The 114139-nt window shown below is 69.9% G+C and carries 101 protein-coding genes, 5 pseudogenes and 1 riboswitch (1 of these 107 cut by a window edge); of the genes and pseudogenes, 64 read left to right on the top strand and 42 right to left on the bottom strand.

What is annotated here, in order from left to right; translation table 11 throughout:
• A protein-coding gene (locus tag T398_RS11570; RefSeq protein WP_496446523.1) for a DedA family protein crosses the window boundary here: on the top strand, positions 1 to 395 show its 3' end. The gene continues 406 nt to the left of window position 1, outside the view; 395 of the gene's 801 nt are visible here — the last part of the coding sequence; its start codon lies off the left edge, out of view; it ends in the stop codon at positions 393 to 395.
• 24 nt (positions 396 to 419) lie between these two features.
• Here T398_RS11570 and T398_RS11565 read toward each other — a convergent pair whose 3' ends face one another.
• On the bottom strand, positions 420 to 1856 hold the full coding sequence (locus T398_RS11565) for a glycine hydroxymethyltransferase (protein ID WP_496446522.1): 1437 nt from the start codon (positions 1854 to 1856) through the stop codon (positions 420 to 422).
• Positions 1857 to 1887: 31 nt separating this feature from the next.
• Positions 1888 to 1978: riboswitch (ZMP/ZTP riboswitch) on the bottom strand.
• A 112-nt stretch (positions 1979 to 2090) separates the two neighbouring features.
• Between T398_RS11565 and T398_RS11560 the strand changes: the two genes are divergently transcribed.
• Entirely contained in the window at positions 2091 to 2972 is an 882-nt protein-coding gene (locus T398_RS11560; protein ID WP_496446521.1) for a metallophosphoesterase family protein, read from the top strand.
• 87 nt (positions 2973 to 3059) lie between these two features.
• Complete coding sequence (locus tag T398_RS11555; protein ID WP_496446519.1) at positions 3060 to 4031, top strand: DNA polymerase domain-containing protein; 972 nt, start codon at positions 3060 to 3062, stop codon at positions 4029 to 4031.
• Here T398_RS11555 and T398_RS11550 read toward each other — a convergent pair.
• Complete coding sequence (locus T398_RS11550; RefSeq protein WP_496446517.1) at positions 4028 to 4579, bottom strand: Lrp/AsnC family transcriptional regulator; 552 nt, start codon at positions 4577 to 4579, stop codon at positions 4028 to 4030. The genes T398_RS11555 and T398_RS11550 overlap by 4 nt on opposite strands.
• A 72-nt stretch (positions 4580 to 4651) precedes the next feature.
• On the opposite strand from T398_RS11550, the gene pdhA reads away from it, so the two are divergent.
• The 4 genes from pdhA (at position 4652) to T398_RS11530 (ending at position 9722) form a co-directional block, all read left to right on the top strand.
• Positions 4652 to 5833, top strand: coding sequence for a pyruvate dehydrogenase (acetyl-transferring) E1 component subunit alpha (gene pdhA / locus T398_RS11545; protein ID WP_496446515.1), 1182 nt, complete (start codon positions 4652 to 4654; stop codon positions 5831 to 5833).
• Positions 5833 to 6840 carry an alpha-ketoacid dehydrogenase subunit beta gene (locus T398_RS11540; protein WP_496446513.1) on the top strand — a complete coding sequence of 336 codons (1008 nt, stop codon included), beginning with the start codon at positions 5833 to 5835 and terminating at the stop codon, positions 6838 to 6840. Before pdhA ends, T398_RS11540 begins: the two co-directional genes overlap by 1 nt.
• The gene (locus T398_RS11535) at positions 6822 to 8186 is read left to right on the top strand and encodes a dihydrolipoamide acetyltransferase family protein (protein ID WP_496446511.1); all 1365 of its coding nucleotides are present in this window, start codon (positions 6822 to 6824) and stop codon (positions 8184 to 8186) included. Before T398_RS11540 ends, T398_RS11535 begins: the two co-directional genes overlap by 19 nt.
• A 270-nt stretch (positions 8187 to 8456) precedes the next feature.
• Entirely contained in the window at positions 8457 to 9722 is a 1266-nt protein-coding gene (locus T398_RS11530) for a L,D-transpeptidase (RefSeq protein WP_496446636.1), read from the top strand.
• Positions 9723 to 9807: 85 nt separating this feature from the next.
• Here T398_RS11530 and T398_RS11525 read toward each other — a convergent pair whose 3' ends face one another.
• The 3 genes from T398_RS11525 to T398_RS11515 form a co-directional block, all read right to left on the bottom strand.
• Entirely contained in the window at positions 9808 to 10185 is a 378-nt protein-coding gene (locus T398_RS11525; RefSeq protein WP_018723430.1) for an FKBP-type peptidyl-prolyl cis-trans isomerase, read from the bottom strand.
• A 137-nt stretch (positions 10186 to 10322) separates the two neighbouring features.
• Positions 10323 to 10886, bottom strand: a complete 564-nt coding sequence (locus T398_RS11520) for a hypothetical protein (RefSeq protein ID WP_496446510.1) — start codon at positions 10884 to 10886, stop codon at positions 10323 to 10325.
• Between the two features lie 119 nt (positions 10887 to 11005).
• Entirely contained in the window at positions 11006 to 11737 is a 732-nt protein-coding gene (locus T398_RS11515) for a helical backbone metal receptor (RefSeq protein ID WP_496446634.1), read from the bottom strand.
• 140 nt (positions 11738 to 11877) lie between these two features.
• Here T398_RS11515 and T398_RS11510 point away from each other — a divergent pair, with 140 nt between their 5' ends.
• On the top strand, positions 11878 to 12492 hold the full coding sequence (locus T398_RS11510) for a nitroreductase family protein (RefSeq protein WP_496446508.1): 615 nt from the start codon (positions 11878 to 11880) through the stop codon (positions 12490 to 12492).
• Positions 12493 to 13364: 872 nt separating this feature from the next.
• On the opposite strand, the gene T398_RS11505 is transcribed toward T398_RS11510, so the two are convergent.
• Positions 13365 to 13703, bottom strand: a complete 339-nt coding sequence (locus tag T398_RS11505) for a histone-like nucleoid-structuring protein Lsr2 (protein ID WP_496446507.1) — start codon at positions 13701 to 13703, stop codon at positions 13365 to 13367.
• 284 nt (positions 13704 to 13987) lie between these two features.
• Complete coding sequence (locus T398_RS11500; protein ID WP_496446505.1) at positions 13988 to 15727, bottom strand: DEAD/DEAH box helicase; 1740 nt, start codon at positions 15725 to 15727, stop codon at positions 13988 to 13990.
• A gap of 365 nt (positions 15728 to 16092) precedes the next feature.
• On the opposite strand from T398_RS11500, the gene T398_RS11495 reads away from it, so the two are divergent.
• From T398_RS11495 to T398_RS11485, 3 genes and pseudogenes are all read left to right on the top strand, one after another.
• Positions 16093 to 17055 carry a hypothetical protein gene (locus T398_RS11495; protein ID WP_496446503.1) on the top strand — a complete coding sequence of 321 codons (963 nt, stop codon included), beginning with the start codon at positions 16093 to 16095 and terminating at the stop codon, positions 17053 to 17055.
• A gap of 4 nt (positions 17056 to 17059) precedes the next feature.
• A complete protein-coding gene (locus T398_RS11490) occupies positions 17060 to 18670 on the top strand; it encodes an asparagine synthetase B family protein (protein ID WP_496446501.1) in 1611 nt (536 codons plus the stop codon).
• Between the two features lie 53 nt (positions 18671 to 18723).
• Positions 18724 to 18840: pseudogene (locus tag T398_RS11485) on the top strand (MerR family DNA-binding transcriptional regulator); the annotation flags it as partial.
• 125 nt (positions 18841 to 18965) lie between these two features.
• On the opposite strand, the pseudogene T398_RS11480 reads toward T398_RS11485, so the two are convergent.
• Positions 18966 to 19595: pseudogene (locus T398_RS11480) on the bottom strand (LVIVD repeat-containing protein); the annotation flags it as partial.
• Between T398_RS11480 and T398_RS11475 the strand changes: the two are divergent.
• Positions 19557 to 19676, top strand: a pseudogene (locus T398_RS11475) (DUF305 domain-containing protein); the annotation flags it as partial. The pseudogenes T398_RS11480 and T398_RS11475 sit on opposite strands and share 39 nt — an antisense overlap.
• Positions 19677 to 19704: 28 nt before the next feature.
• On the opposite strand, the gene T398_RS11470 reads toward T398_RS11475, so the two are convergent.
• A complete protein-coding gene (locus T398_RS11470) occupies positions 19705 to 21045 on the bottom strand; it encodes a serine/threonine-protein kinase (RefSeq protein WP_496446632.1) in 1341 nt (446 codons plus the stop codon).
• 214 nt (positions 21046 to 21259) lie between these two features.
• Between T398_RS11470 and T398_RS11465 the strand changes: the two genes are divergently transcribed.
• The 5 genes from T398_RS11465 to T398_RS11445 all read left to right on the top strand — a co-directional run bounded on the left by T398_RS11465 (position 21260) and on the right by T398_RS11445 (position 26478).
• Complete coding sequence (locus tag T398_RS11465; protein ID WP_496446500.1) at positions 21260 to 22492, top strand: glutamate-cysteine ligase family protein; 1233 nt, start codon at positions 21260 to 21262, stop codon at positions 22490 to 22492.
• Positions 22489 to 23823: an ergothioneine biosynthesis protein EgtB gene (egtB, locus tag T398_RS11460; RefSeq protein WP_496446498.1), complete on the top strand. Its 1335-nt coding sequence runs from the start codon at positions 22489 to 22491 to the stop codon at positions 23821 to 23823. The genes T398_RS11465 and egtB overlap by 4 nt, the downstream gene beginning before the upstream one ends.
• A gap of 10 nt (positions 23824 to 23833) precedes the next feature.
• Entirely contained in the window at positions 23834 to 24580 is a 747-nt protein-coding gene (egtC, locus tag T398_RS11455) for an ergothioneine biosynthesis protein EgtC (RefSeq protein ID WP_496446496.1), read from the top strand.
• Positions 24581 to 24630: 50 nt separating this feature from the next.
• Positions 24631 to 25596 (top strand): L-histidine N(alpha)-methyltransferase, encoded by a 966-nt coding sequence (egtD, locus tag T398_RS11450; RefSeq protein ID WP_496446495.1) that lies wholly within the window; start codon positions 24631 to 24633, stop codon positions 25594 to 25596.
• A 294-nt stretch (positions 25597 to 25890) separates the two neighbouring features.
• Positions 25891 to 26478, top strand: coding sequence for a TMEM165/GDT1 family protein (locus T398_RS11445; RefSeq protein WP_496446493.1), 588 nt, complete (start codon positions 25891 to 25893; stop codon positions 26476 to 26478).
• A gap of 125 nt (positions 26479 to 26603) precedes the next feature.
• Here T398_RS11445 and nhaA read toward each other — a convergent pair whose 3' ends face one another.
• A complete protein-coding gene (gene nhaA, locus T398_RS11440; RefSeq protein WP_496446491.1) occupies positions 26604 to 27914 on the bottom strand; it encodes a Na+/H+ antiporter NhaA in 1311 nt (436 codons plus the stop codon).
• A 289-nt stretch (positions 27915 to 28203) separates the two neighbouring features.
• Here nhaA and T398_RS11435 point away from each other — a divergent pair, with 289 nt between their 5' ends.
• The 4 genes from T398_RS11435 (at position 28204) to T398_RS11420 (ending at position 30867) form a co-directional block, all read left to right on the top strand.
• Positions 28204 to 28374 carry a hypothetical protein gene (locus tag T398_RS11435; protein WP_496446489.1) on the top strand — a complete coding sequence of 57 codons (171 nt, stop codon included), beginning with the start codon at positions 28204 to 28206 and terminating at the stop codon, positions 28372 to 28374.
• Entirely contained in the window at positions 28371 to 29588 is a 1218-nt protein-coding gene (locus tag T398_RS11430) for a glycosyltransferase family 4 protein (RefSeq protein WP_496446487.1), read from the top strand. The genes T398_RS11435 and T398_RS11430 overlap by 4 nt, the downstream gene beginning before the upstream one ends.
• A 114-nt stretch (positions 29589 to 29702) precedes the next feature.
• Positions 29703 to 30371 carry a hypothetical protein gene (locus T398_RS11425; RefSeq protein WP_496446485.1) on the top strand — a complete coding sequence of 223 codons (669 nt, stop codon included), beginning with the start codon at positions 29703 to 29705 and terminating at the stop codon, positions 30369 to 30371.
• Between the two features lie 85 nt (positions 30372 to 30456).
• The gene (locus T398_RS11420) at positions 30457 to 30867 is read left to right on the top strand and encodes a DUF2267 domain-containing protein (protein ID WP_496446483.1); all 411 of its coding nucleotides are present in this window, start codon (positions 30457 to 30459) and stop codon (positions 30865 to 30867) included.
• Positions 30868 to 30897: 30 nt separating this feature from the next.
• Here T398_RS11420 and T398_RS11415 read toward each other — a convergent pair whose 3' ends face one another.
• Complete coding sequence (locus T398_RS11415) at positions 30898 to 32064, bottom strand: CaiB/BaiF CoA transferase family protein (protein WP_496446482.1); 1167 nt, start codon at positions 32062 to 32064, stop codon at positions 30898 to 30900.
• 249 nt (positions 32065 to 32313) lie between these two features.
• Between T398_RS11415 and T398_RS11410 the strand changes: the two genes are divergently transcribed.
• Both T398_RS11410 and T398_RS11405 read left to right on the top strand, forming a co-directional pair.
• On the top strand, positions 32314 to 33327 hold the full coding sequence (locus T398_RS11410; RefSeq protein ID WP_496446481.1) for a TerC/Alx family metal homeostasis membrane protein: 1014 nt from the start codon (positions 32314 to 32316) through the stop codon (positions 33325 to 33327).
• A gap of 83 nt (positions 33328 to 33410) precedes the next feature.
• Positions 33411 to 34712: an NAD(P)/FAD-dependent oxidoreductase gene (locus T398_RS11405; protein ID WP_496446480.1), complete on the top strand. Its 1302-nt coding sequence runs from the start codon at positions 33411 to 33413 to the stop codon at positions 34710 to 34712.
• Between the two features lie 83 nt (positions 34713 to 34795).
• Here T398_RS11405 and T398_RS11400 read toward each other — a convergent pair whose 3' ends face one another.
• The gene (locus T398_RS11400; protein WP_496446479.1) at positions 34796 to 35773 is read right to left on the bottom strand and encodes a hypothetical protein; all 978 of its coding nucleotides are present in this window, start codon (positions 35771 to 35773) and stop codon (positions 34796 to 34798) included.
• 195 nt (positions 35774 to 35968) lie between these two features.
• Here T398_RS11400 and T398_RS11395 point away from each other — a divergent pair, with 195 nt between their 5' ends.
• Entirely contained in the window at positions 35969 to 36274 is a 306-nt protein-coding gene (locus tag T398_RS11395) for a hypothetical protein (RefSeq protein ID WP_496446477.1), read from the top strand.
• Positions 36275 to 36486: 212 nt separating this feature from the next.
• Positions 36487 to 36972: an ATPase gene (locus tag T398_RS11390; RefSeq protein WP_496446476.1), complete on the top strand. Its 486-nt coding sequence runs from the start codon at positions 36487 to 36489 to the stop codon at positions 36970 to 36972.
• Between the two features lie 89 nt (positions 36973 to 37061).
• On the opposite strand, the gene T398_RS11385 is transcribed toward T398_RS11390, so the two are convergent.
• Together T398_RS11385 and T398_RS11380 are read right to left on the bottom strand one after the other, a co-directional pair.
• Positions 37062 to 37907 (bottom strand): hypothetical protein, encoded by an 846-nt coding sequence (locus tag T398_RS11385; protein WP_496446474.1) that lies wholly within the window; start codon positions 37905 to 37907, stop codon positions 37062 to 37064.
• Positions 37908 to 38213: 306 nt separating this feature from the next.
• Entirely contained in the window at positions 38214 to 38642 is a 429-nt protein-coding gene (locus T398_RS11380) for an OsmC family protein (protein WP_018219925.1), read from the bottom strand.
• A gap of 206 nt (positions 38643 to 38848) precedes the next feature.
• On the opposite strand from T398_RS11380, the gene T398_RS11375 reads away from it, so the two are divergent.
• From T398_RS11375 to T398_RS11340, 8 genes are all read left to right on the top strand, one after another.
• Positions 38849 to 39595 (top strand): response regulator transcription factor, encoded by a 747-nt coding sequence (locus T398_RS11375; protein ID WP_018725145.1) that lies wholly within the window; start codon positions 38849 to 38851, stop codon positions 39593 to 39595.
• Positions 39596 to 39617: 22 nt separating this feature from the next.
• The gene (locus T398_RS11370) at positions 39618 to 41051 is read left to right on the top strand and encodes a sensor histidine kinase (protein ID WP_496446630.1); all 1434 of its coding nucleotides are present in this window, start codon (positions 39618 to 39620) and stop codon (positions 41049 to 41051) included.
• Between the two features lie 45 nt (positions 41052 to 41096).
• Complete coding sequence (locus T398_RS11365) at positions 41097 to 43244, top strand: ArnT family glycosyltransferase (protein ID WP_496446471.1); 2148 nt, start codon at positions 41097 to 41099, stop codon at positions 43242 to 43244.
• Complete coding sequence (locus tag T398_RS11360; protein ID WP_496446470.1) at positions 43241 to 44473, top strand: bifunctional glycosyltransferase family 2/GtrA family protein; 1233 nt, start codon at positions 43241 to 43243, stop codon at positions 44471 to 44473. Before T398_RS11365 ends, T398_RS11360 begins: the two co-directional genes overlap by 4 nt.
• A 163-nt stretch (positions 44474 to 44636) precedes the next feature.
• Entirely contained in the window at positions 44637 to 44786 is a 150-nt protein-coding gene (locus T398_RS11355; protein WP_018725141.1) for a hypothetical protein, read from the top strand.
• A 5-nt stretch (positions 44787 to 44791) separates the two neighbouring features.
• Positions 44792 to 46204, top strand: a complete 1413-nt coding sequence (locus T398_RS11350; RefSeq protein ID WP_496446468.1) for a class I SAM-dependent methyltransferase — start codon at positions 44792 to 44794, stop codon at positions 46202 to 46204.
• Positions 46197 to 48281: a sulfatase-like hydrolase/transferase gene (locus T398_RS11345; protein ID WP_496446466.1), complete on the top strand. Its 2085-nt coding sequence runs from the start codon at positions 46197 to 46199 to the stop codon at positions 48279 to 48281. The genes T398_RS11350 and T398_RS11345 overlap by 8 nt, the downstream gene beginning before the upstream one ends.
• 402 nt (positions 48282 to 48683) lie before the next feature.
• Positions 48684 to 49967, top strand: a complete 1284-nt coding sequence (locus tag T398_RS11340; RefSeq protein WP_496446464.1) for a citrate synthase — start codon at positions 48684 to 48686, stop codon at positions 49965 to 49967.
• Positions 49968 to 50378: 411 nt separating this feature from the next.
• Here T398_RS11340 and T398_RS11335 read toward each other — a convergent pair whose 3' ends face one another.
• Positions 50379 to 51233, bottom strand: a complete 855-nt coding sequence (locus T398_RS11335) for a TrmH family RNA methyltransferase (RefSeq protein WP_496446462.1) — start codon at positions 51231 to 51233, stop codon at positions 50379 to 50381.
• Positions 51234 to 51354: 121 nt separating this feature from the next.
• Entirely contained in the window at positions 51355 to 51885 is a 531-nt protein-coding gene (locus tag T398_RS11330) for a MarR family winged helix-turn-helix transcriptional regulator (RefSeq protein ID WP_496446460.1), read from the bottom strand.
• Between the two features lie 109 nt (positions 51886 to 51994).
• Here T398_RS11330 and T398_RS11325 point away from each other — a divergent pair, with 109 nt between their 5' ends.
• Entirely contained in the window at positions 51995 to 52432 is a 438-nt protein-coding gene (locus T398_RS11325; RefSeq protein WP_496446459.1) for a DUF6069 family protein, read from the top strand.
• Between the two features lie 82 nt (positions 52433 to 52514).
• On the opposite strand, the gene T398_RS11320 is transcribed toward T398_RS11325, so the two are convergent.
• Together T398_RS11320 and T398_RS11315 are read right to left on the bottom strand one after the other, a co-directional pair.
• Positions 52515 to 53993 carry a glutamate-cysteine ligase family protein gene (locus T398_RS11320; RefSeq protein ID WP_496446457.1) on the bottom strand — a complete coding sequence of 493 codons (1479 nt, stop codon included), beginning with the start codon at positions 53991 to 53993 and terminating at the stop codon, positions 52515 to 52517.
• Positions 53994 to 54156: 163 nt separating this feature from the next.
• Positions 54157 to 54705 carry a hypothetical protein gene (locus T398_RS11315; protein ID WP_496446455.1) on the bottom strand — a complete coding sequence of 183 codons (549 nt, stop codon included), beginning with the start codon at positions 54703 to 54705 and terminating at the stop codon, positions 54157 to 54159.
• A 137-nt stretch (positions 54706 to 54842) separates the two neighbouring features.
• On the opposite strand from T398_RS11315, the gene T398_RS11310 reads away from it, so the two are divergent.
• The 3 genes from T398_RS11310 to T398_RS11300 all read left to right on the top strand — a co-directional run bounded on the left by T398_RS11310 (position 54843) and on the right by T398_RS11300 (position 58556).
• Complete coding sequence (locus tag T398_RS11310; protein ID WP_496446453.1) at positions 54843 to 55967, top strand: baeRF2 domain-containing protein; 1125 nt, start codon at positions 54843 to 54845, stop codon at positions 55965 to 55967.
• Between the two features lie 132 nt (positions 55968 to 56099).
• Positions 56100 to 57494 carry a hypothetical protein gene (locus tag T398_RS11305; RefSeq protein ID WP_496446628.1) on the top strand — a complete coding sequence of 465 codons (1395 nt, stop codon included), beginning with the start codon at positions 56100 to 56102 and terminating at the stop codon, positions 57492 to 57494.
• 207 nt (positions 57495 to 57701) lie between these two features.
• Entirely contained in the window at positions 57702 to 58556 is an 855-nt protein-coding gene (locus T398_RS11300; RefSeq protein ID WP_026322267.1) for a SigB/SigF/SigG family RNA polymerase sigma factor, read from the top strand.
• Positions 58557 to 58600: 44 nt separating this feature from the next.
• On the opposite strand, the gene ctaD is transcribed toward T398_RS11300, so the two are convergent.
• Entirely contained in the window at positions 58601 to 60598 is a 1998-nt protein-coding gene (gene ctaD / locus T398_RS11295) for an aa3-type cytochrome oxidase subunit I (RefSeq protein ID WP_496446451.1), read from the bottom strand.
• Between the two features lie 244 nt (positions 60599 to 60842).
• Between ctaD and secA2 the strand changes: the two genes are divergently transcribed.
• Together secA2 and T398_RS11285 are read left to right on the top strand one after the other, a co-directional pair.
• Positions 60843 to 63134 (top strand): accessory Sec system translocase SecA2, encoded by a 2292-nt coding sequence (gene secA2, locus T398_RS11290; protein ID WP_496446449.1) that lies wholly within the window; start codon positions 60843 to 60845, stop codon positions 63132 to 63134.
• Between the two features lie 170 nt (positions 63135 to 63304).
• A complete protein-coding gene (locus tag T398_RS11285; protein ID WP_496446626.1) occupies positions 63305 to 64045 on the top strand; it encodes a GAF and ANTAR domain-containing protein in 741 nt (246 codons plus the stop codon).
• A 65-nt stretch (positions 64046 to 64110) separates the two neighbouring features.
• Here the strand turns inward: T398_RS11285 and T398_RS11280 are convergent, their stop codons facing one another.
• Positions 64111 to 65058 carry a DUF3500 domain-containing protein gene (locus tag T398_RS11280; RefSeq protein ID WP_496446448.1) on the bottom strand — a complete coding sequence of 316 codons (948 nt, stop codon included), beginning with the start codon at positions 65056 to 65058 and terminating at the stop codon, positions 64111 to 64113.
• Between the two features lie 386 nt (positions 65059 to 65444).
• Between T398_RS11280 and T398_RS11275 the strand changes: the two genes are divergently transcribed.
• The 4 genes from T398_RS11275 to T398_RS11260 all read left to right on the top strand — a co-directional run bounded on the left by T398_RS11275 (position 65445) and on the right by T398_RS11260 (position 68518).
• A complete protein-coding gene (locus tag T398_RS11275) occupies positions 65445 to 65939 on the top strand; it encodes a winged helix-turn-helix domain-containing protein (RefSeq protein WP_496446446.1) in 495 nt (164 codons plus the stop codon).
• A gap of 210 nt (positions 65940 to 66149) precedes the next feature.
• Positions 66150 to 66548 carry a TraR/DksA family transcriptional regulator gene (locus T398_RS11270; protein ID WP_496446444.1) on the top strand — a complete coding sequence of 133 codons (399 nt, stop codon included), beginning with the start codon at positions 66150 to 66152 and terminating at the stop codon, positions 66546 to 66548.
• A 444-nt stretch (positions 66549 to 66992) separates the two neighbouring features.
• Complete coding sequence (locus T398_RS11265; RefSeq protein ID WP_029127764.1) at positions 66993 to 67175, top strand: hypothetical protein; 183 nt, start codon at positions 66993 to 66995, stop codon at positions 67173 to 67175.
• 8 nt (positions 67176 to 67183) lie between these two features.
• Positions 67184 to 68518, top strand: coding sequence for a cupin domain-containing protein (locus T398_RS11260; protein WP_496446442.1), 1335 nt, complete (start codon positions 67184 to 67186; stop codon positions 68516 to 68518).
• Between the two features lie 20 nt (positions 68519 to 68538).
• Here T398_RS11260 and T398_RS11255 read toward each other — a convergent pair whose 3' ends face one another.
• The 5 genes from T398_RS11255 to T398_RS11235 all read right to left on the bottom strand — a co-directional run bounded on the left by T398_RS11255 (position 68539) and on the right by T398_RS11235 (position 73577).
• Positions 68539 to 69204, bottom strand: coding sequence for a hypothetical protein (locus tag T398_RS11255; protein ID WP_496446441.1), 666 nt, complete (start codon positions 69202 to 69204; stop codon positions 68539 to 68541).
• Complete coding sequence (locus T398_RS11250) at positions 69201 to 71873, bottom strand: FtsK/SpoIIIE domain-containing protein (protein ID WP_496446439.1); 2673 nt, start codon at positions 71871 to 71873, stop codon at positions 69201 to 69203. The genes T398_RS11255 and T398_RS11250 overlap by 4 nt, the downstream gene beginning before the upstream one ends.
• Positions 71866 to 72780, bottom strand: a complete 915-nt coding sequence (locus T398_RS11245; protein WP_496446437.1) for a hypothetical protein — start codon at positions 72778 to 72780, stop codon at positions 71866 to 71868. Before T398_RS11245 ends, T398_RS11250 begins: the two co-directional genes overlap by 8 nt.
• 8 nt (positions 72781 to 72788) lie before the next feature.
• The gene (locus T398_RS11240; RefSeq protein ID WP_496446436.1) at positions 72789 to 73049 is read right to left on the bottom strand and encodes a hypothetical protein; all 261 of its coding nucleotides are present in this window, start codon (positions 73047 to 73049) and stop codon (positions 72789 to 72791) included.
• Positions 73050 to 73196: 147 nt separating this feature from the next.
• Positions 73197 to 73577, bottom strand: coding sequence for a hypothetical protein (locus tag T398_RS11235; RefSeq protein ID WP_496446434.1), 381 nt, complete (start codon positions 73575 to 73577; stop codon positions 73197 to 73199).
• Positions 73578 to 73704: 127 nt separating this feature from the next.
• Between T398_RS11235 and T398_RS11230 the strand changes: the two genes are divergently transcribed.
• Genes T398_RS11230 through T398_RS11220 form a run of 3 tightly spaced genes read left to right on the top strand, consistent with a single transcriptional unit; the run spans position 73705 to position 76782 of the window.
• Positions 73705 to 76248 (top strand): ATP-dependent Clp protease ATP-binding subunit, encoded by a 2544-nt coding sequence (locus tag T398_RS11230; RefSeq protein ID WP_496446433.1) that lies wholly within the window; start codon positions 73705 to 73707, stop codon positions 76246 to 76248.
• A gap of 16 nt (positions 76249 to 76264) precedes the next feature.
• The gene (locus tag T398_RS11225) at positions 76265 to 76432 is read left to right on the top strand and encodes a hypothetical protein (protein WP_496446431.1); all 168 of its coding nucleotides are present in this window, start codon (positions 76265 to 76267) and stop codon (positions 76430 to 76432) included.
• The gene (locus tag T398_RS11220) at positions 76432 to 76782 is read left to right on the top strand and encodes a DUF3140 domain-containing protein (RefSeq protein WP_496446430.1); all 351 of its coding nucleotides are present in this window, start codon (positions 76432 to 76434) and stop codon (positions 76780 to 76782) included. The genes T398_RS11225 and T398_RS11220 overlap by 1 nt, the downstream gene beginning before the upstream one ends.
• Before the next feature lie 65 nt (positions 76783 to 76847).
• Here the strand turns inward: T398_RS11220 and T398_RS11215 are convergent, their stop codons facing one another.
• Positions 76848 to 77087: a hypothetical protein gene (locus T398_RS11215; RefSeq protein ID WP_496446428.1), complete on the bottom strand. Its 240-nt coding sequence runs from the start codon at positions 77085 to 77087 to the stop codon at positions 76848 to 76850.
• 92 nt (positions 77088 to 77179) lie between these two features.
• Between T398_RS11215 and T398_RS11210 the strand changes: the two genes are divergently transcribed.
• The 3 genes from T398_RS11210 (at position 77180) to T398_RS11200 (ending at position 80427) form a co-directional block, all read left to right on the top strand.
• Positions 77180 to 78502, top strand: a complete 1323-nt coding sequence (locus T398_RS11210) for a M20/M25/M40 family metallo-hydrolase (RefSeq protein ID WP_496446426.1) — start codon at positions 77180 to 77182, stop codon at positions 78500 to 78502.
• Positions 78503 to 78555: 53 nt separating this feature from the next.
• Positions 78556 to 79212, top strand: coding sequence for a hypothetical protein (locus T398_RS11205; protein WP_496446425.1), 657 nt, complete (start codon positions 78556 to 78558; stop codon positions 79210 to 79212).
• Positions 79213 to 79485: 273 nt separating this feature from the next.
• The gene (locus tag T398_RS11200; protein ID WP_496446424.1) at positions 79486 to 80427 is read left to right on the top strand and encodes a LysR family transcriptional regulator; all 942 of its coding nucleotides are present in this window, start codon (positions 79486 to 79488) and stop codon (positions 80425 to 80427) included.
• Between the two features lie 136 nt (positions 80428 to 80563).
• On the opposite strand, the gene T398_RS11195 is transcribed toward T398_RS11200, so the two are convergent.
• The 3 genes from T398_RS11195 to T398_RS11185 all read right to left on the bottom strand — a co-directional run bounded on the left by T398_RS11195 (position 80564) and on the right by T398_RS11185 (position 82045).
• A complete protein-coding gene (locus tag T398_RS11195; protein WP_496446625.1) occupies positions 80564 to 80743 on the bottom strand; it encodes an AMP-binding protein in 180 nt (59 codons plus the stop codon).
• Positions 80744 to 80785: 42 nt separating this feature from the next.
• Positions 80786 to 80977 carry a DUF5703 family protein gene (locus T398_RS11190; protein WP_018215309.1) on the bottom strand — a complete coding sequence of 64 codons (192 nt, stop codon included), beginning with the start codon at positions 80975 to 80977 and terminating at the stop codon, positions 80786 to 80788.
• A gap of 96 nt (positions 80978 to 81073) precedes the next feature.
• A complete protein-coding gene (locus T398_RS11185) occupies positions 81074 to 82045 on the bottom strand; it encodes an aldo/keto reductase (protein WP_496446422.1) in 972 nt (323 codons plus the stop codon).
• 184 nt (positions 82046 to 82229) lie between these two features.
• On the opposite strand from T398_RS11185, the gene T398_RS11180 reads away from it, so the two are divergent.
• From T398_RS11180 to mshC, 6 genes are all read left to right on the top strand, one after another.
• Positions 82230 to 83282 (top strand): LLM class F420-dependent oxidoreductase, encoded by a 1053-nt coding sequence (locus tag T398_RS11180; protein WP_496446421.1) that lies wholly within the window; start codon positions 82230 to 82232, stop codon positions 83280 to 83282.
• On the top strand, positions 83279 to 84115 hold the full coding sequence (locus tag T398_RS11175; protein ID WP_496446419.1) for an undecaprenyl-diphosphate phosphatase: 837 nt from the start codon (positions 83279 to 83281) through the stop codon (positions 84113 to 84115). The genes T398_RS11180 and T398_RS11175 overlap by 4 nt, the downstream gene beginning before the upstream one ends.
• A gap of 74 nt (positions 84116 to 84189) precedes the next feature.
• Positions 84190 to 84903, top strand: a complete 714-nt coding sequence (locus T398_RS11170) for an MSMEG_4193 family putative phosphomutase (protein ID WP_496446418.1) — start codon at positions 84190 to 84192, stop codon at positions 84901 to 84903.
• Positions 84904 to 85055: 152 nt separating this feature from the next.
• The gene (locus T398_RS11165; protein ID WP_496446416.1) at positions 85056 to 85643 is read left to right on the top strand and encodes a DUF3090 domain-containing protein; all 588 of its coding nucleotides are present in this window, start codon (positions 85056 to 85058) and stop codon (positions 85641 to 85643) included.
• On the top strand, positions 85640 to 86479 hold the full coding sequence (locus tag T398_RS11160) for an SCO1664 family protein (RefSeq protein ID WP_496446414.1): 840 nt from the start codon (positions 85640 to 85642) through the stop codon (positions 86477 to 86479). Before T398_RS11165 ends, T398_RS11160 begins: the two co-directional genes overlap by 4 nt.
• A gap of 67 nt (positions 86480 to 86546) precedes the next feature.
• Positions 86547 to 87785 carry a cysteine--1-D-myo-inosityl 2-amino-2-deoxy-alpha-D-glucopyranoside ligase gene (mshC, locus tag T398_RS11155; RefSeq protein ID WP_496446412.1) on the top strand — a complete coding sequence of 413 codons (1239 nt, stop codon included), beginning with the start codon at positions 86547 to 86549 and terminating at the stop codon, positions 87783 to 87785.
• Between the two features lie 57 nt (positions 87786 to 87842).
• On the opposite strand, the gene T398_RS11150 is transcribed toward mshC, so the two are convergent.
• Both T398_RS11150 and T398_RS11145 read right to left on the bottom strand, forming a co-directional pair.
• Entirely contained in the window at positions 87843 to 88634 is a 792-nt protein-coding gene (locus T398_RS11150; RefSeq protein ID WP_496446624.1) for a GntR family transcriptional regulator, read from the bottom strand.
• A 137-nt stretch (positions 88635 to 88771) separates the two neighbouring features.
• A complete protein-coding gene (locus T398_RS11145) occupies positions 88772 to 89641 on the bottom strand; it encodes a PAC2 family protein (protein ID WP_496446411.1) in 870 nt (289 codons plus the stop codon).
• A 263-nt stretch (positions 89642 to 89904) separates the two neighbouring features.
• Between T398_RS11145 and metH the strand changes: the two are divergent.
• The 5 genes and pseudogenes from metH to T398_RS11120 all read left to right on the top strand — a co-directional run bounded on the left by metH (position 89905) and on the right by T398_RS11120 (position 98893).
• Positions 89905 to 93427: pseudogene (metH, locus tag T398_RS11140) on the top strand (methionine synthase).
• A 212-nt stretch (positions 93428 to 93639) separates the two neighbouring features.
• Positions 93640 to 95040, top strand: a complete 1401-nt coding sequence (gene gad / locus T398_RS11135) for a glutamate decarboxylase (RefSeq protein ID WP_496446410.1) — start codon at positions 93640 to 93642, stop codon at positions 95038 to 95040.
• A 16-nt stretch (positions 95041 to 95056) separates the two neighbouring features.
• Positions 95057 to 96535 carry a glutamine/gamma-aminobutyrate antiporter GadC gene (gadC, locus tag T398_RS11130; RefSeq protein WP_496446408.1) on the top strand — a complete coding sequence of 493 codons (1479 nt, stop codon included), beginning with the start codon at positions 95057 to 95059 and terminating at the stop codon, positions 96533 to 96535.
• A 97-nt stretch (positions 96536 to 96632) separates the two neighbouring features.
• Positions 96633 to 98207 (top strand): DHA2 family efflux MFS transporter permease subunit, encoded by a 1575-nt coding sequence (locus T398_RS11125; protein WP_496446406.1) that lies wholly within the window; start codon positions 96633 to 96635, stop codon positions 98205 to 98207.
• A 200-nt stretch (positions 98208 to 98407) separates the two neighbouring features.
• Entirely contained in the window at positions 98408 to 98893 is a 486-nt protein-coding gene (locus T398_RS11120; protein ID WP_496446404.1) for an iron chaperone, read from the top strand.
• Positions 98894 to 99051: 158 nt separating this feature from the next.
• On the opposite strand, the gene T398_RS11115 is transcribed toward T398_RS11120, so the two are convergent.
• The 5 genes from T398_RS11115 to T398_RS11095 form a co-directional block, all read right to left on the bottom strand.
• A complete protein-coding gene (locus T398_RS11115; RefSeq protein WP_496446402.1) occupies positions 99052 to 99882 on the bottom strand; it encodes an ABC transporter permease in 831 nt (276 codons plus the stop codon).
• Positions 99879 to 100829 (bottom strand): ABC transporter ATP-binding protein, encoded by a 951-nt coding sequence (locus T398_RS11110; RefSeq protein ID WP_496446401.1) that lies wholly within the window; start codon positions 100827 to 100829, stop codon positions 99879 to 99881. The genes T398_RS11115 and T398_RS11110 overlap by 4 nt, the downstream gene beginning before the upstream one ends.
• Positions 100804 to 101328, bottom strand: coding sequence for a VOC family protein (locus T398_RS11105; RefSeq protein ID WP_496446622.1), 525 nt, complete (start codon positions 101326 to 101328; stop codon positions 100804 to 100806). Before T398_RS11105 ends, T398_RS11110 begins: the two co-directional genes overlap by 26 nt.
• A 135-nt stretch (positions 101329 to 101463) precedes the next feature.
• Entirely contained in the window at positions 101464 to 102240 is a 777-nt protein-coding gene (locus T398_RS11100; protein WP_496446399.1) for an alpha/beta fold hydrolase, read from the bottom strand.
• Positions 102241 to 102485: 245 nt separating this feature from the next.
• Positions 102486 to 103256 carry an AfsR/SARP family transcriptional regulator gene (locus tag T398_RS11095; protein ID WP_496446398.1) on the bottom strand — a complete coding sequence of 257 codons (771 nt, stop codon included), beginning with the start codon at positions 103254 to 103256 and terminating at the stop codon, positions 102486 to 102488.
• Positions 103257 to 104069: 813 nt separating this feature from the next.
• Between T398_RS11095 and T398_RS11090 the strand changes: the two are divergent.
• The 3 genes and pseudogenes from T398_RS11090 to T398_RS11080 all read left to right on the top strand — a co-directional run.
• Positions 104070 to 104366, top strand: a pseudogene (locus T398_RS11090) (helix-turn-helix domain-containing protein); the annotation flags it as partial.
• Between the two features lie 153 nt (positions 104367 to 104519).
• On the top strand, positions 104520 to 104903 hold the full coding sequence (locus T398_RS11085; RefSeq protein WP_496446641.1) for a hypothetical protein: 384 nt from the start codon (positions 104520 to 104522) through the stop codon (positions 104901 to 104903).
• 335 nt (positions 104904 to 105238) lie between these two features.
• The gene (locus T398_RS11080; protein WP_496446397.1) at positions 105239 to 106633 is read left to right on the top strand and encodes an NDP-hexose 2,3-dehydratase family protein; all 1395 of its coding nucleotides are present in this window, start codon (positions 105239 to 105241) and stop codon (positions 106631 to 106633) included.
• An 89-nt stretch (positions 106634 to 106722) separates the two neighbouring features.
• Here the strand turns inward: T398_RS11080 and T398_RS11075 are convergent, their stop codons facing one another.
• The 3 genes from T398_RS11075 to T398_RS11065 are packed head-to-tail and all read right to left on the bottom strand — an operon-like array spanning position 106723 to position 108647.
• A complete protein-coding gene (locus tag T398_RS11075) occupies positions 106723 to 107388 on the bottom strand; it encodes a sulfotransferase family protein (RefSeq protein WP_496446395.1) in 666 nt (221 codons plus the stop codon).
• A 43-nt stretch (positions 107389 to 107431) separates the two neighbouring features.
• Entirely contained in the window at positions 107432 to 107845 is a 414-nt protein-coding gene (locus T398_RS11070; RefSeq protein ID WP_496446620.1) for a carboxymuconolactone decarboxylase family protein, read from the bottom strand.
• Positions 107808 to 108647: a gamma-glutamyl-gamma-aminobutyrate hydrolase family protein gene (locus T398_RS11065; RefSeq protein WP_496446618.1), complete on the bottom strand. Its 840-nt coding sequence runs from the start codon at positions 108645 to 108647 to the stop codon at positions 107808 to 107810. Before T398_RS11065 ends, T398_RS11070 begins: the two co-directional genes overlap by 38 nt.
• Positions 108648 to 109102: 455 nt before the next feature.
• On the opposite strand from T398_RS11065, the gene T398_RS11060 reads away from it, so the two are divergent.
• The gene (locus T398_RS11060) at positions 109103 to 110875 is read left to right on the top strand and encodes an FAD-dependent monooxygenase (RefSeq protein WP_496446394.1); all 1773 of its coding nucleotides are present in this window, start codon (positions 109103 to 109105) and stop codon (positions 110873 to 110875) included.
• 165 nt (positions 110876 to 111040) lie between these two features.
• Here the strand turns inward: T398_RS11060 and hemG are convergent, their stop codons facing one another.
• The 3 genes from hemG to T398_RS11045 all read right to left on the bottom strand — a co-directional run.
• Entirely contained in the window at positions 111041 to 112687 is a 1647-nt protein-coding gene (gene hemG / locus T398_RS11055; protein WP_496446392.1) for a protoporphyrinogen oxidase, read from the bottom strand.
• Positions 112629 to 113735 carry a nuclease gene (locus T398_RS11050; RefSeq protein ID WP_496446390.1) on the bottom strand — a complete coding sequence of 369 codons (1107 nt, stop codon included), beginning with the start codon at positions 113733 to 113735 and terminating at the stop codon, positions 112629 to 112631. The genes hemG and T398_RS11050 overlap by 59 nt, the downstream gene beginning before the upstream one ends.
• 50 nt (positions 113736 to 113785) lie before the next feature.
• Positions 113786 to 114139: aromatic-ring hydroxylase C-terminal domain-containing protein (locus tag T398_RS11045; protein ID WP_496446389.1), on the bottom strand; the 354-nt coding region annotated here is incomplete at its 5' end.

Below are 114139 nucleotides of genomic sequence, written 5' to 3'. Positions count from 1 at the left end.
TTGGCCGGATGATTCCGATCTTCCGAAGCATGATCTCGATTCCGGCCGGGGTGGAGCGGATGCCGGTGTGGACCTTCGTCGTCTACACCACTTTGGGCAGTCTGATCTGGAACACCACCTTCGTCATGGCCGGCTACCTGCTCGGGGACAACTGGCACCTGGTCGAGGAGTACGCCGGTGTGCTCCAGAACATCGTCATCCTGGCCTGCGTGGCGGGGCTCGTCTGGTTCGTCGTCACCCGGCTCCGCCGGTCCCGGATGGCCGGGGGAGTGCAGCCCAACGGGCCGGAGGACGAGTTCCCCGCGCCGCTGCCGCCCGTCGATGGTGTCCCCGACCCGCAGGGCCGGGGAACCCTCTACCGGAGTAGCTGGTCCGAGGACACCACCGTGAGCTGACAGTCCGATCGAGGCGCCGGCGGGCTAGCCGAGGTCGATGGCGGGGTAGAGGGGGAAGCCGGTGAGCAGGTCGCTGGCCTGCTTGCTGACCCGGTCGGCGACGCCCGGGTCCAGCACGTACTTCGCCTTCGAGGCGGTGCCGTCGGCGTTCGTCCCGGGTGCGGTCCGGCTCAGGACGGTGTGGATCAGCTCGGCAGTGGCGTCCAACTCCGCGGTGCCGAAGCCCCGGGTGGTCAACGCCGGCGTGCCGACCCGGATCCCGGAGGTGTACCAGGCGCCGTTCGGGTCCTGCGGGATCGCGTTGCGGTTGGTGACGATGCCTGAGTCGAGCAGCGCCTGCTCGGCCTGCCGACCGGTGAGCCTGTACCCGGTCACGTCGATCAGCGCCAGGTGGTTGTCGGTCCCGCCGGTGACCAGCTTCGCGCCCCGTCGCTGCAACCCGTCGGCCAGGGCCTGCGCGTTGACGACGATTCGCCCGGCGTAGTCGACGAAGTCGGGCCGCCGGGCCTCGGCGAGCGCGACCGCCTTGGCGGCCATCACCTGCGGCAGCGGGCCGCCGAGCACCATCGGGCAGCCCCGGTCGACCTGCTCGGCGAGCTCTGGACCGCAGAGCACCAGGCCGCCGCGGGGCCCGCGTAGCGACTTGTGCGTGGTGGAGGTCACGATGTGCGCGTGCGGAACCGGGTCGAAGTCACCGGTGAAGACCTTGCCGGCGACCAGCCCGGCGAAGTGGGCCATGTCCACCATGAACGTCGCACCGACCGAGTCGGCGATCTCCCGCAGGATCCGGAAGTTGACCTTCCGGGGGTACGCCGAGTAGCCGCCGACGAGGATCAGCGGCTTGAACTCGCGGGCCGCCTCGGCGACCCGGTCGTAGTCGATCAGCCCGGTCTCCGGGTCGGTGCCGTAGCTGCGCTGGTCGAACATCTTGCCGGAGATGTTCGGCCGGAAGCCGTGGGTGAGGTGACCTCCCGCGTCCAGCGACATGCCCAGCATTCGCTGGTTGCCCAACTCACGGCGCAGGGCGAACCAGTCGGCCTCGGTGAGGTCGTTGACATGCCGGGCCTGGGCGCGCCTGAGCGCGGGCGACTCGACCCGGTCGGCGAGGACCGCCCAGAAGGCGACCAGGTTGGCGTCGATCCCCGAGTGCGGCTGTACGTAGGCGTACGGCGCTCCGAACAACTCCCGGGCGTGCTCGGCGGCCAGCGCCTCGACGGTGTCGACGTTCTGGCAGCCGGCGTAGAAGCGACGGCCGACCGTACCTTCGGCGTACTTGTCGCTGAACCAGTTGCCCATGGCCAGCAGCGTCGCGGGGGAGGCGTAGTTCTCGCTGGCGATCAGCTTGAGCGACTCACGCTGGTCGGCCAACTCGGCGCGGATGGCGGTGGCCACCCGCGGCTCGACGGCACCGATCACCTCGAGGGCGCTGCGATAGGCGGTGGACTCGGCGTTACCCGACATGTGACCTCCTGGTGAACGTTCCCGGTGGACGTGTGGAGGCCCAGGCGCTCGGCGTGCGTCCGTGTGATGGGCCGTTCCCCGATGGTGCTCCATCCCAAATCGCGCCAGTCCCGACCCGAGGGGATCCTACCGGGTTCGCGGTGCAGCGCCCGGCCGACGTTCCTCCGCCGTGCTCGGCGGGGCCGCGCCGGATCGAAGATCGACGGCGATGGGGAGCGCGGCTAGGATCGGAACATGACGGGGCCGGGCGAGGGGGCGGACGGTCGGGGAAGTCTGCTCGCAATCAGTGATCTGCACGTACGGCACGCGGAGAACCGGACGGTTGTCGAGCAGCTCCGCCCGGAGTCGCCGGCGGACTGGCTGCTGGTCGCCGGCGACGTGGGAGACACGATCGCGCAGGTCGAATGGGCGCTGCGGCTGCTGGCTGCCCGGTTCGCGAAGGTGCTCTGGTCGCCCGGCAACCACGAGCTGTGGAGCCTGCCAGCCGACCCGGTGCCGCTGCGGGGTGCCGCCCGCTACGCCCACCTGGTCGAGCTCTGCCGGGAGCTCGGCGTCGTCACACCGGAGGACCCGTACCCGGTGTGGGAGGGGCCCGGCGGCCCGGTCACCGTGGCACCGCTGTTCCTGCTCTACGACTACAGCTGGCGCCCGGAGGGCCTCGACACGTCGCAGGCGGCGCTCGCCGAGGCGCACCGGACCGGGATCGTCTGCACCGATGAGTACCTGCTGCACCCTGACCCGTACGAGAGCCGGTCGGCCTGGTGCGCCGCCCGGATCGCCGAGACGGCCCGGCGGCTGGCGGAGCGGGACCCGGCGCTGCCGATGGTCCTGATGAACCACTGGCCGCTGCGTCGTGAGCCCACCCGCATTCTCCGCTATCCGATCTTCGCGCAGTGGTGCGGCACCGAGGCGACGGCCGACTGGCATCGGCGTTTCGACGCCGCCGCGGTGGTCTATGGCCACCTCCACATCCCGCGCACCACCTGGTACGACGGGGTGCGCTTCGAGGAGGTGTCGGTGGGCTACCCCCGGGAGTGGCGGCGCCGGGGCGGGCCGCCGGGGCAGCCGCGCCGGATCCTACCGGCGCCGGCCGGGTTGCCACCGACCGCCTGGTAGCCCGTTCCTTCGCCGGGGGCTACCGGATCCGTGCGGCGATGCGCGTCCGACCCGGTGCGCGCGGCGGATCACGGCTACGGTGTGGGCGTGGCGACGCCGGCCGAGCAGATCCGGGTGGGACGGCGGCTGGTGCGCGTCACCAACCCGGACAAGCCCTACTTCGCCGAGTTGGGGCTGACCAAGCTCGATGTGGTGCACTACTTCCTGGCCGTCGGCGGGGGCATCCTGCGCGCCCTGCGGGACCGGCCGACGATGCTTGAGCGGTGGCCGCGCGGCGTCTTCGCCGGTGCCAGGATCGCGACGCGGGCGGACAACCGCGGGGACGCCTTTTTCCAGAAGCGGCTGCCGGCGGGCGCTCCTGACTGGGTTCGCACCGCGCACCTGACGTTCCCGAGCGGTCGGAGCGCGGACGAGCTCGCGCCCAGTGAGCTGGCTGTGGTGGCCTGGGCGGTCAACCTCGGCACGCTCCGGTTCCACCCGTGGCCGGTGTCCCGACCTGACGTCGAGCGACCAGACCAGCTCCGCATCGACCTGGATCCGCTACCCGGGGTCGGGTTCGACCAGGTGGTCCCGGTGGCGCACGAGGTCCGCGCGTTCCTCGACGAGCTCGGGCTGGTGGGATACCCGAAGACCACCGGGGGGCGAGGGTTGCACGTCTACCTCACCATCGAGCCACGGTGGGGCTTCGGTGACTGCCGCCGGGCGGTGCTGGCGTTGGGTCGGGAGATCCAGCGCCGTCGGCCCGACCTGGTCACCACCACCTGGTGGCGGGAACAGCGGGACCGGCCGGTCTTCGTCGACTACAACCAGATGGCCCGGGACCACACGATGGCCTCGGCGTACTCGATCCGGCCCACCCCGGCGGCGCTGGTCTCCGCCCCGGTGGCCTGGACCGAGCTGGACGATGCCCAGCCGGAGGACTTCGACATCACCACGATGCCGACCCGCTTCGCCGAGCATGGAGATCCACACGCGGGCCTGGACGAACGGGCGTATTCGCTGGAGCCGTTGCTGGAGTTGGCCGACCGGGAGAAGCTGGCGGCGCCACCGGAGCGTTAGGGTCCCGGGCGCCTGGGTCCGGGAGACGGAGGGGGCGCGGCCGGGCCCCAGGGTGACGTCTCGCCGTCGAACTCGTGGAAGACCAGCCAGGTGCGGCTGGAGAGCACCCCGGGGATGCTCTGCACCCGGGTCAGCACCACGTCTCGCAGCGTGGCGTTGTCCGGGGCCCGGACCAGCGCGAGTACGTCGTGCTCGCCGCCGACCAGCGCGGCGTGCTCCAGGTAGCGCACCTGGGCCAGCTCCGCCGAGACCTCCCGCCAGGTGTTCTGTTCGATGGTGATGGCGATGTACGCCGAGGTACCCAAGCCGGCGGCCTCCGGTGCCACCCGGGCCTGAAAGCCGGTGACCACACCGTCGCGCAGTAACCGCTCCATCCGGGCGTACGCGTTGGTTCGGGAGATGTGCAGGCGTGCGGCGAGCGTCCGCACCGACGTGCGTCCGTCCCGGACCAACTCGGCCAGGATGCGGCGGTCCACATCGTCCAGCGGCCGGGCCGATCGTCCCGGCCCGGTCGCCGCGGCCCTACCTGGACCGGACTCTTGGCTCATCGCGGCACCTCCTCTAGGCCAACCATCCTGCGTTTTCGCCGGTTCTTGAGTCAACCATCCGACCACAGGAGCATGGGCGCACCAGATGTCCAGGAGGTACCCGCCGTGACGACCACATCCCGGGCGGTTCGCCGAAAGTCTCGGCCGGCTGCGCCGCCGGACCCGGCCCGCCCGTTCCTGCCCACCACCGAGCAGATTCGCCTGCTCGATCCCGCTGGCACCTCGCTGCCGGCGCACCCCGACTACCCGGTGCCCCCGGTGGAGGCGCTGGTCGAGCTGTATCGCCGGATGGTGCTCGGCCGTCGCTTCGACCTGCAGGCCACCGCCCTGACCAAACAGGGTCGGCTCGCCGTCTACCCGTCGGCTCGGGGCCAGGAGGCATGTCAGGTCGGCGCGGTCCTCGCGCTGCGCGACGAGGACTGGGTGTTCCCGACCTATCGCGAGTCGATGGCGTTGACCGCCCGGGGGATCGACCCCGTCGAGGTACTGACCCTGCTGCGCGGCGACTGGCACTGTGGCTACGATCCGGCCGTCCGGCGTACCGCCCCGCAGTGCACCCCGTTGGCCACCCAGTGCGTGCACGCCGCCGGCCTCGCCTACGGCGAGGCGTACCAGGGCCGGGACACGGTGGCACTGGCCTTTCTCGGCGACGGCGCCACCAGCGAGGGTGACTTCCACGAGGGGGTCAACTTCGCGGCCGTCTTCAAGGCGCCGGTCGTCTACTTCATCCAGAACAACGAGTACGCGATCAGCGTGCCGCTGTCCCGGCAGACCGCCGCACCCAGTCTCGCGTACAAGGGCGTCGGGTACGGCGTGCCCAGTGAGCGGGTCGACGGCAACGACCCGGTCGCCGTCCTCGCGGTGCTCACCCGGGCCGTGGCGCACGCCCGTGCTGGCCACGGCCCCTTCCTGGTGGAGGCGCACACCTACCGGATGGAGCCGCACACCAACGCCGACGACGCCGCCCGCTACCGGGACGCCGATGAGGTGGCGAGTTGGCAGGACCGGGACCCGGTCGTTCGGCTGGAGACCTACCTGCGGGACCGGGGGGCGTTGGACGACACCACCGTGGCGCGGGTGGCCGCGCAGGCCGAGGAGTACGCGGCCGACCTGCGCGAGCGGATGCACGACAAGCCGACCGTTGACCCGTTGACGCTCTTCGACCACGTCTACGCCGAACCAACGCCGCAGCTGGTCGAACAGCGGGCGCAGGTTCGCGCCGAGTTGGCCGCCGACCAGGAGGGAGCCGGGTGATGGCAGGCATGACCATGGCGAAGGCGCTCAACGCCGCGCTCGCCGACGCGATGCTCGACGACGATCGGGTGGTCGTCTTCGGCGAGGACGTCGGCCAACTCGGCGGCGTCTTCCGGATCACCGACGGGCTGGCGGCCCGCTTCGGCGACAAGCGCTGTTTCGACACTCCGCTCGCCGAGGCCGGCATCGTCGGCTTTGCGGTCGGCCTCGCCATGTCCGGGCTCCGGCCGGTGGTGGAGCTGCAGTTCGACGCGTTCGGGTACCCGGCCTTCGAGCAGATCGCCTCGCACGTGGCGAAGCTGCGCAACCGTACCCGAAGCGCGCTGACCGCGCCGATCGTCATCCGGATCCCGTACGCCGGTGGCATCGGCGGGGTGGAGCACCACTGTGACTCCTCGGAGGCGTACTACGCGCACACCCCCGGTCTGAAGGTCGTCACCCCGGCCACCGTTGTTGATGCCTACTCGCTGCTGCGTTCGGCGATCGACGATCCGGACCCGGTTATCTTCCTGGAGCCGAAGAAGCTCTACTTCGCCAGCGCCGAGGCGCAGCTGCCGGTTCGGACCGAGCCGTTCGGCCGCGCCGTCGTACGCCGTCCGGGCACTGACGCCACCCTGGTCGCGTACGGGCCGGCGGTGCCGGTGGCCCTGGCTGCTGCCGAGGCAGCCCAGGCGGAGGGCCGGGATCTTGAAGTTGTTGACGTGCGGACGATCGTGCCGTTCGACGACGGCACGATCGCGGCGTCGGTGCGGAAAACGGGTCGGTGCGTGGTGGTCCACGAGGCCCAGGGCTTTGCCGGGGTCGGCGCGGAGATCGCCGCGCGGGTGCAGGAGCGTTGCTTCCACTCCCTGCACGCGCCGGTGCTGCGGGTTACCGGGTTGGACATCCCGTACCCGGCGCCGATGCTGGAGCACACCCACCTGCCGTCGGTGGACCGGGTGCTCGATACGGTGGCTCGCCTCCAGTGGGACGACCAGCCCGACGAGCGGTGGGTGACGGTCGGATGAGTGAGCGAGTCTTCCTCCTGCCGGATCTCGGGGAAGGGCTGAGCGAGGCGGAGATCGTCGAGTGGCGGGTCGCCGTGGGCGACACGGTGACGGTGGACCAGGCCGTCGTGGAAGTGGAGACCGCCAAGGCGGTGGTCGATGTGCCCTGTCCGTACGCCGGACGGGTGGTGGCCCTGCACGGCACGGCGGGCGAGGTGCGGCCGGTCGGCCAGCCCTTGATCACCATCGCGTCGCTGGAGGCGGTCGAGGCGGATGGTGCTCCTTGGGGCTCCGGCGGGCCTGCGGTAGACCACGAGTCGGAGCAGGATGGCTCCGGCAACGTCTTGATCGGGTATGGGACTGGCCACGGCGGAGCGGCTCGCCGACGCCGGCCTCGGGTTGCCCGGGCCGCACCGACCGGCACTGCCCCGAGTGGCGCCGTACCGACCGGCACTGCCCCGAGTGGCGGCCTTGGTCCAGCCGGTGTGAGCGTTCGGGTCATCTCGCCGATCGTGCGGCGGCTGGCGAAGCAGCGTGGTGTTGACCTGGCCGCCCTGCGTGGTAGCGGCCGCGGTGGCGTGATTCGCCGGGCTGATGTGGAGGCCGCCACCCCGGCTCCGGTCACTGCGCCCGCCGCGAGCGCCGCGTCGGCGGCGGCCGCCGTGCCCGCCGTCGGTGATGTGATCGTGCCGTTGACCGGCATCCGCAAGGTCATCGCCGACAAGCTCTCCCGCAGCCGGCGGGAGATTCCCGAGGTGACGATCTGGGTGGATGCCGACGCGACCGCCTTGCTGGAGACCCGCGCGGCGATCAACGCGGCCACCCCGGCCGAACCGGTGAGCATCCTGGCGCTACTCGCCCGGATCTGCCTCTCTGGGCTGCGAAGATTCCCCCAGCTCAACGCTCGGGTAGACAGTGGGGCGCAGCGGATCGTCCAGTCCGCCGGGGTGCACCTGGGCATCGCGGCGCAGACCGACCGAGGGCTCGTGGTTCCGGTGCTGCGCGACGCGCAGCGGCTCACCACCGCCGGGCTGGCCGTCGCGCTGGCCGAGACCACGGCGGCGGCGCGGGCTGGCACGCTGCCACCGACGCGGCTCACCGGCGGGACGTTCACGCTGAACAACTACGGCGTGTTCGGGGTGGACGGCTCCACGCCGATCATCAACCATCCGGAGGCGGCGCTGCTCGGCGTCGGGCGGATTGTCGACAAGCCGTGGGTGGTGGACGGGCAGCTCGCGGTACGCAAGGTGACGCAGCTCAGCCTTACTTTTGATCATCGGGTCTGCGACGGCGAGGTGGCGGGCGGCTTCCTGCGGCAGGTCGCGGACTGTGTCGAGCGGCCAGCGGTGCTGATCGCGAACCTCTGACCAGGACGGACCAGGACGCGGGGCCCGTAGGCCCCGCGTTCCGGGCTCCCCCGTACGGTGGAGTGAATTTCGGACGAACGGCCCCGAACGGCTCGGATATGAACGGTGAACCTGATCGGGCAGGTTCGGAACAGGAAGCGCAAAGGTAGAAAATGGGGAGGTAATTACGTCACCGAATTTGTCGAAAATGCGTTCCCCGGTTGGTGCGGCGGAGAGAATATGGCGGAGGAGGCGACAACGGGGGGTACGCACATGACATTCAGGCGGCGAATGACGCTGCTCACGGTAACTGTCGCGGCCGTATCGGTGGCGCTCGGCGGGTGCACCGTCGGCAAGCGCGAGGAGGCCCGACCGGCTCCGCCGGAATTGACCGTGACGCCGGCCGACCGGGCGACGGACATCCCGATCAGTGCCGAGGTCGGCACCGCGGTCAAGGACGGGACAATTACCGCGATCCGCGTCACCGACGACACGGGGGCCGAGGTCAAGGGGGAGCCCCGGGAGGATGGCTCGACCTGGGTGCCGAGCACGCCGCTAACGCCAGAACGGACATACACGGCCGAGGTGACTGCTACCGGAAACTCCGGTAAGACAACTACCACGCGGAAAACCACCTTCACCACCGGGCCGAAGTCCACGAAACCGGCAATTACCAGCACGTTGTATTTCGCGGGTGACCGGACGTACGGAACCGCTATGCCGGTGACCGTCGCGTTCGATCCGCCGATTCCGGAGGAGGCCCGGGCTGCCGTTCAGCGGCGTTTGTTTGTCCGGACCAATCCGTCCCAGCCGGGGGCGTGGTCCTGGGTGTCCGACGGCAGCCAGGTCTACTACCGGGCGCCGGACTTCTGGCGGCCGGGTACGACGATCAGTTTCCGTGCCGCCCTGGAGGGCCTGCCGATCGGTGAGGAGTACGTGGGCGACGCCGACCAGCGGGCGACGTCGAAGATCGGTCGCCAGGTCGCCTTGGAGATCGACAACGAGACCAAGCAGATGTCGGTGTTCCAGGACGGAAAGCTGCTGCGGGAGCTACCGGTGAGCCTCGGCAAGCCGAGCACGCCGACCTCCAGCGGGAAGATGGTGATCATGGAGAAGCATGAGTTCACCACCTTCGACACCCGTGGCTCGGCGGACCCGTACGTGGTGGATGTCGAGGATGCGCAGCGGTTGACTTGGCAGGGTGAGTTCCTTCACGGCGCGCCCTGGTCGGAGGGAGTTCAGGGGTACCGCAACGTCTCCCACGGCTGTACCAACCTCTCGGCCGGCAGCGCCGACTGGCTGATGGGCGTCACCCAGGTCGGCGACCTGGTGACCATCAAGGGCACCGAGGTGACCTTGGATGAGGGCAACGGCTGGACCGCCTGGAACGTGAGTTGGGAGGAGTACGTCAAGGGCAGCGCACTGCCCGTGCCGGCCAGCCTGAAACCAAGTCCGGCCGCCCCGAACCCGGGTGCGGTGGCCGGCGGCTCCCCGGCACCGGTGCCGTCCGAGGGTAGCGGTTCCCCTGCCCCGGAGCCCTCCGTGAGCGGCGGCTGACCGCCAGTGCTGAGGTGACGAGTGGTCCCCGGGCGTTCCCTCGGTTCACCGGAGGGAACGCCCGGTCCCGGTTGGGTCGGACCGGTCAGCGGAGGCCGACCAGGTCAACGACGAAGACCAGCGTTTCGCCCGGCCGGATGACGCCACCGGCCCCGCGGTCGCCGTAGGCGAGGTGCGGCGGAATGGTCAGTCGCCGTCGGCCGCCGACCCGCATGCCGACCACACCCTGGTCCCAGCCGGCGATGACCCGTCCGCCGCCGAGGGGGAACTCGAGCGGCTCGCCACGGTTCCACGATGCGTCGAACTCACGGCCCGTGGAGTGGGCGACACCGACGTAGTGGACGCGGGCGACCTGCCCGGCCTGCGCCTCCGCTCCCTCACCGACGGTGATCTCCTCGACGAGGAGATCGCTCGGCGGGGCGCCCTCGATCGGTCCCACCTCGGGCTTCGTTGCCTGGTTCACCAGCGTCTCCTGTTCTTCGTGGTCCTGCCTGACCTGCCCGATCCTGCCGGATCGCCGCTGGCCGACTTCCAGGGGGCGGTAGCCACGTTGGCGGGCGTCACCACCGGTGACGCCCGCCAACGTGGCTACCGAGATTGTCAACGGAGCCAGGGCATCCGCCGTACGATCGGGAGTCCGGCCCAGGCTCGACCGAGACCCCAGGTGTCACCGGCGTTGAGCAGGGCGATCACCGTCAGCACCGCGGCGTAGATCAGGTGATCGTCCATGAACGGGTTGTTCGACGGCGGCAGGACGGCCGTCCACATCAGGACCATGAGTAGTCCGCCGGTCGCGGCGGCGACCCGGATGCCGATCCCGAGCAGTAGGGCGGCGCCGATGGCCGCCAGACCGATCATGAACAGCCAGTCGGCCCAGGCCGCACCCGCGATGCTGTGGTAGAAGTCCGTGAACGGACCGGTCGCGCCGAAGCTCAGGAAGCCCTTCGTCGGGCTGCCGCCGTTGATCCAGGCGCTGTCGGCTTCGGTCGCCCGCCCCAGCCCGAACAGCTTGTCGAGAAAGGCCCAGAGGAAGATCCAGCCCAGTGCGAGCCGGGTGCCGGCCAGTACGTAGCGGGCGGCTCGCCCCTGCCCGGTTTCGACCTGGTTCAGGTTGCTGGTGGTCTCGGCGGCGTTCCGCTTGGTCGTTGCGGTCATCGTCTCCACGCCCCTTCCTGCTGGTGCCTCGGATCGCACTGCCTGTGGCGCTTCAATTGGATCGCAGCGGCAATGGGTGCGAACAGGGTCCAGTGGGGTTCGCCAGCCGGGACCTTGGGCCTGTGGGGTCAGCCCGCCGGGTGAGTGACCGGTGCCGCCAGCTGGGCGGCCAGGACGGCGGGCGCCTCCACCAGGGACGGGCCGTACCACGTCAGGTGTCGACCGGAGACGAGGGCGCACGGTAGCCCGGGGAATGCCTCCGGCCCATCGTCCGAAGTGAAACGGTATGGCTCGTCGGGTAACACGACCAGCGCAGGAGCCCGGCCGCGTAGCTCGTCCAGGGACGGCCGCGGATACCGCTCGGCGTGGTCGGCGTACAGATTGGTCAGCCCCAGCCGCCGGAGCACGTCCCCGGCGAACGTGTCCCGGCCCAGCGCCACCCACGGGCGGCGCCAGACCGGCACCACGGCGTGGCGCGGCGACGGGTCCTCGGGTAGGTCCGCCCAGGCGCGGCGGGCGGCGACCAACCAGTCGGGCTCACCCGGCGAACCCAGCGCGGTGAGGAGCTCGGCCAGCTCGGTGAGCGCCCCATCGACGTTCCGAGGGTAGGTGACCCGCACCGGCACCCTCGCCGCCACCAGGGCGTCGGCGTCCTCACGCCGGTTCTCCTCGACGTTGAGCAGGACCAGATCCGGCCGGAGCGCGCGGACCCGTTCCAGGTCCGGGTACTTGCTGCCGCCGACCCGGGGCACCTCCAGCCCCATCGGGTGGGTGCACCAGTCGGTGGCACCGACCAGCGCCCCGGGCAGTGTCAACGCCACCGCCTCGGTCAGCGACGGCACCAGTGACACCACCCGCATCCGCTCCGCCTCCTGTCGGTCCGCTGCGTCGATCATGCCGGCGCGGGAGTGGCCACCGCCACCCGGGCGGCCGACAATGGCCGGATGTCGCCGAACCGTGCTGAGCAACCCCCGCCGTCCGACCGCTCCCCGACTACGGCGTGCCGCCTGCGGCGGCGCTGGCTCGGGTACGCGGGTTCGCCGAGGCGATGGTCCGGCGCCGCACCGTGCGGGACTTCAGTGAGAAGCCGGTCCCGGAGGGGGTGCTCGAGCACGCCCTCCGGGCGGCAGCCTCGGCGCCGAGTGGCGCGAACCGGCAGCCCTGGCGGTTCGTGGTGGTAACCGAACCGGAGCTCAAGCGGCGGCTGCGCGTCGCCGCAGAGGCCGAGGAGCGGGTGTTCTACGAGCAGCGCGCGCCGCAGGAGTGGCTGTCGGCGCTGGCGCCGCTGGGAACGGACGCGAGCAAGCCGTTCCTGGAGACCGCCCCAGCGGTGATCGTCGTCTTCGAGGTCCACCGCGGCCCACAGAGTCCCCGCCCCTACTACGTCAAGGAGTCGGTCGGGATCGCGGTCGGGCTGCTGCTCGCCGCGCTGCACCAGGCTGGCCTCGCCACCCTGACCCATACCCCGAGTCCGATGCGTTTCCTCAACGAGTTGTTGGACCGGCCGGCGGAGGAGCGGGGAAACCTGATTATTCCGGTCGGCTACCCGGCGGCGGGGGCGACCGTGCCGGACATCTCCCGCAAGCCGTTGGACGAGGTGGTCGTCTGGCGCTGACCTGGGGCGCGTTGTCATCGTTGACCACCGGAGCGGTGGGGGACCGCACCCGCGGTGCGGTCCCCGCGCTCGGCAGGCGGTTTCCCCCAGGAACAACAGCCGAAAGTCTCGCTCCGCGAGCAACCGGCATTGGTCGACTGCTCGGTACCGACCGTTCGGGGCGCGACCGGCAGTGCGCCGCCGGGTGCCGCCGCCAGATGCTCCTTATGTGACCGGCATGGGAGCTATAGGCCGCATCTGATGGCCGGCCGCACTGCCTTCCGCAAACCGCTAACCCGCGTGGCCCAGCAGTGGCTTGGTAAACCGGGGCGATGCGGAGGGCGACGACGAAGGAGGATTTTGGCCGAAGATCTGGCGGGGGGACCGGTCTGCCCGGGGAGCGATCCGACAGTCGACATCTATACTCTCGGGGGTTGATTGCTGCTGCGCAGCATTTGGAGCATATCGCCCAGCATCGATCGAGTCGGGCGGGTAGAGTCACTGTCGTTCATCAAAAGGGATCACGCTATCGCCGATGCGGACAGTCGGCTTGCTCTGCCCATGTGGGGCCCTTAACTGACTGGCAGGTACCGGCTGCAGCCAAGTCCGGTGGTGGACTGGTGCGACCCCGAGCCTCGGTCACGGTCAAATGTTGGCGAGCCCGGATCAATTCAGCTACCGGGCGCCCGTCGGTGGTCCGGCGATTCCGGTCCCTCGCGGTCGATTCCGTAACCGTGCCGGTGCCTGGTGGAGCGCGCCCGGTCGGGCGACCGCCCGCAGGCATGGTGGTGAGTGCGGGGCGCGGCACTGGCGGCGGGTGCCGTTGGCCGGCGAAAAGGCAGCGGGGCCGTGCCGGACTCGGCACGGCCCCGCTCGGGCGGGTACCCGGGCGCTCAGCGCTTCTTGTACGCCTCGACGACCTCCACCGGGATGCGACCGCGCTCCGAAATCTTGTAGCCGTTCTGCGCGGCCCATTCCCGGATCGCGCGGTTCTGCTCCCGGTCAATTCCGGTGCTGGTGCCCCGTCGCAGCGCCCGCGACGTGTCCACGCCGCCCCGGCCGATCCTGCGGCCGGCGCTCAGATACGGATCCAGCGTCTTCCGGAGGGTGCCCGCATTCTCGTCGGACACGTCGATGGTGTACGCCACGCCGTCCAGGCTGAACTCAACGGTCCGATCGGCTTTCCCGCCGTCGAGGTCGTCGGTCAGAACCGTGATTACTTTTCTTGCCATGGCCGATTACTCCCTGTGTGGGGGCGGGGTGTGGGTCACAGTTTGACCTATCGCCGGGCATTTTCGCAACAAAACGCGTCGACTTCATTTCGGGGGAGGTGAAATCTGGTGCCGAATCGCCATGCTGGCTACCGAAAACACCTCGGGCGCACCATTGCCGACCACCGTTGGTCGGCTGGTGCGCCCGGAGTTTGGAAGCACGCGGTGGTGAGGAGCCGATCGCCGCAACCGAGGACCGGTAGCAGGCTCCGTCAATGCCAGGGTGTTGGCGACCGCGCGTCCGCCTAACGGTGCTGCCGGCGGCGGTCACCCCCGTCGGTGTCCCGGTCGCGGCGAACGGTTGCCCGGCGTCCCTTGATGGTGCTGCCGCGCAGGCCCGAGATCACCTCGTCGGCCAGCCCCGCCGGCACCTCCACCAACGAGAAGCGGTCTGCGATCTCGATCGAGCCGATGTCCCGTCCGTTCATGCCGGTCTCGCCGGTGATCGCGCCGACCAGATCCTGCGGTCGGACTCCGGCCCGCCGGCCCAGCCCGACGAAGACCTGGGTGGTGCCGGCGCTCCGGGGCCGTCCCGGCCGACGCTCCCCCCGGCCCTCCGGTCCCGGTCGGCCGGTCCGGGGTGGGCGAACCGCGATCTGCGGGATCTCCTCTTCCTCCTCCAACGCGCCCGGCAGGGTGGCCTCGTGGGCCAGGCGCACCGCGGCGAGGGCGACCTCCATCAGGTCGAACTCGTCGCTCAGCGACTCGACGATCACCCGGAACGGCTCCAGATCGTCTTCCAGTAGGCTCTCCCGCAGCGCCGCCTGGGTGAGCTCCAGGCGACGGTTACGCAGGTCCGCCACGGTGGGGATCTTGTCGATGGTGATCCGTTGGCCGGTGACCCGCTCGATGGTCTTGAGCATCCGGTGTGCCCGCGGCTCGGCGAGAGTGATCGCCACTCCCTCCCGGCCGGCTCGCCCCACCCGGCCGATCCGGTGCACGTACGACTCGGGCGCCGAGGGGACGTCGTAGTTGACGACGTGGCTGAGCTGCTCGACGTCCAGGCCCCGCGCTGCCACGTCGGTGGCGACCAGCAAGTCGGCGGTGCCAGCACGCAGTCGACCCATCACCCGGTCCCGCTGCTCCTGACTCATCCCGCCGTGCAGCGCCTCGGCCCGGTATCCGCGACCGTTCATCGTCTCGGTGAGCCGGTCGACCTCCTCCCGGCTGCGGCAGAAGACGATCGCCGCGGTGGGGGACTCGACGTCCAGCACCCGGCCCAGCGCGGCGGGTTTGTGCGCCCGGGCCACCAGGTACGCGCTCTGCCGTACCCGGGGTGCCTCACCCGCCACCGGCTTCTCCCGCGCGATGAGGATGCGGATCGGGTCGGTCAGATATGCCCGGGCCATGCCGTCGATGCGGGCCGGCATGGTCGCCGAGAACAGCACGGTCTGCCGCTGTTCCGGTGCGTGTTCCAGGATCGCCTCGATGTCCTCGGCGAAGCCCATGTCCAGCATCTCGTCGGCCTCGTCCAGCACGACGGTGCCGACGCCACCCAGGCGGAGGGTGCCACGAGCGATGTGGTCGAGCGCTCGGCCGGGCGTGGCCACCACGATGTCCACGCCGGCGTCCAGGGCCCGCAGTTGCCGGCCGATTGGCTGGCCGCCGTAGATCGGCAGCACCCGGGTGCCAAGTTCCTTGCCGTACCGATGGAACGCCTCCGAGACCTGCACTGCCAGCTCCCGGGTGGGTACCAGCACCAGCGCCACCGGGTCGGCGGTCGACCGGTCGGCGGGCATCCGTTGCAGTAGCGGTAGGGCGAATGCGGCCGTCTTGCCGGTGCCCGTGGCAGCCTGGCCGAGTAGGTCCCGTCCGGCGAGCAGGGGAGGGATCGCCTCCCGCTGGATCGGCGTCGGCTCCTCGTAGCCGAGCGCGGCGAGCGCGGCGAGGAGTTCGTCGCGCAGGCCCAGGTCGACGAAGGCGGTCGCCTCGTCGGCAGGGAACGGTTCGGCAGCTGGGTCTGGCCTAACGGGTGCGGAGCTCATGCATCAAGCCTTTCATCACGACTCGGGGCCCGCTTCGCCGACCGGCACATCATTGCGTCGGCCGATGCTGCCGCGGGTGGCGGCGTGGTTGCGAACCCGGGTGGCGGCGTGGTTGCGAACCCGGGTGGCGGCGTGGTTGCGAACCCGGGTGGCGGCGTGGTTGCGAACCCGGGTGGCGGGGGCTGCGGGCCCCGCCGGATCCCTGGCCAGCTGTCCACATGCTGGTGCTTCGCTCCTGTCCAAGCTGTTTTAACTTCTTGACGGGGAAATGGGAGGAATATTCGACCCAGCGCCCACCAGGGATGATTACGATGTCACGCAGAGTGACGCATCCTGGAGCGCGATGGCGGGAGAGGGGGCCGACGATGCGTGTGCCCAGCCGAAGCCCGGGCCAGCAGCCCGGCCCGTCCATCCCGGCTGCTCCCGCCCGCCGCGCGGCGGCAGACGCGTCCCGTCGGCTTCCGGCTGGCGAGCCCGACCTGGACGCCTACCGAGCGGCCGTCGCCGACCTGCTGATCGAGGTGGGTGCGCTCGCTGGGGCCGCCAGCACCGTAGCCCGGCAGGTGCTGATCGACCAGCGGCTGCGTGAGCCGGCCATCGCGGCGGTGCTGGATGCCACTCCATCAGGGCTGGTCGGCGCGCGCGAGACCCTGCTGTTGGAGATGGCTCGCTACCAGCCGAGCGAGCGCAGTTCCGCGGCTGACCTTACCGCGCTGGTCCGGATCTACCTGCTCTCGCGCATCGACGTCATGTGGTGGCGCGGCGCTTCCACCTACCGCACCGACGAGCAGGTCAACCAGAGTACCGAGCTGGTTGACCTGGAGTGGCTGCGCCGCCGGGACCTGCTGCGCTTCCGCTACCAGGGACAGCCGGCCACGATGTTCGAGCGTGGGATGCGGGCGCTGCGGCGCCGAATCCGCCCCAGCGCCGCCCCACAGACCGCCGGGTTGCGGTTCCGCCGATCCCGCCGGGAGATGGTGGCACTACTCAACGACATCGCCCGCGAGTTCACCGCCCACGCCCCCACCGGTACCCCGCCGCTCTGGGTGACCAGCCTGGTACGCAGCGCGGAGCACCAGTACCGGCTGCGTCAGCTCGGGTACGCGGCGATGCTGCCCAGCGGGCACTGCCTCGGCTGGGCCGCGGATGTGGAGATGACCTGGTTCGACCGCTTCGGGGCCCGGGAAGTCCTCGCCGAACTGCTCCTGGGCCGGCAGCGGGCGGGCGAGGTCAACCTGGTTGACGAGGGGCATGTCTGGCACCTGTGCCTGGCACCCGGGGCGCGCAGCCGGCTGCGTCGGGTGTACGAAGCCGAGCTGGGGGTCTGAACGCATGGGTGGGATCGCGGTGAGCCTCGGTCCGGAGGCCGATCCGGCTGTCTTCCGACAGCTGCTCGCCACCCTGGAGCCCCGCGGAGCGGTGACCGAGACCCGATCCGAGACGGGCCTGCTCACCGGGGTGCGCCGGCTGCCGGTGGTGGACCGGAAGCGGGCGGTGCAACCCTGGGTATCCGCCGACGAGCGGTGGGTGCTCTGCTACAACGGCGAGGTCTTCAACCACCATGAGCTGCGCGCGGAGTTGACCGCCCTGGGGTACCGCTTCCGTGGGGTGAGTGACACCGAGGTGGTACTCGCGGGATACCTGCACTGGGGCGAGGCGATGGTCTCCCGGCTGCGCGGTGAGTATGCCTTCGTGCTCGTCGAACGGGCCAGCGGACGGGCGTACCTGGTGCGTGATCCGCTCGGGGTCAAGCCGCTGTACTGGACCCAGACCCCGGGCTGTGTGCACGTGGCGAGCGAGGTCAAGGCCCTGGTCGGCTTCGGTGCGCCGATCATCGAGGTGCCGCCCGGACACCACGGTTGGGTGCAGGCCGACGTCGCAGCCTGCCTGCGTCCGTACGTCAACCTGCTCGCCCTCGGTGCGGGGCTGCCAACCGTGGACGACCCGGACGAGGCCGCCCTGCTCGTCCGGGCCGCCCTCACCGACAGCATCCGGGCGCGGCTGGACACCGACCTCACCGTCGGCGTGGTCCTCTCCGGTGGCCTGGACAGTTCACTCGCGCTGCTACACGCCCGCGAGCTGCACCCGGACTGTGTGGCCGTCACCGTCGGCGTGCCGGAGAGCCCCGACCTGCGTTACGCGCGTCGGCTGGCGAAGGACCTTGGGGTCCCGCACGAGGTGGTGGAGTTGCAGCCGCGAGACATCCGCCTGGCCCAGATCCGGGAGGCGATCCGGATTTCGGAACTCACCGAGTATGGCGACATCATCAACGCGGTGGTCTCGGTGCCGCTTTTCCGACGGCTGCGCGAGTTGGGCGTCAAGGTGGCGCTCACCGGCGACGGCTCGGACGAGTTGTTCGGCGGCTACCCGATGTACCACCGGGTCGGTCCGCAGGCCGCCCATCGGCTCTTTCTGCACAAGATCAGTAATCTCGGCCGTACGGAGTTGCAACGCGTCGACCGCACCAGCATGGCGTACGGGGTGGAGGCCCGGGTGCCGTTCCTCGACCCGAGCGTGGTCGAGCTCGCGATGCGGCTGCCGGTCGGGCTGAAGCTGCGCGCGGGGCAGGAGAAGTGGATCGTCCGGCGCGCCTTCGCCGATCTGTTGCCGGACTACATTCGGCGGCGACCGAAGAACCCGATGTCGTACTCCTCCGGTCTGCACGAGCGGGTCCGGCTCTACAAACCGGTCTTCGCTCGGCTGCACCGCTCCTTCCGCTACGACCTGGCCGAGCCGGTGCGCCGGGACTTCGGCCGCGTGCTGACCAACTGCGGCAACGACCTGGACCGGGCCATCGCCGCCGGCCGAGCCCGCCCGGACCACACGGTGCTGGAGCACGCCCGGGACCTGGTCGGCGCGGCGAAGTGGAACGCGCTGCCGGTCGTGCGCCGGCTGGTCGGACCGCGGCGTAGCCGGGGGGACGACGTGCCGTCGCCCGGCTGAGGACGGCCCAGGGTTGACTCTGACATCGGGTCAGGGCCGATCGTGGAGGGACCATGTTCACTATCGGAGACTTCGCCAGACTCGGCCGGGTACCAGTGCGGATGTTGCGACACTATGACCGCATCGGCCTGCTCCGGCCGGTCGCTGAACCACGTCGGACCGCCGAGCGAGACGTGGGGCCGGCTTCCGGATGGAGGCCGGCCCCACGATGCGATCGGGCTGCGCGGTTGCCCGTCGGCTACCAGCCGAAGCGGCCGGTCTGGGTCGGTGCGTTCAGCTCTGGGTAGCGGACGAAAGGATAGGCGGTGATGTCGTGGCAACCGCTGGTCGCCGACTTCTGCCCCGGCACGCCCTCATAGCCACCGTCGGGGAAGAGGTTCGGGGTGGCCACCACCGCCGCGTCGGTGGGCCGGTGCACCGGCACCTTGACGATGGAGATCGAGTCGTGCGGTGGCGGGCAGCCGAGGTAGGTGTCCGATGGGCCGTACGACGAGACGTAGATGTACATCGTCGCCTTGTTTCGTCCGGGCACCAGTGTGTGGGTGTGTGAACCGCAGGCGGTCTGCACACTCTTCAGGTAGCGGGGGTTGGCCCTGTCGCTGATGTCGAAGATCTTGATGCCCTCCCACTGGGTCTCGCTCGATGGCACCCTGATGCTGTCGCACGAGTCGTCGCTGCGGGGCGAGTCGGTGGAGAGGAAGAGCAGGTCGCCGTGGACGGAGATGTCATTCTGCGAGCCCGGACAGAGCACGCGGGAGACGACCCTCGGTGCGGCCGGACGCGAGATGTCGTAGATAACGAAGCCGTTGTAGTTGCCGGCGAAGGCGTACCGGCCCTGGAAGGCGAGGTCGCTGTTCGTCGCGTCGAGCGGTGTTTCCAGTGGCAGGAGATGTCCATCGATTTGTTGAAGGTTGGGGCGGAGCCGGTGCTGCTGGAGTTCGCGAACTCGGTCGCCGTCGAGCAGAACGCCGAGATCGGCCGGATGCAGGAACTGCTCGGCAGCTGACCAGCCGATACCGCTCCGGCGCTCCGGGTCACGCTCCTGCCCCGGGGGTGGTGGTCGGGGCCGGTGGCGTCGTCGTGGGGTCGTCGCTCGGATGGGATGGCGTGGGGCTCGGCGATGGCGGCTCGGGCGTTTCGGAGGAGGTCGGCGGCTCGCTTGGGCTCGGCGACGGGTCCGCCGATGCCGATGTCGATGTCGATGCCGACGGTGTTGGTGTTGGTGTCGGTGCCGGCGGCGGCTTGCTGGTAGACCCGTCCGGTTGATGGGGGCGCTCCGGCACCGAACTGGTGGTCGCGACGGACGGCGGGGCTGTCTCGTCGTCACCCGTGGTCGTCGGCGCCGACGACGGCGTCCCGCCCGGCAGGTCCGCGGCAGCGCCGAGAGCCACCACCGCGGCCAGGCCGGCGACCGCCACCACCGCGGTGGCCACCGCCCCAACCAGCGGTCCGCGTCGGCTGGGGTGGTACGTGTCAACGACCGGATTGTCGGCGAGCGTCTTCGGCTCGGCAGTGCGCAGCGTCGCCGGATCCAGCCGAGCCGCCGGTGTGGTTGCCGCGGTGGGGTCCGACACCGCGGCGCGGGCGGCCGCTGCCATCGCAGATCCGCCGCTGAACCGGCTCTCGGGGTTCTTCACCAGGGCTCGGCGGACCAGCGCCCGCACCGCCTCCGGAATGTCGTGGGGTAGCTCGGGGGGCTCTTCGTCGAGGTGTGCGACGGCGACCTGCAGCGGGCTTTCACCGGTGAATGGCGGGCTGCCGCTGAGGCAGCAGTAGGCCACCGCCCCGAGCGCGTAGATGTCGGTGGCACCGGAGACCGGTCGCCCGGCGGCCTGCTCCGGTGCCATGTAGAGCGCGGTTCCCGGTACGGCGTTGGTGCTGGTGATGCTCGTCATGCCAGTCGAACGGGCGACCCCGAAGTCGACCAGCACAACGGCACCGTTCTCCTGCACCACCAGGTTGCTTGGCTTGATATCCCGGTGCACGACGCCACGGCGATGCACAGCTTCCAGTGCCGTTGCGGCCTGCTCGACGATTGACATCGTCTCGGCCACGTCGAGCCGACCGGCGGCCTCGATCCGCCGGGACAGGGGTTCGCCGGTAACGAATTCCATGATCAGGTAGTTGGCCTGGTCGCCGTTGGGGAGTTCGTCCGCGCCGCAGTCGAAGACCTGCACCACCCCCGGGTGCCGCAGGGCGGCCATGATCCGCGCCTCGGAGCGGAACCGGGTGATGAAATCGGGGTCACGGACGAGCGTTGGCAGCAGTACCTTCACCGCCACGGGACGGTCCAGGATCAGATCGACGCCCCGCCAGACGTCCCCCATGCCGCCGGTGGCGATTCGTTCGTCCAAGCGGTATCGACCGCTGAGCACGACACCCGATGTCAACACGCCCAACACCGTACCCACAGCGGGCGGGGACGCTGCGCCGCGGAGTCCCACCCGCCGCGCGTGCTACTGGTATTCCACCCGATCCACGAAGTTCGTCTGCTAGACAGAGGGAGGCTGGCTCGTGGGCATCCACCTTCGTGGTGATCCGCGTTACGGTGGCACGGGTCGGACGTCGGCGCGGCGAAGGGACCGGACCATGGTGACGTCGCCGGAGGTGGACCACGGCACGGTCCTGACCTCCTCGGCCGCGGCTGCGAGCCACCTGTCGCGGATCTGTTTCAAGACCGGCCCGCCCCGATGGGTCGGCGTCGAGCTTGAATGGACCGTGCACGATGCGGTCGACCCCGCCCGCCCGGTGGGGGCCAACCGCCTACGGGCAGCCCTCGGGCCGCACAGCCCCCGCACCCTGGACACGACGAGCCCCGCCCAGCCGCTGAGGCATGGCGGCTCCGTCACCGTCGAGCCCGGCGGGCAGGTGGAGATTTCCACCGCAACACATACCTCGGTCGTGGCCCTCGTCACCGCCACCGAAGCCGAGATCGCCGAACTCACCGCGTTGCTCGAGCGGGCCGGGCTGGTCCTCGGTGCCGGTGGGATCGATGCTCATCGATTACCCCGGCCCGTGTTCGAGACCCCGCGGTACCGGGCGATGCGCCAGGTCTTCGATCGCCGCGGCCCGGCCGGGCGCAGGATGATGTACAGCACCGCCGGCCTCCAGGTCTGCCTGGATGTCGGCGAGGCGGATCAGCTCGCCGACCGTTGGGCCACGGCACACGCGATTGGTCCCCCCCTGATCGCCGCCTTCGCCACCGCCGGCCGGCATGCCGGGCGAGCGACCGGCTGGGTCTCGGCCCGGATGGCCGCGTGGCTGGCCATCGACCCGGCGCGGACCCGGGCGGTGTGGACTCCCGAGCAGGGCACCGCGGATCCGATCGCCAGTTGGACGGCGTACGTCCTCGCTGCCCCGTTGCTCTGCGTGCGGGATGGGCCGGACTGGACGGCTCCGGTCGGCGTCACCTTCGCCGACTGGCTCGCTGGCGCGTTGCCCCGGCCCCCCACAGTCGATGATCTCGACTACCACGTGAGCACGCTCTTTCCGCCGGTGCGTCCCCGCGGCTACCTGGAACTGCGCTACCTCGACGCCCAGCCGGAGGGCAGCTGGTCCGTGCCGGTGGCGGTGGTCGCCGCGTTACTCTCCGAACCGGCCGTCACCCGGGCCGCCCGCTCGCTCGTCGGGGCGCAGGCGCAGCGGTGGATCGCCGCCGCCCGGCATGGCCTGCACGACGACGCTCTCGCGGCGACGGCCGCCGACCTTTTGGATCTGGCGCTGACCGCGCTGCCCCGGCTGGGGCTGCCGGCCGTACTGCACGACGACCTTGACCGAGGCGTACGACGGCGGCGGGAGGCCGCGGGAAGGAGGCGGCGGTGACCGAGACGACCGACCGGCCCGATGGGGTACGACTGCGGGAGCACATCGCGACGGAGCTGGCCCGGGCCCGGGCCCGTACCGAGGTGTTGACCGACGCGGTTGACGACGCCGACCTGGTGCGACAGCATTCACCGCTGATGTCGCCCCTGGTCTGGGACCTCGCCCACGTCGGCAACCAGGAAGAGCTCTGGCTGGTTCGGGACGTGGGCGGCCGGGAGCCGGTCCGCCAGGACATCGATGAGCTCTATGACGCCTTCAAGCAGCCTCGCCGGGACCGGCCGGCGCTGCCGTTGCTGCCGCCGCCGCAGGCGCGGGCATACGTGTCGACGGTCCGGGACAAGGTCTTCGACCTCCTCGACGGGGTGACCTTCACCGATCGCCGGCTGGTCGCCGACGGCTTTGCCTTCGGCATGATCGTCCAACACGAGCAGCAGCACGACGAGACCATGCTCGCGACCCACCAGCTGCGCTCCGGTCCGGCTGTCTTCGCCGCGCCGCCGCCGCCGGAGCCCCGGGCCCGGGTGGGCGGGGAGGTACTGGTTCCGGCCGGTGAGTTCACCATGGGTACCGACACCGACCCCTGGGCGCTGGACAACGAGCGCCCCGCTCACCGGGTGCACCTGCCGGCGTACGTCATCGACGCGGCACCGGTCACCAACGGTGCGTACGCGGCCTTCATCGCCGAGGGTGGGTACCGCGACCCACGGTGGTGGAGCACCGCGGGGTGGGCGCACCGGCAGGAGGTGGGCCTGACGGCACCGTTGCACTGGCACCCGGACGGCGACGGCTGGGCCTACCGCCGCTTCGGCCGGTGGGCGCCGGTACGCGACGACGAGCCGGTGGTGCACGTCGGTTGGTACGAGGCGCAGGCCTACGCCACCTGGGCGGGAAAGCGGTTGCCGACCGAGGCGGAGTGGGAGAAGGCGGCCCGCTGGGACCCGGCGACCGGTCGGTCCCGCCGCTACCCGTGGGGCGACGGGGACCCGACGGCCAGTCACGCCAACCTCGGCCAGCAGCACCTCTGGCCGGCGCCGGTCGGGGCCTACCCGGCGGGTGCGTCGCCGCTCGGTGTCCACCAGCTGATCGGCGACGTGTGGGAGTGGACCTCGACCACCTTCCGCGGCCATCCCGGCTTCACGGCCTTTCCGTACCGGGAGTACTCCGAGGTCTTCTTCGGCGACGACTACCGGGTGTTGCGCGGCGGATCGTTCGGTACCGACCGGGCGGCCTGCCGGGGCACCTTCCGTAACTGGGACTATCCCATTCGGCGGCAGATTTTCAGTGGCTTCCGCTGCGCCCGGGACGTCGCCCCCGAAGAAGCACCCGAGTGAGGGCCCGCTGATGTGCCGTCACCTGGTCTATCTCGGGCCGCCGGTCACCCTGCGGGAGTTGCTCTTCGATCCGCCGGCGTCGCTGGTCCAGCAGTCCTGGGCGCCGAAGGACATGCGCCGTGGCGGGTGTATCAATGCCGACGGCTTCGGTGTCGGTTGGTACTCCGACGACGGTGATCCGGTCCGCTACCGGCGGGCACAGCCGATCTGGACCGACCCGACGATCGCCCAGCTGGCCGGCGTCACCCGGGCGGGCGCGATCCTCGCGGCGGTCCGGTCCGCGACCGTCGGCATGCCGGTGCTCGAGTCGGCCGCCGCGCCGTTTCTGGAGGGGCGGTGGCTGTTCAGTCACAACGGGGCGGTGCGCGGCTGGCCGGACAGCATGGCCTCGCTCGCTGGCGCGTTGCCGGTGCGTGACCTGCTCACCCTCGACGCGCCCACCGATGCGGCGCTGCTCTGGGCGCTGGTCCGGCACCGGCTGCGCGCCGGGGTCGAGCCGGCCCGCGCCGTGGCGGAGACAGTGGTGGCGGTTGCCCGGGCCGCCCCCGGGTCCCGGCTCAACCTGCTGTTGACCGATGGGCACACGGCGGTGGCGAGCGTCGCCGGGCACAGCCTGTCGATCCGTCGGACGCCGGACTCGGTGCTGCTGGCGTCCGAGCCGCACGACGACGACCCCGACTGGCAGGCAGTGCCAGAGGGGCAGCTGGTGGTGGCGACCGCCACCGGGGTGCGGACTGGTGCCCTGCTGGCGGAGTGACCGTCAGGTCGTTGATACCGCCGGAGACGTCAATGAGGAAGGGAACAGACATGAGCGCAGAGCCGCTGGAGATCCACCTCGAAGAGCAGGACCTGGGCCGCAGTCTGCGGCAGGAGGTCCGCGCCGGGTTGACCGCCGAGGAGAAGTGGTTGTCCCCGAAGTGGTTCTACGATGCTCGGGGCAGCCAGCTCTTCGAGGAGATCACCCGGCTGGCGGAGTACTACCAGACCGGGGCCGAACGGGCGGTGTTGCTGGAGCGGGCTGCTGAGATCGCGACGGTGAGCGGCGCCAAGACGCTGATCGAGTTGGGCTCTGGTTCCTCGGAGAAGACCCGGCTGTTGTTGGACGCGTTCACCCGCCACGGCGACCTGGGCACCTTTGTGCCGCTGGATGTGTCGGTGAGCGCGCTGCGTGAGTCCACCGCCCGGATCGCCGTGGACTACCCGGGCCTGCGTGTCCGAGGAATCGTTGGCGACTTCACCCGGCATCTTGATCGGCTGCCGGCGGGTGGGCGGCGGCTCGTGGTGTTTCTCGGCGGGACGATCGGCAACCTGCTGCCGGCCGAGCGTGCCGAGTTCCTGGCGGCGATGCGCGCCGCGCTGGAGCCGGGGGACTGGCTGCTGGTCGGCACCGACCTGGTGAAGGATCCGGCCGTCATTGTTCCCGCATACGACGACGCGGCGGGGGTGACCGCCGAGTTCAACCGCAACGTGCTGCGGGTGATCAACCGGGAGCTGGGTGCCGATTTCGACCCAGCGGCCTTCGACCACGTCGCGCTCTGGAATCCGGAGCGGGAGTGGATCGAGATGCGGCTGCGGGCCCGGCATCCGATGCGGGTGCAGGTGCTCGACACCGAGGTGACGTTCGCCGCTGGGGAGGAGCTACGGACCGAGGTCTCGGCGAAGTTCCGACCCGAGGGGATCGCGGCGGAGCTGCGCGCGGCGGGCTTCGTCACCAGTGAGTTCTGGACGGATCCGGGCGGCCTGTTCGGCGTTACGCTCGCCCGCGCCGAGTAGGCGGACGCCGCCGGCCCCCTTTTCCGACTCACCGGCCCGGCCCCCTTCTCGACTCACCGGCCCGGCCCTCCTCGACCAACCGGCCCGGCCGGTCCGCCGACATCAGCGTCGTCGGTGGTCGGCTAGGGTGGTCGGCGCGAAGGGGAGTAGCCCCCAACGTCGTGGTCGACACACTGGTGTTCCGGCACCCGGCCACACGGCCCCGCTCGGCGGGGCGGGCGAGACCTTCGACCCAGGTTGGTAGCCGGGTCGAGGTCCCTCCGTGCCTCTTTCCGGCCGGATCGGAAGGATGTCATGGCGGGTTTCCTCGTTGCGCTGGGAGTGAGCTTCGGCGTCGTCTTCGTCGCCGAGTTGGGGGACAAGTCCCAGCTGATGGCGCTGACCTTTGCCACCCGGTTTCGACCGTTGCCGGTGTTGGTCGGCATCACCGTGGCCACGGCCGTCGTACACCTGGCTTCGGTGGCGATCGGCTACGGGCTCGGTGCGGCGCTGCCTACCGGATGGATTGCGCTCCTCGCCGGCGTGGCGTTTCTCGGGTTCGGCGCCTGGACGCTTCGCGGCGACCGCCTCACCGAGCAGGAGCGCCGCAAGGCGAACCGGTCGGGCCGGCCGGCGGTGGTGGTGGTGGGCGTCGCGTTCCTCCTCGCCGAGCTGGGCGACAAGACCATGCTGGCGACCATCACCCTGGCGACCCAGTACGGCTGGTTCGGTACCTGGGTCGGATCCACGCTCGGCATGGTGGCCGCGGACGCCTTGGCGATCATGGTGGGGCGGTTGCTGGGTCGCAGGTTGCCCGAGCGGACCGTGCGCTTCGGTGCGGCGCTGCTCTTCGCCGGGTGCGGCCTCTGGCTGATCCTGGACGCGGTCGGGCAGCTCGGCTGACCTTTCCGGCGGTACGTCGGCCGCCGGCAGCGGGCGAACCGAACTCGGTCGGTTTCGCCCGCTGCCGCGATGGCAGTTGCGCCGGCGGATGCGGGGTGGCGTCCGCTGGCGACCGGTCGGCCCGGTCAGTCGTTACGGTGCTGGAAGACGTCGGGTACCCCGTCGCGGTTGCTGTCCACCCGCTCCTTCACGGCGATGCGCCGATATGCCTTGTTGCGGCGGGTCAGCACGACGGAGGCGAGCAGCGCCGCGATCAGCGACCCGCTGAGTACGGCAGCCTTGACGTTGTCATCGGCGGCATTGCTGTCGAAGGCGAGTTCACCGATCAGCAGCGACACGGTGAATCCGATGCCGGCCAGCAGGGAGACGCCGAGCAGGTCGGTCCAGGTGATGTCCCGGTCCAACTCGGCGCGGGTGAACCGGGCGAGCAGGAACGTCGAGCCGAAGATACCGAGTACCTTGCCGAGCACCAGGCCAGCGACGATGCCGACGACGATCGGGTCGGTGATCACGGCACCGAGGTCGGCACCGCGTAGGGACACTCCGGCGGCGAAGAAGGCGAAGACGGGGACGGCGAAGCCGGCGGAGATCGGCCGCCAGCGGTGCTCGAGGTGCTCGGCGAGCCCGTGCTTGTCCCCCTCCCGGCCGCGCAGGACCGGCACCGTGAAGCCGAGCAGGACGCCGGCCACCGTGGCGTGCACGCCCGACTCGTGCACCAGGGTCCAGGCCACCAGGGCCAGCGGGATCAGCGCCCACCACCAGGTCTTGCGGCGCTGCACGAGCAGGCCGAAGAGGGCGATCGGCAGCAGCGCGAGCAGCAGCGGCATGAGTTTGAAGTCGCCGGTGTAGAAGATGGCGATGACCGTGATCGCGAGCAGGTCGTCCACCACGGCCAGGGTGAGCAGGAAGGCGCGGAGCCCTTGCGGCAGGTGGGATCCGATGACCGCCAGCACGGCGAGCGCGAAGGCGATGTCGGTGGCGGTCGGGATGGCCCAGCCGCGCAGGTTCTCGCCACCGGCGGAGAGGTTGATGCCGACGTAGATCAGGGCCGGAACGATCATGCCGCCGACCGCCGCGACGACCGGCAGGGCGGCACGTCGTGGGTCGCGCAGGTCGCCGGCGACGAACTCGCGTTTGAGCTCGAGCCCGACCACGAAGAAGAAGATCGCTAGCAGGCCGTCGGCCGCCCAGGTGGCGAGGTCCAGGTTCAGGTGTAGGTCGGACCCGCCCGGCCAGGGCACCCACGATGCCAGGTTGGAGTAGGAGTCGCCCCAGGGCGAGTTCGCCCAGAGCAGCGCGATCACCGCGCCGAGCAGTAGCAGGCCGCCGCCGAAGGTCTCGGTCCGCAGCACGTCAGCCAGGAAGCGGGCCTCCGGCCAGGAGGTACGCGAGAAGAGGCGGCGGGCGCGGCCCGGGGGCGGGGTGCGGTCGGTCATACGCGCGGTCCATCCAAGCGGTGTCAGAGCAGCAGGAAACGTTCGCCGACCAGGCTTCCCGGCACACCGCTCACCACTCTATCTAGGCGGGTAACGGGACGGCGAGCGGAGACGACGTGACCTTGCCCCCGTCACACCGCTTCTCCCGGGGTGTCGGGCTTATCGATCGAATGGCGAAACTTCGGATATTTGATGTATGAGGCGTTGTAATGGTTTCACAGTATAAGTTGAGCTTAGGAGCTTTTATGAGTTTCTTTGGGGCTTTCGGCTCGGTGCGGCGGCGTACCTGATGGACCGCTACCGCCTGCACCCGGCACTGCAGCGCGCCTACCTGCGGGGCCGGGCGCTCGACGAGTACCAGAGCGAACCGTTCGGGTCGCTGGGCAGGGCGGACTCGTACATGGACAGCGGCCAGCGGGGCAACCCGGCCGCCCTGCTGGCAACGGGGGAGCAACGATGAAGATCGGCATCCTGGCGTATCACTTTCCACCGGAACCGGCTTTCATCCCGGGCAGCCTCGCGGAGGAACTGGCCCGTCGTGGGCACGAAGTCCGGGTACTGACCGGATTTCCGGACTATCCGGGCGGGCACACCTACCCGGGCTGGCGTCAGCGTTGGCGCCACGAGACCCGCAGCGAGCGGCTGACCGTGCGGCGGGTGCCCCGCTACGTTGGCCGCAGCGGCCAGGTACGCGGCCGGTGGTCCGGCCCCCGCTCCTTCGCGGGCAGCGTGTCGCTGGTCGGCCGGCGGTTTTTCGCCGGTGTCGACGCCCTCTACGTGCACCAGCCGCCGGCCACCGCCTTCGCCGCCGCCCGCCTGCTGCGCGCGCTTCGACGGGTGCCGGCGGTCGTGCACGTCCAGGACGTGTGGACGGGCCCGGAGCCAGCGGCCGGCGAGCCCGATCGGTGGACCGGTCGGCTCGCCAGGGCGATGGCCGCCACCTACCGCCGCGCCGACCGGGTCGCGGTCGCGGCCCCCTCGCTGCGGGACCTCGTCGTGACCGAGGGGGCCGACCCGGGGCGGGTCGAGGTGGTGCTCAACTGGACCGACGAGCGGATCTTCCAGCCGGCTCCGCCGAGCCCGGCCGCCGGTCAACTGATCCGTCGCGACGACCGCTGCGTGGTCATGCACGCCGGCACCATCGGCGCCCGACAAGGGCTGGAAACAGCGGTACGGGCGGCGGCGGCCCTCGACCAGCGGATGGATCTGGTGCTGGTCGGGTCGGGCGAGCAGGAGCGGCGGGTGCGGGGGCTCGCCGCCGAGCTGGGCGCCGACAACGTGCGGTTCGTCGACCGGCGCTCACCGTTGGAGATGCCGGAGCTGTACGCCGCCGCCGACTACCAGTTGGTCATGCTTCGGGACCGGCCCGAACTATGCAGCACCCTGCCCGGCAAGTTGCCCACGGCCCTGTCCTGCGGGGCACCGGTGATCGCCTCGGCCGGTGGCGACACCGCCGAGGTGGTGGAGAGGGCCCGGGCCGGACTGTCGTGTCCGCCGGAGGAGTGGGACGCCCTCGCCGACCGGTTCTGGTTGGCCACCACCATCCCGCCGGCCGCCCGTGCCGAGATGGGGCGGCGGGGTCGGGAGGCGTACCTGCGGCAGATGTCGATGCCCGCCGGAGTGGAACGGATCGAAAGCCTGCTGGACGAGGCCGTCAGCGCACGCCGACAGTGAGGGCGACGCGTGCCACCAGCGGTGCGGCTGGTGGCGTTGGCGAGCCGGGTGGGTGTGTGGCAGCGGTGCCGGGTAGCCAGGAGTGGCGCCGGCCGGGGCGGGTAGTCGCCGCCCATGCCGACAATCGAGGACAAGAAGCGCCTGGTCCGCCGGCTCGCCGGCGGCGGACGCGGCTTTGCTGAGCAGTACGGTTTCCGCACCACCAACAACCCGTCGAGCCTCTTCCAGCTGCTCTGCCTCGCCGTGTTGTTGTCCCGCCGCGGCGACGCCCGGCGAGCGATTGCGGTGGCCCGCGCCCTGCAGGTCAATGGCTGGGACAGTGCCGCCCGGCTGGCCCGCTCCACGCCCGCCGAGCGGGTCGGGCTGCTGCGCGACTGCGGTTTCCGCGCGGAAACCGAGCAGACCGCCGACACCCTCGGGAAGCTGGCGCAGGAGGTCGTTGACCGGTACCGGGGCGACCTGCGCCGGTTGCGGGTGGTCGCCGCCCGTGATGCCGACCGGGAACGTGCCCTGCTCACCGAGCTGCCCGGGGTGGACGATACGGCGGTTGTCCTGTTTCTCCGCGAGGTGCAGGCACTCTGGGCGGAGGTGCCGCCGGTCGCCGATCGGCGGGCGCTGGCCGCGGCCCGCCGCCTGGGCCTCGGGCGTTCCGCCGGCGACCTGGCCGGACTGGCGGGTAGCGGCCGGTCCGAGCGGCTGGCCTGGCTGGTGGGCGCGCTCGCCCGGGTTGACCTGGAGCAGCGATACCCGGAGGTGATCGGTCAGGCCGTACCGGCGCGGTGAGTGGGCAGACCCTTCCGGCTGCCGGCAACCGGCGGTTTCCGGGCGGCGCGGGTGGGTATCCGGTCGGCCGGACCGAAGGGACAGCATGGATTATCACACCTTTGTTGACCAGGTCGGGCAGCGGACGGGCACCTCTACCGCACAGGCGGTGGAGCTGACCCGGGCGGTCCTGGCGACCCTTGCCGAGCGGCTGACCGGCGGGGAAGTGCTGGACCTGGCCGTACAGCTGCCGACGCAACTGCAGGTGGTGCTGAAGCCGGGGCCCGAGAACGAGGCAGCGCAGCGGCTCGCGGCGGCGGAGTTTGTCACCCGGGTGGCAGCCCGCGCCCACGTTGACGAAGCGACTGCGCACGGGGTCATCCGAGCGGTCTTCAGCACGCTGCGGGAGGCGATCAGCGGTGGTGAGTTCGACGATGTCGCGGTGCAGCTGCCCCGCGACTACCGGGAACTGGTGGAGCCGGCGCTGGCGCCGGGTTCGGCGCTGCGCCGGCCTTGATCCGCTGTGCTGACCCCGCACCCTCGGTGGCTAGGCGACGGCGCCCGCGGCATGCAGATCGGCGACGCGGTCAGCTCCGAAGCCCGCCTCGGCCAGCAGTTCGTCCGTGTGTTCGCCGGGGTGCGGCGGTGGACGGTGCAGGGCGGTGGGGGTACCGGAGAAGCGGGGTGCGGGCGCCGGCTGGGTCACCCCGTGGTGCTCCACAAAGGTGTCCCGTGCCGCCAGGTGCGGGTGCGCTGGTGCCTCCGCCCAATCCAGAACCGGGGCTACGCAGGCGTCCGAGCCGGTGAACAGCGCCGCCCACTCGTCCCGGGTCCGGGTACGGAACAACCGTGCCCACGCCTCCCGCAACGCCGGCCAGTTCGCCGGGTCGGTGCGGTCCAGCGCGGTGTCGCCGGGCAGCGGAAAGCCGGTGCGTTGGACCAGTTCGTCGTAGAACCGGGGCTCCAGCGCGCCCACCGCCAGGTGCTTTCCGTCGGCGCACTCGTAGCTGTCGTAGAACGGTGCGCCCCCGTCGAGCAGGTTCACCCCGCGTGGGTCCTGCCACCTGCCGAGGCGGCGTAGGCCGTGGATCTGGGTGCTGAGCACCGAGACGCCGTCCACGATGGCGGCGTCCACCACCTGGCCGGTGGCGCCGCCGCGTACGGCGTACAGGGCGCTGATCAGGCCGAGGGCGAGTAGCATCCCACCGCCACCGAAGTCGCCGAGCAGGTTCAGCGGCGGCACCGGACGCTCGCCGGCCCGCCCGATCCCGTGTAGCGCCCCGGTCAGGGCCAGGTAGGTGATGTCGTGCCCGGCTTCCGGTGTGGCGGGACCGTGCTGCCCCCAGCCGGTCATCCGCCCGTACACGAGGTGCGGGTTCACCGCGTGGCAGTCCGCCGGGCCGAGACCAAGTCGCTCGGTCACGCCGGGCCGGAAGCCCTCGATCAGCACGTCCGCGCCGGCGGTCAGCGCGAGCGCCACGTCGCGGCCGGAGGGTGACTTCAGGTCCACGCCGATTGATCGCCGTCCCCGGTTCAGCAGATCGGGGTGCGGGGTGCCGAAAGCGGTCTGGTCCACGTCGGCCGCGCGGTCCACCCGGATCACCTCGGCGCCCAGATCGGCCAGCATCATTGCGGCGAATGGCCCCGGCCCAATGCCGGCCAGCTCGATTGCCCGCACCCCGGCTAGGGGGCCGGCCGGTACGTTGTCGGTCATCGGGCCACGATAAGCGCCGATGGGTTCGGGTGGTAGGGGGCTGGCTGCGCTGGTTGGAGCTGAGTGCCGTTGCCGGGGTGCCGTGTGGCAGCTTGGACCCGGACTGCCCTACCCTTGGTCGCGACGAGGGGAGTACTTCCCGTGAGCCATTCCGGTCAGTACGGCGGGCCCCGGAGCCTGCCTCGGATGGTTGCCCACGAAAGTGGGTGAAGGAGACCTCGAGCATGACATCGTGTTCGAGGAGGCTCCATGACCGATTTGTACATTTCTGTCGAGCTGCAGTCGGTCGGTACGCCGACGCTGTGGGGCGTCACCATCGCCGGTATCGTGGTGCTGCTGGTGCTCGACTTTCTGATCACCCGACGGCCGCACGAGGTTTCGCTCCGGGAGGCGCTGGCCTGGTCGGCGTTCTACCTCGCGCTGCCGCTGGCGTTCGGCGCCTGGCTCTGGTCCCGCTACGGCTCGCAGCAGGGCGTCGAATACCTGACCGGCTACCTGGTGGAGAAGTCCCTCTCGGTAGACAACCTCTTCGTCTTCATGCTGCTGCTGGCCGCGTTCGCGGTGCCCCCGGTGCTCGCCCAGCGGGTCCTGCTGTTCGGGATCACCGGTGCCCTGGTGCTGCGCGCGGTGTTCATCGCACTCGGCGCGGCTGCTCTGCAGACGCTCGACTTCGCCTTCCTGCTCTTCGCCCTCATCCTGCTCGCCACCGCGGCGAAGCTGCTGCGCGACGCGATCTCCGGCCAGGAGCAGGAGGTCGACATCAACGGGATGCGCTCGGTACGGCTCCTGCGCAGGTTCATGCCGGTCACCCAGAACTATCAGGGTACGAAGATGGTCGTACGCCTGGCTGGCAGGCGAACCCTCACCCCGCTGGCCCTGGTGGTCGTCGCGGTGCTCGCCACCGATGTGGTCTTCGCCGTCGATTCGGTGCCCGCCGTGTACGGCATCACCGAAGATCCGTACCTGGTCTTCGCCACCAACGCCTTCGCGCTGCTCGGGCTGCGGGCACTCTACTTCGTCCTGCATGCCGCGCTCAGCCGGCTGGTTCACCTCAACTACGGACTCGCGGTCATCCTCGCGTTCATCGGAGTGAAGTTGGGCCTGCACTGGGCGCACGGGGTCTGGCCGGGGGTGCCGCAGATTCCGACCCTGGCATCCCTCGCAGTGATTCTCGTTGTCCTCGTGGCGGTCACGCTCACCAGCCTGTACGCGACCCGTACCAGCAGGTCGGGTGCCAGCACCGTAGGCCGGGGCCACATCTGACCGAGGGCGTTCACCATCGGTGCGCGGTGCCGCCGGGCACCCCCGGAAGGTTTGTCCAGCCCTGCCCGGGGAACGGCGGTGGAATGACGAAGCCTCGGGTGGTGATCGTAGGGGCCGGTTTCGCTGGGTACCACGCGGCAAAGACACTCAGCCGGCTGGCCAGGGACCAGGCCGAGATCGTGCTGCTGAACACGACCGACTACTTCCTGTACCTGCCGCTGCTACCAGAGGTCGCCGCCGGTGTCGTTGAGCCGTCCCGGATCTCGGTGCCGCTGGCGGGAACTCTCGACGGGGTCCGCCTCGTGGTCGGCGAAGCCGACCATGTTGACCTGCGGAACCGTTGGGTCGGTTTCACCCAGCCGGAGGGGGAGCGGAACCGCCTCGCGTACGACCGGCTGGTGCTGGCCGTCGGTAGCGTCAATAAGCTGCTGCCGATCCCCGGGGTCACCGAGTACGCGCACGGCTTCCGTGGCCTGCCAGAGGCGCTCTACCTCCACGACCACGTGGTGCGACAGGTTGAGCTCGCGGAACAAGCCACCGACCCGGCCGAACAACGGGCGCGGGCCACCTTCGTGGTGGTGGGAGCCGGCTACACCGGCACCGAGGTGGCCGCCCATGGGCAGCTGTTCACCGACCGGCTCGTCGGGCAACGGTCTCGGCTGAAGCTTCGGCCCCGGTGGATGCTGCTCGACGTGGCGCCGCGGGTGCTACCCGAGCTGGACCGGCGGATGTCCGACACCGCCCATCGGGTCCTGGAGGAGCGGGGAGTGGATGTGCGGATGGGAACCTCGGTTGCGGTCGCGACCGCCGACGGGGTCAAGCTGACCGACGGGGAGTTCATCCACACCTGCTCCCTCATCTGGTGTGTCGGGGTCCGCCCCGATCCGTTCGTCGAGCAGCTCGGTCTGCGGACCGAGAAGGGCCGTCTGGTGACCGATGAGTACCTCAACGTGCCGGGCTTTCCGGAGGTGTACGCCTGCGGCGACGCCGCGGCCGTGCCCGACCTGGCCCAGCCCGGGCAGGTCTGCGCGATGACCGCCCAGCATGCCCAGCGGCAGGGCAAGCTGGTCGCCCGCAACATCGCCGCCTCGTACGGGCAGGGCACCCGCAAGCCGTACCAGCACCATGACCTGGGCTGGGTGGTTGACCTGGGGGGTCGGGATGCGGCGGCGAACCCGTTGAAGGTGCCGCTGGCCGGACTGCCCGCCAAGGTGGTGACCCGGGGATATCACCTGCTAAACCTGCCCGGCAATCGCGCCCGGGTGGGCGCCGATTGGCTGCTGGACGCGGCCCTGCCCCGTCCGGCGGTTCAGTTGAGCCTGGTGCCGGCCCACTCGGTTCCGCTGGAGAGCAACTCCCCCGAGGTGCCCGCCGAGCTGGGATAGGCAGGGGCAGGGAAAGGGCCCGCCAGCACCAGGTGGTGCGACCAGGTTCTGGCGGTGGCCCCTTCCCGCGACCGGGCGCCGGGCTAGCCCGCCATCCCGGCCCCCACCTCGTCGATCGCGTCGTCCACGGCGTGGGCTAGGTCAACGTCTGGTCCGGTCACCTCGGGAGCCCTTCGGGGCCGGGAGGTCGCCACCGTCAACACGGCGGTGGTGCGGTCCGGTTGACCGATCGAGGGTCCGCGTCCGGTCTGCCGTCGGAACTGGTCGAGTCGGTCCAGCACGCGGCCGAGGTTCTCGGTGGGCAGCTCGACCGTCCGGGACAGCCCGTGCCGGTCCCCGGACCAGTACGGGAGGCGGGCCAACTCCGCGCGTAGCTGCCCCTCGTCGAGCGGTGGGGTTGCGGCCGTCGCTCCGATCACGCCGCCGCCGGGCTCGGGCGGGGCGAGTAGGTCCCGCAGCTCCTCCGGGACGTGCAGCGACTCGACCAGGTCCGCATCTCGGTCGGCCAGCGCGGTGAGGGTGGCCGCCGCCTGGTATCGGGCCTGCTCCGGGGTGCGGCCGCTGAGCCGCCCCACCTCGGCGAGGAAGCCGGGTAGGTCGGGGCGGTCCTCGATTCCGTCCACCGGGATGATGTCGTGTAGCCGGCTCGGCACGGCCGCGAGCAGCCGGCCGCGTTCGGCCGCCCCCAGGGTGCGGGCCAGGGTCAGCACTGTCGCCGTCGCGCCCACCTTCGCGGTGGGGAAGTCGACCCCGGACCGCCGGCCGACATCGGTTACCAGATCCTGGTAGCTGATCGTGGTGGCACTGGTGGGGCCACTGTCCGGGATGGGCCGTGAATTTTCCGGGGTACCGACCGGAGGTGGGGCGGGTCCACCGTTGGTGCTGGTCGGTTTGTGGCGTCCCGCCGGCGCGGGTCCATTGCGCCGCCGTTGGTCAAGGCTGGTCAACTGCTTGGTGGCGCCCAGGCTGGCCCCGGTCCCGCTGGGCCGCTGTCCCTGGCTCCGGGCCTGACGGGCGAGCGCCCGGCGGCGTTGGTTGTCGCCCTCCATCTGCTTGCGCATGTGACAACTCCTCCACTGCGGTTCCTGCTGTCATCGATGCCTTCCCACCGTCGGCAAGCAGGAAACGGGCCCGGGCCTGGCCGCGGAGCCGACGAGGGATCCTCATCCGGCCGGGGTGATGGTTGCTCACCCGGTTGAGCGGGACGATCGCAGTGGATCGGTGGACTTCCGAGGTATGCGGAAGGGAAGGTCGTGATGAAGCGGATCGTCGAGATCATCCCCGCCCGACCCGGCTGGTACGCACGTTGGCGTCTGGCGCCCGGTGACACCCGGTGCTACCCGGTCAGCCTTTGGGTCCTGCTTGAGGAGAGCGACGGCACGGGCCGGGAGGTGATCGGGGTGGATTGCGTCGGGCAGTGGCCCGGTGCGGACGACAACGAGGCCGGCGGGGAGTTTATCCGCTACCTCTTCCAGACTCCGGATTCGGGCGCGCCGGGGGATGCCGAGCCAGCAACGGTGGTGCCGGGGCGGGTAACTGGCCCCGACCTGCGAGCGGTGTAGTGAGGCAGCGGTATCGACGATGGAGAGCGGAGCGGTGCCGCTCCTCCGGCCGTGGCGTCCGGCCAGACCGGTCGGTAGCGGCGACCTGAGGTGTTGGAACTCGCCGAGTCGTTCGAATGTTGAATATTTTTCCCAAATGTCCCCAGCGGTGGCTCCCGGGCACCGAGGATCGACGGTGGGGATAGACGTACCAGCTGTCTGGGGGCGACAGTATGAGGTTCTCCGTCGTAGACGTCGGTTACGACCAGCGGCAGGTCGATTCCTGCCTGGATGAGCTCGGGGTTCGGTTGAGCCGGTTAGCGGCACGCGCGGAGGGGGCCGCGCGGGCCGGGCGGGAGTGGGACGAGATTCGTGAGGAGGCGGCGGGTCTCTGTGGGGTGCTCCAGCGGCTCGACCTTGGCGCGGCGGCGCGGCGACCCGTTGGCCCACCCGACCGGGAAGCGGCTGAGCGGGAGGTGACCGATTTGCTGCTCCGGGCGCGACTGGAATTCGACTCCGCCCGGGAGGAGGCTCGACGGGTGCGCGAGCAGGCCTATACCGAGGCGGTGCAGGCCCGCCGGGAGCTTGAGGCGGCGTTGCACGCTCGACGGTGCCGGGCGGTCCGGGTTGACGAGATTCTCGGTGGCCCGGCGGAGGCGGTGCCGACCGACACGCCAACCGCCGCCTCCGCCGTGGTGTGGAGCCGAGCCGCCCACTGAGGACGATTCGCCCGTTGGGGATAGAGTCCCCCGTTGGAGATGGTGCGCCTGCTGGGAATGGTTCGCCCGCTGAGTAGGGCGGGATCCCGTCACACCAGCGCGCGGACGATTGTGGTCGCCCGGGTCTCGTGCTGGGCGTACGCGTCGGGGAAGGCCGATACCTGGACAGACTGGGCCGCCCAGGCGACGCTCATCTCCTGCCAGCCGGGGACCTGCAGGAGTGCCTGGTAAAACGCCTCGGCGGCGTAGGTCGGGGTCATCAGCTCGGCGACGCTACCCCAGCCGGTGCTTGCGCGCTGCTGGAACAGACCGACCGAATCGTGGTCCCAGCCAACCGCCTCGTGCGGGTGGTTCTGTGACTCCGGCACGCCGGCGTTGGCGTAGTTGAGCAGGGTGCTCTCCTGCATCGCGGTGGCGATGGCGACGATCAAACCACGATGCGGGATGCTCATCTCGGTCCCAGTATCGACGATTGTCTTCGCGTTGTCCATCTGGGTCTGGGTCAGCCCGGCGACCGGTTGGGGCGGTGCCGGCTCGCTGAAGGTGGTCTCCTGCGCAGTCGCAGTGGGGGTGGCGGTTTCGGTCGGGGTGGCGGTTTCGGTCGGGCTGGGGCTGGTCGAGGGTGCGTCGTCTCGAAGGAGGGAGCGCGCGGCGCGCTCCGCCGCGTTGCCTCGTTCCGCTGCCGCCTCGCCGACCGCGGCTTGCTCCGGCTGCTCGGGAGTCTGCCGCGTCCCGACGAAGGCGGCTGCGCCGAGGCAGCAGGTGAGGCCGGCGGCGAGCGCGACCCGGGTCGGGGTTGACGCGAGCAGGGTGCGTAGTCCACGGCTGGAGGTGCGGACGGGTTGGGTCGTCCGTTCGGTGGAGATTTCATCGGTCGACTGGGTAGCCGACCCGTGCTGGGTTGTCTTCTCGGTGAAGGCGTCGTTGGGGTGCATCCGCCGAGGCTAGAAAGCAGATCGCTCGCTGCCATCGGTCCGATCAGTGGGGTGCGTCACTAATTGCCGCACAGTTCGGATGGGGTGGGTGAGGCCCGAGGGAAGCCGCACAAACCTCAGTTATCGCTAATATCGGAAATGGGCGTTTAGTGGGGCTGGAAAGGCCGCAATTTTCTGATCTTGCCGGGTAGGCGGCTCCATGACTAGCCCCTCCTCCGAACAGCTGGCGGCAGCTCCGGCGTTCGGTTGTTCAGCGGTCGGTCGGAGTGCTGACCCGATAGCTTTCCGGTTCGCCGTGGGCTTGGCTCAGTGCCGGCCGTTGTCGGTCAGCGCCACCGTCAGATGATGCCGGCTCGCGTCCTCGGTGGAGAAGGGCCAGAGTCGGTCAGCGTGCTCCACCAGGTCAGCCAGCTGTTGGCGGGTCAGTCCGGCCGACGAGATGGAGGCGTTCACGTCGGCCCGGTACCGGCCGTCGTCGTCGCGGCCGAGCTTCGCCTCGGCCCGCACCTGGACCGTGTGTGCCTCGTCGGTGATCTCACCGGCCGCTTCCACCGCGGCATGGTGCAGGCAGGAGGCGAAGGCCGCAGCGAGTAGCTGCGACGGGCTCAGCCCGGTGCAGTGCGGAGCCAGTGGGGATGCCAGGGCGGTGGAGAGCCCACCATCCTCGGTGCGGACGTGCCCGCCCTCCGCCGTGGCGGTGGCTGTCTCGTTCAGCCAGGAGCTGTGCTGGGACATCGTGTTCCTCCCGTCACTCACCCCGGGCTACCCGGCGTCCGGCCGGCGAAACCGTGCTCCGGGCACGGAAGAGCAGTTCCGGGGAGCGGGGCGGCTGGGCCCGTCGTTTCGTTCCGGCCCCTGCCGGGAGCGTCCGAGTAGCCTGCACAGCGGAGGCACAGGAAGCGCACAACCGCCCTACAGCGGGAGCATCCAGGATGAGGGCCATGATGACCAACGAGCAGGTGGGACCAGCCCGGGTTGACCTCCGCCGCCCCGACGGCCAGCCCGTGCGGGTCCTGGTCGTTGACGACGAATCCACCCTGTCTGACCTGCTGTCGATGGCGCTGCGCTACGAGGGTTGGCAGGTGCGTACCGCCGGCAATGGGATGGCGGCGCTGAGCACGGCCCGTCAGTTCCAGCCGGACGCGGTGGTGCTCGACGTGATGCTGCCCGACCTGGACGGCTTCGCGGTGCTGCGTCGCCTACGCGAGGTGGCTCCGACCGTGCCGGTGCTCTTCCTGACCGCGCGGGACGCGGTTGAGGACCGGGTCGCCGGCCTCACCGTCGGCGGCGATGACTACGTGACCAAGCCGTTCAGTCTGGAGGAGGTGATCGCCCGCCTGCGAGCGCTGCTGCGCCGCTCCGGCTTCGCGATCGCCGCCCGGCAGGAGGCGGTGCTCACCGTCGGCGACCTCTCCCTCGACGAGGACAGCCACGAGGTGAGCCGGGGCGGAAAGTTGATCACATTGACCGCCACCGAGTTCGAGTTGCTGCGTTATCTCATGCGCAACCCGCGCCGGGTGCTCAGCAAGGCGCAGATCCTGGACCGCGTCTGGAACTACGACTTCGGAGGTCAGGCCAACGTGGTCGAGCTGTACATCTCGTACCTGCGCAAGAAGATCGACGTCGGCCGCGCGCCGATGATCCACACCCTGCGCGGGGCGGGCTATGTGCTCAAGCCCGCCGACTGAAGGGGTGGGTTGGCGGCGGTGGGTGGCCGGTCGGTCGCTGCGGACCCGGCTGGTGGTCATCCTGGTCTCCCTGCTGGCCGCGGTTAGCGTCGGCATCGGTGGGATCACCACCGTCGCGTTACGGGACTTCCTGACCAGCCGAATCGACCGGCAACTCCGGGCCGATGCCGGACCACAGAGCTTTCCCCCTCCCGAGCAGCGGCGCGAGTGGCAGGACCTGAAGATCCCGGTCGGAATGGGAGTGGGGTCGGTCATCGCGGACCTGCAGGATGGCCGGGTCACCGAGGCCCGCATCCAGACCGAGGTCCGGGAGGACGGTGGGAAGAGCATCGCGTCCGAGGCGGTGGCGGCGTTGGGTGGCCTGGTGCCGGGCGCCGAGCCGCGCACGGTGGATCTGGATCAGGGGGAGTACCGGGCCATCGCCAAGCAGTGGCCGGACGGCCGGGTGACCGCGTTCGCCCTCCCCCTCGCCGAGGTGCAGGAGACGGTGATGTGGATGGTCGTCGCGCAGGCCGGCATCGCGGGCACCGGGCTCATCGTCGCCGGCACCACCGGCGCGCTGATGGTCCGGCGCACCCTGCGCCCGCTGCGGCGGGTCGCCGCCACGGCCACCCAGGTCAGCGAATTGCCGCTGGACCGGGGCGCGGTGACGCTGCCGGTGCGGGTGCCGGGCGCCGACACCGACACCCGCACCGAGGTGGGCCAGGTCGGTGCCGCGCTCAACCGAATGCTCGGGCACGTCGCCGCCGCGCTCGCCGCGCGGCAGGCCAGCGAGACACGGGTGCGTCAGTTCGTCGCCGACGCGAGCCACGAGCTGCGTACCCCGCTGGCGGCCATCCGGGGGTACGCGGAGGTGGCCCGGCGAGGCCGGGACCAGGTGCCGCCCGACGTGGCGCACGCCCTGCGCCGCGTCGAGTCCGAGAGCACCCGGATGACCGGCCTGGTGGAGGATCTGTTGCTGCTCGCCCGGCTCGACTCGGGCCGCCCGCTCGCGGTCGCGGCGGTGGACCTCTCCGTGCTGGTCGTGGACGCCGTCAGTGACGCGCACGTCGCCGGATCCGAGCACCGCTGGCAGTTGGACCTGCCCGAGCAGCAGATCGCCGTGCCCGGTGACGCGGCCCGGCTGCACCAGGTGGTGGCCAACCTCCTGACCAACGCCCGGGTACACACGCCGGCCGGTACCACTGTCACCACCAGCCTCGCTGTTGAGCCCGACGCGGCGGTGCTCCGGGTCGCCGACGACGGCCCCGGCATACCGGCGGAGCTACAACCAGAGGTCTTCGAGCGCTTCGCGCGCGCGGACAGCTCGCGGTCCCGGTCGCAGGGCAGTACCGGGCTGGGGCTCGCCATCGTCGCCGCGGTGGTCGACGCCCACCATGGAACCGTCTCGGTGCGCAGCCGGCCCGGTCGCACCGTGTTCACCGTGCGACTGCCGAATTCCACAGCGGAGACATAGCGGACCCATGGGGGCCGTGCAGCCCGGACGGCCAGGCTTCCCGCCATGGACAGAACCGAGACGACCTACGGGTCCCGTGCCGCCCCGTCGGCAGGCTTCGCCCGGACACCGCGGGTAGAACCGGAGGCGGCGCCGACCTCCACGCCACGTCGGTCGGCCCGCTGGGCCCGCCCCTGCCTCGGCGGGCTACTGCTCGGTGCCGCCGGGCTCTACCTGTGGGGGCTCGACGTCTCCGGCTGGGCGAACGCCTACTACGCGGCGGCGGCACAGGCCGGCGCGCAGAACTGGACCGCCTTCTTCTACGGCTCGTTCGATGCCGCCAACTCCATCACCGTTGACAAGACGCCCGCCGCGCTGTGGCTGATGGCGCTCTCGGTGCGGCTGTTCGGCCTGAACAGCTGGGCGGTGCTGCTGCCGCAGGCACTGTGCGGGGTGGCCGCGGTCGCGGTGCTCTACGCCGCGGTCCGGCGTTGGCACGGCCCGGCCGCCGGGTTGATCGCTGGCGCGGTCCTCGCCGTCACGCCGGTGGCCACGCTGATGTTCCGGTTCAACAACCCGGACGCGTTGCTGGTGCTGCTGCTGGTCGCCGCCGCCTACGCCACCGTACGGGCGGTCGAGACGGCCGCCACTCGATGGCTCGTACTCGCCGGCCTGCTGGTCGGGTTCGGCTTCCTCACGAAGATGCTGCAGGCGTTTTTGGTGGTACCGGTGCTCGCCGGGGTCTACGTGCTGGCAGCGCCGACCGGGCTCGGCCGGCGGATCCGCCAGACCCTGCTGGCCGGCCTCGCGGTCGTGCTGTCGGCGGGGTGGTGGGTGGCCATCGTCGAGTTGGTCCCTTCCAGTGCTCGCCCGTATGTCGGCGGCTCGCAGACCAACAGTGTCCTCGAGCTGGCCCTTGGCTACAACGGGCTCGGTCGCATCACCGGCCGCGAGGAGGGCAGTGTGGGGCGGCCCGGCGGAGGGGGCTTCGGTGCCGGGACCGGCCTGCTGCGCATGTTCGACGACCAGGTTGGCGGGCAGATCGCCTGGCTGTTGCCCGCCGCGTTGATCCTGCTGGCCGCCGGTCTGCTGGTGGCCGGTCGGGCTCCGCGAACCGACCGGACCCGCGCCGGGCTGCTGCTCTGGGGCGGCTGGTTGCTGGTCACCGGGGCGATCTTCAGCTTCATGTCCGGGATCTTCCACGAGTACTACACGGTGGCCCTGGCACCGGCGGTCGGTGCCCTGGTCGGGATCGGTGTCACGCTCCTGTGGCGGGTGCGGTCCGCGCCGCCCGGCGCTGCCTGGCGCCGGCGGTCGCACGCCGCCACCGCCATCCTGGCCGGGACACTGGCCGGCACCGCGGGATGGTCCTGGCTGCTGCTGGCCCGTAGCCCGGACTGGTATCCGGGGTTGCGTACCACGGTTCTGGTGGGTGGCCTCGCGGCAGCGGCGCTGTTGGTGCTCTCTGCTCGGCTGCCCCGATCAGTTGGGGCGGCGGGGCTTGCGCTGGGCGTCGCGGCGGCCCTCGCCGGGCCGGTGGCCTACTCGCTACACGCCGCCGCGACGGCGCACAACGGCGGGGTTCCCACCGCGGGACCGGAGCTGACTCGCGCGGTCGGCGCCCGGTCTGACGGCGCCGGGGATGGCCCCGGTGCCGCCGGTGGCCAGCCTCCCGGGACCGGGCAGCTGCCGCAGGGGCCGGATCGGCAACCCGGCACGGCGCTCGACAACCGCCAACCCGGTCAGCCCGCTCAGCCCGGTGGGTCTGGTGGGCCGAGTGGGTCGGGCCAACCCGGTCAACCCGGTGGGCCAAACCAGCTCGGCCAGCCGGGCGGTGCCGGCGGGCTGCTGGGTGCCCGAGTTCCCAGTGCGCAACTGCGCGAGCTCCTTGAGCTCGACAGCGACAGCTACGCCTGGGTCGCGGCCACGGTGGGTGCGAACAACGCTGCCGGCTACCAGCTGGCCACCGGCGATCCGGTGCTGCCCGTGGGTGGTTTCAACGGCACCGATCCCTCCCCGACCGTCGCCGAGTTCCAGCGGTACGTCACTGCCGGAGAGATCCATTGGTTCATCGGCGGGGGTGGCTTCCGGGGCGCCAACGGCGGCAGCTCCGCCTCCTCCGAGATCGCCACCTGGGTGGCGGAGACGTTCGAGGCGCGAACCGTGGACGGAATCACCATCTACGACCTGAGCAGGGAGGGAGCGGAAGCATGATCGATACAACCGAAGTCCGTGCTACCGAGTGGATCCAGCCGGTCGCCACGGCGCCCATCCTGGACGTGGTGATTCCCGTCTACAACGAGGAGACCGACCTCGGGCCGTGCGTGCGGCGGCTGCACGCACACCTACGCGCGAATGTCCCGTATCCGTTCCGGATCACGATCGCGGACAACGCCAGCGTTGACGGCACGCTGGACGTAGCCCGGTCGCTCGCCGCCGACCTGGCCGGTGTCGAGGTGCTACATCTGGCGGCCAAGGGGCGTGGGCGGGCGCTTCGGGCCGCCTGGTCGGCCTCACCCGCGCCGGTGCTCGTCTACATGGATGTGGACTTGTCTACTGATCTGGCGGCGCTGCTGCCGCTGGTCGCGCCGCTCATTTCCGGCCACTCGGACCTGGCCATCGGCACCCGGCTTGCCCGTACCTCACGGGTGGTCCGGGGTACGAAACGGGAGGTGATCTCGCGGGGGTACAACCTATTGCTGCGGGGCACCCTCGCCGTTCGATTCTCCGATGCCCAGTGCGGCTTCAAGGCGATCCGGGCTGACGTGGCGGCGCAGCTGCTGCCGTTGGTCCGAGACACCGGGTGGTTTTTCGACACCGAGTTGCTGGTGCTGGCCCAGCGGGCTGGCCTACGCATCCACGAGGTTCCGGTGGACTGGGTGGATGATCCGGACAGTCGGGTGGATGTGTTGGTGACCGCGCTGGCCGACCTGCGTGGCATCGGCCGGCTGGGAGGGGCCCTGTTCACCGGCGCGCTGCCGCTGCGGCAGCTGCGTGAGCGGTTCGGACGGACCCCACTCGCGGCCCCACCGGCACGAGTGCCGGTGGGGCTGCCCCGACAGCTGGGCCGGTTCGCCCTGGTCGGGGTGGCCAGCACGGTGGCCTATCTGCTGTTGTACGTCGCCACCCGCGGCGTCCTGGGCGCCCAACCGGCGAACCTGTTGTCGCTGCTGGTCACCGCGGTAGCCAACACCGCGGCGAATCGGCGACTGACCTTCGGGATCACCGGTCGGTGGCACGCCGGTCGGCACCACCTGCAAGGCCTGGTGGTCTTCGGGCTCGGCCTGGCGCTGACCAGTGGTTCGCTCGCGTTGCTACCCGCCGTGGTGGCGGCTCCGACGCGGGCGATGGAGTTGGCGGTGCTGGTCGTCGCGAACCTGGCCGCCACGGTGTTGCGGTTCGTGCTGCTCCGCTATTCCATGCACCACCGGCGGGGTGGCTGAAGGTTGGGGCTGAATCGCCACCAAATCAGAATGCTGGCGTGGTTATGACCCGCATTGCGGCCTGCATGCGCGTACTGTGTCCGAATACATCCTCAGCGTATTGGAGCACCTCCCGGTGCGCCCGGATTGGTGGGCCGAGGGGCGAGATCGGAAGGAGTAGCCAGTGGATCATCTGGCCTACCTGGACGCGGGATCGGGCAGCCTGATCGTGCAGGCGGTGGTTGGCGGGGCAGCGGGTGTCGCGGTCGCCGGCAAGCTCTACTGGCGACGCTTGGTGGACCGGTTCCGCAAGCAGCCCACCGACCGGAACTGACCGGCATGGCATCTGCGTATCCCGACCTGCGGGCCGAGCCAGCGTCCTTCCGGGACCCCGCGAATCGGGTCTTCCACCGCGGCGACGACGTGCTGCGTGGGTTGGACGAGCGGGCCGCCACCGACTGGCGGGCCCTCGCCGGCAGCGACTTCTTCGCGGCACTGCTTGCTGAGGGTAAGGTCTGCGATACCGTGGAGACCGGCCCGGCCCCGCCGGGCTGGTCCGCGGTGCTCCGGCACGAACGCATCCCATTCGTCTCCCACCCGTACGAATGGTCCCACGGCATGCTGCGGGACGCCGCCCTGCTGCACCTGGACATCCTCCAGGCGGCTCTGCCGGAGGGCTTCACCACCAAGGACGGCTCGGCGTACAACCTGCAGTGGCGTGGCGCGGAGCCGGTCTTCATCGATATCGGCTCGTTCACCCCGATTCGAGACGGCGAACCCTGGGCCGGCTACCGCCAGTTCTGCCAGACCCTGCTCTACCCGTTGCTCCTCAGTGCCCACCTGGGGCTGGACTTCCAGCCGCTGCTGCGGGCCCAGGTTGACGGCATCGAGGCGGACCAGATTCGTCGTCTGTTCACCGGCCGTCGCCGGTTCCGCCCCGGCGTGCTCACCCACGTCCACCTGCACGACGCGATGCAGCGACGCAACGCCCGATCCAGTACGGCCGACGTCCGCAACCAGCTGCGCGAGGCCGGCTACTCCCGTGACCTCGCCGTCGCCACGGTACGCGGTCTGCAACGCCTCGTCCGCCGGCTGGACCGGTCGCCGCCCGCCAGCCACTGGATTGACTACCAGCGCACCTGCGGGTACACCACCGAGGACCGGGCCGCCAAGGAGCGCTTCGTCGCCGCTTCGCTGACTGCCGGGCCCCCGACCCGGCTGGCGCTCGACCTCGGGACCAACGATGGCCGGTACGCCCGCCTGGCCGCGCGTCACGCCGAGTACGTTGTCGCCGTCGAACAGGATCCGGGCGTGGTTGACCGGCTGTACCGGGAGCTGCGGGCCGAGGGGGAGCAGCGGATCCTGCCGTTGGTGATGGATCTGGCCGACCCGTCACCCGGCGGCGGCTGGCGGGGGATCGAGCGGGCCTCCTTCGGTGATCGGGCGCGGGCTGATGTCGTCCTCGCCCTGGCGGTGGTGCACCACCTCGCGGTGGGGCGGAACGTCCCGCTGCCGGAGGTGGTCGCGTGGTTGGCCGGTTTCGGTCGGCCCGGCACCCGGCTGGTGGTGGAGTTCGTGCACCCGGAGGATCCGATGGCCCGTCGGCTGCTGGCCAACAAACCACAGGACACCTTCCCCCACTACCACCGGGACGAGTTCGAGCGGCTACTCGCTGCCCGTGGTCACCTTGAGGAACGCCTTCGGCTGCCCTCGGGTAGCCGGACCCTCTACCGGGTGGTCCTGAGTGGCTGACCCGGACGTCGCGCCCACACCGGATCGACCCGAGGACGTTGACGGCGCCGCTGATCGACGAGCCGGCGCAGCGGGGGACCCCGACGGTGCGCCGCGGCGGGGCTGGAGAGCGGAGGGGGTCCGGCTGCTCGAGCTCGCCGCCCTGCTCGGGCTCGCGGTTACTCAGCCGTTGTTGGATGTGCTCGGCCAGAGCCCGGACTTCTTCCTCTTCCACCGGGCCAGCCGTGGCGAGATCGTACAACTGGTCGTGTTGGTTGCGGTCGTGCCGACCCTCGCGGTCGGCGCGCTCGCGGCGACGTCGCGGCTCGCCGGCCATGCCACCCGGGAGTGGACCCAGACGCTGCTCGTGGGGGTACTGCTCACCGCGCTGGCCGTACAGGTTGGACGGCACACCACACCTTTGCGGGGCGTACTGCTGTTGCTGCTGGCGGTGGTCCTCGCGGCGGCGGCGACGGTGGCCTACCGGCGGTGGCGGGCCCCGGCCCGCGTGCTTCGGGTCGCGGCGCTCGGGCCAGTGGTCTTCGTCGCGCTGTTCCTGCTCGTGTCGCCCACTTCGGCGGTGGTGTTGCCGCGCTGGGACGGCGGCACCGTCGGGCTGGCACGCGCTGGTGGCCACCCGCCGGTGGTTCTCCTGGTCTTGGACGAGCTGCCCCTGGTCTCCCTGCTCGACCCGGACGGGCAGGTCGACGCGGACCGGTTCCCGCACTTCGCGGAGCTGGCCGCCGGCTCCACCTGGTACCGGAACGCGACCGGGGTCAGCGGTTGGACGCCGTACGCGTTGCCGGCGATGTTGACCGGCCGCTATCCGGCCACCGGGGCGGCTCCCCACTATTCGCACCACCCGGACAACCTGTTCACCGCCTTCGGCGGCCTTTACGACGTCCGCGCTGAGGAGAGTATCGCCCGCCTCTGCCCGCCCAGCCGCTGTGAGACGCCGCTGGGTCGGGAGCGGGGGATGGGGGTACTGGCTCGGGAGAGCGCGAAGTTGCTGGCCCGAATATCCGCGCCAACAGAGAGCCGGGTTGACCCGGCGGACTCCTACCGGGAGCAGACCGCCGCTGAGGCTGGCCTCGACGCGGCCGAGCCGATCCCGGAGGATCCGACGTTTCGCTGGGACCGGTTGAGCGACAACCAACCGGCGCGGTTCAGTAGCTTCCTCGCCGGGCTCCGGCCGTCTGACCGGCCCACCCTGCACTTCCTGCACCTGCTGATGCCGCATTCGCCATGGGCGTATCTGCCCTCGGGGGCGCGCTATGCGGCGCCGGAGGACTTCCCGAACGACGGGGAGGGTTGGGCGGAGTTGGCCCGTCAGCGCCACCTGGCCCAGCTCGGCTACACCGACCGGCTGATCGGCGAGACCCTGCGGACGCTGCGCGCCACCGGACTCTACGACGACGCCCTGCTGGTGGTCACCGCCGACCACGGGGTGAGCTTCACCGAGGGAGCGCCGGGGCGGGGGATGGGCGCGATCGAGGTCGCCGCCGACGAGGTGGCCTGGGTGCCGCTGTTTGTCAAGTATCCCGGGCAACGCGTCGGCCGGGTCGACGACCGGGACTGGCAGCATGTCGATCTGCTGCCCACCCTCGCCGACGAGGCGGCGATCCGGCTGCCCTGGGCGGTGGACGGTTTGTCGGCGCGGGAGGCGCCCCGGGCGCAGGCGAGTAAGGTCTTCTATGACCGGCCCGCCCAGCCGATCCCGATCGGCGGGGGCGTACCCACCGTCGTGCCGCCTGCCGCGCCGCATCCGCTGATCGGCAGTACGGTGCCGGATCAGCCGACGGCGGGGGCGGCCCAGGTCGAGAACCTGGCTGCCTTCCGGGAGGTGGATCCGGACCAGGGCCTGCTACCCGCGTTGGTCTGGGGTGACCTGCCCGACGAGGTCCCCGATGGCACCCCGCTGGCGGTGGCCATCAACGACCGGGTCGCCGTCGTGGTTCCGGTGGTTGGCCGGGACGAGGGCGGGCGCCGGTTCGCCGCCCTGATCGATGATGATCGGTTTTTTCAGCCGGGAACCAACCAGCTTGATCTCTTCCTCGTCGCCCCCGATGGCACGCTGACCCGGCTCGCGCTCTCCTGACCCTGGTCGCTGGTCGCTGGTCGCTGGTCGCTGGTCGCTGGTCGCTGGCCGCTGGTCGCTGGTCGCTGGCCGGTGGCCGCGGCCGCGTTCTGCTGGCTGCGGTCGCCAGCGTTTGGCTGGTCCAGCCTGCTCCGTCCGGCCGGTCGCAGGCTGTTTATTGTGTTCTGCGGCGATTTTCGCCGATATTTACCGTCCGGTGGTGTCGTTCCGTCCTGTCCTGCCTCGGCTGACTCCTCGGCCTGGGGTGGTAGACCCGGTCGGCGTTTCCTGGGCCGGTCGGCCGGGAAATGGGTGACGCATCCCTCACCGGCGAACCACCGCGGGCGGTGTCCTGGGAAGCACGAATACGGTAAAGCGAAGGAAATTCAACGAAGAAGATCTGTCGGCGAAGCGAGGACGCACATGACGGAAGTCAAGCTCGATCACCCCGGTGGGCAACTGTCGATGCCGGTGAACGCGGCGATCGAGGGTCCCGCCGGCATCGGGGTCAGCCAGCTGCTCAAGCAGACCGGGATGACGACCTATGATCCTGGCTTCGTGAACACCGCCGCCTGCTCGTCCGCGATCACCTACATCGACGGCGACGCGGGGATCCTGCGTTACCGTGGTTACCCGATTGAGCAGCTGGCGGAGAAGTCCTCCTTCCTGGAGGTCTCGTACCTGTTGGCCTATGGTGAGCTGCCCACCCCGCAGCAGCTGACCGAGTTCACCGAGCGGATCCGGCGGCACTCGTTGCTGCACGAGGAGATGCGTCGGTTCTTCGACGGCTTCCCCCGGGATGCGCACCCGATGGCGGTGCTCTCCTCGGCCGTCAGCGCCATCTCCACCTTCTACCAGGACAGCCTCGATCCGTTCGACGACGAGCATGTGGAGATGTCGACGGTCCGGCTGATGGCGAAGGTGCCGACCATCGCCTCGTACGCCTACAAGAAGTCGATCGGGCAGCCGCTGCTGTACCCGGAGAACTCCCTGGGCTACGTGGAGAACTTCCTCCGGATGACCTTCGGCGTGCCGGCCGAGCCGTACGAGGTCGACCCGGTGATGGCTCGGGTGCTGGACATGCTGTTCATCCTGCACGCCGACCACGAGCAGAACTGCTCCACCTCGACCGTACGGCTGGTGGGTTCCAGCAACGCCAACCTCTTCGCCTCGGTCTCGGCCGGTGTGAACGCGCTGTTCGGTCCGTTGCACGGCGGTGCGAACCAGTCCGTGTTGGAGATGCTGGAGACGATCCAGGCCGACGGCGGCGATGTCCGTTCCTTCGTGCGGCGGGTCAAGGACCGGCAGGCCGGCACGAAGCTGATGGGCTTCGGCCACCGGGTCTACAAGAACTACGACCCGCGGGCCGCCATCGTGAAGAAGGCCGCCCAGGACGTGCTCGGTCGGATGTCCATCTCAGACCCGATGCTGGACCTCGCGATGGAGCTGGAGGAGATCGCGCTCGCCGACGACTTCTTCGTCTCCCGCCGGCTCTACCCGAACGTGGACTTCTACACCGGCCTGATCTACAAGGCCATGGGCTTCCCGACGAAGATGTTCACGGTGCTGTTCGCCCTGGGGCGGCTCCCCGGCTGGATCGCCCAGTGGCGTGAGATGATCAAGGACCCGGAGACGAAGATCGGCCGGCCGCGGCAGGTCTACACCGGTGCCGCCCAGCGCGACTACGTCAGCCTCGAGCAGCGCTGAGCGGAGCGAACTCTCGCTAACTCACCCAGCCGGCAGTCGTTGACCCCTGGTTGGTACCGATGACTGCCGGCTGTCTGCGGGTGTCGGGCATACCCGACACCCGCGGATTCGGCGGAGGGCCCAGCGGAGGTGCTGCCCGTACTGGCGTGACTGCCCGGCTACGTGTGCTAATCGGGCTCTCCTGCTGGTTTCGTGGGTGGCGTTGGTTGATCATCGGCCGTCCGCACCGGCGGGCCGCCTTCTTGCGCGGCCGTACCGACACGGCCACGTACTCTCCTCAGTAGAGCCCAACGGCTGCTTGGTCTCGCTCCACTTCCCGCCCCGGCGGAGGTGACATCCGCTGGCAGGACGGCGGGGGTCAGCCCCTGCGGCAGCACGAAAGCTGCTGGTGGCGTACCTCTTCGGCCGCCGCTACGGCCGTACTTGAGTAACCACGCCGGTGGCCGACGCTGACCGTTGCCGTGCGGCCTCGTACAACACCACGGTCGCCGCGGCGGCGGCGTTCAGGGAGCTGGCGGCGCCGGTGATCGGGATCCGGACCGTACGGTCGCAGGACTGCCGCCAGGCCGTGCTGAGTCCGCGCGTCTCGTTCCCCACCGCGATGATTTTTGGGCCGGTGAGGTCGTGCGTGGCGATCTCCACCGCGCCGCCTTCGTCAGTGCCGACGATCTCGATGGGGATGCGCGTAGCGCGCAGCGAGTCGGCCCAGTCCAGCACCGAACGATGGCTCGGCACGCGGACCGTGGGCACGGTGAACATCGAACCAGTGCTCGCGCGCACGGCCTTGGGGTCGTAGGGGTCGGCCGCGTGCCCGGTGATGACCACGCCGGCGGCTCCGAACGCGTCCGCGGAGCGCACCAGCGAACCGATGTTGCCGGGAGCGGTCGGTCGGTCGAAGGCCAGCACCAGCATGTTGGCCGAGTGGGGTATGCGCTGCAGTCGGTCCTCGGGGAGCCCTACCACCGCGAGTAACTCCGGTGGCTCCTCGTCCTTGCCCCCGAGCTCACCCAACAGCTCCGGTGACACCGCGACCGGGCTGGCCCCGCTGATCCGGTCCAGCAGGTCTCGACTCCATCGGGAGAGGCTCTGCCCGGCGGGATACAGCAGTGCCCGGACCTGCCAACCGTGCTCGACGGCGAGGGTGATGGGCCGGACCCCCTGGACCAGGAACTCCCCCGCGCGCTGGCGTTTGGTGCGATTGGTCAGCAGGGCCTGCCACTGCTGGAAGGTCGCGTTCCGGGTGCTGACCCTGATTGTTCTCGCCACGTGTTCAGTGCCTCCTTGCTGCGCCTACCGCTGGCCGGCAGTGCCCGGCGGTAAGGCGGGGTGCTGCGACAGTGCAGCGGTCGTGATCTCTGCCGGCCAAGGCTGAAGCGCGTCGGGCCGTTCAGGTGTGGTTGGTCATCGGCGCCGCGGGGACGGATTCGTCCGCTGCGATCGAGGCGGTGAACCTGGTCAGGAGCCGGGCCAGGTCGCGTCGGTCCTGGACCGTCCAGTCGGCGAGGAGGCGTTCATAGAGCGTGTGCCGGGCCCGGTGCGTCTGTTCGAGCGCGGCGGCCCCCTGGTCGGTGATCTCCAGGCAGCTCCGGCGGCCGTCGTGCTGGGCGGCGAGCCGGCGTAGGTAGCCGTTCTGGATGGTCGCCGCCACCACTCGGCTGGCCCGGGACGGGTCGATGCCGAGCCGTTCGGCCACCACGCCAACCGTGACGCCCTCCTGCGTCTCGTCGGGCCCTTCCGCGACAGCGTCGACCGCAGCAATCTGGTTCAGGTCGACCTGTGGCTCGTCTTTTGTGGCGATCTGGCCCAGTACTCGTTGGGTCTGCCGGCGACGAATTTTGATCATGGCCCGTTCGATAGCGACCAGTACCGGGTCGGGTTCCTCGACTGCCGGCCGGGGGATCGGTTCGGTCGCTGACATCTCCACACCTTACTACTTTCGCGGCTGCGGGTAGCAAGTCTCTGCTCTTTGCAGCTAGTTGCTTGAAGCATACTTTTGACCCGGGCGGTCAACGACGGAAGGAAGCTTGATGGAGACCGGAACTCATTCCCAGCCCGTACCGGAGCCCGCGAGGAACCGTGGGCGGCGGCTCTGGGCGGTGGCCGGAATCGTCCTCGTCAACCTTGTCATCTGGACCATCGCGGTCCTGGTCCTGGGCGTTGAGCTCCAGGCCACCAGTGGTCCGGGCAGCACCGAACTGGAGGCGGTCCCACTCGGCGCCGTCGTCTTCATGTCCCTGTTCACGTCGCTGGCGGGCTGGGCCCTCCTGGCGGTACTGGAGCGACTCACCCGAGCGGCTCGTACGGCCTGGACGGTGATCGCCCTGAGTGTATTGGTCATCTCCTACGGCGGCCCGCTGCTCGGCACCGGCATTCCCACCGGCTCCCGGATCACCCTGGCGCTGATGCACACCACTGTCGCGGCGGTCCTCATTCCCGTGTTGCGCCGCACCTCTCCGACCCGTTGACCTCGCCGTGTCCCCACCTCTCGCGGTCAGCTGCGGCCGGCGCCGACAGTCGCATCGCCGGTAATCCGCATCGACCGGCGGGTCAGGGAATGGGCCACTCGTGGGCAGGTCGGTTGCTGTGCATCAGGTCCACGTAGTGGCGGAGCACCTCGCGCAGCGCCTCGGGCCGGCCCAGGCGGTCGGCGGACTCCAGCCGGTTCAGGGTGGCGACCTGCCAGCTCGCCCCGTTTCGGCCGGTGAGGCAGCGCTGCTCGATGATGCCGAGCAGCCGATCCCGCTCGGTTGGGTCCATTCCCCAGCGGTCCAGCCCGTGGTGGGCCAGCGGCAGTAGCCGGCGGAGCACCAACTCGGTGACCGGTAGGTAGCCGAGGCCCGGCCAGAAGACCTGCGCGTCGATGCCGTGTCGGGCGCAGGTGGTGAAGTTCTCCTCGGCGGCGTTGAATGACATCTGCGACCACAGCGGTCGGTCGCTCTCGGCCAGCGCGCGGACGAGGCCGAAGAAGAACGCCCCGTTGGCGATGGTGTCCACCACGGTGGGTCCGGCCGGTAGCACCCGGTTCTCCAGCCGCAGCCGCGGCCGGCCCGCCAGGACGTCATATCTCGGCCGGTTCCACCGGTAGATGGTGCCGTTGTGCAGGCGTAGCTCGCCCAGTTGCGGCACGGCACCAGTCGCGATCGCCTCGACTGGGTCCTCCGGGTCGCAGACGGGCAGCAGCGCGGGGAAGTAGCGGACGTTTTCGTCGAAGAGGTCGAAGACGGTGCTGATCCAGCGTTCCCCGAACCACACCCGGGGGCGGACGCCCTGTGCCTTGATCTCCTCCGCGCGAGTGTCGGTCGCCTGTTCGAACAGCGGGATTCGCGTCTCCCGCCACAGTTCCCGGCCGAAGAGCAGCGGTGCGTTGGCACCAAGCGCCACCTGGACGCCGGCAATCGCCTGCGCCGCGTTCCAGTAGTCGCCGAACTGGGCGGGGCTGACCTGGAGGTGGAACTGAGCGCTGGTGCAGGCCGCCTCTGGAGTGATGGTGTCCGCGGTGGTCGTCAGTCGCTCCACGCCGTTGATGACGATTCGCAGATCTTCGCCCCGAGCGGCGAAGATCTGCTCGTTGAGTAGTTCGTAGCGGGGGTTCGCGGAGAGCGCGGCCGAGGTGAGGTGTTCCGACCGGAGCGTTGGCAAGATGCCGATCATGACGAGACGGGCGCCGGTGGTGTGGGCCTGGGTGTCGGCGGCGTTGAGTCGCTCCCGCAGCGTCTGCTCGAACTCCAATATCCCGGTGCCGGCGAGCCGCAGCGGAGTTACGTTGATCTCCAGGTTGAACTGACCCAGCTCGGTCTGGAAGTCCGGGTCGGCTACCGCGGCCAGCACGGCGGCGTTGCGCATCGTGGGCCGCGACTCGTCGTCGATCAGGTTGAGCTCGATCTCCAGCCCGGTCGTCGGCCGATCCACGTCGAACCGGGAGTCCGGTAGCAGCTCGGCGAAGACCCGGAGGCAGCGGCGGAGCTTTTCGCGATATCGGGCTCGATCCGCACGGTCGAAGGTCCGCACGCTACCGATTTCGCCCATGGTTACCGCCCTGTCACCGCTGGTCCCCCTGACATTCGCACAGTGCGTCCAATAGCGGTAGACCTGTTGGTTTCTCCCACCCACCCGGTGGGTCGCAATAGCTGCCCGCCGATCCGGTGGGGAGTGCCCGCCGCCGTGCGGACCGCGCGGCTACCGGGCCGGTTCAGAGCAGGCTGGCACCGGCGGCCACCGCGGCCAGCAGCAGTAGGCCCAGGCTGGCCTGGAGCAGGAGCGGCGGCCCGAGATGCGACCAGAGCGTGGCCGTACGCGGGGTGAGTGACTGTCCGGTGGTGAGGTTGACGATCCGCTCGATCTTCGGCGGAAGCTCGGCGTCGCGCTGGCGGCGTAGGGTGAGTTGCACGCGGTCGGCCGGGTGCAGGGCGCTCTGCGGCAGGTGTCCGTGTAGCTCGACCTCGCACAGCCGTCCGGCGGAGTCCCGCAGGCGGACGGGGGTAACCAGGAATTCCGGCCCGTTTCGGAGCTCCTTGAAGGTGCGCCGACCGCGGCCGGAATCGGCCGCCGCGAGCTGCTGGAGCAGGGCCATCAGCATTCTGACCACGCCGGCTGCCACGAGCACCGCCACCAGCACCGGCTGGCCCACCCGTACCGCACGCGGGTAGCCCTCGAGTAACCGGACGATTCGTCCGGTGACGATGCGCGCCGTCGGATGCGTGATCCGTGGGGCATGTAGGTCGCTGTCCATCGCCACCACCCAGGGTTGATCTGTTCCCCGATGGTATCGGCCGGTGTGGGTGAATGGGGGGAATGAACGTCGGTCACGTGGCGCGGGTCAGGTGACAAATCGGCCGGCACGGGTAACCGCAAGGTCGAGCTGGAAAGGGGTCGCGCATGCAGCTGTCCTTCCTGCGCCCGCTCTATGATCGACCGGGCCCGTGGTGTTCGGTTTACCTGGATGCCTCCGCCGACACCGAGGATGCCCACGCCGCGCTGGATCTGCGTTGGCGCGCGCTCCGGGACCGACTTCAGGAGCAAGGGGCCGACCCGGCGTCGATCGGGGCGATCGATCGGGTGGTTCGGGGGCATGATCCGATGCCGGGTGACTACGGCATCGCGGTCTTCGCCAGTCACGGTCGGGTGGCCCTGTCGGAGTACCTGTCCGCCCCGCCGCTGCGAGACCTCGCCACGTTTGCGTCGTTGCCGCACGTGATGCCGCTGCTGGCCCAGCGGGGTGAGCAGGTGGCCTGGGTGCGGGTGATCGCCGACCGGACCGGAGCGGAGGCGATGGCGGTCAGCGCGGGGGGTGTGCCCCGGCACGCCCAGGTGCAGGGCCGGCAGGACTACCAACTACGTCGCGTGCGGCCGGGCGGTTGGTCCCAGTCCCGCTATCAGCGGGCTGCGGTGGAGGCCTGGCACCGCAACGCGGGGGATGTCGCCGCCGCCGCCGCGGAGCTGGCGGAGAAGGTGCGCGCCGACGTGGTGGTGGTGTCCGGAGATGTGCGGGCCACCGGTGTGATCGCCGCGCAGTTGCCGGAGCGTTGGCAGGAGGTGCTGGTCCGTACCGATGCCGGCAAGCGGGCCGACGGCGCCGACCACACCCAGTTGGATGACCTGACCGTGCAGGCCATCGCCGAGGTGGCCGACCAGCGGGTCAGCACTGCCCTGGACCGGTTTGGCCAGCAGGAGGAGGTCGGTTCCGGGCTGGATGCGGTGGTCTCCGCGCTGCAGCGAGACCAGGTCGAGAACCTGCTTCTCGTGGACGACCCGTCGGCGACGGGAGAGTTGTGGGTTGGGTCGGATCCCACCCAGCTCGCCACCGATCCTGAGCAGCTGTCTGCCATGGCGGTCCGGGACCCGGAGCAGGTACGCGCCGACGCGGCCCTGGTGCGGGCGTTGGTGGGGACTGACGCGGAGTTGACCGTTCTCGGCCCCGAGGAGGCGCCGGAGCTGACCGGCGGGGTGGGTGCGGTACTCCGGTACGTCGATGCGGCCACGCCGGGGCGGGACGGCGCCTGAGGTCCCGCCCTGCACCCGACGGGGTTACCGGGTTAATCCCGATGAGTAAGGGATGCCCAGTTTGAACCCCATCGGGGTGGGAAGCCGGGCTGCGTGGTTAGTGAACGAGGAAGGGCCGGGCCGGCGCACGGGGTGCGCGCGGGGCGCGCCGGCGGGCTGACCGGCGACCGCGTCGTGGCAGCCGGCAGCGCAGCCCCGACCCTGGTCGCGGCCACCGCCCGGGCCCTGCGCGGCACCGACTGCGCCGACCTGGGGCACCCCCGAGGGATTTCTCGTCTCAGCGGGGCACCCGAACCGGTCCGGCGGGCAGCGGTTGCCCGAGCCGCCGGTCGGGTCGCCCTGACCGTGGGGCAGGCCGCCGAGGTGGACGCCGATCAGGTGGCCAGTTGGTTCGCCGACCAGTATCCCCGCCGCCGCTATCCCGGGATGCTGCTCGGCTCCCCGCACGGCGCGGCGGCACACCTCGCGGTCGCGCTCGGCATCCCGTGGCTACCCACCGGCTTCGAACTCAGTGTGCACTGGCCGCAGGGGGCGGTGGACGGGCCGCAGGCCGCGCTCGATCATGGTGCCGCGCTAGCCGCACGGTTGCTGGTGGGAAACCCCGAACTCCACGTCCGGCAGGTGCACTGCCCCGCCAGCCGCGGCGCGCTGGCGGGGGCGACGGTCGCGCTGGCCGCGCGCTGGCGCTGGCTGCCCGCGGCCTACCTTCAGTTGCTGGCCGAGTGCCTGGCGCCCGGAGCGCCGGTGCTGCTGCTCTGTGATGCCCGTACCTGGCCGGTGGTTGACTCCGCCCCCGGGCACAGCTTCCAGGTCGGCTCTCCGCGCAGTGGGTTCGATCCGGTGGACTTCCACCCAGACAGTCCCGTGCTGCGGCAGGTGCTCCACGCGGCCGGAAGCGACGGCGCGCGGTGGCGCCCGCCCGCGGTGGCGGGGGCGCCCCGCCCGGCCGAACACGGGGTGGAGCCCGGCTTCGAGCAGTCCGTACGGGATTGGGGTTCGGTGCACCGGCATCCGTCGCATCGGGTACTCGTACCCGAGCCGGCGGTGTTGAGTGCGCTGACGGCGGACCTGTACCGGCACTGGTTGCGCGCGGCCGGAAAGACCGGCAACCGTCTCATCGTCGAGTGCGGCCGGTTGCTTGACCCGTGGCAGGTGGTTCGGGCCGGCATGGTGCCCTACTGGTGTGAGAACGCCACCCGGCGCAGTGTGGAGGGGGTGGAGTGGTGGCTCGCCGGTAGCGAGCCGTTCAGCTCCGTGGACGTGCTGCCGGAGCCGCCGGGGCTACGGTCGCCGGCGGTCGCCGGGCTGCCCCAGTGGCTGGCGGTGGCCGGCTTCGGCCGCCGTCGGCGGGTTCTGGATCGGTCGGCAGCCCGGGGATACCCGGTCACCTCGGTGCCGACGCGTCGGGCCACCGAGGTGCTGCGGGCGCAGTCGTACGACCTGCCCACGCCGTCGCCGATGACCGTTACGGCAGCCCTTGCGGCACTCCGCGACGGTGGCTCCCCGCAGGGTCTGCTCGTCTCCTGACCCGGACGTGCCGAAACATCCTCGCGAACCCTGGGTCCCGTGATTGAGTACCTACGGAGCGGGAACACCGCTGGCTGCGGCGGCCGGATCCTGCCGGCGCCCACTGGCGTCCCAGCCACGAAACCCACTTCCGACCCGGTGCGTGGGGTCACCACGCGCACGACCGGTTTGCCAAATCCGGGCGGGACCTTCCTGAGGGAGGCGCGGATGTTCGGACAGACCACCACAAGTACGCCATCACCGACCGAGCGAGGCCTAGAGGACCTCGACGCGGCAGCACTGGCGTACGCGGCCCGGATCGAGGGGTTGCCGCCCCAGCGGTGCCAGGAGGCCCGGGACGATCTGGTCCGCTTCGCTCTGCCGTTCGCCGGACGACTGGCCCGTCGGTATCGAGGGCGGGGCGAGCCGCTGGAGGACCTGGAACAGGTCGCGCGGCTCGGGCTGGTGAACGCGGTGGATCGGTACGACCCGGAGCGGGGCTCCTTTACCGCTTATGCGGCGATCACCATCGTCGGTGAGATCAAGCGCCACTTCCGGGACCGTACCTGGGGTGTGCACGTGCCCCGCCGGCTGCGTGACCTCATCCTCGAGGTTGGCCAGGCCACGGCGGCGCTGACCAGCGAGCTGTCCCGGGCGCCCACGGTGGCGGAGTTGGCGGCGCGGCTGGAGACGCCGGAGGAGGAGATTCTCGCGGCGCTGGAGTCGGCTGCCGGCTACAGTCCGGCGTCGCTCAACGCCCCGGTCGGCGGCGAGAGCTCGGCCGAGTTCGGCGACCTGGTGGGTGAGTCCGACAACGCGCTGGAGTCGGTGGATGATCGGGTCACGGTGAGTGGTCTGTTGCATCGGCTGCCCTGGCGGGAACGGCGGATCCTCGCCATGCGTTTCTACGGCAACCAGACCCAGGCGGAGATCGCCGCCCGTTTCGGCATCTCCCAGATGCACGTGTCCCGGCTGCTGTCCCGGGCGCTGACCTGGCTGCGGCAGGCGATGCTCGCCGACGCGCCGCCGCCATGGCAGAACGGCGTCACCGAGGCGGAGACCGGCCGTCCCCGAGCTCGGTGAGAGCCGGCCAGCTATCCGCCGGGCCATCCGCCCGCCGAACCGGCTCAGTTCTCGGTGCTGTCGCCGGGTCCACGGGGATGGCGCCATCGGTCGTTCGGCTCCTGCGGGGTTTCGGGGTCGGTGGCCTCCTCGGGCCCGTCGGTCTCCTCGAAGCTGGGTCGACGCACGTCCTCCGGCTCCGGCACCTCGACCGGCCGCGCCCCGGACTGTGGCAGGGGGTGGTAGGCCACCGCCTCACGCGCGCCGACCGCGCCCTCGGCGCTGGGCGACTCGGGCAGGTGCGGCTCTCGGTGCAGCTCGTCGCGGAACTTCTGCGGCGGCCGGGTGGTGCGTTGCGGCAGATCACGGCCGAGGTTGGCGACGAGGGGACCGTACTTGGCGTCGAAGGCCGGGCGCTCCGAGCGGATCCGGGGTATCTGGTCGAAGTTGCGCAGCGGCGGTGGGCAGGTCGTCGCCCACTCCAGGGAGTTACCGAATCCCCATGGATCGTCCACGTTGACCACGGGTCCGTACCGCCAGGACTTCCAGGCGTTCCAGATGAAGAACAGGGTGGATGCGCCGAGTACGAACGACGATACGGTGGAGATCGTGTTCAGGGTGGTGAACCCATCGCCGGGCAGATAGTCGACGTACCGGCGGGGCATTCCCTCGTTGCCCAGCCAGTGCTGGACCAGGAAGGTGCCGTGGAAGCTGAGGAACATGGTCCAGAAGTGCACCTTGCCGAGTCGTTCGTCGAGTAGCCGCCCGGTCATCTTCGGGAACCAGAAGTAGATTCCGCCGAAGAAGGCGAAGACCACCGTACCGAAGAGCACGTAGTGGAAGTGCCCCACCACGAAGTAGCTGTCGGTTACGTGGAAGTCCACCGGCGGGCTGGCCAGCAGCACCCCGGTGAGACCGCCGAACAGGAAGGTGACCAGGAAACCGATGGAGAAGAGCATCGGTGTCTCGAAGGTGAGCTGCCCCTTCCACATGGAGCCGATCCAGTTGAAGAATTTCACCCCGGTCGGTACGGCGATCAGGTAGCTCAGGATGCTGAAGAACGGCAGTAGCACCTGACCGGTGCCGAACATGTGGTGTGCCCAGACCGCCATGGACAGCACGGTGATGGCACCGGTGGCGAACACCAGCCCGGTGTAGCCGAAGACGGGTTTGCGGGCGAACACCGGGATGATCTCGGTGATGATCCCGAAGAAGGGCACCGCGATGATGTAGACCTCGGGGTGGCCCCAGAACCAGAACAGGTGCTGCCAGAGCAGTGGTCCACCCGTGGCCGGATCGAAGACGTGCGCCCCCAGCAGCCGGTCGGCGAGCAGGGCGAAGAGCGCGGCGGCCAACAGGGGGAAGACCAGCAGGATCAGGATGCTGGTGAAGAGCATGTTCCAGGTGAAGATCGGCATTCGGAACATGGTCATGCCGGGGGCGCGGAGAGTGACGATGGTGGTGATCAGGTTGACCGCGGTGAGGATCGTGCCGACCCCGCCGAGGGCGAGTCCGACCAGCACCATGTCGGGGCCGATGCCGGGGGAGTGTTCGGCCTGGCTCAGTGGCGTGTAGGCGAACCAGCCGAAGTCGGCGGATCCGCCCGGGGTCAGGAAACTACCGAAGAGCAGCAGACCGCCGAAGAGGAAGAGCCAGTAGCCGAAGGCGTTCAGGCGGGGGAACGCGACGTCCGGCGCCCCGACCTGGATCGGGACGATGTAGTTGGCCATCCCCAGCGCCGCCGGCGTGGCGAAGAGCAGCAGCATCGCGAGGGCGTGGGTGGTGAACAACTGGTTGTACTGTTCGGGGGAGAGGAACTGGAGCCCGGGCCGCGCCAGCTCACCCCGGATGAGCATCGCCTCGATGCCGGCCAGCACGAAGAAGCCGAAGGCCGTGATCAGGTAGAGCAGGCCGATCTGCTTGTGGTCGGTCGTGGACAGCCACCGGGCCAGTGTGCCGCCGGGTAGCGCCGGCCGTCGCGGGCCCGGGTAGCCGCCAAAGCGCGCCGGTGCCAGGATCGCCGGACCCCGGTCCCGTGGTTCCGTGGTGACCCGCTTGGGCATGGACCCTCACCCCGCTACGACAGATGGGACGGGCGCGGCTACCCGCCCCTCTGACCATGAAACCAGGCGAGAGGGATTATTCCGGCTAGAGCGGCATTTTCGTTCCCTGGGGAGCTGCAGCGTCCTCTCCCGCCCCGGACCGACTGGCCGCCGGCGGCGGTCCGCCACCGGTGGCGCTCGTGGACGCCGCCACCGGGCCGGGCGGGCCGCTCAAGATCGGTCCGGTCGCGTACCGTTGCCGCTCATGGGTGTGTCGCAACGGTTGAAGAGCAGGTTCCGCCGGTTCCTCCAGCGCCCCGGGACGACAGTCGATCTCGCGCCGCTGGAGAAGCTCCTGCCCGCCATCGAGACCCGGGTCGAGGAACTACGGGCTCTCGACGATGTCGAGCTGGCCGAGGTCGCTGGCCGGGCTGAGGACTACGCGGAGCTCTGTGCGGTTGGCCGCGAGGCCGCCCACCGCGGATTGGACCAGCGGCCCTACGATGTGCAGCTGCTCGGCGCGATGGCGTTGCTCTCCGGCAAGGTCGCCGAGATGGCCACCGGTGAGGGTAAGACCCTGACCGCGACGGTCGCCGCGTACGGGCATGTCCGCCTCGGCAACGGTCCGGTGCACGTACTGACCGTCAACGACTATCTGGCCCGCCGGGACGCCCAGTGGATGCAGCCGGTCTATGACCTGCTCGGCCTGACCGTCGGCTGGGTCAACGAGGCGTCCACCCCGGAGCAGCGACGCGCGGCGTACGGCTGCGACGTCACGTACGTGTCGGTCAGCGAGGCGGGCTTCGACTATCTGCGCGACCAACTGGTCACCGACATTGAGGACCGGGTCCAGCCGGCGCTGCGTACCGCGATCGTGGACGAGGCCGACTCGATCCTGATCGACGAGGCCCGAGTACCGATGGTCCTCGCCGGAGCGGTTCCCGGCGAGCAGGATCCGGTGCACACCGCCGCGGCGTTGATGCGTGGGCTGCGCGAGGGTCGGCACTACACGGTGGCCGAGGATGGTCGCAGCGTCGCCTTCACCACCGGCGGCCTCAGCGCCGTCGAGGCCAAGCTCGGCATCGACCTGTACGACGAGGAGCAGGTCGCCCAGCTCTCCGCGGTGAATGTGGCGCTGCACGCGCACGCCCTGCTGCACCGCGATGTGGACTACATCGTGCGGGACGGCACGGTCGAGTTGATCGACGAGATGCGCGGACGGGTGGCGCAGCGCCGCCGCTGGCCGGATGGGCTGCAGGCGGCGGTCGAGGCCAAGGAAGGGCTCGACGCCACCGCCGAGGGGGAGGTGCTCGGCACGATCGCCGTGCAGGCGTACATCGGGCTCTACCCGACCGTGTGCGGGATGACGGCGACCGCGGTACTCGTCGGTGAGCAGCTACGCGAGTTCTTTGATCTCGAGGTGGCGGTGGTCCCGCCGAACACGCCGTGTGTCCGCGAGGACGAGCCGGACCGGATCTACGCGACCCAGGTGGAGAAGGAGGAGGCGCTGATCGACGAGATCCGGCGCAACCACGAGCGGGGGCGGCCGGTCCTGGTCGGCACCCTCGATGTGAAGGAATCCGAAAGCCTGGCGGCCGGTCTCGACGCTGCTGATGTTCCCTGCACCGTGCTGAATGCCAAGAACGACGACGAGGAGGCGGCGATCATCGCCGAGGCCGGCGCCTACGGCGCGGTCACAGTCTCGACCCAGATGGCCGGCCGGGGTGTCGACATCCGGCTCGGCGGCAGCGATCAGGCGGACCAGGACCGGGTGGCCGAGCTGGGTGGTCTCTACGTGATCGGCAGCGGCCGGCACGACAGCCGTCGGGTGGACGACCAGCTACGTGGGCGGGCCGGTCGGCAGGGTGACCCGGGCGGGTCGGTCTTCTTTGTCAGTCTGCAGGACGATCTCGTGGTCCGGCACGCCGGTGACACGGTGCCGCGGTCGCCGCGGATGAACGCCGACGGCCTGGTCACCGACCCGCAGGTGGATTACGCCGTGGAGCACTCCCAGCGGGTCGCGGAGGGGGTCAACCATGAGATCCACCGCAATACCTGGCGCTACAGCGTGGTGGTGGAGCAGCAGCGCAAGGCGTTGGCGGAGCGCCGTGAGCGGCTGCTGACCAGCGATGTCGCCGCACTGATGCTGCTCGACAAGGTCTCGGACCAGGCCGGCGAGATGGACGAGGATCTGCTCGCCCGGGCCGCCCGGTCGATCGCGTTGTTCCATCTGGACCGGCTCTGGGCCGAGCATCTCGCCGAGCTCTCCGAGGTCCGCGAGGGCGTGCACCTGCGGGCGTTGGGCCGGTTGGACCCGCTTGACGAGTTCCACCGTGCCGCGGTGCCCTCCTTCAACGAGTTGGTGCCGGAGATCGAGCGGCGCACCATCGAAACCTTCACCGAGACGGAGTTCGACGAGGACTGGGAGCCGGACGAGGACAAGCTGGTCCGGCCGAGCGCGACGTGGACGTACCTCGTGCACGACAACCCGTTCGGTTCGGAACTCGACCGGCTGATCGCCTCGGTGGGGCGGCGGCTCAGCTCCGGATCCCGCTGATTCATCCGGAGTGTTCCGGTATCCTCCGGCTCCGGAGGCCGCCCACTTTAGGTAGTTTCGACCCCTCCCCGTGGGGTAGTAGGCCGGGGCCGCGGAGTCGGGACGGGTACGACACCTTCGGCGGTCCGGTGGTGGGATGGGCAGTGCACGGCATGATGGAGGTGGGTCTGGTGGACCTGGAGATGCGGGAGTCGGTCGGGGGGACGCTCGGCGTCCTGGAGACCGCGGGACTGCTCCGGGAGCTGACCGCCGGGCTGATCGGCGCGAGTGACCTCGACGCCGCGCTGACCGTCCTCGTCCGGATCGCCCGGGACGGCGTCGCGGGGGTCACCTGGTGTGGGTTCACCTCCCTGCGCGCGGGGGCGCCGGCCGGCGCGGTGGCCTCCGATCACCGGCTCGCCGAGCTCGACGACCTGCGGCACGGCCCAGACTCGCCGGCCATGGCGGCGATCGGGCGACGGGAGCTGGTGGTTGTGGAGCGACTGAGCGTCGAGACGCGGTGGCCGGACTGGACGTGGCGTGCCCGTCGGCTCGGGGTGTCGGCCGTGATCTCCGCGCCGGTCGACATCGACGAACAGGTGATCGGCGCGCTCACCCTCTATGCGGGAGCCGGGGAGGTGCTCACCCCCCGGCACCAACTGACCGCGATGCTGGTGGCCGACCACGCCGGCCTTCTGCTCGCCGCGGTGCGGGATCGGGCGCGGACGGTGACCGAGGCCGGTCAGATCGACGTGGCACTGCTCGGCGAGAGTGTTGTCGGGCAGGCGATCGGTGTCGTCATGACCCAGCGGGGGTGCCGGGCGGAGGAGGCCGTGACGGTGCTGCGCAGCGCGGCGTCCTCGCTCGGGATCCCGCTGCGGGAGGTGGCCGAGCGGTTGGTCACCACGGTTTCGCGGCCTCGCGACAACTAGCTAGCCCCGCGGGGAGGGACGGCCGCGTGGTGGGCGGGGGCTGTTCCGGTGGACCGCCGTGGGTCTCAGTGGGCGACCCGGTGGTGGGCAGCCAGCAGGTCGGCGCCGAAATCACTGCTCGGCCGGCGAAGCACGGTGTGGGCATGGTTGCCGTCGTCCGCGGTGTTGTCGTACTCGATCAGCAGGTCGTCGCCCTGCACGCGGTAGTAGTGGCGCTGCCCCGGCCAGCTCGGTCCAGCCCAGGCGAAGTGCATTGGGGACCCGGCGAGCCGACGGGCCTCCCGGTTTGCCAACTCTGGCGGGAGTCGTTCCAGGTAGAGGGCGACGAGTTGGTCCAACAGCGCCCGGCCGGTGGGGTTCAGCCGGTCAGCGGAGACTCCGAGGGGAGCCATCGGGGTGTCCACGCGCGGTCGGGTCGCGCTGATGATGTCGGTGGGGGCCGTCTCGGCGATGAGCGCCGTCGCCCGTAGTTGTGGGCTGAGGGCATCCAGCAACGCCCGGCCCAGGTCCTCCTCGGGGCCGAGCGGGCGGGTGACCGGCCGGCTGGCCCACCGGACGGCGGCCGGGTTCGCCCCGAAGAAGACCGGAGCGGGGGAGACCTGGTCGGCGACGATGGTCATGCTGATCGACAGGTGGTGCCCCTCGACCCGCCACCCCCACGCCTCGTCCTGGATCGGGTCACCGAAAACCGCCACCCAGTAGTCGTCGCTGTGTCGGCCGCGGCGCCACCCCTCGGCCCGGTCGAGTACCTCCTCCAGCCCGATAATCGTTACCGCCTGCGCGTAGGCCGACGGGCTTAGGGCGCTCGCCATCAGCCGATGGGTGGCTTTCCGGGCAGGGCGGGGCAGGTCGGCCAGGCAGACGCCGGGCCGGGGCCGGGGCCGGTACTCGATCCAGCGCCGCGCCCTCACGTCGTCGAACCGATGGGTCGCCCGGGCGCTTGCCGGCTCGTCCAAGGCGGCGAGCAGCGCTGCCGCGGCGGCGCGGATCTGCTGGGAGAGCGAGTCCTGCACCTTTCCTGTATACCCCGCCGGAATGGGTGGTGGGGCAGCCGAATGGTAAATGGAACGCGCGGTGGGGACCCCCGGATCGGGTCCTCGCAGCGGCTCTGCTGTAATCAGTTGACCTCGTACGCAGAGCGAGCATCCCGCTTCGATGTGTAAGCCAATTGTCACATTCATGCAACGCAGCTGCCCCTTGACCGCCGAACGGGTGCCGGGAAGCATCGGTGAAGCGGCGTCCCGGGCCGTTGGGGAGATACCCGGACCAGCCAAGGAGGACCATGTCGGTCAGCCCCGCTTCGTCGCGCGCCGGATGGCATTCGTCCCAACCTGCTGTTCCCGGTCGCCCGCCGGGAGGCCAGCGCCGTCCCACCAACACGGTTCCCCCGGTCCTCACGGTGACCCTGTCGATCCCGTTGGCCAGCGACGAGGCGCTGAATCCAGCGGCCCGGCGGTTGCTGGACGCGGCCCGAGAACTGATGGAGTGTGGAGACGGCACGGTCACCATGACCGGCAACGGGTTTTCGGACCGCCGGGCGGAGCCGGTCCCGGCCGGCCGTTCCCCAAGCCGGTCGCTCGCCCCCACCATCCCCACCCTGCACATCCTCGCCTCCTCTCGGTCCGTGCTGCGCGACGGCGAGCCACTGTCGTTGACCCGGCTGGAGTTCGATCTGCTGTTGCACCTGGTTGCCCACCCCCGCCGGGTCTTTACGCGGCTGCAACTACTCAATGCGGTCTGGGGCTACGAGCACGCCGGGGTGCGCACGGTGGACGTGCACGTCCGCCGGCTGCGGGGCAAGGTCGGCGTGGATGTCCCCCTGGTCACCACCGTCTACGGGGTCGGCTACCGGCTCGCCGACGATGCCCGGGTGGCCATCGACCGCAGCGGTTGACGGAGCCACCACACCCGCGCTGGTCTGACGGAGCCACCACACCCGCGCTGGTGCTGCCTGCCGGCCGGGGGCCCGGGTAGCCGGTTAGGCGGCGGTTTGGTCCGTGGCGGTGCGGGGTATCCGGTCGGCTCACACACGGGTCGTCAACCCGTGTAGCGACGACCAGCACCGGTCCGGTGGACCGGAAGGCCCTCAGGAAGGCAGGCAGAAATGCTCGTCCACGACCCGGTCGACACGCCCCGACCCCAGGCGGAAGCCGATCTGATCCGGCAGTCCCTGCAGGCCCGCTACGACGAGCTAGCCGCCGAGTACGAGCAGGCTGTGGTGCAGAGTCAGGTGCTACGCCTGGTCGAGGTCGGGGACACCGCGGGCGATGACCAGGCCGACAGTGGCACGAAGACCGCGGAGCGGGATACCGCGCAATCCCTGTTGCGCACGATCCTCGACCGCCGGGCACAGTTCGAGCACGCCCTGACCCGGCTGGAAGAGGGCACCTACGGCTTCTGCGAGGGTTGTGGCGCGGCTATTCCGGTAGAGCGGTTGGAGATCTTTCCATCTGCGACGACCTGCGTTACCTGCAAACAAACTCGGGAGCGTCGCGCGGCCTGACGCGCCGCCGCCGCCAGGGTGGCATAGCCGGAGCGGACGGAGGTGGCTGAAGATGACGCTGCAGACGAGAACGGAGCGCTGTCGGGGCGTCGTTGTCCACGTCGTCGGGACGCCCCGCGGTTGGCGACGGGCGCCCCGGCCCGGCCGGGTCAGCCCGCTACGACAACGCCGCGGCCCGGTGGGGCCACCGCGGCGAGACGACGATGGCCGGTGGGAGCCCGACGCTCGGGGGTGGAGCGACAGCTGAGCAGCCCCACCCGCCTTCCCGCCTTTCCGCCTGCCTGCCTACCGGGTGGCAGGGTGCGGACCCGGGCTGTTGACCGGCGAACGCCAACGTCGCAGTCCGGCGGCGGCTACCGTGTGGTGGGGGAGGGCTGGAGGTGGGGTACACCCGCCGTAGGACGGACCCCCGGCGTTCGGACGGGGCACAGCCGAGGAGCACCCATGGCACTCAACGACGACGACATGACGACCTCCGGCGGCGCCGGCCGCGCGGAGGGTCCGGCTGATGGTGGGGCGACCCCGGGTCAGCATGATGGTGGTGCCGACGGCAGCGCGGAGGGTCCGGCTGATGGTGGGGCGACCCCGGGTCAGCATGATGGTGGTGCCGACGGCAGCGCGCGCTGAACCACGCGGTGCCGTACCTCGACTCGCCCGGCGGCCCCGGTCGCCCGGCACCCCCGTTCGCCCCCGAGGAGCCCGAGCGAACCGTGGTGTCGGCGTTGGCCCGGTGCGTCTCCGTCGAGCCGGCGCGGTTCGCTGCCGTGCACTGGGGACAGGCGCCGCTGCTGTCGCGCGCCGACGAGTTGCCCAACCAGAGCGGCTTCTGCGACCTACTCAGCCCGGCCGACGCGGACGAGTTGCTCAGCCGGCGCGGCTTGCGCACCCCGTTCCTGCGGGTGGCGCAGGACGGCGTGTTGGTGCCGGCGGCCCGGTACACCGGCGGCGGGGGCGCGGGCGCCGAGATCGCCGACCAGGTTCTCGACGAGAAGATCCTCGACCTGTACGCCGGCGGCGCCACCCTGGTGTTGCAGGGTCTGCACCGCACCTGGCCAGCGCTCATCGACTTCACCCGGGAGCTCGGCTGGGCGCTCGGGCAGCCGTTACAGGTCAACGCCTACCTGACTCCGGCCGGTAGCCAGGGATTCGCCACCCACTATGACACGCACGACGTCTTCGTCCTCCAGGTCGACGGTGCGAAGCACTGGCGAATCCACCCGCCGGTGCTTGTCGATCCGCTGGAGCGGCAGCCGTGGGGCGGCCGAGCAGATGAGGTCTCCGCGACCGCGCCGGGGGCCCCCAGCCTCGACGTGCTGCTCGCCCCCGGCGATGTGCTGTACCTGCCCCGTGGCTGGTTGCACAATGCCAAGGCCCAGGAGCGCAGCTCACTTCACCTGACCGTTGGCATTCGGGCGCTGACTCGATACACGTTGGTCGAGGAACTGCTCGCGCTCGCCGCCGAGGAGCCGCGGCTGCGGGCCACCCTGCCATTCGGGATTGATCTCTCCGACCCGGAGGCGGTGAAGCCCGAGTTGACGGAAACTGCGGAGGCGCTGCAGGACTGGCTGCGCTGCGTCGATCCAGCAGCGCTCGCCGCCCGGCTACGGCAGCGTGCATGGCCGGCCGCCCGGCCGGCTCCGCTGTCTCCCCTTGCCCAGACGGCCGCGTTGGAAGGGCTCGGCCCGGACAGCCGGGTCATTCCCCGCCCGGGCCTGCGGTGGCAGCTCACCCCGGCGGGAGAGCGGGTGACGCTGCGGGTCTTCGACCGCACGATCACCCTGCCGCGGATGTGCGCCCCGGCCCTGCGCGCGTTGCTCTCCGGGGAGGTCAGCCGGGTTGGGGACCTGCCCGGCCTGGCCGCCGACACCGACCGGGTTACCCTCGTGCGCCGACTGCTCCGGGAGGCGGTCGCCGTACCTGCCCAGGGCAGCTGTCCGAACCGGCCCGATGGGGGCGCGACGGGTGACTGACGGTGCCGCGACCGACCGGCTCAGCGGGCAACGGCCAGGAGGAGCCCCGTCGTCAGCAGTCCGGCGACCACCACCACGGACACCGGGCGCGGGCCGAGCACCGCGTGTTGCCGGTCAGCGAGAATCTTCGCCGGGATCAGGCCGGCCAGCGGGCCGAGCAAGGTCACGACCAGCGCCAGCACCGGCAGCCCGACCGCCAGGTCCCCGCCGTACCGGTCGCCGGCCGTCCGGGCGACGGTGCCCAGGGCGTACGTGAACAGCGCACCGCCGAATCCGCAGCCGACCAGCAGCGGATTGACGGATCCGGGCAGCTCACCGGGTTGACCGGTACGGGCCAGGAGGTCCCGCACCGCGGCCAGCATCGGTAGGGGATTCCCGGCGACGCCGGTGACCGGGCCGGGGGGCCCGTCCAGCTGGCGGCCCGCCGACCGAAACCGCCCGCGTAGCTCCTGCCACAACAGCCGGACCTCCGCCTCGACCCGTTCCTGCAGCCGGCGTGCCGCCGTCACCTCCTGTTCCGCGTGCCGGACCTGGTCCTCGGCATTCGCCACGGCCCGCCGGGCGGCCGCACACTGTTGCTCGTACCAGGTGTGTGCCTCGGCCCGCTGCGCCGACACCTGCTCGGTCAGGTCGGCCAGTCGTCGCACCTGCGCCGGGTACGACTCGCTCGGCACCGGCTGCCTCACCGCTGGTGCCTGTACGGGATGATGGTCTGCCCGGTGCGGTGCACCGCCCGGTCGAAGAAGAGGCCCCGCCATGGGCGGGGGTACCAGTCCGGCCCGCCGGTGCCGGGGTAGAGCGAGGCGCCCAGTTCCCCACCGTGCGTGTCGAGCGCCACCCAGGCGCCGATCTGGTCCGTGCGGGCGGCCGGTCCGCCGAGGTCGGCCCGCATCCGGGCGACTCCCCGCCACCAGGCCAGCACATGCGTCCGCCGCTCCGGCCCGTCATGCAGGACGCGGCGTAGTTGCTCCAGCCCGGTCTGGCCGCCAACCCGGGCGGCGAGCGCGCCGGCCGCCGCGTCAACGGCGAACAGCAGTAGGTAGTGGGGGGCACCGACGCCGGGTGTGCCCAGCCCGGCGATGGTCTCGGCCATCAGCTCGGTTACGTTCTCCTCGTCGTACCAGGCGGCATCGTCGGCGAGGTCGGTGTAGAGGGACCGGGCGGCGGCGTCGGCGTCCGGGTCCAGACAGGCGATGGAGAACCGCGCCGTTCCGGGACGGTGCTGACGGGCGAGTGACCGCCCAGCCGCGGCGAGTACGGCGCACGCCTCGTCAACGCGGGTGCCCAGCACGGCGAGGTTACGCCCGGGCGCGCGCGGCAGCCGAAGCGTTGCCGAGCGGGCCTGCACGTCGATGATTTCGCCGAGTAACGCCGTCGGGGCTCGCGGCGTCCCGGTCTCCGGTGCGCAGAGCGCCTGGTAGTCCGGGGCATCGGTCAACCGGGGGATCGCGTCACCATCGAAGAGCCGCGCCGGGGCGACGTCTGGCGGGCGCATCCGCCAGAGTCGGTGCTGCAGCTCGCTCCACGTCTCCCAGTCGCTCGCCGACGGTATCCGGGCGACCATGTTCCCCTCGGCCAGTCCCGACTCGGCGTTGACCACGGCGTGGTGGCGGGGTAGTGACTGCGCGGCGTCGTTGCGCTCGGCGAGGATCCGGAGCGCCTTGGGTAGGGCGATGCGGAGGGTGAACTGGGAGACCAGGGCTGGCCGCCCCCACAGCGCCTCGATTCCCCGGACGTCCTGCGAGGCGAGGACCAGGTGGATGCCCTGCGAGCGGCCGCGCCGGGCCAGGTCCTCCAGGAGATCGGCGGCCTCCCGGGCGACCGCGTCGCGGCCGGCGAGCAGCATCTGGAATTCGTCGACCACGGCGACGATCCGCGGCCAGCGCCCGGCTGGGTCCACCGCGCGCAGTTCGGCGAGCTTCGTGACCTCGTACTCTTTCGCCGCGTCAGCGCGCCGGCGTAGCTCTTCGGCGAGGAAGCGAAGCAGGGCCAGACCGAACTCCCGGTCCGTGTTGACGTTGATGCCGACCAGCCGAACGTGCGGCAGCCAGCTCGGGTCGCGGCGACCCTGCGCAAACCGAGCGAAAGAGACGCCCTCCTTGAAATCGAGCAGGTAGAGCTCCAACTCGGCCGGGGAGTAGCGGGCGGCGAGCGCACCGATCCAGGCGAAGATCAGGTTTGTCTTGCCGGTGCCAGATGGGCCACCGATCAGCGCGTGCGGCGGATAGTCACCGATAGTGACCAGCGCCGGTTGGCCGTCCGTTCCCTCGCCGATCGGCGCGATCAGGCCGGCCGCCGAGTCCTCCCGCCACATCTGCTCCGGCGGTGGTAGCAGATCGTTGAAGGGCGTCGGTTCCGGGCCGGCGTTGACCCGGGCAGCGACGCCCCGGCAGGTCTCGGTAATCAGGGGCGCCGGGGGCGCCGGGTCGAGCGTGATGGGCGGTGCGCCGGCAAGCTCGACCTGGCCCGGTTCGACGCGGATCCGGGCCACGGGGGCGTCCTCCGGCAGGGTCAGGCCGCGTACCACCAGGTGCACGCCGCACGCCGCGCCGGTGCGGACCACCCGATCGAGTTGGCCGCGTACGTGCCGGGACGGCTCCTCCCCGCCGAGCAGTACCGCCACCCGCCACGGCTCTGGCCGCCGACCGGTGGCGGTGGCCAGCTCACGCAGGGACCGGTGCTCGCCTGCCAAAACGGTGGAGTTGATCCGGTGGATCTCCTCGACGAGGTCATCGAGGAGCCGGCTCAGCCCGCCTGGTCCGACGAAGGTCAGCAGCCCGGCGGTGCCCAGCGGCGCGAAACCCGCCAGGCCGCCCCCGAGGTGCTCCGGGTCGTACCCGGTCAACCGGACCGCGCCTGGGTCGGCCCGGCCTACCGCCCGGAGCAGTAGCGTGGCCACCACCGCCTCGCCCGCCACCCGGTCGCTGCCGGTCAGCTCGACGTGCCCGGCGTCGAGTAGCGGCACCAGCGCGGGCACCGACTCCCCGTCCGGGACGGCGAGCGTGCCGACCCGTAGTGGGCCGGGCAGCTCCGTCCGGCGGGCGGGGGTTGGGTGCCACTGTGGCCAGTCGGTGGTGGCCGCGCCCGGGGCCTCGCGGCGGGCCGCGTCCGCCGCCCGCCGGGACAGCTCGGCGATCCGGGCCGAGTGTTGGGAGTCGATCTCGGCGAGGCGCCGGTCTCGCTCGGCGCCGACCCGTGCGGGCACTGCGGCGGCGGCCTGGCGGACCCGGTCGAGTCGGCCTTGTTCGGCGGCCAGTTCGGTCTGCGCCGCGGCCAGCCGGGTCCGTGTCGCGCCGAGGGCCTCGCCGAGGGTTTGCCGGACCCGGGCCGCGAGCTGCGCCCGCCGGTCAGCCATCGGCGCCTCGTCGAGACACGGGGCGCCCCGGGGTGGTCGCCCCGCTCCGGCTCTCGGCCGGGAGCCGGTCACTGCGTAGCTCGCGGCCGAGCCGGTCGAGCAGGACGCCGGTCAGCACCCCGGCGGTGACCGCCGGGTCGGCAGCGTGTGGCTGTTCGGCGTCCTCCCGGCGCGGCGGCGGCATCCGGCAGACCCGGGCCAACAGTGTCTCCACCACCGGCGCGGGCAGGCCCGGCAGTAGGTCGCGGGTCCGGCTGGCCAGGACTTGGCGGAGCCGCGGCAGGTCCTCGGCCCGGGGCGGGTGCCCAAGGAACTCCCCGGCCAGTTCCCGCAGCAGGGGAGGGGCCAGTGCGGCCAACCCCAACCCCACGTCGGCGTGGGCGCGGCCCAGCTCGGCGCGGAGTCGTTCCCGGTCGCCGGCGCGGACCTCCTGGACGACTCGGCGCAGCAGCTCGCCGGAGTCGGCGATCGCCCCATCCGGTGGCTCCGACCCGCCGCTGCCACCGGTCAGCTCGGTAACCCGGACTGCCCACCAGCGGGGTGCGGCGGTCGGGCTCGGCGGGACAGTGGCCGTCGTCGGTGGCGTGGCACCACGGGGAGCATCGTGTGCCGGTTGCCGGTCGGGGGCGGTACGGGTGGCGGGTGAGTCGTCGGCCGCCAGCCCGATCATGGCCAGGTACGCCGTCAGCTGCTCCTGGGCGACGCGCAGCGCGTAGCCGGCGGACTCGGCGTGTTCGACGGCGCTGGACAGCTCCGGCACCCCCATCGGGTTGGCGGACTCCTGGCGTACCCAGCGCAGCCGCTCGGCGGCCAGCCCGAACCGGTCGAGCGCCTCGGCGAGTTGGCCGAGCGGCAGGTGATCGCTGGCGGCACGCACCTGCGCGCCGAGATCTTCGACGATGGACACGGCGGCGCTCAGAGGGTCGCGACGTACAGCTGGGCCTGCTCGACCGCGACGAGTGTGGCCGCCAGGCACTCCTCCAACTCCTGCCCGGCCTGGGTCAGCGAGGCCTGGGCCGCCTCCACCGTTTCGTGTCCGCTGCCCTCCAACGCGCCGGCCAGCGTCTGCTGCGCCTCGGCCAGCTGCTCACCGGCAGCGTGCACAGCCTTCTGGCCGTCACCGATCTGTTGGAGCGCGACATCGATGGCTGCCTTGAGCTCGGCGACGCTCGCCACGACGGAACCTCCTGGGGCAAGGGGAGGCCTCCATTAGAGCCTATCGGCACCAGGAGAGAACATCCTCCCCGCCAGTATTCAGCCCCCCTGAGTGGTTGTCACCCAGAAGCGCGGGGAGGCCGACCACCCGGATGCGCGGGGATGCGCTCAGTGGCCGGTCAACCAGCGTGGCCCACGTACCTCGGCGCCCCGCCGGAGCACGCGTTCTCGCAGCTCCCGGTCGGCGGTGATGACGACCCGGCGGCGCTGCGGGTCGGCGGTGACCAGGTCCACCACCGCGTCGTCGCCGGACTGCTGGGCCGCCACCACCCGTACCCCCGGCACCGGCGGCACCCCGCGCGCCGCACCCTCAACCACCAGCACCACCTCGACCGGGGGCGGCAGCTCCGGTGGTACCCCGGAATCGGGCAGGCCGGTGAGGCTGTCCCGCAGTCGGGTGGTCGCCCCGACCCGGTCCCGCCACCAGCCGTCCGGCCGGGAGCCCACCACATTGGCGGCGTCCACGATCAGCAGCGGTGTCCCGTTCATGCCGCCAGCCTGCCACCCGGTCCACCCGCGTCCGGGCAACCCTGGTGGCCAGCCGGCGGAGTTTGTCCAGACGACTGCCGGGTAGCCCCTGGCGACCGTGCCGCGCCGAGCAGCGGAGGAGACAGATATGGGACCCGGCGACTTCGGCTCCGACCCATGGGACGAGTTCCTGGCCCGGTACTTCGGCCGGAGCGAGGGTGGGCGCCGACCCGCGCACCGGGTCGACATTACCCGGCTGATGACCGCCGACGCGCGGGAGATGCTCGCCGACGCCGCACGTCGGGCGGCTGAGCGGCACAGCACCGACCTGGACACCGACCACCTGCTCTGGGCGGCGCTGCAACGGCAGTCCCTGCGCGAGCTGGTCAAAAGAGCCGGTGCCGAACCCGACACCCTGCTCAACGCGCTTGGCGGCCGGGGCGAGGGGGCGCCCGGGGGCGAGGTCCCGCCGAACCTGTCCCTCACCCCCGCCGCCAAGCGGGCACTGCTCGATGCCCACCAGCTGTCCCGCGCCATGAGCGCCAACTACATCGGGCCGGAGCACATCCTGATGGCGTTGCCGCTGAACCCGGAGTCGCCCGCCGGCCGGATGCTCGCCGCCGGCCGGATCCAGCCGGAGTCGTTGCAGGCGGCGAGTGCTGACCGGGGCCCGACCACTGGGCCGCGGCCGGATCGGGGCACCCCCACCCTCGACCAGTACGGGCAGGATCTCACCGAGCTCGCCCAGAACGATCAGATCGACCCGGTCATCGGCCGGGCCGACGAGATCGAGCAGGCAGTCGAGATTCTGTCCCGGCGGACCAAGAACAACCCGGTGCTGATCGGTGAGGCCGGTGTCGGCAAGACCGCCATCGTGGAGGGGCTCGCGGAGCGGATCTGCGACGGCGACGTGCCGCAGACCCTGCTCGGCAAGCGGGTCATCCAACTCGACCTGGCCGGCCTGGTCGCCGGTACCCGCTACCGGGGTGACTTCGAGGAGCGGCTGAAGAAGGTCATTGACGAGATCCGGGCCCATCGCGAAAAGCTGATCGTCTTCCTCGACGAGATTCACACCCTGGTCGGGGCGGGTGGGGCCGGCAGCGAGGGCGGAATGGACGCGTCCAACATGCTCAAGCCGGCGCTGGCCCGCGGTGAGCTGCGGGTGATCGGCGCAACCACGCTGGACGAGTATCGCCGGACCATCGAGAAGGACGCCGCGCTGGCCCGCCGCTTCCAGCCGGTCTTCGTGCCCGAGCCGGGAGTCGACGACACGGTGGCCATCCTGCGTGGCCTTCGCGACCGCTACGAGGCGCACCACCAGGTCCGCTTCACCGACGAGGCGCTGGTCGTCGCCGCGGAGCTCTCCGATCGCTACGTCACCGACCGCTACCTGCCGGACAAGGCGATCGACCTGATCGACCAGGCGGGCGCGCGAGTCCGGCTGCGCACCCGTACCCCGGACTCGGACGTACGTGAGTTGGAGACCCAGCTCGACGAGGTACGCCGCGACAAGGAGCAGGCCGTCGCCGACGAGCAGTACGAGAAGGCCTCCACGTTGCGCGACCAGATCGCCGACCTGGAGGCCCAGATCCGCCGGGTTCGCGGCGACGAGGGTAGCGCCAACCACGTGCCGCAGGTGGGGCCGCACGAGATCGCCGAGGTGGTCTCCCGGGCCACCGGCATCCCTGTTGCGCAGCTCACCGAGGAGGAACGGGATCGGCTACTGCGGCTGGAGGGGCACCTACACGAGAAGGTCGTGGGTCAGGACGACGCGGTCAACGCGGTCTCCGAGGCGGTGCGCCGTTCGCGGACCGGGTTGGCGGACCCGGACCGGCCGATGGGTAGCTTCCTCTTCCTCGGCCCCACCGGCGTCGGCAAGACCGAGTTGGCCCGGGCGCTTGCCGAGGCGTTGTTCGGCGAGGCCGACCGGATGGTACGGGTCGACATGAGCGAATTCCAGGAGCGGCACACGGTCAGCCGGTTGGTCGGCGCACCGCCCGGCTACGTCGGATACGAGGAGGCCGGGCAGCTCACCGAGGCGGTGCGGCGCCGCCCGTACGCGGTGGTGCTGCTGGACGAGATCGAGAAGGCGCACCCGGATGTGTTCAACATCCTGCTCCAGGTGCTCGACGACGGCCGGCTCACCGACAGCCAGGGCCGGACGGTGAATTTCAAGAACACCGTTTTGATCATGACGAGTAACCTCGGCTCGGAGCTGATTACCGGCACCCAGCGGGCAGTCGGCTTCGGCACCGGGGCGGCCGGTGGGGAGAACGACGAACTCCGCGACCGCCTGTTGCGCCGACTCCAGGAGAACTTCCGTCCAGAGTTCCTGAACCGCATCGATGAGATCATCATCTTCCGCCGGCTGGAGGCGGAGCAACTGCGGCAGATTACCGAGCTGCTGTTGGCGGAGACCCGCCGTCGGTTGCACGCGCAGGATGTCGACGTCGAGATCACCAGCGCCGGCATTGACTGGCTCGCCGAGCACGGCTACCAGCCCGAGTTCGGGGCCCGCCCGCTGCGGCGGGTCATTCAGCGCGAGTTGGACAACCAGTTGTCCCGGATGCTGCTGGAGTCCGCGGTGTCGCCGGGTCAACGGGTGGTTGTGGACGCCCGTGACGGCGAGCTCACCATCGATGTCGCCGAGGACGGCGGCTACACCGCGGCTACCACCACGCATCCCCGTTGAGCGCCGGGAGGCGGAGATGACCGTACCCGATGAGAACCAGGACAACACCGAACGGACCGAGCCGATCGTCGCCGCACCGACCGCGAACCCCGCCCGGGTGCAGGTGCCACCTGAGGGCCCGGGGCAGGTCGGGACCGGCGAGCCGGACCCGGCGGCGACCGACGGCCGGCGAGAGGAGGGCTGATGGTACGCGAGCAGCGGCTCGATCCGCAGGTGGAGGAGCTCTGGGAGGGCTTCCACGAGCGGGTCAACGTGCCGTCCGAGAAGCTGCGGCAGTGGCTGCTCACCCGGGGCTCCGGCGAGGAGACGTTCGGCCCGGACCCCGACCTCGGCCTGCCCGAGCCGGGCCGGCGCATCCTGCGGGTGCTCACCAAACGCAAGGTGGACCTGACCCGGGACGACATCGAGACGATGCGGGACACGGTCGACGAGATCGAGAACCTGCTGGCGGCGAAGCCCGCGCGCGGCAACGCCGATGACCAGTGGCGGCATGCCCTGCTGGATTTGGGCCACGACGTCCTGGTGGAACGCTGACCGCTTCCGATCGGGTGGGGTGGGGTGCCGGCTTCGGGTTCACCAGCACCCACCCCGAGGGATCACTACGCACCGGGCTCCAGACTGGTGATCGTCAGGCCCGCCGCATCGGCGGCGGCCTCCTGGTCGGCGCGGGTCTGCCGTTCCCGGGTGAGCAGGTTGGCGTACTCGGTGACGTCCGCCGGCGCGGGAACCGCCGGTAGCCGGCGCAGGAAGAGCTCCACGTCCCGGGTGGCGGCGGTGTGCGCGGCGGCTGCCTGCCGCAGTGTCTCGCGGTCATCGGCGGCGGGGTATAGGTCGGTCATGTCCGTCTGTTACCCGGCGGCACGGCGTTCGCACCCCGTGGACCAGATCCGGCGCCACCCCACCCTGGCCGCTCTCCTGGTATCAAGGAGCGATGAGGAGCGACGTCGCCCACCCCGCGCCCACCGACGAGGTCATCGACCTCTGCCAGGATCTGCTGCGCATCGACACCACCAACACCGGTGACACCGACACCAGCGTCGGGGAGCGCCGGGCGGCCGAGTACGTGGCTGAGAAGCTCGCCGAGGTCGGCATCGACTCGGTGCTCTACGAGTCCGCGCCCCGCCGGGCCAACCTGGTCGCCCGGATCCCCGGCACCGACCGGACCCGACCCGGCCTGCTGGTCCACGGCCACCTGGACGTGGTGCCGGCCGAGGCAGACGAGTGGTCGGTGCATCCGTTCTCGGGTGAGCTGCGGGACGGCTACCTCTGGGGTCGCGGTGCGATCGATATGAAGGACTTCGACGCGATGACGCTCGCGGTGGTGCGGCACTGGCAGCGCAGCGGGATCCGGCCGCCCCGGGATGTGGTGCTCGCCTTCACCGCCGATGAGGAGGCCGGCAGTGAGTACGGGGCGCACTTCCTGGTGGAGCACCACCCCGACCTCTTCGCGGGCTGCACCGAAGGCATCGGCGAGGTCGGGGGTTTCTCGTACTCGGTGAACGAGAACCAGCGGCTGTATCTGATCGAGACCGCGCAGAAGGGCATTGACTGGCTGCGGCTGCACGCCCGGGGGCGGCCGGGGCACGGCTCGATGGTGCACGACGACAACGCCGTCACCGCCCTCACCGCAGCGGTCGCCCGGATCGGCCAGCACCGCTTCCCGGTCGTCGTTACCGACACCGTACGCGCGTTCCTCCGTGAGGTGTCCGAGGCGCTCGGCATTGAGCTGGACCCGGACGACCCGGAGGCGGCCATCGGCAAGCTCGGCCCGATCGCCAACCTGGTTGGGGCGACCATCCGCAACACGGCCAATCCCACCCGGCTCGCCGCGGGCTACAAGGACAACGTCATCCCCGGACGGGCCAGCGCCACCATCGACTGCCGGAGTTTGCCCGGTCAGTCGGAGCTGTTGGAGCGGCAACTGCGCGGGTTGGTCGGCCCGGACATCGAGATCGAGTATCTCCAGCGCCAGCCCGCGCTGGAGACCACCTTCGATGGCGCCCTGGTCGAGGCGATCTCCGCCGCGCTGCGCGCCGAGGACCCGGGGGCCCGGCCGGTGCCGTACATGCTCTCCGGTGGCACCGACGCGAAGGCTTTCACGCGGTTGGGTATCCGTTGTTTCGGCTTCGCGCCGCTGCGCCTCCCCGCCGACCTGAACTTCTCCGCGCTGTTCCATGGCATCGACGAGCGGGTTCCAGTGGACGGACTACAGTTCGGCGTGCGGGTTCTCGACCGGTTCCTCCGCAACTGCTGAGCCGCTTCCGTACTTCGGCGCGGCGCCTTCCGAACACCGAAGGGACGCCTTACATGATCGACCAGCATGGTGAGCTGGACCCTGCCCTCGAACGCGTCATCGAGGCGGCCCGCCACCACCTGGCCGCCGTGCGCGCCGCGCAGGGCCGAATCGACGACGATGCCGTCTGGCAGGCGTACGTCGCGTTGAACAACGCCTCGTACGCCTACGACGAGCAGCTGATGGATGCCTTCGGCGAGGTTACTCCCTGGGATGTGCAGGCGATCGACCCGGAGGAGGCCGACGAGCGCTTCACCAGCCCCGACGGCTCGCCGGCCACCGACAGCCACCCACACGTCATCTCGGTACGACAGCGTCGGGACTACCGGGTGCCGAGCGTCTCGGCGCTGATCCGGGCAGCCACGTCGGCCCGGCGGGCGGAGACCCCCGACGCGGACGAGCCGGCACCTGTCGAGGGGGTCGGCGAGGCGGTCCTGGAGCTGTTGCAGAGCGGGGACGGATCGCTCGCCGCACTGGACGTGCCGGAGCTGGAGCCGATGGACGGCGTCGTCATGGTCAGTGAGGTTGACGCCGCGGTCGATCTCGAGGCCTTCGACGATGACGACCCGGTGGGTCCGTTCCAGCCCGCCGCCGAGGACCGGCTGGTCGGCCGGCTCGACGAGCACCCCTTCCTCGAGCTGGACGACGAGGAGTACGACCGCACCCACTAACGTGATCTCTAACCCGGGGTTGGGTGGTATCGACCCTGGCTGATCACGGCCGCAGCCCTTGGTTGATCGCTCTTCTTGTCGAGGAAAGAAGATCAGGACCAGGGGCTGCGGGATGATCAGCGATAGCGCGGGCCGCTGACGGCGGATCGTCCTGGCCGTACTCGTTCGTGGTCGCCTTGGAGATCGGGCGTGGTTCGTGGACAACCCAGCGGGCACCCCACCGCGTGTCATGCGTCCAATGGCAGGATTTTCATAGCTCGATAAGCTGGGTGCATGGCTACGCTGCGTCAGCTCGAGTACTTCGTGACGATCGTCGACGAGGGGTCCTTCACCCAGGCCGCCGCCCTGCTCAACATCACCCAGCCCGGGCTGTCGCACCAGTTCCACGCCCTCGAGAAGGAGATGGGCGGTCGCCTCCTGGAACGCCTGCCCCGCGGCCTGCGGTTGACCGCCGCCGGTCGGGCGATGCTGCCGTCCGCCCGAGCGGCCCTGGCCGACGCCCGCCGGGCCGTCACCGCGGCCCGGCGCGCCACCGGAGTCGCCTCGGGCGAGCTTCAGCTGGCCACGCTCTACTCGGTGAGCTACGGCATCCTGCCCACGGCGCTGGCGCTCTGGCGCACCCGCCACCCCGATGTGCGCGTCACCCTGTTCGAGCACCGGCACACCACCGAACTCGCCGCCGCCATGGCGGACGGAGAGGCCGACATCGCCATCGGCCCGCCCCCGCCCACTGGGGAGGGCACCGTCCGGCACCTGGGCGCGGAGGAGTTCTTCCTGGTCACCCACCCCGACGACCCCCTGGCCACGGCCCCCGGCGGCACGGTCCGCCTCGCCGAGGTCGCCGAGCGGGAATGGGTGCACTTCACCCCCGACAGCGGCCTGGCGCAGCTCCTCGACCGGGCCTGCGCCGCCGCGGGCTTCCAGCCCCGGATCACCGTGCGCACCCAGCAGGCGCCGTTCGCGGTCAACTTCGCCGCCGCCGGGCTGGGCCTGGCGCTCGTCCCTGGAAACACTGTTCCTCCCCACTTCGAGGCAGCGCTGCTCCGCCCGGACCCCGCGCTGCTGCGCCCCCTGACCGCGTACACCCGCAGCCAGCCCGACCCCATCGCCCACGCCTTCCTCGACATGCTTGCCGAGGAGGTCCCCCTCACCCCCACCCACGTCCGCCAGCGCTTCCCCGCTCTGACGTCGGCGGACCGTACAACCATCCTCTGAGGTTGTCCCGCGGTGTGTGGTGGTAGGTGCTGCCACCGACGAGACCCGCGCCGTCCTCCTGCTGGCCCCATCAATTGTCCTGTGTTGTCAGTATCCAGATGGATGTCGACAAGGTGCTCGACGCCAGTGACCTCGGTCAGACTGCCTGGACGGCCTTGGGCTGCCCGGTGGAGCCCGAGGTGTAGCTGACGTACGCGAGGTTCTGCGCGAGCGGGCCGGGTCCGGGCTCGGGGCCTTCGTGGCACGCGTCAGTGGCGACGAGCGGGCGAGTAGTGGTTTTCCTTGGATCAGCGCGGTCGCCCTGGCCGCCGCTCACCGGTATCTCGACCGTCACCCGGTGCGGGACCCGCCCCGGCGGCTAGTAGGAGAGGCCGGGCGGTGGCGGGCTGATCCGGCGACGGCGCAGCACGACCTGCCGGGTCCCATCCCGGAACAGCCGGACCCGGGCCAACTCCCAGCCGGAGAACTCTGCCTGGATGGCGAGCTGCGCGGCCGCGGTCAGCCGGTCAACGTTCGGGGGCAACCGTAGCGGCGCGTATTCGTAGTCCATGGCCCCATGCTGCCCATCCGCCCCGCCCGGCGCCACCCCGCAGGCACCCTGGCCGGCCCGGTTATCCCAGGCCAAAAGGGGTGCCCCGGCCCGGAGTCAGCCGTCGCGCTCCGGGTAGCCGACCGGGACGGCGGAGACGTCGTCGAGGGCTGTTCTGATCTCCTCCGGCAGGGTCATCTGCTCGACCTGGAGGGCGCCGAGTAACTGCCCCACCGTGCGCGCGCCGAGGATCGGCGCGACGACCCCGGGCCGGTCCCGGATCCAGGCCAGCGCGACCTCCAGCGGGGAGACGCCGAGGCCGCCGGCGGCGGTGGCAACCGCTTCCACGATGCTGGAGCAGCGCGGTTCCAGGTAGGTCGCGACGAACCGCTCGAAGTGCGGTGAGGCCGCCCGAGAATCCGCTGGTCGGCCGTTTCGGTACTTGCCGGTCAGGACTCCCCGCCCCAGCGGTGACCAGGGCAACACCCCCAGCCCGAGAGCCGCGCAGGCCGGTAGCACCTCCCGCTCGATGCCGCGTTCCAGCAGCGAGTACTCCACCTGGGCGGCGACCACCGGGGAGCGGCCGGGCCAGGCCGCCTGCCAGGCCGCGGCACGGGCGGTTTGCCAGCCGGCGAAGTTGGCGACGCCGACGTACCGGACCCGCCCGCTGGCGACCGCGTGGTCCAGCGCCGCGAGGGTCTCCTCCAGCGGCGTGTCCGGGTCATACCCGTGTACCTGGAACAGGTCGACGTGGTCGGTGCCGAGCCGCCGCAGGGACGCGTCCAGGGTGCGTAGTAGGTGCCCACGGGAGCCGTCGCGGCGCCGGTCGTGGCCCGGGCGTAGCCCCGCCTTGGTCGCGATCAGCAGTTCCTCGCGGGGGACCAGGGTGCCGAGCAGCGAGCCGATGACCGATTCGGCGTCACCGTCACCGTAGACGTCGGCGGTGTCGACCAGGTTGCCGCCAGCGTCGAGATAACCTTTCAGCTGGGCCGCCGCATCGTCGGCGTCGGTGTCCCGGCCCCAGGTCATGGTGCCGAGCGCGAGCCGCGAAACCGCCAGCCCGCTTCGGCCGAGCGGTCGCTGTTGCATGGTTGAATCTTATTTCCATCACGGGTCGCACCGATATCCTCGCTGCCGTCCAGTCTGCCGCCTGTTCGTCGCCGCGCTTCCTCGGGTACCTCGCTGCCGGCGCTGTTTGCGTGAGCCGGTGATCGAGGGTGGCGATGGTGTTGCGTAACCTGATGCGACCGGTGGTGTGAATGGGGGAGGACTAGTGCGACTCGGGCTCAGCCTCGGTTACCAGACGGCGTGGAGCACACCCGCCGACCATCTGGCTCTGGCCCAGGAGGCGGACCGGCTCGGCTACACGGTGGTGTGGGCGGCGGAGGCGTACGGCTCCGACTCGCCGAGCATGCTCGCCTGGATGGCCGGCCAGACCAAACGGATCGAGCTGGGTAGCGCGGTGATGCAGATTCCCGGCCGTACGCCGGCGATGACCGCGATGACCGCCGCGACCATCGACGCGCTCTCCGGTGGCCGGTTCCGGCTCGGCCTGGGGGTGTCCGGTCCGCAGGTCTCCGAGGGCTGGCACGGCGTACGGTTCGGTCGCCCGCTCGCCCGGACCCGTGAGTTCGTCGACATCGTTCGGCTGGCGGTGGCCCGCAAGGAGGTCGCCTACACCGGCGACTTCTACACCCTGCCGCTGCCCGAGGGCCCGGGCAAGGCGCTGCGCCTGGGTTTCCACCCGCCCCGGGAGTACATCCCGACCTACCTGGCCGCCGTCGGTCCGAAGAACCTGGAACTCGCCGGCGAGATCGCCGACGGCTGGCTCGCCGTCTTCTACGCGCCGGAGTTCGCCGCGGAGCAGCTCGCTGCGATCCGCGCCGGTCGGGCCCGCGCCGGGAAGGAGCTGTCCGGCTTCGATGTGGTTCCCTCGGTGCCGGTGGTGATCGGTGACGATGTCGCCAACTGCGCCGAACTGGTCCGTTGGTATGCCGCGCTCTACCTCGGTGGCATGGGCAGCCGGCAGCAGAACTTCTACAATCAGCTCGCCACCCGGATGGGGTACGGCGAGGCCGCGCGCGAGGTGCAGGATTTGTACCTCGCCAGGCGGCACCGCGACGCGGCCGCCGCGGTGCCGCTGGAGTTGATTGACCGCACCTCGCTGCTCGGCCCGAAGGAGCGCATCGCCGATCGGATGCGGGAGTTCGCCGCTGCCGGCGTCACCACGCTGTCGGTGACCCTCTTCGTGGCCGATCGGGACAGCGGCGTGCAGACCCTTCGGACCGTCGCCGAGGCGCTGGATCTCGCGGGAGTCGGGGAGTGACCTGGGTCGAGGCCATTGTCCTGGGCATCGTGCAGGGCCTGAGCGAATTCCTGCCGATCAGCTCGTCGGGCCATCTGCGGGTCACCTCAGCGATCTTCTTCGAGCAGGACGCCGGGGCGTCGTTCACGGCCGTCACCCAGCTCGGCACCGAGGCGGCGGTACTCCTCTACTTCGCCAAGGACATCTGGCGAATCACCCGTACCTGGGTTGTCGGCATCTGGGATCGGTCGGTGCGCAGCAGCCTTGACTACCGGATGGGCTGGTACGTCATCGTCGGCTCGATTCCGATCGGCGTTTTCGGCCTCTTGTTCAAGGACCAGATCCGGGAGACCGCGCGGAACCTGTGGTTGGTCGCCAGCACCCTGATCCTGTTCGCCTTCGTGCTGGCGTTCGCCGAGTACTGGGGCCGGCAGACGCGGACGCTGCAGAACTTCCGGATGCGCGACGGCGTGGTGATGGGTTTCGCACAGGCGATGGCGCTGATCCCCGGTGTGTCCCGGTCGGGGGGAACGCTCACCGCCGGCCTGCTGCTCAACCTGACCCGGGCGACCGCGGCCCGATACTCGTTCCTGCTGGCCATTCCGGCGGTGGTCATGTCGGGCATCGTCAGCCTCGGGGACGTCTTCGCGCCGGCCGCGCCGGGGACCTCGGTGCCGAGCGGGGCCCAGATGATCGTGGCCACGGTGCTCGCCTTCGCCGTGGGTTACGCGGCCATCGCCTGGCTGCTGCGTTACGTGGCGCACCACACCCTGTACATCTTCGTTCTGTATCGGGTGGCGTTGGGAACGCTGGTGCTTGCCCTCTTGATGACCGGCACGGTCAGCGCCACCTGACCCTCGCGCCGACGCGCCCGGGTGCGGCACCGGCCCGGAGCACGTCGGCGGGCCAGGGTGGGGCAGGCCCTAGGGTGGTCACCGTGGCGATCCTACTGCTCTTGCGACACGGCCGGACGACCGCGAACGCTGCCGGCGGGCTGGCCGGTCGGCAGCCGGTCGAGCTGGACGAGACCGGCCGCACCCAGTCCACCGCGGTCGGCGAGCGGCTCCGGCTGCTTTCCTGCCCGACCGTGGTGACCAGCCCGTTGGTCCGTTGCCGGCAGACCCTGGAGCGGGCGTTGCCCGAGGCCGTGCCGGTGGTGGAGGAGGGGCTGACCGAGTGCGGGTACGGCAGCTGGGAGGGGCAGCCGCTGAAACAGCTCGCGAAGGACGCGCTCTGGCCGGTCGTGCAGCAGCATCCCAGCGCGGCGGTCTTCCCGGGTGGGGAGGCGATGGCGAGCATGGCGGCCCGGGCGGTGGCCGCGGTGCGCACCTGGGACGCTCGGGTGAGCGCGGAGCACGGGCCGGATGCGGTCTGGCTGGCCTGCACCCACGGCGACGTGATCAAAGCGATCGTGGCGGACGCGCTCGGCCTGCACCTGGACCTCTTCCAGCGGCTCATCGTGGATCCGGCCTCGGTCACGGCGATCCGCTACACCCCGCTGCGTCCGTTCCTGGTGCGGCTCAACGACACCGGTGGCGATCTGACCGCATTGGTCCCGCCTCCGCCGAAGCGGGGTGGGCGGAAGCGCCGTACCGCGGACTCGGACGCCACGATCGGGGGCGGCGCCGGGGCAGGGGCCTGACCCGTTCCGGCGGTCGCGTCGGCGCTGGCGAGGGGCAACGCGGCCCGGGCGGCCACGGCGGGACCGAGGGGTCGTCGCGGCGCGGAGGCGCCGCGCGGCGATTCCGGTCGGTGGGGTGCGCGCCGTGCGGGTGCGCCGGATAGGGTCGAGGTATGACCCACCAGGTGCACGCCTTCGAGCCGCCGGAGCGGTTCGTCGCCGGAACCGTCGGGCCGCCGGGAGATCGCACGTTCTTTCTCCAGGCCCGTGGCGGTGGCCGGCTGGTCAGCGTCGCCCTGGAGAAGGTCCAGGTCTCACTGCTGGCGGAGAAACTTGAGGAGTTGCTCTCCGAGGCGCAACGGCGGTTTGGGGTGAAGCTGCCGGAGACCGGCCCGGTCGGTGGGGACAACGACCCGCTGGATGCGCCTGTCGACGAGGAGTTCCGGGTCGGCACCCTGGGGCTGGCCTTCGACGTGGACACGGAGACGGTCGTGATCGAGGCGATCGCGGTCGGCGAGGCCGAGGCTGAGGTTGGGGCTGCCGAGGCGGCGGCTGAGGTCGAGTTGGAAGAGTCGGACGACGAGGAGCCCGCCGACGACCTGGACCGGCTGCGGGTGCGGTTGACCCCGGAGGCGACCCGGGAGTTCATTGGACGAGCCCGGCGGGTGGTAAACGCGGGCCGGCCGCCGTGTCCGCTCTGCGGCCAGCCCCTCGACCCGGTCGGTCACCTCTGCCCGCGCCACAACGGCTACCACCGGTGACCTCATCTGAGCTGCACCGGAGCCGGGAGTGGCACCAGCCGCGCCAGGACGGCGATCAAGTGCTTCGGCTGCTTCGGGAGGGTGCGCTCGAGTTGGAGGGGCGGCTGGTGGACGCCTCGAACACGACGCTCCGCGCGGTCCTGACGTTGGACGGGATGACCGCGCGTTGTGTCTACAAGCCGGTGCGGGGTGAGCGGCCGCTCTGGGACTTTCCAGATGGCAATCTCGCCGGGCGTGAGGTCGCCGCGTACCTGGTGTCGGCGGCCACCGGATGGGACCTGGTGCCGCCGACGGTGCTGCGCGACGGGCCGCTCGGCCCCGGCTCCTGTCAGCTGTGGATCGACGGACCGGTGGAGCCGGAGCCACTGGTCGGGTTTGTCCCGACCGACAAACTGCCGTCCCGGTGGTTGGCGGTGGCCGCGGCCCGGGACGAGGAGGGCATCCCGTACGCCCTGGCGCACGCCGACGACCCGCGGCTCGCCCGGCTGGCGGTGCTGGACGCGGTTATCAACAACGCCGACCGCAAGGGTGGACATGTTCTGGTCGGCCCGGACGGCCGAATCCACGGCGTGGATCACGGGGTCAGCTTCCATGCGGAGGAGAAGCTGCGCACGGTCTTGTGGGGCTGGGCGGGCCGCGAGCTGCCGGCGGACGTGGCGGAGGTGCTCGCGACACTCGCCGGCGCGGTCGCCGGGGAGCTGGGCGGTGCTCTCGCCGCGCACCTCACGGTCAGCGAAGTCGCCGCGGTGGCTTCCCGGATCGGGCGGCTGCGGGCCGCAGGACGATTCCCGTTGCCGTCACGTCAGTGGCCGGCGACGCCGTGGCCACCCATGTGAGCGGCTGTCACGTTAGTCACCTCTCGTGTTCCCCGGAGCCCGCCGACGGCTGGTTAGGCTGGCGGTCATGGACTCTTGGGCGGGACACGAGGTGCCGCGGCTGCCGGGCCAGGGCGGGCCGCTGATGTTGTTTGACTCGGCCCGGCGGGGCGTGGCCGCCAGCGCGCCGGCCGGCACCGGCACCATGTACGTCTGCGGCATCACCCCGTATGACGCCACCCACCTCGGGCACGCTGCTACCATGATCACCTTCGACCTGATCCAGCGGGTGTGGCGGGACGCGGGGCGGGACGTGACGTACGTGCAGAACGTCACCGATATCGATGATCCGCTGCTGGAGCGGGCCGCTCGGGACGGCGAGGACTGGAAGGTCCTGGCGATGCGGGAGACCGCGCTGTTCCGGGAGGACATGGCGGCGCTGCGGATCCTCCCGCCGGAGCACTACGTCGGTGCGGTGGAGTCGATCCCGGACATCGCCGAGCGGGTCTTGACCCTGATGAAGGAGGGCGCTGCCTACCGGCTCGAGGACGGTACCGGCGATGTCTACTTCGACATCGCGGCCGCGCCCCGGTTCGGGTACGAGTCCCACCTGAGCCGGGACCAGATGCTGGCGGTCTTCCCGGAGCGCGGTGGTGACCCGGATCGGGCCGGTAAGCGCGACCCGCTCGATCCGCTGTTGTGGCGTGGTGCCCGCGCCGACGAGCCGTCCTGGCCCGGCGGGGAACTGGGCCCGGGCCGCCCCGGCTGGCACATCGAGTGCACCGTGATCGCGCTGGACCTGCTCGGTGCGCAGATCGATGTGCAGGGTGGCGGCAATGATCTGATCTTCCCGCACCATGAGTGCTCGGCCGCCCACGCCGAGCTGCTGACCGGGCAGACCCCGTTCGCCGGGCACTACGTGCACGCCGGCATGATCGGCCTGGACGGGGAGAAGATGTCCAAGTCCCGCGGCAACCTGGTCTTCGTCTCCCGGTTGCGAGCCGACCAGGTGGATCCGATGGCGGTCCGGCTGGCCCTGATGAGCGGGCACTACCGCGGCGACCGCTCCTGGAGCGACGAGCTGTTGGTGACCGCGCAGGAGCGGCTGGGCCGGTGGCGGCGGGCTGCCGCGTTGCCCGGCGGTCCGTCCGCGGAGGCGTTTCTGGCCACGCTTCGGGCGCGCCTCGCCGACGATCTCGACACCCCGGGGGCGCTCGCGCTGGCGGACTCCTGGGCGGACGCGGCGCTCCGCGGTGCCGGCGATGACCCGACGGCACCCGCGCTCTTCTCCCGGGCACTGGACGCCTTGCTCGGCGTCCGGCTGTGACCTACTGGGCAGTCCGACGGCCGGAAGGTGGCCTACTCGGCGCGGGTGGCCTCGCCATCAGCCCAGGACGAGCCCCGGGCCCGGATCCGGTTCGGTCGCCGGGGCCGGGATCCGGTACGCCTCGGTCAGGGTGGTGACCGGTCCGGGCCAGGTGGCCTGGGCGACCTCGATCGGTTTACGGCGCTCGTCGTAGGCGACGTGCAGCAGGTGTAGCACCGGGGTGTCGGGGCGGATCTGGAGGGTCTCCGCCTCGTCGCGGCTGGGCTGCCGGGCACTGATTGTGTCGGTCGCGGTGGCGTACCGCCGGCCGGTGGCTTCCTCGGCCTCCTGGTAGAGCGGGCGGCCGAACGCCTCGGCCCGCTCCAGTGAGGTGCCGGCGGTGTCGGTCGGTAGGAACCAGGCGGCACCGACCTCCACCGGGGAGTCCTCGGCGCGGACCAGGTGCCGACGACAGAGCAGCTCGGTGCCGTCGGATACGCCGAAGGCGTCGGCGACCTCGGGCGGTGCGGGGGCGGGTCCGACGGAGACGAGCTGTTGCCGGTACCGGGCGGCGAGGTCGGTGTGGTAGCCGCGGAAGCCGCCGTACCGGCCCCGGGAGAGCCGGTTCAGGCGGCGTCGGGTGCCGCGGACGTACGTGCCGGAGCCCGGCTTTGTGATCAGGATGCCCTCGACCCGGAGTTGGTCCACGGCGCGTTGCACGGTCTGCTTGGCGACGCCGAACATTTCGGCGATGGCCGGGATGGAGGGTAGCCGCTCGCCGGGGCTCCAGTCACCGCGGCGCACCTGTGCCTTGATCTGCGCGGCGATCTGTCGGTGCGGGAACTCGGCCGCTCCCGGGTTGATCTGCATGCCAGCCTCCTCGGTCATCAACTAGGTTCCTAGGATGCCGTAGCGAGTGGGTTCCCGTCCACAACCGACCCGGGGCAGACAAACAGTGGCCCGCCACCGGTGAAGGTGGCGGGCCACGAGGATCAGTGCGCTACGGGCTACCAGGAGCCGGCGGTAGGACCGGCGGAGCCGCCGCGCCGGCGCAGGTACTTCTCAAACTCCTGGGCGATCTCGTCCCCGGTCAGCGGGGTGATGCCGGCGTCGCCGACCCGTTCCTCCAACTCGCGGACGTACTCACCGAGCTCGGCGTCCTGCTCGGCGGCGCCCCGGACCCGCTGTTCCCACTCGGCGGCCTCCTCGGCGAGGTCCGCCATCGGCACCGGTAGATCCAGCACCTCCTCGACCCGGTGCAGCAGGGCCAGGGTCGCCTTGGGGCAGGGTGGGTTGTTGGCGTAGTGCGGCACATGCACCCAGAACGACACCGCGTTCACCTCGGCCCGTGCGCAGGCGTCGTGCAGGACCCCGACAATGCCGGTGGGCCCGTCGTACCGGGTGGGAGTGAGCTGGAAGCGCTCTGCCGCGCCCTTGTCGGAGGCGCTTCCGCTGATCGGTAGCGGTCGGGTGTACGGCACGTCGGCCAGGAGCGCGCCGAGCAGCACCACCCGTTCGACCTCCAGGCTGTGGCAAATCTCCAGCACCTGCTCGCAGAAGGTGCGCCAGCGCATGCTCGGCTCGATGCCGCGGATCAGCACGACATCCCGCTCGGTACCGGCCGGGCTGGCGGCCATGAATCGAGTGGTGGGCCACTCCACCCGTCGGGTCTCGCCCGCCGACATCGCGATCGTGGGGCGGCTGACCTGGAAGTCGTAGAAGTCCTCCGGATCCAGCTCGGTCACCGGCCGGGCCTGCCACACCTGTTCCAGGTGTTCGACGACGGCCGTCGAGGCATCGGCGGCGTCGTTCCAACCTTCGAAGGCGGCGATGGCTACGGGGGACCGCAGGACCGGCAGTCCGTCGAACTCGGTCACGCGGTCACCTCGTCCCGCCCGTCGGGGCGGTGCCGGGCAGGTGCCCGATCGGCCAGCCACCATGTGTCGTGGCGTCGCTGTAGTCCCTCACGTCCGTCAGCCTACGTGCCAGGGGTGGGAACCGGACCGTCGGCCGCGCCGATCTGGCAAGCGACGAAACAAACACTCGGGCGCTAACGGGGCAGCGGGTGCTGGATACCCCAGGTGGGACCCGGCAGCCCGGGGATCGACCACACCCCGTGTGGTCGCAGTAACCTGAAGTTGTGGTGATCTCCGTGCTCGACGCGCTGGTCGACCGGATCCCCGTCGCCGACGGGGCGATGGGGACCATGTTGCACGCGGCAGGCCTGACTCTCGATGACTTCGATGGGCTGGAGGGCTGCAACGAAATCCTCAACGTGACTCGGCCGGACGCTGTCCGTGCCGTGCGCGAGGCATATCTGGCCGTGGGTGCAGACTGCGTGGAGACCAACACGTTCGGCGCAAACCTCGCGAACCTGGACGAGTACGGCATTGGCGGGCGCATCCGTGAGCTGTCCGAGGCTGGCGCCCGGCTGGCCCGCACCGCCGCCGACGCGTACGCGACACCGGAGCAGCCGCGCTTCGTCCTGGGCTCGATCGGGCCGGGCACGAAGCTGCCCACCCTTGGGCACGCCGCGTACGCCGTGCTGCGGGACGCCTACCAGGAGAACGCTGTTGGTCTGATCGCCGGCGGATCCGATGCGCTGATCATCGAGACGTGCCAGGACCTGCTCCAGGTGAAGGCGGCGGTGATCGGCGCGAAGCGGGCAATGGCCGAGCTGGGCCGATCGGTCCCGATCATCTGCCACATGGCGGTGGAAACCACCGGCACAATGCTGCTGGGCAGCGAGATCGGCGCCGCGCTCACCGCGATTGAGCCACTGGGCATCGACCTGATCGGGCTGAACTGTTCCACCGGCCCGGCGGAGATGGGCGAGCACCTGCGCTACCTGTCCCAGCACTCCCGGATTCCGGTGTCGGTGATGCCGAACGCCGGCCTGCCGGTCCTCACTTCCGACGGTGCCTACTTCCCGCTGTCGCCGGACGAGCTGGGCGACGCCCTGGCGCAGTTCGTCACCGACTACGGTGTGGCGCTGGTCGGCGGCTGCTGCGGGAGCACGCCGGAGCACATCCGGGTGCTGGCCGAACGGATGCGGGGCCGGGCGCCGGTGGTGCGCGAACCACGGCCCGAGCCCGGCGCCTCGTCGATCTATCACCATGTCCCCTTCGCGCAGGACGCGAGCGTGCTGATGGTGGGGGAGCGGACCAACGCCAACGGATCCAGGGCGTTCCGGGAGGCCATGCTCGCCGAGGACTGGCAGTCGTGCGTCGAGATCGCCCGTGGTCAGGCGCGGGACGGCTCGCACCTGCTGGACCTCTGCGTGGACTACGTGGGCCGCGACGGCACCCAGGACCTGTGCGAGCTGGCCAGCCGGTTTGCCACCGCCTCCACGCTGCCGATCATGTTGGACTCGACCGAGCCGGGCGTGATCGAGGCGGGGCTGGAGACGCTTGGCGGGCGATGCGTGGTCAACTCGGTCAACTTCGAGGACGGCGACGGCCCCGGCTCCCGGTACGCCCGCCTGATGCCCGTGGTCAAGGAACACGGCGCGGCGGTGGTGGCGCTACTCATCGACGAGGAGGGCCAGGCGCGTACCAAGGACTGGAAGATACGCGTGGCCACCCGGCTGATTGACGATCTGACCAGCCGGTGGGGGATGGCCCGGGCGGACATCCTGATTGACGCCCTGACCTTCCCCATCGCCACCGGGCAGGAGGAGACCCGGCGGGACGGGATCGAGACCATCGAGGCGATCCGGGAGATCGCCGCCCGCTACCCCGGGGTCAACTTCACCCTGGGTATCTCCAACATCTCGTTCGGGCTCAATCCGGCGGCCCGGCAGGTTCTCAACTCCGTGTTCCTGCACGAGTGCGTCCAGGCCGGGCTGACCTCGGCGATCGTGCACGGCAGCAAGATCCTGCCAATGTCGAAAATCCCCGATGAGCAGCGGGAGATCGCACTCGACCTGGTCTACGACCGACGCCGCGAAGGGTATGACCCGGTCCAGCGCTTCATCGAAGCCTTCGAGGGGGTGGACGCCGTCTCGGCGCGGGCCAGCCGAGCGGAGGAACTGGCCGCGCTGCCGCTCAAGGAGCGGCTCAAGCGCCGGATCATCGACGGCGAGCGCAACGGTCTCGAGGCCGATCTGGACGCGGCCCTCGCCACCGGGTTGGCGGCGATGGTCGTTATCAACGACCTCCTGCTGGACGGGATGAAGGTGGTCGGCGAGCTGTTCGGGGCCGGCCAGATGCAGCTGCCGTTCGTACTTCAGTCCGCCGAGGTGATGAAGTCCGCGGTGGCGTACCTGGAGCCGCACCTGGAGCAGGCCGATGACGGCGGCAAGGGACGGATCGTGCTCGCCACCGTGAAGGGCGACGTCCACGACATCGGCAAGAACCTCGTCGACATCATCCTGTCGAACAACGGCTACGAGGTGGTGAACATCGGGATCAAGCAGCCGATCAACGCCATCCTCGACGCCGCCGAGCAGAATCGCGCGGACGCGATCGGCATGCCGGGGCTGTTGGTGAAGAGCACCGTCATCATGAAGGAGAACCTGGTCGAGATGGCCACGCGGGGCGTTGCGGAGCGCTGGCCGATCCTGCTGGGGGGTGCGGCCCTGACCCGCGCGTATGTCGAGGACGATCTGCGATCGATGTTCCCCGGCCAGGTGCACTACGCCCGGGATGCCTTCGAAGGGCTCTCCCTGATGGACCGGGTAATGGCCGCCAAGCGCGGTGGCGCAGCGGTGGCGGACCCGGAGCGGGAGGCGGCGTTGGCCGCGCGGCGGGCGCGGCGGGCGCGGCGGGCGCGGCAGCGGGCGATCGTCAGCGAGTCGTTGCCGGGGCTAAACGATGCCTCGGTCCGCTCCGACGTGGCCACCGATGTGGAGGTGCCCGCCCCACCGTTCTTCGGCACCCGGGTGGTCAAGGGGCTGCCCCTCGCCGACTACGCGGCCCTACTCGACGAACGGGCGACGTTTCTCGGGCAGTGGGGGCTACGCGGTACCCGCGGTGGGAAGGGTCCCACCTACGAGGAGTTGGTGGAGACCGAGGGCCGGCCGCGGCTGCGCTACTGGCTGGACCGGCTCATCGCCGACCAGGTACTGGCGGCAGCTGTGGTGTACGGCTACTTCCCGGCCTACTCCGACGGCAACGACCTGGTCGTGCTCGCCGAGAACGGGCCCGCGGAGCGGGCCCGGTTCACCTTCCCCCGGCAGCGCCAGGAGCGGCGGCTCTGTCTGGCCGACTTCTTCCGTCCTCGCGGCGGCGAGCTGGACGTGGTGGCGTTGCAGCTGGTCACGGTTGGCCAACCGATCAGCGAATATACGGCGAAGTTGTTTGCCCGCAACGAGTCGCGACTATCTGGAGGTTCACGGGCTATCGGTGCAGCTCACCGAGGCCCTTGCCGAGTACTGGCACCAGCGGGTCCGCGCCGAGCTGAGCCTGCGCGACGACCGTACGGTGGCCACCACCGACCCGGCCGACCTGGCCGGGTTGCTGCGTAACGACTACCGCGGCTGCCGGTATGCCTTCGGCTACCCGGCCTGCCCGGACCTGGAGGACCGGGCGAAGCTCGTGGACCTGCTGGGTGCGGAACGGATCGGCGTGCAGCTGTCGGAGGAGTTCCAGCTCGTTCCGGAACAGGCCACCGACGCAATTTTCGTGCACCACCCGGAGGCGGGTTACTTCAACGCCAAGTGACACAGGTCCGTCCGAGCAGGGTCCGGTGAAGTGTCCACCTGTCGGTAGCCGGGCGGGGTGGGTCAGATCCACGCGTCGGTCGGGTGAAGCTGTTGCGATTGCCGGCGCGGGATGTGCTGCGGGCGTAGGGTGGGCCCGACGAGCCTTTGCCGCCGGGAACGCTGTTTGCCAATCCGTAAACCCTGGTCGCTGGCGAGCCCTGGGAGGGGTAAATGCCGGACATGGAACAAGATTTTGACATGATCGCTTCGGATTCACTTATGCTGAATCCGATGTTCGCGCGTCCAGGCCAGTCGACGGAGCTTACCCGGTTTTCGATTCCGGATGCCGCCACTTTGCCCGAGACCGCATACCAGATCGTGCACGACGAGGTGGCCCTCGACGGGAACGCCCGACTAAATTTGGCGACATTTGTTGGCACCTGGATGGACGGTCATGCCGAGAAACTGTTCGCGGAAACTTTCGACAGGAATCTTATCGACAAGGACGAGTATCAGGCAACCGGCGCGATAGAGAAGCGGTGTTTGGTCATGCTGGCAGATCTCTGGCATGCACGGGACCCGCGGAGCACTATCGGTGCGTCCACGACCGGTTCCTCGGAAGCCTGCATGCTGGGGGGTTTGGCGCTCAAGCGTCGTTGGCAGCATGCGCGGCGCCGTGCCGGCAAGCCGACCAGTCATCCCAACCTGGTGTTGTCGACCGCGGTGCAGGTGTGTTGGAAAAAGTTTTGCAACTACTGGGATGTGGAGCCCCGCTTCGTTCCAATCTCAGAAGAGCACAAGACCTTGGACGGTCATGATCTCGCATCCTACGTGGACGAGAACACGATCGGGGTCGTCGCGATTCTTGGCGTGACCTATACCGGAATCTATGAGCCGGTACAGCGCATCGCGGCCGCGCTGGACGAAATTCAGGATTCGACCGGTCTTGATATACAAATTCATGTAGACGGAGCTACCGGTGCGTTCGTGGCGCCCTTTATTCAGCCAGACATGCTCTGGGATTTCCGGCTCCAGAGAGTGGCATCCATCAATGTCTCCGGTCACAAATACGGACTGGTGTACCCCGGGCTGGGATGGGTGGTCTGGCGAGACGAGGCGGCCCTGCCCGAGGACATGATTTTCTGCGTAAACTACCTGGGTGGTGAAACACCGACGCTCGGGCTAAATTTCACCAGACCGGGGGCCCAGGTGCTCTTGCAGTACTATGTCTTCCTGCGTCTGGGTCGAGAGGGCTTTCGGCGGGTGCAGCTCGCCATGCATGATGTCGCGCGGTATCTGTCCCAGGAGGTCGCAAAGATACCGCATCTCGAGCTGTGGAGCGATGGTAGGGATATTCCAGCGCTGGCCTGGTGCCTGCGGAGTGGGTGTGTCAAAAATTGGAATCTGTATCACCTGTCCGATCGCATGCGTATGAAGGGATGGCAGATCCCCACCTACGCAATGCCGGAAAATCTCACGGACCTTACCGTACAGCGAATCGTGATTCGCGACGGGCTCAGCCGTGACCTCGCCGAGGTGTTTATTACTGAACTTCGTGGCGAGATAGCATACCTTGACTCCCTCGAGTCTCCAATACCCGCGGTCGGTCAGCGATCTGGGTTCCATCATTGAATATTTGCGAGAGTGTATGTCTTCGTCAGATAGCCGGCCGGCGGGCAAAAACTCGGCGAAGATTAGTGTCCTTGGGCTGGCGATGCTCAACATCGTTGCGGTGGTCAGCCTGAGCGGCCTACCGGCTGAGGCCGAGTACGGTTTGAGTGCCGCATTTTACTATGTCTTCGCTGCGGTCTTCTTCCTCGTACCGGTCTCACTGGTCGCCGCTGAACTAGCGACCGGATGGCCGGAGAAGGGAGGCGTGTTCCGGTGGATTGGCGAGGCGTTCGGGGCCCGTTGGGGATTCCTGGCCATTTTTCTACTCTTGGCCCAGGTGACGATCTTCTTTCCGGTTCTTCTCATCTTCGGAGCGATCTCGCTCGCTTACACCGGCCCGGAGGCGACGCTGGATGAGAAGTTGTCCGGCAACCGACTATACATTTTGCTGACTGTGCTCGCGGTCTTCTGGGTCGCCACCGCGATCGGCGCCCACGGGATTGCTGCGTTTACCCGGGTCGCGAAGTGGGGCGGCATCGTCGGCACTATTCTCCCCGCCTTGCTCCTCGTGATCCTTGGTTTCGTCTACCTGAGCTCGGGCGGGCAGTCGCAGACGCCGCTGGGTTGGGGTGAGGTGGTCCCGGATTTCGCGCGGTTCAGTAACCTGGCTCTGGCCGCGAGCATTTTCCTCTTCTACGCCGGCATGGAGATGAATGCGATCCATGTGCGGGACGTGGAGAATCCCACCCGGCACTATCCGCTGGCGGTGCTGATCGCGGCGGTGGGAGTGATGAGCATCCTGGTGCTGGGCACACTGACGATTTCCTTTGTCGTACCGCGGTCCGAGATAGACCTGACGCAGTCATTACTGATAACTTTCCTTGATGTTTTCCGCTGGCTCGGCCTCGCCTGGGCGGCGCCGATAGTCGCCGCCGCCTTGGTGGTCGGTGTTCTAGCCGGCATCGTCACCTGGGTCGTCGGCCCGTCAACAGCGATGCTGGCGGTGGCAAAGGCTGGCTATCTGCCGCCTTTCTTTCAAATGACAAACAAATATGGGATGCCTGTCAGAATTTTGCTGTTCCAGGCGATTTCGGTTAGTGTCCTGGCGGTGCTGTTCATTGTTATGCCATCATTGGAGGCGGCCTTCCAGGTTCTCAGCCAGCTCGCTGGTGTCCTCTATCTTCTCATCTATCTGGGAATGTTCGCCACGGCGATCCAGCTACGGTACAGCCAACCTGATCGGCGACGGCCGTACCGAGTTCCGGGTGGGCTTCCGGGAATGTGGGTCATCGGTGGCATCGGTTTCGTCGCCTCGGCGCTCGCACTCGCCTCCAGTCTTGCACCCCCAGATCAGATCAGTGTCGGAAACCCAGCGCTCTACATAGGACTGATTGTAGGGTTGGCGGCCGTGATCATTGCGGTGCCGCTGACCGTGTACGCACTGCGTAAGCCGGACTGGTGTGACCCTGGTCGTGATGTCGCACCGTTTAGCTGGGAGACGCGAGGCGATCGCTAACCCGATCGGTGCGCCGGGGCGACGGTTGACCGGCAGCCGGGACACCGGAACCGTCCAATAGCCCACGGGTCGCCGATGGCCCGCCTACCGTGACCTCGTGGACGCCGGAACGGAAGCTGAGACGGGCGAGGGCCGCTCGTGGACGCGGGCCCAGAAGTGGACGATAGTCGCGGCTGGTCTTGGCGTCTTCATCACCCTGCACGACGTGCTGGTAGCGAATGTGGCACTACCCCGAATTCAGGCCTTCTATGATTTGGGGGAGTCCGGGCTACAGTGGATCGTCGCCACCTACACCATGGGAATGGCTGTCGCCATCATGCCCGCGGCCACCGTGGCTGATCGGTTCGGGCGGCGGCGCCTGTACCTGACCGCAGTGGTGGTCTTCACCGTGGCCTCGGTGACGGCCGGACTGACGTCCACCTTCACCGTCATGCTGGTGGCGCGGGGGGTGCAGGGCGTGGCTGCGGCCGTCATCACCGTCTCCGCACTGGCTCTGGTCTCGGCGACCTTCCCGCACAAGCGGCAGCGCTTTTTCGCCCTCGGGCTGTTTGCCGCGGTCGCGGACATCGGGTTGGCGCTCGGCCCGCCCCTCGGTGGGATCCTGACCGAGGTTGCGAGCTGGCGGGTCGTTTTCTTCGTCAATGTTCCGGTCGCCGTGCTGGCGGTCGGGCTTACCCTTCGGTACGTCGCCGAGTCACGTGAGTCCACCCGCCGTGTTGTCGATCTACCCGGGCAGCTGCTGTTTGTGTTAACAGTCGGCGCGTTTACTTTTGCTGTTATCGACGGCCATGATCTGGGCTGGGGATCGCCGATAATTCTGGTGGCGTTCGTCGCCTTCGCCGTTGGCCTTGTTGCCTTCATTGTCCGTGAGCTCCGCACCCGGTCACCGATGATGGATCTGCGGCTCTTCACCAGCCGTGCCTACCGGCTGGGTAACATGGCAATATTTTTCGGTTTTTTCACAGTGTATGGCGCCTTGTTGATAGTCACCCAGTACTTTCAGAACGTCCGTCTCTACTCCCCGGTCGAGGCGGGCCTGCTCATCTTGCCGTCCTCCCTCGCGTCGGTGGCGGTTTCCCCGGTGGCCGGCTTCATCGCTGCCCGCCGTGGCGCCCGCCTGCCGGCCCTCGCCGGCCAGGCTCTGCTCGTTGTCGGACTAGCCATCATGGTGGTCGGGGTGGCGCGGAGTGTCGTCGCCGTCGTGCTGGGCTTCTTACTCCTGGGTGCAGGTCTCTCCCTGATCATCCCGCCGGTGCAGGGGCTGGCGTTGAATTCGGTGCCGGTGGAGCGGGCCGGCATGGCCTCGGGCATCGTGGCCACCCAGCGAGGTCTTGGATCAACCGCCGGCTACGCGGTTCTGGGAACGATCGTTTCGGTATGGGTCGGTTTCTCCTTGGACGGCGACCTGGCCGGCACCATTCCCGACCGTGCCGAACGGGCTGCTGTTGTCGAGCAGATCGTTGCGGACACCAATCCGAACGCTTTTGAGGCGATAGTCGGGCCTGGTCGGCCAGTTGACCATCCTGAGTCCGACCAGGTGACGGCGATTCGTACGGTCGCAGACCACACCTTTGTCCGGGGTATGCAGCTCGGCCTTGGGCTCGCCGCCCTGGTCGCCCTGATCGTCCTGGTGATCCTCATCCGGAGCTTTCGCGACTCCCAAGATCGATAGGGTGTGGTCTACATCACGAGCCTGGGCCTGCGTACGGAATGATTTGCGACGCGAAATGTCTCTGCTTCCGGGGGAGGAGGTTGTGTCGGGGCGCCACGCTGATGATGGGTTGGTGCGGAATCGAGAAGGCGTTGCCCGCCACAGGTGGTTAGCTGGAGAAACACGTTGACCACCGGACGGACCAGAGGAGCAGTGCGTACGTGAGCGTTACGTCGAAAGCTGGTAAGGACAGCAAGCAGGCAAAGTCGTCCCAGGAGGACGGGTTCTCCGAGGTCGAGCGGGCCGCCATCAAGGACCGGGCGGCGGAGTTGAAGTCGGAGGCTCGCCGTAGCAAGAGCGCGAACAAGGCGGCAGCCGACGAGAGAGACGTCCTCGCGAAGATCAGCAACATGGCGCAGCCGGACCGTGCGTTGGCTGAACGCCTGCACGCCGTCATCACCGAGACCGCCCCTGAACTGGCACCGAAGCTGTGGTACGGCCAGCCCGCCTGGGCCAGGAGCGGAAAGGTGGTCTGCTTCTTCCGCAGCGGCCAGGGAGACAAGCAGCGCTACTCGACGTTCGGGTTCTCGCCGGAGGCGAAGCTCGACGACGAGCAGGGTCTGTGGGCGACATCGTTTGCCCTGACCGAGCTGACCGACAAGGCCGAGGCAACGATCAAGAAGCTACTGCGGATCGCCCTGGGCTGAGGTGGGCGATGTCGCGGCCCCGCCCCGGTGCGAAATGTTTCGGCTGAGAGGACTGGTGTTGCTTTCGGACGCCATCGGCCCGTCGGTCCACCGCTGACCATCCGTCCGCTCTCGGGCGCTCCCCGGCGATGGGGAGCGCCCGAGGCGACGCGAGTCGATCAGGCGTCGCGGCGGTTCAGGAGGAAGGCCGCGAGCGCCAGCAAAGCAGCGGTCCACAGGCCGAACACCCCGAAGCCCTGCCAGGGCGTGAGGAGACTTCCCTCCTGCTGGGTGGCCTGGCCAATCAGGATTCCGGCCTCGGTCGGCAGGTAGGCGTGTGCGTACTCGCCGAATTTGCCCGGCAGTAGCTGCACCAGGGGAGCGAGCACGAGCACGAACATGATCACACCGGTGATCCCCGCCGCGGTGCGCCGCACAATGGCACCGATAGCGAGGGAGAACAGGCTGAGCATGGCCAGGTAGAGGCCGGTACCCACCACTGCCCGCAGCGCACCGGGATCGCCGAGGGATGCCGCAACCCTCTCGCTGAGCATCGCCGCGCCGATGAAGAACGAGACGAACGCCGCCACCAGGCTCACTACCAGGACTACCAGGCTGAGCACCACGCCCTTGGCGGCGAGCATGGACAACCGGCGGGGCTTCGCCAGCAGGCTGGCCCGGATCATGCCGGTGGAGTACTCCGACGCGATAACCATGACGCCCAGGACGCAGATGGCGGGTTGGCTGATCAGAAAGCCGCTGCCGAGGATGACGGTCGTCGGATCGCCGATGATCAGCTCGCGGTCGCTGGCAGCAGTGTCGTCCCACGCGGCGGTGGTCAAGCCGACGAGCAGTGCGGTGAAGGATGGGTACAGCAACGCGAGTAGTCCGAGCGACCAGCCGGTCGACCGGACCGATCGGAGCTTTGTCCACTCGGAGCGCAGCAGTCCACCAAAGCTGGCGCGGCTGGCCACCGTGCTGGCGGTGGGGCGGGCGGCGGTCGCGGTCATCGGGCTTCCCCTCCGGACTTCGGGGCGTCGGCATCCTGGGTTGAGCTGGTGCCGGCGTACTCCACGCTCTCCCGGGTCAGCGTCATGAACGCCTCCTCCAGGGTGCCGCGTTGCGGGATCACCTCGTGGAGGACGTGCCCACCGGCCGACGCGATCTCACCGATCCTGGTCGCGTCCATGTCCTCAACGCTCAGCTCGTTGTCGTCGTTGCGGGTCACCGTGCCGCCGGCCCGGGTGATGGCCTCGGCCAACTCGTCGGCGTTCGGGCTCCGGACGAGCACCGTCTGTTTCTTTCCCCGCTCGATGAACTCCTGGGTTGGGCAGTCCGCGATCAGGCTGCCGCGGCCGATGATGATGAGATGCTCGGCAGTCACTGCCATCTCGTTCATCAGGTGGCTGGAGACGAAGACGGTTCGACCCTCGGCCGCCAGCTGCCGCATGAAGGTGCGGACCCAGAGGATGCCCTCCGGGTCAAGCCCGTTGACCGGTTCGTCCAGCATCAGCACGGCGGGATCACCGAGCAGGGCGGCGGCGAGCCCAAGTCGTTGCCCCATGCCGAGGGAGAAGCTCCCGGCCCGCTTGTGTGCCACTTCGCGCAGCCCGACCAGGTCGAGTACCTCCGAGACCCGCTTCTTGCCAATGCCCTGCGACTGGGCCAGGCAGAGCAGATGGTTGTAGGCGGTCCGGCCCGGGTGTACCGCCTTGGCCTCCAAGAGGGCGCCGACCGCGGCGAGCGGGGTGGCCAGCTCCCGGTAGCGCTTGCCGTCGATGGTGGCGGTGCCACGATCCGGATGGTCGAGACCGAGCAGCAAGCGCATGGTCGTCGATTTGCCAGCGCCGTTGGGGCCGAGGAACCCGGTTACTTTGCCGGGCCCCACCGTGAAGGAAAGATCCCTCACGGCGACCTTATCGCCGTAGCGCTTAGTCAGGTTCTTGGCTTCGATCATCCGTTCCGTCCTGAAGAGGCCGATGGTTGGGAAAATGGGGATCACCGGAGCTGCCACCGTCGCCGGTGTCTTTTCTCCGGCGGCGGACCTGGGAGAACCGCAGCGTGTTGCCAGCCGGGTCGCGGAATGCGCAGTCTCGGACCCCCCAGGGCTGGTCGGTCGGCTCCTGCACCACCGTTGCACCCCCGGCGCGAAGGTGCTCGAAGGCCGCGTCACAGTCCTCGGTGCGGAACACCAGACCGGGCAGCAGGCCCTTCACCAGCAGCTCCGCCAGGGCGTGCTGGTCAGCGGGCGAGGTTTCCGGATAGACGACCAGGGACTGCAGAACGATGTCGGCATCGGGCTGCCCAGACGAACCGAGGGCAATCCAGCGCAATCCCTCGAATGTGTGGTCTTGGCGAACCTCAAGGCCGAGAACATCCCGGTAGAAGGTGAGTGCACGTTCATGGTCGTCTACGGCGACGAAGCGCTGCGCGACCTTGACTCCCATGTGCTTCATGCTACGAACGGCGGGCCTCCGGGCGCTTCTTGATTCCTGATGGACCTGGGGCGAATTGCGGTTGACCGGTCCGTCAGCCGCCTCCGGTTCGCGCGTGCTCATCCGACAGTTCCTTTCGCGGGCGGTGGGGAGGTATCAGGTCGTGGCGAACTCGACCAGAACCCGGCCAAGCGCCGCCATCTCGATCCGGTGCCAGGAGCCGGGCAGCTCCCTTCCCGAGCCGTTCGGCAGGGCCGCCGCCGTCGCCTGGGCCGCGGCACGCAGCCAGTCGCTGGTGCCGTCGCTGTTGACGACCAGCGTGGGAGTCCGCAGGGCGGCCAGCCGATCGACCGGGAGGGTGAAATCTCCACACAGAGTGGCGTCATAGGCGAGCGTGTGGGCATTCGCCTCGTTCGTCGCCCAGAGTGGGCCCTTCCGCCACTGGGCGATTGCCGTTGGGGGCAGGTCCATCAGCACGTTCAGGAAGTACTCCGCAGCCGCGCCGCGTTGGCCAGCGGCGACCAGCGCGCGTAGTTGGTCGGCGGCATCGAGGGGCGGCCGTGGGTGGTCACCGACCCGGAAGTACGGTTCGTGCAGGGCCAGTTTGGTGATCGGGGTGCCTGCCAGAGCCGCCTCCAGGGCGAGATTCGCGCCGCACGACCCGGCGAACACCATCGCGTGGCCACCCGCCTCCTCGATCACGACGGCGAGGTCCTCAATCTCTCGTTCGATGGCATACCGGGGGGAATCTGCGCTTTGCCCCCGTCCCCGGCGGTCGTAGACGTAGGTGGTGCAGCGCGTTGTCAGCTCTGGGACGAGTGCGTCGAAAATTGTGTGATCCCGGAATGCGCCGTTCAGGAGTACGATTGGCGGCCCGGCGCCGGCCCGCTGGTAGGCGATCGTGGTGCCGTCCCGCGAAAAGACCTTTCGCATCTGTTCTCCTCGGTGTTGCCGCGGCTGTGTTCGTAGCCAATTTCTGGCCAGTTGGTTGACCTCCCCTCGAGGCTTGGTCGGGCCGCCGAAACTCCTACGCCCGTGGGTCAGCTTTCGCTGTTTCGTTGCTGTATCCACGGGACTGCGGAACAGGCAGGTCTGCCCCGGTCGACCGGCCTGGGCCAGCGTGGCAGAGGTGGAATCCGCATGGGTGACAGATTTCCGATCCCGCCGGCAGACCGGGGTTAGGGGTGGCGCACCGTGAACTTACTAGGGGGTGATAGCGGTGACGTCTCCTCCAGTCCCGGATCGCCGGCAAGGATAGCGGCTAGGAGTCGCTGTACCCGTGGTCCTGGTTCGACGCCGAGTTCTTCGTTGAGGATGGAACGGAGGCGGTGATATGCCTGAAGTGAGCGCCCAACGTGGCCGGCGCGATACATGGCCATCATTCGTAGCGCGCACAGGTTTTCGTTCATCGGGTTCCGTGCCGTGACGAGCGTTAGTTCCGCCAGCAGGTCGGAGTGCCGGCCCAGGGCCAGGTCCGTTTCGATCCGGCGTTCCAGCGCGCAGAGCCGGCTTTCCTCCAGTGATGCCGCCTCGATCTCCAGGATCGGGCCCATTCGGACATCGACCAGCGCTGAACCACGCCAGACCTGAAGTGCGTGACTGAACTCCTGCGAGGCTCGGTGCTGGTCGCCCGCCTCGGCCGCGGTGCGACCGGCGACAAGGTGGCGGTTGTACACTTCGACATCTGTTTCGCAAGCGAAGCCCTCGAGTAGATAGCCATTGTGGCGGGTGCCGATTATCTGTCGGGCTTCCGGGCTGCCGTACCCGGCTGTGGCGAGTGCGTTTCGCAGCTGCAGAATGTATGTCTGCAGGGTTGTGGCGTGGCTTCGTGGTGGACGGTCTCCCCACAGTTCCTCGATGAGCATCGGCACGGTGACGACGCGTCCGACGTTCAAGGCCAGTAGGGCGAGCACCTGACGTTGTTTGGGTGCGCTGGTCTCCACCGGCATGCGACCGTAGTGGAGCGAGAGTGGGCCGAGCAGCCCGAAGCTCAGAAGTGTTTGGTCCCTTTCCACCCGATCTCCTCCGTGTAACGGATTATCAACCTCAAGCCTTTCGCACTGGTCTGACGGCAGGCTTGGGTTGACATAGAAGTGGAGCCGAATTGTTTAATGAAACGAGTCCGGTAGCGTATGCATGCCGGGCTTGTAAACGATTTCAGGGGCGCCGGCAGGTAGGCGCGGCCACGTGTTCTATGTTTCTCCCCCCATCGATCCACTCCCGGGGTGTCGCAGGTAATTGCGTAATATTGTGCCATGATCCAGCGATCCAGGGAACTGGTGATTAACTCGGTGGTCGCAGGGTGGAAATGTCGGTTCCAGGTGAGATAGGTATTTGTAGGGTTCGGTGGAGGTTCGCAGCGGTTTCGTCGTGGGTTCCTGGGAGTAGTGACCCGCCTACCTGCCGGCAGCGTTGGTTGTCAGTTTATGCAGGCCAAGGCGGGGAGGTGGGTCGCCGTTTCGGGTCGGTTGGCGTTCTGGGCGCGGGCACATCGTTGATGTAAATATGCTTTAGCGCCTCGAATTATGCTTTCCCGCCACTTGGGGTCGCGCGCTCGTCTGGAGCGGCTGATCGCATCGGCACTGGCCCGTTGTGGTCGCAGGTGTGGCGGTGAAACGGGCCGCCCTGCTGTCGGTGACAAACTGTTGTGACTTTTTCGCTGTCGGTGATGGTCGGTTCAGATCCGGTCCCCATTGCTGCTCGAGCTGATCCCGACGGAGGGCGGTCACCGTGGTGGTCGGCGACGATGCAGCGAGGTGCGTATGGACAGTGCAGTCGAACGGGCGATCGAGTATCTCTGGGAGCGTTACGACCGGCCGTTGACGCTGGCCGAGATCGCGGAGCGTGCTGGGTTAAGTCGGTTCTACTTTGCCCGACTTTTTCGCAATATGACCGGAATTACCCCCGGTCGGTTTCTAGCCGCTGTTCGGATTCATCAGGCCAAGCGTCTTCTTCTTGAGACCACACTGCGGATAACGGATATCTCCGTTCTGGTGGGGTACAGCAGCCTCGGCTCGTTCAGTAATTGTTTCACTTCCAGTGTCGGGGTTTCACCCGGCCGGTTCCGTCGCCTTTCGCCTACTGGTGCGACTGAGCTGTCTCGCCGGTCTTCGGCCACCCGCCTTGGCGCTGGGGCGATCGCTGGGACGATCAGCCTGCCGGAAGGACACGGCAACGCGCAGGTCTATTTGGGTGCGTTTTCGACCCGGATTGTGCAGCACCGCGCAGTCTCGGCGATGGTCGTTGACGTGCCGGGCGGCCGGCCGTCCTGCTACCACCTGCCGCATGTACCCAACGGCACCTGGTTCGTGCACGCGGTGGCGATGGCTGACGGTGTCGGCCCCGAAGCCCGCCGTAGCACCGCCCTGATCGGCATGCACCCCCTGGTGACGGTCGTTGCGGATGGTGTGACCAGCGCTGCGGTCCGCCTCCGCCGCCGGCGGCTGATCGACCCACCGGTGCTGCTCGCGTTACCGGAACTCACCCCCCGGTCCGTCCCGGCAGCCGGCGGATGCCCGGCCACCACGGCACGGCAGGCGCCCCTCGCGCGCTCCGCGGAGCCGCGCCGATCGGCGCTGGCCCGAACGCTGCCCTGACCCGTGGGCTCGCCGCCGGGCAGTTGGTGGCGGCGTCCGGCGAGGCCAGGCGGCCGCCGTCCGTTCGACTGACGTCACCAGTGCGGTTGAACTTTCCCCCAGGCAGTCGGTGGTCCCGAAGCAGCGCCACCCCTCGCGTCCCGGCCGCCGGACGAACTGATCAGGTTCGGCAGTGTGACCGTGGCCGGGGGCAACGTCGAGGATGTCCGGCGGGGCGGCGCCTGAGCACCATGGCGGGACCGGTGCCCGAGGCGTTTCGGGGATGCCCGCCGAGCGGCGGGTGCCGCCACCGGTGACCCCGCAACGGCTCGCGCGCTAGGAAGTGGTGATCGACCGTGACCTCAGCAGTATTGCTCCAACCGCGTTGCGGCACCGAACTCGCCGAACGGCTCGCACGCTCGGCGGCGGCTACCGAGGGCACCGGGATCGCAACCGCCGATGTGTTGGACTGGCTCGCTGCCGAGCGGGCCGCATGCCGCACCCGAGTGCGGCGGATCCCGTTCACGGAATTGGACGGCTGGTCGTTCCAGGCGGAAACCGGGAATCTGCGCCACCGCAGTGGAGGGTTCTTCACGGTGGAGGGCCTGCACGTCGTCCGACCGGATGTGGGCGCCGAGTGGCAACAGCCGATCATCGTGCAACGGGAGATCGGCATCCTCGGGATCCTGGCGAAGGAGTTCGATGGCACGCTGCACTTCCTCATGCAGGCGAAGGCGGAGCCGGGTAACCCCAACCTGGTGCAGCTGTCGCCGACCGTGCAGGCCACCAGGAGTAACTATACGAAGGCACACGGTGGGATGCCGGTGAGGTACCTGGAACACTTCCTTGATCCACCTCCGGATCGGGTACTCACCGATGTCCTGCAGTCCGAGCACGGCGCATGGTTCTACCGCAAGCGCAATCGCAACATGATCGTCGAGGTGAAGGGCGAGGTGCCAGCGGACGAGCGCTTTCGCTGGCTCACACTCGGTCAGCTGGGTCAGCTTCTCCGGCAGGACAACGCGGTCAACATGGACTCGCGGACGGTGCTGGCGAGCGCACCGCTGACGTACCCCGAGCACGGTGCCCTCTGCTCCGACGCCGAGGTGGCTTCCTGGTTCACCGGTCAACGGGCCAGCCACGAGGTGCGGGCCCACCGTGTCCCGCTGGCGCGGATAGCCGGCTGGTGCCGCGACGAGCACAGCATCTACCGTCCGGATCAGCGGCATTTCCGGGTGCTGGCGGTCGCTGTTGAGGGCGCGAACCGAGAGGTTTCCAGCTGGAGTCAGCCGTTGATCGAGCCGGTGGCCCCGGGCGTTGTGGGCTTTGCGTACCGGACCTTCGCCGGGGTGCCGCACATTCTCGTGCACGCCCGGGTGGAGGGGGGGTTTCTCGACACCATGGAACTGGCGCCGACCGTGCAGTGTGTCCCGGCGAGCTACTCCCAGCTGCCAGCGGCGCAACGCCCTCCGTTTCTTGACCTGATGCTGGACCCGCCCCCGGAACGGGTCCGGTATACCGCGACGCATTCCGAGGAGGGCGGTCGGTTCCGTAATGCCGAGAGCCGCTACCTGGTGGTCGCCACCGACGAGGCGACGACGCCGACCGAGGCGCCACCCGGCTACCGCTGGATCACCCCGGGCCAGCTCAGCTGGCTGGCCGGGCACAGCCGCTACGTCAACGTCCAGGCCCGGACCCTGCTGGCAATCCTGCAGACCCGGGCCGCCGAGGTCGGCCAGGATTCGTGGTGAGGCAGGGTACGCGCCGCTACCCTGCGGCCCGTACCCTGGTTGGGCGGCCCTCGGCCTGGTCCGGCTGCCCGCCGCACCGGGCGGCTGGCTCAGTTGGTCGCCACACCAGCGGCCCCGCCGCCCACCTCTCGGATGACCTGACGCATCGACCCGCCGTCGTTGGCGTGGGGAAAGTCCTCCGCCGGTACCGGGACCCCGAGGAACGCGCACAGTGGCTCCCAACCCTGCTGCACGTCATAGGTGAGCAGGTTGTCGGGGGCGACAGAGTCGGCGACCGCCTCGTTGTGCCGGCGAAAGACCCGAATGGCGTGACCCTTGTCGGCGAAGCGTCCGCCGAAGAGCCCATCCCAGACCATGGTGTTGACGAATCGGTATATCCGGGCCGGCATGGAGCCAGGTTCCGGTGGATTGTCGCGGTTCCGGACGGCGAACTGGTACAACGTGTCGTACGTGCTTCGGTACCACTCCTCGCTGTCCCGAATGGTCAGGATCACCTTCGCCTTCGGGAACACCCGGATGATTTCCTTGTGGTAGACGGCGCTGGGCCCGTCCGCGACGGAGACGAAGCCGTTGAACAGCGCCTCCCAGTCGGGCCGCTGCCCGGCGCAGACGACCTTCTCCCACTGCTGGAGTCGCTCCGAATCTTTGACTATATCGAACATGTGAGAGCAGGGTCCGTAGCCGAGGCGCTCCAGTGCCAGCTTCAGTGACGTGGTGCCAGTCCGGCCCAAGCCGGTGTTGATGAGCCGTAACATGTGAACCCCTCCTACCGGTGCTGGTGGTCGGGATGGGCCGGAATCAGCGCCAGTCCCCTGGATCCTGTCGAGTGGATAGATTGATACAGTTCCACAGGCTTACCAGCCCGACATGCATGATCAATGCGCTGAGTTCCGGCTCGGTATAGTGCCGGACCGCCTCGTCCCAGACCTCGTCCGGCACCGGATCCACCCGGTCACCGAGGCGGGTGGTCGCCTCGGCGAGCGCCAGCGCCGCCCGCTCGGCATCGGTGAAACAGTCGGCCTCGCGCCAGGAAGCCACGATGGGCAGGCGGTTGTCGATCCGCGCCGCGGCCGCCGGACCGGCCGGCAGGATCCAGACTCGCCCATTGAGCTGGCTGACCCGCAACCGGACCAGATCAAGCGTCCGGACCGGCACGCCGACCTGGTTGATGACCTCACCGAGTTCGAGCAGGGGCGGCAGCGCGTCGGGCACGACCAGAGACGGGTTGTTCATCCGCGATGCCATCAGATTCTCCCGGGGTTGGGGGTCGTTGTCTCGCACGTTCGGCGGCGTCGGCGAGCGCGCGGTGCAGTCGGGGGTCGGAGTCCTGCCCGGCCTCCCACTGCACTCCGAGCACGAACGGGTGCCCGGTTGCCTCGATGGCCTCGATGACCCCGTCCGACGCCCGGGCGGTCACGGTGAGACCCGCACCGACCCGGTCGACACCCTGGTGGTGGTGGCAGGCGACGGTGGGGCCCTCGGCGCCGTAGACCGCGGCGGCGAGGCTGCCGGGCTGCAGGTGCAGGTGGTTCCGGCCGAGGGTGAAGGTCGCGGTCTGGGGGCAGTGGCCGTCGTGGTTCACGGCCGCTGGCAGGTGCTGGTGCAGGGTCCCGCCAGACAACACGTTTAGTACCTGCATCCCGCGGCAGATGGCCAGGACGGGCCGGTCGGCGTCGAGCGCTGCCCGGAGCAGGGCCAGTTCGACCCGGTCCGCGGCGGGGCCGCCGCATCGGGTCCTGGTGTGCTGGGGCTGCCCGTACAGCTTTGGGTCCAGGTCCGGCCCCCCGGGGAGCAGTAGGCCGTCGAGGTGCGGCACCAGGTCCTCGGCCCCCGGCAGCAGCGGAACCAACAGGGGGGCGCACCCCGCGGTGGCGAGCATGTCCACGTGGGCCTGCAGCGCCAGGCTGACGGTCGTGTCGAGCCCCTGCACCGTTACCGGAGTCGTTCGTGCGCAGACCCCAATCACCGGCCGTGCCACGTAGTCGTTCCGCACCGAGCTCATGCGTACCACCATTTCCGAAGGTCTCACCGTCTGGAGTAGCGCGCGCCACAGATCGGTGGCAGGACAATTGACATGCAGCAAGGGTGGCGTGGTCGATTCGTACGCGCCGGACTATTCGACGACCACGGGGTGAACCTATAACGGTGTTCTGACCAATGGCAACGGTCGGATGCGCAGCAACCGGCTGCTTCCCCGAAAACGGTCGGCGGTATGGCGGATCCCTTCGTTCAACCGCCGGTGAAACGCAGTCGAAAGCCGCTGACCGCCGCTCGCTGTTTCTGGCCGGCAATAGGATTGTCGGATCAATCCGTCCTTGACCGGGACTGCAGCGGCTCTCGGCAGACTGCGAGCGGTCCGGCCCGATCGTCGATTCCCTCCACGCGGCGGTTGGCAGCCGTAGGTCGGCGAGGCCGCGCGCGGGGCCACGTACCCGCCCAGTCGGGCGGTCACCACTCGGAAGGACGACTATGGCAACGATAGAGGTTCCGGTTCTAATCGTGGGCGGCGGTGGATGTGGCCTGGCTGCCTCCGTCTTTCTGTCCGACCACGGTGTACGCCACCTGCTGGTGGAGCGGCACCCGGGTACGTCGAGAATGCCGAAGGCGCACTATCTCAACCAGCGGACGATGGGCATCTTCCGTCAGCACGAGCTCGATGCGGAGGTGGCCCGGCAGGGGGCGTGCCTGGCGGAGTTCGGCCAGCTGCGCTGGCTGACCTCGCTCGGTGGGGAAGGCCCCCTCGACGGTCTGGTCATCCAGGAGATGGACGCGTTCGGCGGTGGCGCGTTGCGGGAGACCTACGAGGCGGCCGGGCCGGTACTTCCGGTCAAGCTGCCCCAGGTCCGGTTGGAGCCGATCCTGCGGCAGCATGCCGAGCGGCGCGGCCCGGGAGAAATCCGGTTCGGCCAGGAACTGGTTACCTTCGCCGAGCAGGGCGACCGGGTGGTAGCCCAGGTCCGAGCGGTCGGTACGGGCGAGGTCACCACGGTGGTGGCCCGCTACCTCATCGCGGCTGACGGCGGTCGTACCGTCGGCGCGGCGCTCGGCGTGCAGATGCTGGGCCTTCCGGGGCTTCTCGAGGTCACCACCGCCTACTTCACCGCGGACCTGTCGCCGTGGTGGCGCGAGGGCACCCTACTCACCCACTTCCTCAATCCGCACGACCCCGATCTGTCCAGTAATCTCATCGAGATGGGCCCCACCTGGGGCAAACACTGCGAGGAGTGGGTCCTGCACTTTCCGCCGGGTGACCCGCAGCGCTACCCCGCGGAGAGCATCGTCTCCAAGATCCGTGAGGTCCTCGGGCTGCCCGACCTGGAGCTCACGCTCCGCCAGGTCACGAACTGGTCGGTGGAATCCCTCGTCGCCGACCAGTACCGGGTCGGTCGAGTACTCCTTGCCGGTGACGCCGCCCACCGGCAGCCCCCCACCGTCGGGCTGGGGCTGAACACCGGGATTCAGGACGCACACAACCTCGCGTGGAAGCTCGCCGCGGTACTCACCGGCCGCGCCCCCGACAGCCTGCTCGACACCTACCAGGCCGAGCGGCATCCGATCGGCCGGCACAACGTTGACTGGGCGGTCTCCGCGGCCCTGCACCACCACGCGATCCTCGAGGCCATCGGGGTCGGTCAGCACACCGCGCCGCAGCGTCGGAAGCGAGCGTTCGCGGCGTTCGTCGACCCATCCCCGATCGCCGCGGCGGCGCGGGCGCGGGCGGCCGAGCTGTTCGCCACCCACCGGGGTGGCTGCCAGGCACACGACGTCGAGCTGGGTTTCGCGTACGAACAGGGTGCGGTCATCCCCGACGGGAGCCCGCCGCCACCGCGGGAACCGCTGCGGGACATCCACCACCCCACCACCCGGCCCGGGCATCTGCTACCGCATGCCTGGATCAACCGCGCCGGCCGGGTCCTGTCCACCCACGACCTGACCGGTTCCGCCGGCAGCTTCGTGCTGATCATCGGCCCGAAGGGGGAGCGGTGGCGGGCGGCGGCCGCGGCGGTGGCGGAGAAGCTCTCGGTGCCGGTCAACACCGTCGCCATCGGGATCGGCGCTGAGTACACGGCAGTCGACGACCGGTGGTCACGCGTCCGGGACATCGCCGACGAGGGCGCCATTCTGGTCCGCCCGGACAACCACGTGGCGTGGCGCAGCAGGGGTGCCGGCGCGAACCCGACCGGTGAGCTGGCCGGAGCCCTCGGGCGCATCCTGGAGAACGCGGGGCCGGCCCGAGCCTGACCCCGGCAACAGCAGATCCCCCGTGCCCGCCCGGCCGGTCAGCCCGGGCGGGCACGGGTATCTCCCCGCCGTACCCCCGGCGGGTGGGCGAGGACGCCGACGGGGCCGCGGCCGGGCCGCTCGGACGTCGCCGGCGCTACCGACGGCCGGGGCGGGGAGGGCACCTCAGCTCAAGGTGACGGGGGTGCTTCTGGATAGCCCTGTGAGCACCTGGTCAACGGCTTTGTGCGCATCGGCGATGCACGTGCCGACCCCCACGCCCTCGTACACGGCACCGCAGACGGCGAGCCCCGGCGAGCTCGCTACCGCCGTCCGGATCCGGTTCACCCGATCCACGTGGCCGACGGTGTACTGGGGCAGCGCCCTCGGCCACCGGGTGACCCGGGTCGTCACCGGGGCACCGACCGCCCCGGTTGCCGCGCCGACCTCGGCCGTCACCAGCCGGACGAGGTCGGCGTCGTCGCGGTGCAGCGCTGCCTCGTCGCCGACCTTCCCGACCGAACAGCGCAGAATTTCCACCTCGCCCGCCAGGTGCGGCCACTTCACCGTGGAGAAGGTCACTTCGTTGACGGCCCGTCCGTCCACCGCCGGAACCCGGTAGCCGCAGAACCCGCGCGTGGCGAGCCCACCGGCGAATGCCGTACGGGGGTAGGCCAGCGTGATGATGCCGACACCGGCGTACGGGATCTGCGCGAGCTCAGCGGCGGCCGGAGCCACTCCGGGTACGCCGGCCAGCAGCCGGCCGGCAGGCCCGGCGGGGACGGCGACGATGACCGCGTCCGCGGTGAGATGTTCGGTTCCGGCGTCGGCGTCGACGGTCAGCCGCCACCCCTGCCGCTCCGGAGCCAGGCCGGTGACCTCGGCCCCGGTTCGTACCCGCGCGCCGGGCGAGTCGGCGAGAACTGCGTCGACCAACACCTGGGGTAGGTTGCCGAGCCCGCCGGTCAGGGTACCGATCCCGGTCGGCGGTTCCTGCCCGTCCGGTGGTGGCGGGGGGAGCAGCGAGCCCGCGGCCTGGACCAGCGACGGATACCTGCGGGCCGCGTTCGCCAGCGGGGCCAGCATGGCCTCGAAGGACAGCTGGTCGGAGCGGCCGGCGCAGACATCGCTGAGGAACGGGTCAACGAGGCGGTCCAGCACCTCCTGGCCGAGTCGCTGCGAGACGTAGGCCGCGACGGAGACGTCGCCGTCCCGTTCGGTCGGCGGCAGCCCAAGGTCGCGGCGGGCCGCGGCCACCCCGCCCGGCGAGAGGATGCCGGACTCGGCGAGGGCGTCCAGGTCCGCGGGGATGCCCATGAACTGGCTGGCGGGCAGGGGCCGGAGCGCGCCCCTGCTCCAGATCGCGGTCGTGGTGGCGCCGGCCAGGGCGAGCTGATCGCCGAGACCGGCCGCGGTGAGTAACCGGGTGGTCTTGGGCCGTCGGGCATAGAGCCCTTCCGCCCCCTCGTCAACGCAGACGCCCGCCACCTCCGATGCGGACAGCTTCCCCCCGAGCCGCGGTGCGGCCTCGAGGAGGGTGATTCGTACTGGCTCGTTCCGGAGGTAGAACGCCGCGGTCACCCCCGTGATGCCGCCCCCGACGATGACCACGTGGGGCGCCGTACCTGCCCGATCCTGTTCGTTGTCCACCATGTCGCCTGCTCTTTCGTGGGCTGCGATGTCGTAGCAGTCTCGCCGCGCTCCCGCGAATTCCGGTCGAGTAAGAGTTGACCCGGGCAGGTGGCGGCGGTCGGCCGGGGCGCGGCGGCTGGCGTTACGGTCCGTCCTCCTGCTTGCGCTTGAGTTGTTCGGCGAAGAGGCTCCACTCCTCACTGATGCTGTCCGCGAGCGGGGCGATCACACTCAGCCAGTGCGGCGGGATCGAGCCGGCGACCTCCCGCCAGCGATGTGGGGCACCGGCGTGCCACGCCATCCACCGAATGAACGCCCGGCCGCCTTCGGTGTACCGGATGGACGGATCGGTAGCCAACTTGTTCGCCACCCCGGCCCAGGTCAGTGGCGCGGCCACGCGTCCCCGGCGCCGTACCGCACCACTGCGGGGGGCCGGCAACGTGGGGGTGGGTGCCGCGGCTCGCCGGGCTGGTCCCACCGGCGGCTCCACCGGGGGAAGGCGGTGCCCGGTGCGCTCCGGACTGATGCCCCGGCGCAGCCGAGCGCTCACATCATGGACGGTGCCCAGCGATACGTCGGCCTCTCGGGCGACCTGCCGCAGCGGGGCGTCCGGGTGGGCGCTGAGGTAGGCGGCGGCGCGCCGCCGGCCCTCCACGGCGGTGACCGGACGACGCCTTCCGTCCCGGCCGATCCGCTTGCCGCCGGCCTCTGCGGCCCCCGGCGACCGGGTACGCAACGATGCGATCGTCTTCGCGCTCAATCCCGTGATGGCGGCGAGGGCCCGGTCAGACCAGTCCGGATACTCCGACAGCACCCGGTTGGCGCCGGAGAGCCGGTCGGCTCGGGACAGCGGTAGCCCATGGGCGATGTTCGCCTGCATCGCCAGGATGAGCGCCTCGGCGTCGGTGCAGTCCAGGAAGCGTGCGGGGATGACGTGATCGCCACGGATCCGGGCGGCCTCGAGCCGGTGCAGCCCGTCGATCACCCGCCAGCCTTCCTCCTGGACGAGGAGAGGCGGTAGCTGCGTGCTGCCGCCCGCCTCCACGAGTAGCTGGACGTGGGCTCCGCTCGTGCCACCCTGCCGCAGCCGCAGGCTGGGCGACAGGGCGTCCAGGGGAACGTCTCGTGCCGGCAGTCGCTCGAAGTTCTTCAGATCGAATCTGTCGCTGCCCGTCGCTTCGTCGCTGCCCGCTCTGGCGAGCCTGAAGCCTTCCGTGGCCAGCGCAGCTTGCCCGTGGTGACGAGACATCCGGTACGCCCTCCTCGGTCGCCGTTTGGCTGAGGGTGGCAGGGGTGTCTTTAGCCGTAGTCGAGACGGGGTGGACCGGCGGCCGGTGCCGGACCACTCGGTCCGGTTCCGTTCTGGGGGGCGCCGAACCAGCGGGTGAGGGCGTGGGTGAGGTGGTTGGTGCTGCCGGGTGCGGTCCAGGCGAGGTAGCCGTCGGGGCGGATGAGGGCGGTGTGGAGGGTGGGGTGGGGTTGGTGGGTCCAGGTGCCGGTGATGATGTCGATGCGGTCGGTCCAGGCGTGGGCGGTGGGGTGTGCGGTGGTGGTGGTGGTGATGAGGAGGGGGCGGGCGGGGTGGAGTAGGTCGGTGATGCGGGGGGTGTCGCCGTTGGGGAGGGTGAGTTGGTGGTGTGGGGGCAGGCGTCG

This window comes from Salinispora goodfellowii (assembly GCF_059570675.1).
This window is presented reverse-complemented; position numbering and strand designations above follow the sequence as displayed.

Excerpts from the sequence above, each read along its gene's own strand:
- T398_RS11190 (WP_018215309.1), bottom strand. The coding sequence starts at position 80,977 with ATGGACTACGAATACGCGCCGCTACGGTTGCCCCCGAACGTTGACCGG.
- T398_RS11270 (WP_496446444.1), top strand. The coding sequence starts at position 66,150 with ATGCTCGTCCACGACCCGGTCGACACGCCCCGACCCCAGGCGGAAGCC.
- T398_RS11235 (WP_496446434.1), bottom strand. The coding sequence starts at position 73,577 with ATGAACGGGACACCGCTGCTGATCGTGGACGCCGCCAATGTGGTGGGC.
- T398_RS11265 (WP_029127764.1), top strand. The coding sequence starts at position 66,993 with ATGGCACTCAACGACGACGACATGACGACCTCCGGCGGCGCCGGCCGC.
- T398_RS11095 (WP_496446398.1), bottom strand. The coding sequence starts at position 103,256 with ATGCCGGTGGAGACCAGCGCACCCAAACAACGTCAGGTGCTCGCCCTA.
- T398_RS11225 (WP_496446431.1), top strand. The coding sequence starts at position 76,265 with ATGACCGTACCCGATGAGAACCAGGACAACACCGAACGGACCGAGCCG.
- T398_RS11395 (WP_496446477.1), top strand. The coding sequence starts at position 35,969 with ATGAAGCGGATCGTCGAGATCATCCCCGCCCGACCCGGCTGGTACGCA.
- T398_RS11540 (WP_496446513.1), top strand. The coding sequence starts at position 5,833 with ATGGCAGGCATGACCATGGCGAAGGCGCTCAACGCCGCGCTCGCCGAC.
- T398_RS11380 (WP_018219925.1), bottom strand. The coding sequence starts at position 38,642 with ATGTCCCAGCACAGCTCCTGGCTGAACGAGACAGCCACCGCCACGGCG.
- T398_RS11075 (WP_496446395.1), bottom strand. The coding sequence starts at position 107,388 with ATGTTACGGCTCATCAACACCGGCTTGGGCCGGACTGGCACCACGTCA.
- egtD (WP_496446495.1), top strand. The coding sequence starts at position 24,631 with ATGAGCGCAGAGCCGCTGGAGATCCACCTCGAAGAGCAGGACCTGGGC.
- T398_RS11110 (WP_496446401.1), bottom strand. The coding sequence starts at position 100,829 with ATGATCGAAGCCAAGAACCTGACTAAGCGCTACGGCGATAAGGTCGCC.
- secA2 (WP_496446449.1), top strand. The coding sequence starts at position 60,843 with ATGGGTGTGTCGCAACGGTTGAAGAGCAGGTTCCGCCGGTTCCTCCAG.
- T398_RS11350 (WP_496446468.1), top strand. The coding sequence starts at position 44,792 with ATGGCATCTGCGTATCCCGACCTGCGGGCCGAGCCAGCGTCCTTCCGG.
- egtC (WP_496446496.1), top strand. The coding sequence starts at position 23,834 with ATGTGCCGTCACCTGGTCTATCTCGGGCCGCCGGTCACCCTGCGGGAG.
- gadC (WP_496446408.1), top strand. The coding sequence starts at position 95,057 with ATGTCTTCGTCAGATAGCCGGCCGGCGGGCAAAAACTCGGCGAAGATT.
- pdhA (WP_496446515.1), top strand. The coding sequence starts at position 4,652 with ATGGGCGCACCAGATGTCCAGGAGGTACCCGCCGTGACGACCACATCC.
- T398_RS11050 (WP_496446390.1), bottom strand. The coding sequence starts at position 113,735 with ATGTCTCGTCACCACGGGCAAGCTGCGCTGGCCACGGAAGGCTTCAGG.
- T398_RS11310 (WP_496446453.1), top strand. The coding sequence starts at position 54,843 with ATGCAGCTGTCCTTCCTGCGCCCGCTCTATGATCGACCGGGCCCGTGG.
- T398_RS11415 (WP_496446482.1), bottom strand. The coding sequence starts at position 32,064 with ATGACCGACAACGTACCGGCCGGCCCCCTAGCCGGGGTGCGGGCAATC.
- ctaD (WP_496446451.1), bottom strand. The coding sequence starts at position 60,598 with ATGCCCAAGCGGGTCACCACGGAACCACGGGACCGGGGTCCGGCGATC.
- T398_RS11185 (WP_496446422.1), bottom strand. The coding sequence starts at position 82,045 with ATGCAACAGCGACCGCTCGGCCGAAGCGGGCTGGCGGTTTCGCGGCTC.
- T398_RS11300 (WP_026322267.1), top strand. The coding sequence starts at position 57,702 with ATGTTCGGACAGACCACCACAAGTACGCCATCACCGACCGAGCGAGGC.
- mshC (WP_496446412.1), top strand. The coding sequence starts at position 86,547 with ATGGACTCTTGGGCGGGACACGAGGTGCCGCGGCTGCCGGGCCAGGGC.
- T398_RS11060 (WP_496446394.1), top strand. The coding sequence starts at position 109,103 with ATGGCAACGATAGAGGTTCCGGTTCTAATCGTGGGCGGCGGTGGATGT.
- T398_RS11495 (WP_496446503.1), top strand. The coding sequence starts at position 16,093 with ATGCGTGTGCCCAGCCGAAGCCCGGGCCAGCAGCCCGGCCCGTCCATC.
- T398_RS11505 (WP_496446507.1), bottom strand. The coding sequence starts at position 13,703 with ATGGCAAGAAAAGTAATCACGGTTCTGACCGACGACCTCGACGGCGGG.
- gad (WP_496446410.1), top strand. The coding sequence starts at position 93,640 with ATGCCGGACATGGAACAAGATTTTGACATGATCGCTTCGGATTCACTT.
- T398_RS11420 (WP_496446483.1), top strand. The coding sequence starts at position 30,457 with ATGGATTATCACACCTTTGTTGACCAGGTCGGGCAGCGGACGGGCACC.
- T398_RS11435 (WP_496446489.1), top strand. The coding sequence starts at position 28,204 with ATGGACCGCTACCGCCTGCACCCGGCACTGCAGCGCGCCTACCTGCGG.
- T398_RS11150 (WP_496446624.1), bottom strand. The coding sequence starts at position 88,634 with ATGCAGATCAACCCGGGAGCGGCCGAGTTCCCGCACCGACAGATCGCC.
- T398_RS11400 (WP_496446479.1), bottom strand. The coding sequence starts at position 35,773 with ATGCGCAAGCAGATGGAGGGCGACAACCAACGCCGCCGGGCGCTCGCC.
- T398_RS11425 (WP_496446485.1), top strand. The coding sequence starts at position 29,703 with ATGCCGACAATCGAGGACAAGAAGCGCCTGGTCCGCCGGCTCGCCGGC.
- T398_RS11390 (WP_496446476.1), top strand. The coding sequence starts at position 36,487 with ATGAGGTTCTCCGTCGTAGACGTCGGTTACGACCAGCGGCAGGTCGAT.
- T398_RS11565 (WP_496446522.1), bottom strand. The coding sequence starts at position 1,856 with ATGTCGGGTAACGCCGAGTCCACCGCCTATCGCAGCGCCCTCGAGGTG.
- T398_RS11385 (WP_496446474.1), bottom strand. The coding sequence starts at position 37,907 with ATGCACCCCAACGACGCCTTCACCGAGAAGACAACCCAGCACGGGTCG.
- T398_RS11325 (WP_496446459.1), top strand. The coding sequence starts at position 51,995 with ATGGAGACCGGAACTCATTCCCAGCCCGTACCGGAGCCCGCGAGGAAC.
- T398_RS11220 (WP_496446430.1), top strand. The coding sequence starts at position 76,432 with ATGGTACGCGAGCAGCGGCTCGATCCGCAGGTGGAGGAGCTCTGGGAG.
- T398_RS11230 (WP_496446433.1), top strand. The coding sequence starts at position 73,705 with ATGGGACCCGGCGACTTCGGCTCCGACCCATGGGACGAGTTCCTGGCC.
- T398_RS11115 (WP_496446402.1), bottom strand. The coding sequence starts at position 99,882 with ATGACCGCGACCGCCGCCCGCCCCACCGCCAGCACGGTGGCCAGCCGC.
- T398_RS11330 (WP_496446460.1), bottom strand. The coding sequence starts at position 51,885 with ATGTCAGCGACCGAACCGATCCCCCGGCCGGCAGTCGAGGAACCCGAC.
- T398_RS11530 (WP_496446636.1), top strand. The coding sequence starts at position 8,457 with ATGACGCTGCTCACGGTAACTGTCGCGGCCGTATCGGTGGCGCTCGGC.
- T398_RS11210 (WP_496446426.1), top strand. The coding sequence starts at position 77,180 with ATGAGGAGCGACGTCGCCCACCCCGCGCCCACCGACGAGGTCATCGAC.
- T398_RS11445 (WP_496446493.1), top strand. The coding sequence starts at position 25,891 with ATGGCGGGTTTCCTCGTTGCGCTGGGAGTGAGCTTCGGCGTCGTCTTC.
- T398_RS11200 (WP_496446424.1), top strand. The coding sequence starts at position 79,486 with ATGGCTACGCTGCGTCAGCTCGAGTACTTCGTGACGATCGTCGACGAG.
- T398_RS11465 (WP_496446500.1), top strand. The coding sequence starts at position 21,260 with ATGGTGACGTCGCCGGAGGTGGACCACGGCACGGTCCTGACCTCCTCG.
- T398_RS11100 (WP_496446399.1), bottom strand. The coding sequence starts at position 102,240 with ATGCGAAAGGTCTTTTCGCGGGACGGCACCACGATCGCCTACCAGCGG.
- T398_RS11340 (WP_496446464.1), top strand. The coding sequence starts at position 48,684 with ATGACGGAAGTCAAGCTCGATCACCCCGGTGGGCAACTGTCGATGCCG.
- T398_RS11430 (WP_496446487.1), top strand. The coding sequence starts at position 28,371 with ATGAAGATCGGCATCCTGGCGTATCACTTTCCACCGGAACCGGCTTTC.
- T398_RS11490 (WP_496446501.1), top strand. The coding sequence starts at position 17,060 with ATGGGTGGGATCGCGGTGAGCCTCGGTCCGGAGGCCGATCCGGCTGTC.
- T398_RS11560 (WP_496446521.1), top strand. The coding sequence starts at position 2,091 with ATGACGGGGCCGGGCGAGGGGGCGGACGGTCGGGGAAGTCTGCTCGCA.
- T398_RS11365 (WP_496446471.1), top strand. The coding sequence starts at position 41,097 with ATGGACAGAACCGAGACGACCTACGGGTCCCGTGCCGCCCCGTCGGCA.
- T398_RS11550 (WP_496446517.1), bottom strand. The coding sequence starts at position 4,579 with ATGAGCCAAGAGTCCGGTCCAGGTAGGGCCGCGGCGACCGGGCCGGGA.
- T398_RS11360 (WP_496446470.1), top strand. The coding sequence starts at position 43,241 with ATGATCGATACAACCGAAGTCCGTGCTACCGAGTGGATCCAGCCGGTC.
- T398_RS11205 (WP_496446425.1), top strand. The coding sequence starts at position 78,556 with ATGATCGACCAGCATGGTGAGCTGGACCCTGCCCTCGAACGCGTCATC.
- T398_RS11065 (WP_496446618.1), bottom strand. The coding sequence starts at position 108,647 with ATGGTGGTACGCATGAGCTCGGTGCGGAACGACTACGTGGCACGGCCG.
- T398_RS11500 (WP_496446505.1), bottom strand. The coding sequence starts at position 15,727 with ATGAGCTCCGCACCCGTTAGGCCAGACCCAGCTGCCGAACCGTTCCCT.
- T398_RS11375 (WP_018725145.1), top strand. The coding sequence starts at position 38,849 with ATGATGACCAACGAGCAGGTGGGACCAGCCCGGGTTGACCTCCGCCGC.
- T398_RS11215 (WP_496446428.1), bottom strand. The coding sequence starts at position 77,087 with ATGACCGACCTATACCCCGCCGCCGATGACCGCGAGACACTGCGGCAG.
- T398_RS11405 (WP_496446480.1), top strand. The coding sequence starts at position 33,411 with ATGACGAAGCCTCGGGTGGTGATCGTAGGGGCCGGTTTCGCTGGGTAC.
- nhaA (WP_496446491.1), bottom strand. The coding sequence starts at position 27,914 with ATGACCGACCGCACCCCGCCCCCGGGCCGCGCCCGCCGCCTCTTCTCG.
- T398_RS11515 (WP_496446634.1), bottom strand. The coding sequence starts at position 11,737 with ATGCGGGTGGTGTCACTGGTGCCGTCGCTGACCGAGGCGGTGGCGTTG.
- T398_RS11250 (WP_496446439.1), bottom strand. The coding sequence starts at position 71,873 with ATGGCTGACCGGCGGGCGCAGCTCGCGGCCCGGGTCCGGCAAACCCTC.
- T398_RS11410 (WP_496446481.1), top strand. The coding sequence starts at position 32,314 with ATGACCGATTTGTACATTTCTGTCGAGCTGCAGTCGGTCGGTACGCCG.
- T398_RS11320 (WP_496446457.1), bottom strand. The coding sequence starts at position 53,993 with ATGGGCGAAATCGGTAGCGTGCGGACCTTCGACCGTGCGGATCGAGCC.
- T398_RS11105 (WP_496446622.1), bottom strand. The coding sequence starts at position 101,328 with ATGAAGCACATGGGAGTCAAGGTCGCGCAGCGCTTCGTCGCCGTAGAC.
- T398_RS11165 (WP_496446416.1), top strand. The coding sequence starts at position 85,056 with ATGACCCACCAGGTGCACGCCTTCGAGCCGCCGGAGCGGTTCGTCGCC.